Annotated in this window: 99 protein-coding genes and 8 pseudogenes (2 of these 107 only partly in view); 38 read left to right on the top strand and 69 right to left on the bottom strand. The window is 69.3% G+C overall.

What is annotated here, in order from left to right; genetic code table 11:
* Positions 1-968, top strand: partial view of an aminoglycoside phosphotransferase family protein gene (locus tag OG953_RS39795; protein ID WP_405690671.1) — the 3' portion only. 169 nt of this gene lie to the left of the window's left edge; 968 of the gene's 1,137 nt are visible here — the last part of the coding sequence; its start codon lies off the left edge, out of view; the stop codon is at positions 966-968.
* A gap of 94 nt (positions 969-1,062) precedes the next feature.
* Here the strand turns inward: OG953_RS39795 and OG953_RS39790 are convergent, their stop codons facing one another.
* From OG953_RS39790 to OG953_RS39765, 6 genes are all read right to left on the bottom strand, one after another.
* The gene (locus OG953_RS39790; RefSeq protein ID WP_405690669.1) at positions 1,063-4,134 is read right to left on the bottom strand and encodes a ThuA domain-containing protein; all 3,072 of its coding nucleotides are present in this window, start codon (positions 4,132-4,134) and stop codon (positions 1,063-1,065) included.
* Positions 4,135-4,230: 96 nt separating this feature from the next.
* Positions 4,231-5,106, bottom strand: a complete 876-nt coding sequence (locus OG953_RS39785) for a sugar phosphate isomerase/epimerase family protein (protein WP_405690667.1) — start codon at positions 5,104-5,106, stop codon at positions 4,231-4,233.
* Positions 5,103-6,317 carry an ABC transporter substrate-binding protein gene (locus OG953_RS39780; protein ID WP_405690666.1) on the bottom strand — a complete coding sequence of 405 codons (1,215 nt, stop codon included), beginning with the start codon at positions 6,315-6,317 and terminating at the stop codon, positions 5,103-5,105. The genes OG953_RS39785 and OG953_RS39780 overlap by 4 nt, the downstream gene beginning before the upstream one ends.
* Positions 6,314-7,318, bottom strand: a complete 1,005-nt coding sequence (locus tag OG953_RS39775; RefSeq protein ID WP_405690664.1) for an ABC transporter permease — start codon at positions 7,316-7,318, stop codon at positions 6,314-6,316. Before OG953_RS39775 ends, OG953_RS39780 begins: the two co-directional genes overlap by 4 nt.
* A complete protein-coding gene (locus tag OG953_RS39770) occupies positions 7,315-8,331 on the bottom strand; it encodes an ABC transporter permease (RefSeq protein WP_405690662.1) in 1,017 nt (338 codons plus the stop codon). The genes OG953_RS39775 and OG953_RS39770 overlap by 4 nt, the downstream gene beginning before the upstream one ends.
* Complete coding sequence (locus tag OG953_RS39765; protein ID WP_405690660.1) at positions 8,328-9,815, bottom strand: sugar ABC transporter ATP-binding protein; 1,488 nt, start codon at positions 9,813-9,815, stop codon at positions 8,328-8,330. The genes OG953_RS39770 and OG953_RS39765 overlap by 4 nt, the downstream gene beginning before the upstream one ends.
* Positions 9,816-9,980: 165 nt before the next feature.
* Between OG953_RS39765 and OG953_RS39760 the strand changes: the two genes are divergently transcribed.
* Positions 9,981-11,168 (top strand): ROK family protein, encoded by a 1,188-nt coding sequence (locus OG953_RS39760; RefSeq protein WP_405690658.1) that lies wholly within the window; start codon positions 9,981-9,983, stop codon positions 11,166-11,168.
* 107 nt (positions 11,169-11,275) lie between these two features.
* On the opposite strand, the gene OG953_RS39755 is transcribed toward OG953_RS39760, so the two are convergent.
* Together OG953_RS39755 and OG953_RS39750 are read right to left on the bottom strand one after the other, a co-directional pair.
* Complete coding sequence (locus tag OG953_RS39755) at positions 11,276-11,545, bottom strand: hypothetical protein (RefSeq protein ID WP_405690656.1); 270 nt, start codon at positions 11,543-11,545, stop codon at positions 11,276-11,278.
* 69 nt (positions 11,546-11,614) lie between these two features.
* Entirely contained in the window at positions 11,615-12,946 is a 1,332-nt protein-coding gene (locus OG953_RS39750) for an N-acetylmuramoyl-L-alanine amidase (RefSeq protein WP_405690654.1), read from the bottom strand.
* A 385-nt stretch (positions 12,947-13,331) separates the two neighbouring features.
* Here OG953_RS39750 and OG953_RS39745 point away from each other — a divergent pair, with 385 nt between their 5' ends.
* On the top strand, positions 13,332-15,545 hold the full coding sequence (locus tag OG953_RS39745) for a germacradienol/geosmin synthase (protein ID WP_405690652.1): 2,214 nt from the start codon (positions 13,332-13,334) through the stop codon (positions 15,543-15,545).
* Here the strand turns inward: OG953_RS39745 and OG953_RS39740 are convergent.
* The 6 genes and pseudogenes from OG953_RS39740 to OG953_RS39715 all read right to left on the bottom strand — a co-directional run.
* Positions 15,521-15,670, bottom strand: a complete 150-nt coding sequence (locus OG953_RS39740; protein WP_405692337.1) for a hypothetical protein — start codon at positions 15,668-15,670, stop codon at positions 15,521-15,523. The two genes, OG953_RS39745 and OG953_RS39740, sit on opposite strands and share 25 nt — an antisense overlap.
* Positions 15,634-15,828, bottom strand: a complete 195-nt coding sequence (locus OG953_RS39735; RefSeq protein WP_405690650.1) for a glycosyl hydrolase family 95 catalytic domain-containing protein — start codon at positions 15,826-15,828, stop codon at positions 15,634-15,636. The genes OG953_RS39740 and OG953_RS39735 overlap by 37 nt, the downstream gene beginning before the upstream one ends.
* Before the next feature lie 403 nt (positions 15,829-16,231).
* A complete protein-coding gene (locus OG953_RS39730; protein WP_018550733.1) occupies positions 16,232-16,732 on the bottom strand; it encodes a hypothetical protein in 501 nt (166 codons plus the stop codon).
* Positions 16,733-16,884: 152 nt separating this feature from the next.
* On the bottom strand, positions 16,885-17,286 hold the full coding sequence (locus tag OG953_RS39725) for an ACT domain-containing protein (protein ID WP_405690648.1): 402 nt from the start codon (positions 17,284-17,286) through the stop codon (positions 16,885-16,887).
* 10 nt (positions 17,287-17,296) lie between these two features.
* Positions 17,297-17,392, bottom strand: a pseudogene (locus OG953_RS39720) (CGNR zinc finger domain-containing protein); the annotation flags it as partial.
* Positions 17,393-17,548: 156 nt separating this feature from the next.
* Positions 17,549-18,058 (bottom strand): annotated as a pseudogene (locus tag OG953_RS39715) (RNA-guided endonuclease TnpB family protein); the annotation flags it as partial.
* Here OG953_RS39715 and OG953_RS39710 point away from each other — a divergent pair.
* Positions 18,051-18,203: pseudogene (locus OG953_RS39710) on the top strand (transposase); the annotation flags it as partial. The pseudogenes OG953_RS39715 and OG953_RS39710 overlap by 8 nt on opposite strands.
* Positions 18,204-18,454: 251 nt before the next feature.
* Here OG953_RS39710 and OG953_RS39705 read toward each other — a convergent pair.
* The 4 genes from OG953_RS39705 to OG953_RS39690 are packed head-to-tail and all read right to left on the bottom strand — an operon-like array spanning position 18,455 to position 22,427.
* Complete coding sequence (locus tag OG953_RS39705; protein WP_405690646.1) at positions 18,455-19,621, bottom strand: thiolase domain-containing protein; 1,167 nt, start codon at positions 19,619-19,621, stop codon at positions 18,455-18,457.
* Positions 19,614-20,666, bottom strand: coding sequence for a thiolase domain-containing protein (locus OG953_RS39700; RefSeq protein WP_405690644.1), 1,053 nt, complete (start codon positions 20,664-20,666; stop codon positions 19,614-19,616). The genes OG953_RS39705 and OG953_RS39700 overlap by 8 nt, the downstream gene beginning before the upstream one ends.
* Complete coding sequence (locus OG953_RS39695) at positions 20,667-21,611, bottom strand: Zn-ribbon domain-containing OB-fold protein (protein WP_405690642.1); 945 nt, start codon at positions 21,609-21,611, stop codon at positions 20,667-20,669.
* Between the two features lie 15 nt (positions 21,612-21,626).
* Positions 21,627-22,427 (bottom strand): crotonase/enoyl-CoA hydratase family protein, encoded by an 801-nt coding sequence (locus OG953_RS39690; protein WP_405690640.1) that lies wholly within the window; start codon positions 22,425-22,427, stop codon positions 21,627-21,629.
* A gap of 167 nt (positions 22,428-22,594) precedes the next feature.
* Between OG953_RS39690 and OG953_RS39685 the strand changes: the two genes are divergently transcribed.
* From OG953_RS39685 to OG953_RS39675, 3 genes are all read left to right on the top strand, one after another.
* Entirely contained in the window at positions 22,595-24,223 is a 1,629-nt protein-coding gene (locus OG953_RS39685) for an acyl-CoA synthetase (protein ID WP_405690638.1), read from the top strand.
* A gap of 217 nt (positions 24,224-24,440) precedes the next feature.
* Complete coding sequence (locus OG953_RS39680) at positions 24,441-25,529, top strand: nitrous oxide reductase family maturation protein NosD (RefSeq protein WP_405690636.1); 1,089 nt, start codon at positions 24,441-24,443, stop codon at positions 25,527-25,529.
* A 35-nt stretch (positions 25,530-25,564) separates the two neighbouring features.
* The gene (locus OG953_RS39675) at positions 25,565-26,641 is read left to right on the top strand and encodes a methyltransferase (protein ID WP_405690634.1); all 1,077 of its coding nucleotides are present in this window, start codon (positions 25,565-25,567) and stop codon (positions 26,639-26,641) included.
* An 88-nt stretch (positions 26,642-26,729) separates the two neighbouring features.
* Here OG953_RS39675 and OG953_RS39670 read toward each other — a convergent pair whose 3' ends face one another.
* The 7 genes from OG953_RS39670 to OG953_RS39640 form a co-directional block, all read right to left on the bottom strand.
* On the bottom strand, positions 26,730-27,062 hold the full coding sequence (locus OG953_RS39670; protein ID WP_405690632.1) for a TcmI family type II polyketide cyclase: 333 nt from the start codon (positions 27,060-27,062) through the stop codon (positions 26,730-26,732).
* Positions 27,063-27,138: 76 nt separating this feature from the next.
* Entirely contained in the window at positions 27,139-27,618 is a 480-nt protein-coding gene (locus tag OG953_RS39665) for an SRPBCC family protein (RefSeq protein WP_405690630.1), read from the bottom strand.
* Position 27,619: 1 nt separating this feature from the next.
* Complete coding sequence (locus OG953_RS39660) at positions 27,620-27,877, bottom strand: acyl carrier protein (protein ID WP_093897914.1); 258 nt, start codon at positions 27,875-27,877, stop codon at positions 27,620-27,622.
* Positions 27,878-27,893: 16 nt separating this feature from the next.
* Complete coding sequence (locus OG953_RS39655) at positions 27,894-29,144, bottom strand: ketosynthase chain-length factor (protein ID WP_405690628.1); 1,251 nt, start codon at positions 29,142-29,144, stop codon at positions 27,894-27,896.
* Positions 29,141-30,409 carry a beta-ketoacyl-[acyl-carrier-protein] synthase family protein gene (locus tag OG953_RS39650; RefSeq protein ID WP_405690627.1) on the bottom strand — a complete coding sequence of 423 codons (1,269 nt, stop codon included), beginning with the start codon at positions 30,407-30,409 and terminating at the stop codon, positions 29,141-29,143. Before OG953_RS39650 ends, OG953_RS39655 begins: the two co-directional genes overlap by 4 nt.
* Positions 30,406-30,840, bottom strand: coding sequence for a cupin domain-containing protein (locus OG953_RS39645; RefSeq protein ID WP_405690624.1), 435 nt, complete (start codon positions 30,838-30,840; stop codon positions 30,406-30,408). Before OG953_RS39645 ends, OG953_RS39650 begins: the two co-directional genes overlap by 4 nt.
* 76 nt (positions 30,841-30,916) lie before the next feature.
* Positions 30,917-32,038, bottom strand: a complete 1,122-nt coding sequence (locus OG953_RS39640; RefSeq protein ID WP_405690621.1) for a SchA/CurD-like domain-containing protein — start codon at positions 32,036-32,038, stop codon at positions 30,917-30,919.
* Between the two features lie 267 nt (positions 32,039-32,305).
* Here OG953_RS39640 and OG953_RS39635 point away from each other — a divergent pair, with 267 nt between their 5' ends.
* A complete protein-coding gene (locus tag OG953_RS39635; RefSeq protein WP_405690618.1) occupies positions 32,306-33,934 on the top strand; it encodes an FAD-dependent oxidoreductase in 1,629 nt (542 codons plus the stop codon).
* A 28-nt stretch (positions 33,935-33,962) separates the two neighbouring features.
* On the opposite strand, the gene OG953_RS39630 is transcribed toward OG953_RS39635, so the two are convergent.
* The gene (locus OG953_RS39630; RefSeq protein WP_405692336.1) at positions 33,963-35,486 is read right to left on the bottom strand and encodes an alpha/beta fold hydrolase; all 1,524 of its coding nucleotides are present in this window, start codon (positions 35,484-35,486) and stop codon (positions 33,963-33,965) included.
* A 213-nt stretch (positions 35,487-35,699) separates the two neighbouring features.
* Here OG953_RS39630 and paaK point away from each other — a divergent pair, with 213 nt between their 5' ends.
* Positions 35,700-36,989, top strand: a complete 1,290-nt coding sequence (paaK, locus tag OG953_RS39625; RefSeq protein ID WP_405690615.1) for a phenylacetate--CoA ligase PaaK — start codon at positions 35,700-35,702, stop codon at positions 36,987-36,989.
* A gap of 241 nt (positions 36,990-37,230) precedes the next feature.
* Here paaK and OG953_RS39620 read toward each other — a convergent pair whose 3' ends face one another.
* Positions 37,231-38,742 carry an acyl-CoA synthetase gene (locus OG953_RS39620; protein WP_405690612.1) on the bottom strand — a complete coding sequence of 504 codons (1,512 nt, stop codon included), beginning with the start codon at positions 38,740-38,742 and terminating at the stop codon, positions 37,231-37,233.
* 150 nt (positions 38,743-38,892) lie between these two features.
* On the opposite strand from OG953_RS39620, the pseudogene OG953_RS39615 reads away from it, so the two are divergent.
* Positions 38,893-39,168 (top strand): annotated as a pseudogene (locus OG953_RS39615) (penicillin acylase family protein); the annotation flags it as partial.
* A 140-nt stretch (positions 39,169-39,308) separates the two neighbouring features.
* Here OG953_RS39615 and OG953_RS39610 read toward each other — a convergent pair.
* Both OG953_RS39610 and OG953_RS39605 read right to left on the bottom strand, forming a co-directional pair.
* Positions 39,309-40,859 (bottom strand): acyl-CoA synthetase, encoded by a 1,551-nt coding sequence (locus OG953_RS39610; protein ID WP_405690609.1) that lies wholly within the window; start codon positions 40,857-40,859, stop codon positions 39,309-39,311.
* Positions 40,856-41,965, bottom strand: a complete 1,110-nt coding sequence (locus OG953_RS39605; protein WP_405690606.1) for an NAD(P)H-dependent flavin oxidoreductase — start codon at positions 41,963-41,965, stop codon at positions 40,856-40,858. The genes OG953_RS39610 and OG953_RS39605 overlap by 4 nt, the downstream gene beginning before the upstream one ends.
* A gap of 182 nt (positions 41,966-42,147) precedes the next feature.
* Here OG953_RS39605 and OG953_RS39600 point away from each other — a divergent pair, with 182 nt between their 5' ends.
* A complete protein-coding gene (locus OG953_RS39600) occupies positions 42,148-43,998 on the top strand; it encodes a serine hydrolase (protein ID WP_405690603.1) in 1,851 nt (616 codons plus the stop codon).
* A gap of 72 nt (positions 43,999-44,070) precedes the next feature.
* On the opposite strand, the pseudogene OG953_RS39595 reads toward OG953_RS39600, so the two are convergent.
* The 6 genes and pseudogenes from OG953_RS39595 to OG953_RS39570 form a co-directional block, all read right to left on the bottom strand.
* Positions 44,071-44,397, bottom strand: a pseudogene (locus OG953_RS39595) (lysine transporter LysE); the annotation flags it as partial.
* 569 nt (positions 44,398-44,966) lie between these two features.
* Positions 44,967-46,151 carry a cytochrome P450 gene (locus tag OG953_RS39590; RefSeq protein WP_405690601.1) on the bottom strand — a complete coding sequence of 395 codons (1,185 nt, stop codon included), beginning with the start codon at positions 46,149-46,151 and terminating at the stop codon, positions 44,967-44,969.
* A 34-nt stretch (positions 46,152-46,185) separates the two neighbouring features.
* Complete coding sequence (locus OG953_RS39585; RefSeq protein WP_405690599.1) at positions 46,186-47,559, bottom strand: NAD(P)/FAD-dependent oxidoreductase; 1,374 nt, start codon at positions 47,557-47,559, stop codon at positions 46,186-46,188.
* Positions 47,549-47,758 (bottom strand): ferredoxin, encoded by a 210-nt coding sequence (locus tag OG953_RS39580; RefSeq protein WP_405692334.1) that lies wholly within the window; start codon positions 47,756-47,758, stop codon positions 47,549-47,551. The genes OG953_RS39585 and OG953_RS39580 overlap by 11 nt, the downstream gene beginning before the upstream one ends.
* 332 nt (positions 47,759-48,090) lie before the next feature.
* Positions 48,091-48,903 (bottom strand): MurR/RpiR family transcriptional regulator, encoded by an 813-nt coding sequence (locus tag OG953_RS39575; protein ID WP_405690598.1) that lies wholly within the window; start codon positions 48,901-48,903, stop codon positions 48,091-48,093.
* A gap of 168 nt (positions 48,904-49,071) precedes the next feature.
* Complete coding sequence (locus tag OG953_RS39570) at positions 49,072-50,175, bottom strand: LacI family DNA-binding transcriptional regulator (protein WP_405690596.1); 1,104 nt, start codon at positions 50,173-50,175, stop codon at positions 49,072-49,074.
* 227 nt (positions 50,176-50,402) lie between these two features.
* Between OG953_RS39570 and OG953_RS39565 the strand changes: the two genes are divergently transcribed.
* From OG953_RS39565 to OG953_RS39515, 11 genes are read left to right on the top strand one after another with little or no spacing between them, the layout of a single operon-like run.
* A complete protein-coding gene (locus tag OG953_RS39565) occupies positions 50,403-51,671 on the top strand; it encodes an ABC transporter substrate-binding protein (protein WP_405690594.1) in 1,269 nt (422 codons plus the stop codon).
* Between the two features lie 12 nt (positions 51,672-51,683).
* Positions 51,684-52,652, top strand: a complete 969-nt coding sequence (locus OG953_RS39560; protein ID WP_405690592.1) for a carbohydrate ABC transporter permease — start codon at positions 51,684-51,686, stop codon at positions 52,650-52,652.
* The gene (locus OG953_RS39555; RefSeq protein WP_405690590.1) at positions 52,639-53,562 is read left to right on the top strand and encodes a carbohydrate ABC transporter permease; all 924 of its coding nucleotides are present in this window, start codon (positions 52,639-52,641) and stop codon (positions 53,560-53,562) included. Before OG953_RS39560 ends, OG953_RS39555 begins: the two co-directional genes overlap by 14 nt.
* A 45-nt stretch (positions 53,563-53,607) precedes the next feature.
* Positions 53,608-54,372, top strand: a complete 765-nt coding sequence (locus OG953_RS39550; protein WP_405690588.1) for an SDR family NAD(P)-dependent oxidoreductase — start codon at positions 53,608-53,610, stop codon at positions 54,370-54,372.
* Positions 54,360-56,150: a heparinase II/III family protein gene (locus OG953_RS39545; RefSeq protein WP_405690586.1), complete on the top strand. Its 1,791-nt coding sequence runs from the start codon at positions 54,360-54,362 to the stop codon at positions 56,148-56,150. Before OG953_RS39550 ends, OG953_RS39545 begins: the two co-directional genes overlap by 13 nt.
* Positions 56,151-56,201: 51 nt before the next feature.
* Positions 56,202-58,139 (top strand): hypothetical protein, encoded by a 1,938-nt coding sequence (locus OG953_RS39540; protein WP_405690584.1) that lies wholly within the window; start codon positions 56,202-56,204, stop codon positions 58,137-58,139.
* A 2-nt stretch (positions 58,140-58,141) separates the two neighbouring features.
* A complete protein-coding gene (locus OG953_RS39535) occupies positions 58,142-58,744 on the top strand; it encodes a DUF624 domain-containing protein (RefSeq protein ID WP_405690582.1) in 603 nt (200 codons plus the stop codon).
* On the top strand, positions 58,741-59,820 hold the full coding sequence (locus tag OG953_RS39530; protein ID WP_405690580.1) for a DUF1565 domain-containing protein: 1,080 nt from the start codon (positions 58,741-58,743) through the stop codon (positions 59,818-59,820). The genes OG953_RS39535 and OG953_RS39530 overlap by 4 nt, the downstream gene beginning before the upstream one ends.
* A complete protein-coding gene (locus OG953_RS39525) occupies positions 59,817-60,968 on the top strand; it encodes an SGNH/GDSL hydrolase family protein (protein ID WP_405690578.1) in 1,152 nt (383 codons plus the stop codon). The genes OG953_RS39530 and OG953_RS39525 overlap by 4 nt, the downstream gene beginning before the upstream one ends.
* Positions 60,969-60,978: 10 nt before the next feature.
* The gene (locus OG953_RS39520; protein WP_405690577.1) at positions 60,979-63,402 is read left to right on the top strand and encodes a polysaccharide lyase 8 family protein; all 2,424 of its coding nucleotides are present in this window, start codon (positions 60,979-60,981) and stop codon (positions 63,400-63,402) included.
* A gap of 4 nt (positions 63,403-63,406) precedes the next feature.
* Positions 63,407-64,381: an acetylxylan esterase gene (locus tag OG953_RS39515; RefSeq protein ID WP_405690575.1), complete on the top strand. Its 975-nt coding sequence runs from the start codon at positions 63,407-63,409 to the stop codon at positions 64,379-64,381.
* A gap of 10 nt (positions 64,382-64,391) precedes the next feature.
* On the opposite strand, the gene OG953_RS39510 is transcribed toward OG953_RS39515, so the two are convergent.
* From OG953_RS39510 to OG953_RS39485, 6 genes are all read right to left on the bottom strand, one after another.
* Complete coding sequence (locus OG953_RS39510) at positions 64,392-65,936, bottom strand: phytoene desaturase family protein (protein ID WP_405690572.1); 1,545 nt, start codon at positions 65,934-65,936, stop codon at positions 64,392-64,394.
* 51 nt (positions 65,937-65,987) lie between these two features.
* A complete protein-coding gene (locus tag OG953_RS39505) occupies positions 65,988-68,231 on the bottom strand; it encodes a tetratricopeptide repeat protein (RefSeq protein ID WP_405690570.1) in 2,244 nt (747 codons plus the stop codon).
* 27 nt (positions 68,232-68,258) lie between these two features.
* Complete coding sequence (locus tag OG953_RS39500; protein ID WP_405692333.1) at positions 68,259-69,146, bottom strand: oxygenase MpaB family protein; 888 nt, start codon at positions 69,144-69,146, stop codon at positions 68,259-68,261.
* A 48-nt stretch (positions 69,147-69,194) separates the two neighbouring features.
* On the bottom strand, positions 69,195-70,406 hold the full coding sequence (locus OG953_RS39495) for an acyl-CoA dehydrogenase family protein (RefSeq protein ID WP_405690568.1): 1,212 nt from the start codon (positions 70,404-70,406) through the stop codon (positions 69,195-69,197).
* Positions 70,407-70,508: 102 nt separating this feature from the next.
* Entirely contained in the window at positions 70,509-71,666 is a 1,158-nt protein-coding gene (locus OG953_RS39490; protein WP_405690567.1) for a methyltransferase, read from the bottom strand.
* A 70-nt stretch (positions 71,667-71,736) separates the two neighbouring features.
* Positions 71,737-71,937 carry a hypothetical protein gene (locus OG953_RS39485; RefSeq protein ID WP_405690565.1) on the bottom strand — a complete coding sequence of 67 codons (201 nt, stop codon included), beginning with the start codon at positions 71,935-71,937 and terminating at the stop codon, positions 71,737-71,739.
* Between the two features lie 252 nt (positions 71,938-72,189).
* On the opposite strand from OG953_RS39485, the gene OG953_RS39480 reads away from it, so the two are divergent.
* Positions 72,190-73,014 (top strand): endonuclease I family protein, encoded by an 825-nt coding sequence (locus tag OG953_RS39480; protein ID WP_405690564.1) that lies wholly within the window; start codon positions 72,190-72,192, stop codon positions 73,012-73,014.
* 32 nt (positions 73,015-73,046) lie between these two features.
* Here OG953_RS39480 and OG953_RS39475 read toward each other — a convergent pair whose 3' ends face one another.
* The 3 genes from OG953_RS39475 to OG953_RS39465 all read right to left on the bottom strand — a co-directional run bounded on the left by OG953_RS39475 (position 73,047) and on the right by OG953_RS39465 (position 74,617).
* Positions 73,047-73,427: a hypothetical protein gene (locus OG953_RS39475; protein WP_405690562.1), complete on the bottom strand. Its 381-nt coding sequence runs from the start codon at positions 73,425-73,427 to the stop codon at positions 73,047-73,049.
* A gap of 12 nt (positions 73,428-73,439) precedes the next feature.
* Positions 73,440-74,006: a hypothetical protein gene (locus OG953_RS39470; RefSeq protein WP_405690560.1), complete on the bottom strand. Its 567-nt coding sequence runs from the start codon at positions 74,004-74,006 to the stop codon at positions 73,440-73,442.
* A gap of 116 nt (positions 74,007-74,122) precedes the next feature.
* Positions 74,123-74,617 carry a DUF1269 domain-containing protein gene (locus tag OG953_RS39465; protein WP_405690558.1) on the bottom strand — a complete coding sequence of 165 codons (495 nt, stop codon included), beginning with the start codon at positions 74,615-74,617 and terminating at the stop codon, positions 74,123-74,125.
* Between the two features lie 127 nt (positions 74,618-74,744).
* Between OG953_RS39465 and OG953_RS39460 the strand changes: the two genes are divergently transcribed.
* A complete protein-coding gene (locus tag OG953_RS39460) occupies positions 74,745-75,860 on the top strand; it encodes a chemotaxis protein (protein ID WP_405690556.1) in 1,116 nt (371 codons plus the stop codon).
* Positions 75,861-75,997: 137 nt separating this feature from the next.
* Positions 75,998-76,321, top strand: coding sequence for a plasmid stabilization protein (locus tag OG953_RS39455; protein WP_405690555.1), 324 nt, complete (start codon positions 75,998-76,000; stop codon positions 76,319-76,321).
* 28 nt (positions 76,322-76,349) lie between these two features.
* Here OG953_RS39455 and OG953_RS39450 read toward each other — a convergent pair whose 3' ends face one another.
* From OG953_RS39450 to OG953_RS39415, 8 genes and pseudogenes are all read right to left on the bottom strand, one after another.
* Positions 76,350-78,737, bottom strand: coding sequence for a phosphoketolase (locus OG953_RS39450; RefSeq protein WP_405690553.1), 2,388 nt, complete (start codon positions 78,735-78,737; stop codon positions 76,350-76,352).
* Positions 78,738-78,747: 10 nt separating this feature from the next.
* The gene (locus OG953_RS39445; protein WP_405690551.1) at positions 78,748-80,172 is read right to left on the bottom strand and encodes an NADP-dependent succinic semialdehyde dehydrogenase; all 1,425 of its coding nucleotides are present in this window, start codon (positions 80,170-80,172) and stop codon (positions 78,748-78,750) included.
* A gap of 185 nt (positions 80,173-80,357) precedes the next feature.
* Positions 80,358-80,867 (bottom strand): ATP-binding protein, encoded by a 510-nt coding sequence (locus tag OG953_RS39440; protein WP_383074910.1) that lies wholly within the window; start codon positions 80,865-80,867, stop codon positions 80,358-80,360.
* 174 nt (positions 80,868-81,041) lie between these two features.
* Positions 81,042-83,141: a xanthine dehydrogenase family protein molybdopterin-binding subunit gene (locus OG953_RS39435; protein ID WP_405690549.1), complete on the bottom strand. Its 2,100-nt coding sequence runs from the start codon at positions 83,139-83,141 to the stop codon at positions 81,042-81,044.
* A gap of 42 nt (positions 83,142-83,183) precedes the next feature.
* Entirely contained in the window at positions 83,184-84,170 is a 987-nt protein-coding gene (locus tag OG953_RS39430) for an FAD binding domain-containing protein (protein ID WP_405690547.1), read from the bottom strand.
* Entirely contained in the window at positions 84,167-84,733 is a 567-nt protein-coding gene (locus tag OG953_RS39425) for a 2Fe-2S iron-sulfur cluster-binding protein (RefSeq protein WP_405690545.1), read from the bottom strand. The genes OG953_RS39430 and OG953_RS39425 overlap by 4 nt, the downstream gene beginning before the upstream one ends.
* 120 nt (positions 84,734-84,853) lie before the next feature.
* The gene (locus OG953_RS39420; RefSeq protein ID WP_405690543.1) at positions 84,854-85,249 is read right to left on the bottom strand and encodes a hypothetical protein; all 396 of its coding nucleotides are present in this window, start codon (positions 85,247-85,249) and stop codon (positions 84,854-84,856) included.
* A gap of 172 nt (positions 85,250-85,421) precedes the next feature.
* Positions 85,422-85,670 (bottom strand): annotated as a pseudogene (locus tag OG953_RS39415) (hypothetical protein); the annotation flags it as partial.
* A 214-nt stretch (positions 85,671-85,884) separates the two neighbouring features.
* Between OG953_RS39415 and OG953_RS39410 the strand changes: the two are divergent.
* Together OG953_RS39410 and OG953_RS39405 are read left to right on the top strand one after the other, a co-directional pair.
* A complete protein-coding gene (locus OG953_RS39410; RefSeq protein ID WP_405690541.1) occupies positions 85,885-86,253 on the top strand; it encodes a DUF6479 family protein in 369 nt (122 codons plus the stop codon).
* Positions 86,254-86,376: 123 nt separating this feature from the next.
* Positions 86,377-87,204: a VOC family protein gene (locus OG953_RS39405; RefSeq protein ID WP_405690539.1), complete on the top strand. Its 828-nt coding sequence runs from the start codon at positions 86,377-86,379 to the stop codon at positions 87,202-87,204.
* Here OG953_RS39405 and OG953_RS39400 read toward each other — a convergent pair.
* Complete coding sequence (locus tag OG953_RS39400; RefSeq protein ID WP_405690538.1) at positions 87,164-87,742, bottom strand: DUF6328 family protein; 579 nt, start codon at positions 87,740-87,742, stop codon at positions 87,164-87,166. The genes OG953_RS39405 and OG953_RS39400 overlap by 41 nt on opposite strands.
* A gap of 193 nt (positions 87,743-87,935) precedes the next feature.
* On the opposite strand from OG953_RS39400, the gene OG953_RS39395 reads away from it, so the two are divergent.
* Positions 87,936-88,316, top strand: coding sequence for a VOC family protein (locus OG953_RS39395; RefSeq protein WP_405690535.1), 381 nt, complete (start codon positions 87,936-87,938; stop codon positions 88,314-88,316).
* Between the two features lie 79 nt (positions 88,317-88,395).
* On the opposite strand, the gene OG953_RS39390 is transcribed toward OG953_RS39395, so the two are convergent.
* The 5 genes from OG953_RS39390 to OG953_RS39370 form a co-directional block, all read right to left on the bottom strand.
* Positions 88,396-88,887: a GNAT family N-acetyltransferase gene (locus tag OG953_RS39390; protein ID WP_405690533.1), complete on the bottom strand. Its 492-nt coding sequence runs from the start codon at positions 88,885-88,887 to the stop codon at positions 88,396-88,398.
* Between the two features lie 62 nt (positions 88,888-88,949).
* A complete protein-coding gene (locus OG953_RS39385) occupies positions 88,950-89,354 on the bottom strand; it encodes a DUF1992 domain-containing protein (protein WP_405690531.1) in 405 nt (134 codons plus the stop codon).
* Positions 89,355-89,503: 149 nt separating this feature from the next.
* On the bottom strand, positions 89,504-90,445 hold the full coding sequence (locus OG953_RS39380) for a hypothetical protein (RefSeq protein WP_405690529.1): 942 nt from the start codon (positions 90,443-90,445) through the stop codon (positions 89,504-89,506).
* 168 nt (positions 90,446-90,613) lie between these two features.
* On the bottom strand, positions 90,614-91,411 hold the full coding sequence (locus OG953_RS39375; RefSeq protein ID WP_405690527.1) for a tyrosine-protein phosphatase: 798 nt from the start codon (positions 91,409-91,411) through the stop codon (positions 90,614-90,616).
* Positions 91,412-91,718: 307 nt separating this feature from the next.
* Entirely contained in the window at positions 91,719-91,931 is a 213-nt protein-coding gene (locus tag OG953_RS39370) for a DUF6325 family protein (RefSeq protein WP_405690525.1), read from the bottom strand.
* A 183-nt stretch (positions 91,932-92,114) separates the two neighbouring features.
* Here OG953_RS39370 and mutA point away from each other — a divergent pair, with 183 nt between their 5' ends.
* Genes mutA through meaB form a run of 3 tightly spaced genes read left to right on the top strand, consistent with a single transcriptional unit; the run spans position 92,115 to position 97,213 of the window.
* Positions 92,115-93,980: a methylmalonyl-CoA mutase small subunit gene (gene mutA, locus OG953_RS39365; protein ID WP_405690523.1), complete on the top strand. Its 1,866-nt coding sequence runs from the start codon at positions 92,115-92,117 to the stop codon at positions 93,978-93,980.
* Entirely contained in the window at positions 93,980-96,181 is a 2,202-nt protein-coding gene (scpA, locus tag OG953_RS39360; protein ID WP_405690521.1) for a methylmalonyl-CoA mutase, read from the top strand. Before mutA ends, scpA begins: the two co-directional genes overlap by 1 nt.
* 12 nt (positions 96,182-96,193) lie before the next feature.
* Positions 96,194-97,213 (top strand): methylmalonyl Co-A mutase-associated GTPase MeaB, encoded by a 1,020-nt coding sequence (gene meaB / locus OG953_RS39355; RefSeq protein WP_405690518.1) that lies wholly within the window; start codon positions 96,194-96,196, stop codon positions 97,211-97,213.
* Positions 97,214-97,279: 66 nt separating this feature from the next.
* On the opposite strand, the pseudogene OG953_RS39350 reads toward meaB, so the two are convergent.
* A pseudogene (locus tag OG953_RS39350) lies at positions 97,280-98,162 on the bottom strand (GNAT family N-acetyltransferase).
* A gap of 375 nt (positions 98,163-98,537) precedes the next feature.
* Between OG953_RS39350 and rho the strand changes: the two are divergent.
* The 3 genes from rho to OG953_RS39335 all read left to right on the top strand — a co-directional run bounded on the left by rho (position 98,538) and on the right by OG953_RS39335 (position 101,144).
* The gene (gene rho / locus OG953_RS39345; RefSeq protein ID WP_405690516.1) at positions 98,538-99,677 is read left to right on the top strand and encodes a transcription termination factor Rho; all 1,140 of its coding nucleotides are present in this window, start codon (positions 98,538-98,540) and stop codon (positions 99,675-99,677) included.
* Positions 99,678-99,762: 85 nt separating this feature from the next.
* Positions 99,763-100,761: an aldo/keto reductase family protein gene (locus OG953_RS39340; RefSeq protein ID WP_405690515.1), complete on the top strand. Its 999-nt coding sequence runs from the start codon at positions 99,763-99,765 to the stop codon at positions 100,759-100,761.
* A gap of 146 nt (positions 100,762-100,907) precedes the next feature.
* Positions 100,908-101,144, top strand: a complete 237-nt coding sequence (locus OG953_RS39335) for a hypothetical protein (protein WP_405690513.1) — start codon at positions 100,908-100,910, stop codon at positions 101,142-101,144.
* A 21-nt stretch (positions 101,145-101,165) separates the two neighbouring features.
* On the opposite strand, the gene OG953_RS39330 is transcribed toward OG953_RS39335, so the two are convergent.
* From OG953_RS39330 to OG953_RS39290, 9 genes are all read right to left on the bottom strand, one after another.
* Positions 101,166-101,510, bottom strand: coding sequence for a VOC family protein (locus OG953_RS39330; RefSeq protein ID WP_405690511.1), 345 nt, complete (start codon positions 101,508-101,510; stop codon positions 101,166-101,168).
* A gap of 133 nt (positions 101,511-101,643) precedes the next feature.
* Entirely contained in the window at positions 101,644-103,005 is a 1,362-nt protein-coding gene (locus OG953_RS39325; RefSeq protein ID WP_405690508.1) for an NAD(P)/FAD-dependent oxidoreductase, read from the bottom strand.
* Positions 103,006-103,117: 112 nt separating this feature from the next.
* Positions 103,118-103,459 (bottom strand): hypothetical protein, encoded by a 342-nt coding sequence (locus OG953_RS39320; protein WP_405692331.1) that lies wholly within the window; start codon positions 103,457-103,459, stop codon positions 103,118-103,120.
* Positions 103,460-103,488: 29 nt separating this feature from the next.
* Complete coding sequence (gene ctaD, locus OG953_RS39315; RefSeq protein ID WP_405690506.1) at positions 103,489-105,219, bottom strand: cytochrome c oxidase subunit I; 1,731 nt, start codon at positions 105,217-105,219, stop codon at positions 103,489-103,491.
* Between the two features lie 357 nt (positions 105,220-105,576).
* The gene (locus tag OG953_RS39310; RefSeq protein WP_405690504.1) at positions 105,577-106,314 is read right to left on the bottom strand and encodes a glucose 1-dehydrogenase; all 738 of its coding nucleotides are present in this window, start codon (positions 106,312-106,314) and stop codon (positions 105,577-105,579) included.
* A 213-nt stretch (positions 106,315-106,527) separates the two neighbouring features.
* Entirely contained in the window at positions 106,528-108,750 is a 2,223-nt protein-coding gene (locus OG953_RS39305) for an NADP-dependent isocitrate dehydrogenase (protein WP_405690502.1), read from the bottom strand.
* A 115-nt stretch (positions 108,751-108,865) separates the two neighbouring features.
* Complete coding sequence (locus OG953_RS39300; RefSeq protein WP_405690500.1) at positions 108,866-109,897, bottom strand: glutathione S-transferase family protein; 1,032 nt, start codon at positions 109,895-109,897, stop codon at positions 108,866-108,868.
* Between the two features lie 11 nt (positions 109,898-109,908).
* Positions 109,909-111,423 carry an MFS transporter gene (locus OG953_RS39295; protein WP_405690498.1) on the bottom strand — a complete coding sequence of 505 codons (1,515 nt, stop codon included), beginning with the start codon at positions 111,421-111,423 and terminating at the stop codon, positions 109,909-109,911.
* 74 nt (positions 111,424-111,497) lie between these two features.
* Entirely contained in the window at positions 111,498-111,695 is a 198-nt protein-coding gene (locus OG953_RS39290) for a hypothetical protein (protein ID WP_405690496.1), read from the bottom strand.
* A gap of 303 nt (positions 111,696-111,998) precedes the next feature.
* Here OG953_RS39290 and OG953_RS39285 point away from each other — a divergent pair, with 303 nt between their 5' ends.
* Positions 111,999-112,562, top strand: a complete 564-nt coding sequence (locus OG953_RS39285) for a hemerythrin domain-containing protein (protein WP_405690494.1) — start codon at positions 111,999-112,001, stop codon at positions 112,560-112,562.
* Positions 112,563-112,654: 92 nt separating this feature from the next.
* On the opposite strand, the pseudogene OG953_RS39280 reads toward OG953_RS39285, so the two are convergent.
* Positions 112,655-113,000 (bottom strand): annotated as a pseudogene (locus tag OG953_RS39280) (ABC transporter permease); the annotation flags it as partial.
* A 14-nt stretch (positions 113,001-113,014) separates the two neighbouring features.
* Here OG953_RS39280 and OG953_RS39275 point away from each other — a divergent pair.
* From OG953_RS39275 to dhaL, 3 genes are all read left to right on the top strand, one after another.
* Positions 113,015-113,707 (top strand): transposase, encoded by a 693-nt coding sequence (locus OG953_RS39275; RefSeq protein ID WP_405690491.1) that lies wholly within the window; start codon positions 113,015-113,017, stop codon positions 113,705-113,707.
* Positions 113,708-114,153: 446 nt separating this feature from the next.
* Complete coding sequence (gene dhaK / locus OG953_RS39270) at positions 114,154-115,140, top strand: dihydroxyacetone kinase subunit DhaK (protein ID WP_405692329.1); 987 nt, start codon at positions 114,154-114,156, stop codon at positions 115,138-115,140.
* Positions 115,141-115,161: 21 nt separating this feature from the next.
* Positions 115,162-115,343, top strand: partial view of a dihydroxyacetone kinase subunit DhaL gene (gene dhaL / locus OG953_RS39265; protein ID WP_405690489.1) — the 5' end (the start) only. It continues 433 nt past the right edge of the window; 182 of the gene's 615 nt are visible here — the first part of the coding sequence; its start codon is at positions 115,162-115,164; its stop codon lies off the right edge, out of view.

Here is a 115,343-nt window from a genome sequence, read left to right as displayed (position 1 = left end):
TGTCCGGCCCGCAGGGCGCTCAGCTGAGGATGGTGATCGCCTCGGTGCACCGGATCTGCCCGGAGTTCAATCCGGTCCAGGTGCTGCGCCGCAGCGGCCGTTCGGTGCTCCTGGTCGGGTCCACCGGTCGCACCACTGCGGTCGCCAAGTGTTTACTGGACCACTCCCCCGCATGGTCGGAGCGGTTCCGTCACGAAATAGCTGCATATCGTGCGTTCGTCCGGCACCGCCCGCCGGTGCGGGTGCCTCGGCTCATCGCGGCCGACCCGGAGAACTGCACTCTGGTGATCGAGCGGATGCCCGGCCGGGTGGCTGCGCTGACCCGGCACCCGTCGGAGGCGCCACCCCGTGCGGATGTGCGGGCCGCGCTCGGCGCGATCAGCCGGGTCAATGCCTGGCGGCCGGCTCCGGGGCTCTTCGACGCTCCGCTGGACTATGCCTCACGAATCGCCCACTATCACGAGCTGGGGCTGTTCACCGACCGTGATCTGGGCGATCTGCAGAAGCTGCTGCACGGTCTGGCGCATGCGAGCGGCCGTCAGGGCATGGGGCAGTTCTGTCACGGCGACGCGCTGCTCTCCAACATCCTGCTGTCGCCCACGGGTCCGGTGCTGGTTGACTGGGAACACGCGGGCTGGTATCTGCCGGGCTACGACCTGGCGACGCTCTGGGCGGTCCTGGGCGATGCTCCGGCCGCGCGGCGTCAGATCAGCCAGCTGGCACAGGCCGCGGGGCCTGCGGCGCGGGATGCTTTCCTGGTGAACCTGATGCTGGTGCTGACTCGGGAGATCCGTACGTACGAGACGGCTGTCCAGCGAGCCATGCGGGAGCCGGCGCCCGCGGGAGCCGGTCAGGACCGGCCGGGTGTGCTCTCGTCGAGCGAGGAGCAGCGGCTGCTGCTGCGTCGGCTGCACGACGACTGCGCGATGGCCCGCCGGGCCGTGCGTGCCGCGGTCGGCACTCGCTGACCCTGCCCCGGGGACGCGCGCTGCGGGTCCGGTGCCGACACACCGGGCCCGCAGCGCGCTGTTGTGTTGTTCCCTCCGGTCGGTGGGCGGTCGGTCAGGGGCTCTTGAAGTCGACTGCGTCCACGTCGAACGAATTGTCCTGCGGGGACGTGAAGACGAGATACAGCTTGTGGGTGCCCTTCAGTTCCTGGACGGGCACGGACGGGGTTGCCTGATAGTTGTCCCAGCCACCCGTGTTGGGGACCGGGGTGGTGGCGAGCAGAGGACCGTCGGGGGCGTCCGCGCGCAGTTCGATCGCGCCGACCCCGTACGGTGAGGAGAGCTGGTAGCTGACCGTGCCGATGCCTTCGACGCTCATCGGGTCGAAGGCGACCCAGTCGCCGTTGGAGACGTCTCCGATCCGTTTGCCGTTCTCGGCGCCTTCCTGGGCGACGATCCGGGTGCCTGACTGGGCGTCGTAGTACTCCGCCTGCTTGTGCTTCGGCTGGAGCACGGCGCGACCGTAGCCGGTAAGGGCGGAGACGCCGTCGCCACCCTTGTCTGTGTACTTGGCGTTGAGTACGTAGGTGAGATCCGCGCCTTCGGGGTGGCCGCCCAGGTCTCCGGTGTCCACGGTGCCTTCACAGCCGGGGATGTCGGTGGTGGGGTGCTCGTGGTCGTCGTGTCCCAGTGCCGGGTTGACGGTGACCTTGGAGCAGTCGACCGGGCCGTCCTCGGGATCGGTGATCGTGACCTTGTACGGGATCTTGTCGCCGAACTCGATGAGTTTGCCGCTGACCGGGAAGTCGATGGTCACCTTGGGTGCGGTGTTGCCGGCGGTGACGGGAATGTTGGCGTAGCCGGACTTGCCGGTGGAGTCGGTGACTTTGAGCTGGGCCGCGAAGTCGCCCTTGACCGTGTAGGTGTGGATGGGGTTCGCGTCGGTGGAGTCGTAGGTACCGTCGCCGTCGAAGTCCCAGGCGTAGCTGAGTGTGTCGCCGTCGGGGTCGTTGCTGCCCTCGCTGGAGAAGTCGACCTTCAGCGGTACGGGGCCGTCGTTGGCGGAGGCGGCGGCCTTGGCGACCGGCGCACGCTGTCCCTGTGCGTAGTCGATGCGGTAGAGCCCGGAGTCGTTGTTGCCGCCGCCGAAGGAGCTGCCCCATTCGAGGACGTACAGCGATCCGTCGGGGCCGAACGTCATGTCCATCGGCTTGTTGAACTTCTGTGAGGAGAGGAAGCCATTGATCTTCAGGAGCTTCTCGTCCTGGTCGAAGCGGACTTCCTTGACGTAGTCGCGCGACCACTCGTAGAAGAAGCTCGCGCCCTCGAAGTAGGCGGGGAACTTCGTCGTGGACGGGTTCTTGCTGTCGTAGTGGTAGACGGGCCCGCTCATCGGGGCCGAGCCGCCGCTGCCGACCTCGGGAAACTCCTTCGATGCTCCGTAGCCGTACCAGATCTCCGGCTGCTGGATCGGCGGGAGTTCGGTCAGACCGGTGTTGTTCGGCGAGGGATTGACCGGTGCGGCGCAGTCGAACTTGGCGCCGACCTCCTTGGTGTCCGGGTTGTACGGGGCGTACGCCTGGTTGTTGCCGTGACAGAACGGCCAGCCGAAGTTCCCGGCCTTCTTGATCACGTTGTACTCGACGAGGCCCTCGGGTCCGCGGTCGGTGGTCGGCAGGCCGCGGTCGGGCCCGTAGTCGGAGGCATGGACGTAGCCCGTCTTCGGGTCGACGGTGAAGCGGAACGGATTGCGGAAGCCCATGGCGTAGATCTCGGGGCGGGTCTTCGCAGTCCCCTCGGCGAAGAGGTTGCCCTTGGGGATGGTGTAGCCGCCGGAGTCCTTCGGCTTGATGCGCAGGATCTTGCCGCGCAGGTCGTTGGTATTGCCCGCGGTGCGGGCGGCGTCCAGCATCTGCTTGCCCTCGCGCCAGTCGAGCGGGGCGTAACCCTGCCAGTTCGGGTCGAGGTTGGGCGGAGTGTCGTCGCCGACGCCGAGGTAGAGCGTGCGGTCGGGGCCGAACTCGACGGCGCCTCCGGTGTGTCCGGGCTCCGGGAAAGTGCGGTCGCGGTAGGCGGGGACGTCGATGAGCTTCTTCTCGCTGGTGAGTTCGAGAGTGTTGCCCTTGACCGTGAAGCGGGAGAGCCGGTTGACGTCCTCGGTGGCGCCTGCGGGGGCGTAGTAGAGATAGATCCAGTGGTTCTTCTTGAAGTCCGGGTCGAGTTCCATGCCGACCAGGCCGTCCTCGCCGCCGGTGTAGACATCGAGCTTCCCGGCGGTGGTGGTGGCGTGGGTGCCCGGGTCGTAGATGTTCACCTCGCCGCTGCGCTGGATGTAGAAGACGCGGCCGTCCTTGGCGACATCGAGCTCCATCGGGTCGGCGGTGTTGTCGTCGAGAGTGACCTTCTCGTAGCCGCTCCAGACGGTGCCGCCGCAGTCGCCGGGCTTGTTGCCCGCGGCCCACTTGACGCCGCCGATGACATGGGTGCGGAAGGCGGCTTCGCTGTACGAGGCCGTGTCGTGGCCCATGGCAGTTGCCCAGACCCTGCCGCCCTCGGTGTTGCGGCACCAGGAGATGGGGTGGTCGGCGCCCATGGCGGATCCGCCGGGGTTGTATGTGGTTTCGTCGGCGGTGACCAGGACGTGGACGTCACCACGGGGGTTCTTGTCGAAGTTGTACCACTCCTCGGGGCGCTCCCAGCGTTCCGGGAGTCCTGCGGTGGAGGGGTGCACGCGGTCGGCGACCTTGGCGGTGCCCTGAAGGACTCCGGGTGAGTGGGCGGGCATGTGGACGCCGCCGTTGATGGCCTCGTCCCACCAGGGGAAGGAGTCTTCGATCCCCATGTCGAGGGTGTTGTGGATGGCGACGACGCCGCCGCCGTTGCGTACGTACGTCTGCATCGCTTCGCGCTGGGCATCGGTGTCCCAGACCATGCCGGAGTTCTGCAGCATGACGATGACGTCGAAGTCCTTGAGCAACGCGTCGTCGAAGACGGCGGGGTCGGCGGTCTCGACGAGTTCGAAGTTGTTTGCGGCCGCCTCTTCCTTGAGCATCTGGATGCCGGCGGGAATGGAGGCGTGCACATAGCCGACGGCGCGGGTGAAGAGCAGGGCACGGAAGGCGGGGGCCTTACCGGTGGTGGCTGCGGTCGCGGGCAGCACGGTCAACGCGAGGAGCAGTGCGCTCACTAACGCGATGAACGTATGCCGTATGTCACGAGCATGACAGTCCCATCGTTGACGGCTCACGAGCGGGTCCTCTCTGCGGGTCGTGGACGAGCGGGGTCAGGGGGTGGTTTCGAGGGCGCGGCGCAAAAACGCCAGGCCGCCGGTCGCGATGATGTCCTGGGTGTCGGCGAGCGGCCGCCAGACGGAAGCGGCGACCGCGATGGTGTCGTTGTGCGCGGTGAACGACTCGATGCAGAGCGGACCGCGGTAGCCGCTCGTGGTGAGTGCGGTCAGGAAGCCGGGCCAGTCGAGGGAGTCGGCGCCGGGGGTGCCCCGGTCGTTGGCGCACACCTGGACATGGACGATGCGGCCGGCAGCACGGCGTACGGCGTCGGGCAGGGAGCGTTCCTCGATGTTCTGGTGGTATACGTCGAGCGCGAGGCCGATGGTGTCCTCGGGTAGCCCGGTCAGTGCCGCGAGGGTCTGGTCGACGGTGTTGAGCAGGCTTGTCTCGTACCGGTTGAGGGGCTCCACGGCGATGCGCACACCGGCGGCGCGTGCGTGATCGACGACCGGGGCGAGGTTCTCCCGTAACTCCTCGTACGCCGCGGTGCGTTCGATGCGATCCATTCGCCAGGTGCGGCCGACCGCCGTGTACACGGGTCCGGCGACGGTGGGGGCGTTCACAGCCTGGGCTGCGTCGATGCAGCGATGCAAGTAGTCCTGGGTGACCCGGACGGTCTGCGGATCGGTGCGGACGAGGTTGCGGTCGGGTGGCATGACGGCGATCACGGCGGCGACTGCGAGACCGGATGCGTCGAGGAGTTTGCTGACTGATGCGGGCGCCCAGTCACGTTCGTTCTCCAGCGGGATCTCGACGCAGTCGAAGCCCCACGCGGACAGGCGCGGCAGAACGTCACCGAGGGCTTCGTACGTCACCGGCGAGTGCCAGATCCACGGATTCGCACCGAGCGGGAACGCGGCGGCACTCACTTCTTTCCTCCCCACTTCTCCGGGAAGCCGGGGAGGTTCTCACAGCCGCACATCGCGTAGTGCAGTGGCGGCATTCCTGGCTCGAGGTACTGGTCGAGGGTGTCCTGGGTGACGGTGGGCTGCGGAAGCTTCCACTCCTTCGGGATCTGCTCCCCCTTGAGGATCTTCAGCGCGGCGATGACGGGCGTACGCCACTGGAAGGTGGGGTACGACGGGGCGATCGCGGTCAGCTTCTTCTCCTTCCATACCTGGAGGAAATCCTGCTGGTCCTCACCGGTGATCGGCGGTACGTCCTTACCGGCGTCCTCGAAGGCTTCGACGGCGGCGACGGAGGTCGCGCCGGAGTCCATCCAGACGCCGTCGATGTCGCCGTTGCGGGTGATCGCGTCGGTGACGATCGCCTTGGTCTTGGCCGGGTCGCCGTCGGTGAACTTCACGTCCACGACGTCGAGTCCGCTCTTGTCGAGCGCAACCTTCGCCGCCGACCAGCGGGTCTCCAGCACATCGACGCCGGGGGAGATCCGCAGGGCGAGAATCTTCCCCTTCGGCTTCACCTTCTCGACGAGGAAGTCGGCGGCGACCGTCCCGTAACCGTAACCGCCGATCGGGTTGATGAAGGTGACGGCGCAGTCCGTCTCGACACCCCGGTCGAAGACGATCACAGGCACCTTTCCGCAGGCTTGCTCGACGGCAGGGGTGAGTGTGGCCGTGGTGTTCGGAGAGACGATCAGGACGTCACAGCCCTGACCGGCGAGCTCCTGAATGTCGGAAATCTGCTTGTCGTCCTTGCCCTGCGCGTCGAGCACGGTGAAGTCGGAGATCTCCTTGTGGAGCCCGACCTCGGCCTGCATGTTCTTCAGGCCGACCTGGCGCCAGGGATTGAAGACTCCGGCGTTGGACAGACAGAGGTGGATTCCGCCGGAGCCCTTCTTCTTGTACTGCGTGGTGTCGACGAGCTGCGGCTGGAGCATCTGCTCCCACGGCTTGCCTGCGGGGCCCTGCGGGGACTCCTTGGCGAGGGCGAGCTGGCGGTCGTATTCGGCCCGGTCGAAGAACTTCGACTGCCGGCCGGTACCCGGGTCGCTCGCGGTGCCGCTCGCTGCTCCGACAGGCGCGTCGGGCGGTGCGTCGCTCGTGCAGCCGGCGAGCAGGGCCGCGCCGAGCAGAGCGGCGAGGGGCACGAAGGCGGGTCGGATCTTTCGCGTGCTCATGAGGATTTCGCTCCCGAGGGCTCGATGCCGCGGCGGCGCAGCCGGGACCAGTCGGCTGCGCCGAGGGCGACGGCTGCGATGACAATGACGCCTTGCACGGTCGATTCCAGGGCGCCTGAGACGCCCTGGAGATTGAGCAGGGTGAACAGCGCCTGGAGCGAGAAGGCTCCGGCCATCGCCGCGACGACGGAGCCGCGCCCGCCACCGAGCACCACGCCGCCCAGGACGACGGCGGTGATCGCCTCGAACTCGTAGCCACGGCCGGCCTGCGCCGAGACTCCGGAGAAGCCGCCGACGAGAGCGGCGGCGAGTGCGGCCGCGACGCCGGAGAGGATGAACGCGATGGTGCGGGCGCGCGCGACCCGGACTCCGGCCAGGCTCGCGGCGCGTTCGCTGTCGCCGGTGGCGAGAAGCGTACGGCCGAAGTCGGAACGCATCAGGCGTACGGCGAGGAGGCCCACAACGACGCACACGAGGACGGCCCAGGGCAGCCAGCCGAACGCGGTGCCGCGCCCGAGCCGGCGAAATGCCGCGGGCAGCGCTCCGTGCGGGGAACCGCCGGTCCAGAAGAAGACGGCGCCTTCGAGGATCAGCATCATGCCTAGCGTGGTGATGAACGACGGCACGCGCAGCAGGGTGGTGATCAGTCCGCTGACAAGACCGGCAAGGGCTCCGGCCAGCAACAGGATCACGGTGACGAGCAGCCAGGGCGCGCCCGGGAACAAGCCGTACAGTTCGGCGGCGACGACCACCCCGGCAGTGACGATCGCTCCGACGGACAGGTCGAACTCTCCGCACACGATGACCAGATACTGACCTGCGGCAAGGATGACGAGAGGTGCGGCGCGCTTGATGAAGGAGAGGAAGCGGTCGGGTTCGTAGAAGCCCGGGTCGGTGAGGGCCAGTGCGGCGAGGAGGCCGGCGAGCAGGATGTAGACGGGTGTGCCGGTGGTGAGGGCACTCAGGACGCGGCGGCCGGCGGGTGCCTGTGCACTGGTCATGCGGTCCTCTCCTGCGAGGTGCGGCGGCCTCGTGCGTACAGGGCGACGGCCGCGATGATGACGACGCCGCGGACGACGTTCTTGAAGAACGGGTCGACGGCGAGCTGGTTGAAGACGCTGTCGAGCACGGCGAGGACAAGGACTCCGCCGAGGGTGCCCGCCACTCCCCCGCGGCCCCCGGCGAGCGCGGTGCCGCCGAGAACGACGGCAGCTATGGACTCCAGGTCGTAGCGGGCCTCCGTGCCGGCCCAGGGAGCTCCGGCGCCGAGCCGGGCGGCGAGGAAGAGGGCCGCGGCGCCGACACAGAGTGAGCACAGGACATGGGCGGTGATGACGGTGCTTCGGGTGCGGACCCCGGAGAGCCGGGCCGCGTGCTCGTCACCGCCGGTTGCATACATGTGGTGGCCGAGTCGACTGCGGCGGGTGATGAGCCAGAGAGCGGCGGCGACCGCGAGAAGCAGGAAGAGGGAGACGGGGACCGGTCCGATTCGGTCGTAGCCGAGGTGCTGGAAGGAGGCGGAGACCCTGCCCGCGGGGCCGGTGTAATTGTCCTCGATCCAGCCGCGCAGTATGAAGGCGGTACCGAGGGTGGCTATGAACGCGTTGACCTTGAGGCCGGTGACGATCAGTCCATTGGCCAGGCCGACGGCGGCGCAGAGGGCGAGGACGGCAAGGATCGCCACGGGGACGCTGCTGCTCTCCATCGTTTCCGCGGCGACGAGGGTGCCCAGACTGATGAGGTAGGCGACGGACAGGTCGAGTGATCCGGTGAGAATGACGGCGGACTGGCCGATGGCGACGAGACCGAGGGCGACGCAGTTCTGCAGGATTGTCACCACGTTGGTGACGGTGAGGAAGTCCCCGCCGCGGGCGGCGACGACGATCCAGCCGAGAACGGTGACAGCGAGGGCAGCGAGCCAAACTCCCGCTACGGGGCCGGTGAGGCGCAGCTCGACTGTCCGTCCCGGGCCGGTGTGGGACCGGGTCTTCAGGTCGGACCGGAGTGCGGTCATGCGGCTCCCTCCCGCGCACGGTCGCCACCGGTGGCGAAGCGCATGACGGCCTCTTCCGCGGCGCCGGGCGGAAGTTCGCCGACGAGGCGGCCTTCCGACATGACGAGAATGCGGTCACTCATGCCGATCAGCTCGGGCAGTTCGGAGGAGATGATCAGTACGGCGAGGCCCTCGCTTGCCAGTTCCCGTACGAGGGTGTGGATGGCTGCCTTGGCGCCGACGTCGACGCCGCGGGTCGGTTCGTCGAAGAGGAGCACTCGGGGACGGGCAGCGAGCCATTTGGCGATGACGACCTTCTGCTGATTGCCGCCGGACAGATACTGGACCTGCTGGTCCTCGCCGTGGGCCTGCAGGCGTACGCGTTCCAGCAGCGCGGTCACCTCGCGGCCCGCGGGCGGTCTGCCGCGGGCGGGCACGGCGCGGGTCACGAGCAGCGCGTTGTCGGTCACGGACTGGCGCAGGGCGAGGCCCTCGGCCTTGCGGTCCTCGGTGACCAGGGCGATTCCGGCCCGGACGGCGTCCCGGGGGCGGGACGGGCGCAGTGGTTTTCCGTCGACGGTCATGGTGCCCGTGGTGAAGGGGGCGGCACCGAAGAGGGCACGTGCGAGGGAGGTGCGACCGGAGCCCTGGAGACCGGCGACGCCGACGACCTCACCGGCCCGCAGGGTCAGATCGATGCCGGAGATCCGGGCGTTGCCGCCGCCGCTGACGCTGAGCCTCTCCTCGCCCGCCTCGCCCGGGCGGGCGCGGGGTGGGTAGTAGGCGCCGAGTTCCCGCCCGACCATGGCGCGTACGACCGTGTCGGGGTCGGTGTCGCGGGTATTGAGCGTGGCGACGCGGCGGCCGTCCTTGAGGACCGTGATGCGCTGCGAGAGATCGAAGACCTCGCGGAGCCGGTGCGATATGTAGAGGATGCCGAGCCCACGGGCGGTCAGCCGACGTACCAGGGAGGCGAGTTGTTCGACCTCGTGATCGGCGAGCGCGGCGGTGGGTTCGTCCATCACCAGGATCCGGACGTCGGAGGCGAGGGCCTTGACGATCTCCACGGTCTGGCGACGTGCGACCGACAGCTCGTGGACGGGGGTCCGCGGGGTGATACCGGTCTCGTCCATCTCGGCGAGGAGTTCGGCGGTCCGCCGCTCCATGGCACGCCGGTCGACGAGTCCGTACCGGGTCGGTTCACGGCCGAGGAAGACGTTCTCGGCGACGGTGCGGTGCGGGAGCAGCGCGAACTCCTGGTGGATGATGCCGATCCCGGCGGCTTGGGCCTGCGCCGGATGGCTGAAGGAGTACGCGGTTCCGTCGATGGTGAGGGTCCCTTCGTCGGGTAAGTGCTCGCCCGCGAGGATCTTCATCAGCGTTGACTTTCCTGCGCCGTTCTCCCCCACCAGGGCATGCACCTCTCCGGCTTCGAGGTCGAGCCCCACCCCTTGGAGCACACGCACCCCGAGGAAGCTCTTGGACACACCGTGCATCGTCAGCATCAAATGGCTCCTCGCTCAGCGGTCTGCAGAGCAGAGTCGTGACATGCCTTAGGACTGTCAAGTGCTCAAGCGCCTTTGGTTTCAATCGACTTGGCGAAGACTTATGCCGATGGCCGAACAGAGAATGCCTTGTGAGCAGTGAAAGTCGTCCTTAGGGTGACTGTCATGTCTTCGCCGTCGGATCGCACATCTGCTGCCGCCTCGCACTCGCCGGGCGAGGTGCTCGCGCTGATCAGTTCAGGGGCGGTGGTGACCCGTGCCGATATCGCCCGGATCACCGGGATGGCCCGTTCGACGGTCTCCCAGCGGGTGGACGCGCTGATCGCGCACGGTCTCGTGGACGAGAATGCCGACGGCGGTTCCACCGGCGGCCGCCCGCCGCGCCGACTGGCGCTGCGCACCCGTGAACACGCGGTGGCCGGGGTGGATCTGGGAGCCTCGCACTGCAGGGTGGCACTGATGGACATCGGCGGCGCCACCCTGGCGGTGCAGGAGGAACCGCTGTCGATCGGTGACGGACCGGACTCCGTACTGCGGCACGTGGAGCGGACCGTGCGCACCCTGCTCGACGAGGCGCACCGGAAGCCCGAAACGCTGCGGTCCATCGGCGTCGGGGTGCCGGGCCCCGTGGAGTTCTCCACCGGCCGTCCTGTCGATCCGCCGATCATGCCGGGCTGGCACCAGTACCCGATCCCGGAGTTCTTCGCCGCCCGGTTCGGGGCGCGGGCGCTTGTCGACAACGATGTGAACGTGATGGCGCTGGCCGAGCAGCGCCGCGCCTTCCCGGACTGCCGCTACCTGTTGTACATCAAGGTCGGTACGGGGATCGGCTGCGGGATCGTCGCCGACGGCCAACTGCACCGGGGTGCACAGGGCTGCGCCGGCGACATCGGACATATCCGGGTCGCGGACCTCGACGATCCGTGTCGGTGCGGCAATTCGGGCTGCCTGGAGGCTGTGGCGGGCGGTGCGTCACTGGCGGCGAAACTGGTCGGCCTGGGACTGGACGCGGCATCGGGCAGCGATGTGGTGCGACTGGTGCAGTCCGGGAACCGGGACGCCGTAAGGATGGTGCGCGAGGCCGGGAGGGCGGTCGGCGAGGTACTCGCCGGCCTGGTGAACTTCTTCAACCCGGACACGGTGGTGATGGGGGGCGCACTGGCCGCCGTCCACGACCAGTTGCTCGCGGGGGTACGCGAGGCGGTTTATCGGCGCTCGCATCCGCTGGCCACGCAATTGCTGCGGATCGAGCCGAGCCGTACGGGTGAGAATGCGGCCGCGGTGGGGGCGGGCATCCTCGCGATCGAGCATGCACTCTCTCCCGCACAGGTGAACCGCCAGGTCGCGGGCTGACCGAGGCCGGGTCGGCCGGGTCCGTGACCGAACGGCCTCAAGTGCCCCTCCGTGTACGGATACCGTGCACGGAGGGGCATGAGTCACGCAGTCACGCAGTCACGCAGTCACGCCGGAATCATCAGGTCCCACCGAGCCTCGAACAGCGCGCACCGGTACTCCGCCCAGTTCCCGTCGCCGACGCCCGCTTCCCCGGCCGCGACGCACTCCTGCTGGGTCCCGTACGAGCCGGCAAGGTCCCAGCCCTGCGCCCCAGCCTCGGAGGCGGCAGCGGCCGAGGCGGTCGCGACGGTGACTGCGGCTCCGGCGCCGGTGAGTACGAGCGCCATGGCAACGCCCATGGCCGCGGTGGCAGCGGTCCTGGTCAGCTTCTGCATGATGGCCTCCTCTTCGTTGTTCGGATGCACGCGATCTCTGGTGCTGCTGCGACAACGCCTCCTGCGGTCTCAGCGCGTCCGCACGATGTCCACGTCGGATGCCTTCACAAAGGCGACCCGGTGGCCGATCTGCACCGTCACGTACTTCTCCTTGCCGCGGAAGTACGAGTGGTCGAGCGGGTACGAGGCGTCGATCGTCGGGGCGTAGAAGAAGCCCGTGGGCGCCTCACCGCCGCCGGGATAGGACTGACCGGCCTTGATGGTGTACTGCAGCGGCGAGCCCACCCGCTTGTCCGCGAAGTCCGCGGGGTACTCGGACTTCTCCGGATACGCCACCCCGTACACCGGCACCTCCGTACGGCCCGCCTTCGGCTTGACCACGTAGCCGGAGGTGGGCGTGGTGGTCCGGGTGTGGGCCGGGGTCTGGAACCAGGCCTTCTGGCCGTACCACCAGATCGCCGTCCAGCCGGGGGCGTGGTCCGCGACGACGGCCTGCTGGGTGGCGCTGATCTTGCTGCCCCAATCGGCGGCGCAGTTCGTGCCGGGCGAGCCGTCGGTGTGCAGGCCGGGGTCGGAGAAGAGCGGTGCGTCGGTGGACGGTGCGGTGTGGAGCGGGACGGCGCTGGAGCCCTGGACCGGCAGGTCGACGCCCTTTTCGCAGTCGCGGAACGCCTGCTTGTTCTTCTTGAAGTCCGGGTTGACGGTGATGAGTTCACTGTTCCTGGGGGCGCTCGGCACGGTGGGCTTGCCGAGCAGCGTCATGAAGTGGTTCCAGTCCCAGTACGTGCCCGGGTCCCAGTGCATGTTCTTGGTGCCGGACGCGCTGGTGGGGGGCACACCGTCGTGGCCGATGATGTGCTGGCGGTCGAGCGGGATGTCGTACTTGGCGGCGAGGTAGCGCACCAGCTTGGCTGTCGAGCGGTACATCTCGGGGGTGTACCACTTGGCGCCCTCGACGGCGACGCCCTCCTGCTCGATGCCGATGGAGTGGCTGTTGACGTACCAGTTGCCCGCCTGCCAGGCGACGTCCTTGCCCTTGACCATCTGGGTGACATGACCGTCGCCCGAACGCACCACGTAGTGGGCGGAGGTCTGCTTCAGCGGGTTCTGGAAGATCTTCAGGGTGGTGTCGAAGTCTTCCTCGGTGTCATGCAGAACAATGAATCTGATCTTGTTGGTGTGCGGCCGGTCCGAGGTGTCGTAGTTCCCGTACGTCTCCTTGTCGGCCGGGTCACCCGTCTGCTGGTAGGCCGCCGGTACCCAGTCGCATTCGAGGCCGCGCGGGCATTCCGGCCGCACCCCGTCCGCACCGGCCTGCGCCGCGGGACTGAGCAGCGCCATGCTCAGTGCACCGACCGTGGTCAACGCGAGTGCGAGTCCGGTCCTCTGCTTGGACGTCATGACAACCCTTCCTGGAGCCGTGCGTGATGGAGCCGTGCGTGATCCGATCTCACTGTTCCGTTGTGCGCGCACACTCTCTGACCTGAGGTGATAGCGCGTCAAGAGTTCAGTGGAGGTCGCAGGTCGAGCCAGTGGACCGGACCACTGGCAGGGTGTCTGACCTGCGGTCGGAAAGAAGCAACTGGTTGCTGACGGCGCCTCGTCACCTGGGATTTACGGCGCGGTCGGCCGACCGGCGACATGCGCTCGCATGCCACGAACGAGCGTACTTTTCATGTGACTAATCCCGGATGTGCGTGCCCCGAACGGCCGAAGGGTAGTGCTCGCGCGGACACGACCGGTCCGTGCGACGTACGCACGGAGACATCGGAAAGGCCGGACGCACATGGCTCAGCCCTTCACCCTGCCGGACTTCTACGTTCCGTATCCGGCGCGGCTCAACGCCCATGTCGAGGAGGCACGACGGCACACGAAGAAGTGGGCGCGCAGCATAGGGATGCTGGAGGGTTCGGGTATCTGGGAGGAGAAGGACCTCGACTCCCACGACTACGCGCTGCTGTGTGCGTACACCCACCCCGACTGCTCGTCCGAGGCCCTCTCGCTGGTCACCGACTGGTATGTGTGGGTCTTTTTCTTCGACGACCATTTCCTGGAGCTGTTCAAGCGCACCCCCGACCGCGAGGGCGGCAAGCGGTATCTGGACAGGTTGCCGGCGTTCATGCCGATGGACCGTGGGGCCGAGATGCCGGAACCGACGAATCCGGTCGAGGCGGGGCTGGCCGATCTGTGGGCGCGGACGGTGCCGAGCATGTCCGACGCCTGGCGGGTCCGGTTCGCCGAGGCGACGAAGAACCTGCTCAATGAGTCGCTGTGGGAGCTCGCCAACATCAACGAGGGGCGTATCGCGAACCCCGTCGAGTACATCGAGATGCGCCGCAAGGTGGGCGGCGCCCCGTGGTCGGCGGGTCTCGTGGAGTACGCGGCGGGCGCGGAGGTCCCCGATTCGGTGGCGGACGAGCGTGCGCTGCAGGTGCTGCGGGATGCCTTCTCCGACGGCGTACATCTGCGCAATGACCTCTTCTCGTACCAGCGGGAGGTCGAGGACGAGGGTGAGAACAGCAATGGCGTGCTGGTCCTTGAGCATTTCCTCGGCTGTTCCACGCAGGAGGCCGCCGATGCGGTGAACGATCTGCTGACGTCGCGGCTGCAGCAGTTCGAGAACACGGCGCTCACCGAACTCGGTCCGCTCTGCGCGGAGAAGGGGCTGGGCCCGGCGGACACAACGGCGGTTCTGGCGTACGTCAAGGGGCTGCAGGACTGGCAGTCGGGCGGTCATGAGTGGCACATGCGTTCCAGCCGCTACATGAACGACGGCGGTGCCGGTGAGGCCGCGCTCGGCTTCGGTATGGCCGCGGCATCGATCCGGTTCACGCCCCGCTCGGAGACGGCCCGGCTGCGCAGCCACACCCATGTGCCGTACCAGCATGTCGGCCCGTCCCTGCTGCCCGACTTCGAGCTCCCGTTCGGTACGACGCTCAGCCCGCATCTGGACGGGGCGCGGGTGCGCATCGTCGACTGGGCGAACCGTATGGGGATCCTGGAGGCACAACCGGGGGTGCCGGGTTCACACATCTGGGACGAGGAGCGGCTCGTCGCGATCGACCTGCCGCTGTGTGCGGCGGGTCTGCACCCGGATGCGACGCCGGAGGAGCTGGATCTGTCCTCCCAGTGGCTGACGTGGGGGACGTACGGCGACGACTGGTTCCCGGTGGTGCACGGGCGGGCTCGTGACCTGGCGGGGGCCAGGCTTGCCAATGAGCGTCTGTCGCTGTTCATGCCCCTGGACGGATCCGGGACGCCCGAGCCGGTCAACGCTCTGGAGCGGGGGCTCGCCGATCTCTGGGCGAAGACCTCGGCCCCGATGGACGCGAGCGGGCGCCGCGCCTTCCGGACGGCGGTCGAGGACATGACCGCAAGCTGGGTGTGGGAACTGGCAAACCAGGTTCAGAACCGCATTCCGGATCCGGTGGACTACATCGAGATGCGACGAAAGACCTTCGGCTCGGATCTCACGATGAGTCTGTGCCGGCTGGGGCACGGCAGGAAGGTGCCGGCGGAGATCTACCACAGCGGTCCGCTGCGCTCGCTGGAGAACGCGGCGTCGGACTACGCGTGTCTGCTCAACGACCTGTTCTCGTACCAGAAGGAGATCGAGTACGAGGGTGAGGTGCACAACGGCGTCCTGGTGGTGCAGAACTTCTTCGGGGTGGACTATCCGACCGGGGTGGCGATCGTGCACGACCTGATGAAATCGCGGCTGCGGCAGTTCCTGCACGTCGCCGAGCAGGAACTCCCGGTGCTGTACGACGACTTCGAGCTGGACGCGGAGGCGAGGGAGATCCTGGCCGGGTACGTGCAGGAGCTCAAGCACTGGATCGCGGGCATCCTGATCTGGCACCGGGACTGCCGGCGCTACCGCGAACAGGATCTGCGGCGGGGTACCGGCGCCCCATGGCACCTCAGTGGTCCCACGGGGCTCGGTGTCTCGGCGGCGCGGGTGACCGCGCTGTTCGCTCAGCCCTCGGCCACCGGCGTGTAGCGCCCGTCCGCACGCGCCTTGAAGACCTTATCGCCGCTCGCGAACAGCGAGCTGCGGACGGTCACTTCGCGGTTGCGGCTCGCCGTGATCACCACACGGCGGGCCTGCCCCGCGGCCCATTCGATGTGGACGGTGAAGCCGCCCCGGGCGCGCAGCCCGCGCCCGCGGTCTTGAACATTTCCTTCGCCGTCTTCCGGCCGGGGGTGCGCATCGCTTCGATGTAGCGGTCGTACGGTGCGGTGACCTCGGCGAGGTTGGTGACCTCCGTGAGCCAGTAGTTCATCTGCAGATTGATTGCGCCGAGGGCACCACCGCCGATGGGCAGCGACTCGCGCCCCCAACCCGCGGCCGGGATGTTGTACCGGAGCGCCGGTTCCGCCGATTTCTTCGAGTGCGCGGAGCCTTCGCCTGCTTTGATTCATCGGAGGTACTGGCGGCCGCCACCGTGCCGAAAAGGGCAGGGATTCCCAGCACCAGAACGCTGGTTGCGCCTATCGTTGTCTTCACGGTGGCGCGTCGTGTCATCCCGCACGTCATGCGGCCGACGGTAAAGGTCCGATGAATGCCCCGACGAGACGGTATGAAATAGCGGCCCCTTGGACAGAGGCCGCCAATACTTGGACAGATGGGTTATACATGCGCCCGCAGCCATCCGATGCGTACGGGCGGCCGACGAAGGGACGGTTTCAGCCCTGCTGGAACAGCTCGGCGGGCAGGGGCTTCAGCAGGGTGTACAGATCGTCGGTGATCGGCCGGTCCCAGCTGGCGATGGTGACGAGCACGCCGTCGCTGCGGTCGAACTGGACGCAGGAGATCCGGCTCTCGGAGAGCTTGACGCGGCGGACGATCAGCAGGTTGTCGCCCTGCATCACGGGCATGTCCTCGGTGCCGGTGACCTCGACCGGCTCGTCGTTCTCGAGCGCGAGCAGCAGTTGCGCGACCTCGAACGGGACCTGGCCCTCCTCGGTTTCGCGGGCGGGCGAGCCCTCCGGGAGGTTGCCGATGATCATCGCGGGGCCGCGGCCGCCGAACAGGTCGTAGCGCAGAAAGACGCCCTGACAGCTCCCGTCGGGCGCGGGCAGCAGACCGGCGCCGAGGTTTCCGGGCCAGTCCCCCGGGTCCATGGCCAGGACGTCGAAGTCGGGGCCCGCGGGTGTGGCGGCGCTACGGCGGCGGAGGAAGGACATGCAGACATGTTACGTGTCCGGGCTCACGTTGCGGAGCCGGGTCCGCGCCGGCCGGGGCACAGCCGGGTCCGCGGCTCGGGCTCCGGCGGGTCCGATGGTCGCACTCCGGCGGTTCTGCGGCCCGTGACTCCAACAGCTCCCCGGCCCTGCCCCTAGCGGGATTCCGCGGCCAGTGCCTTCAGCACGTCGACGGCCTCGGCGGCCCGGTCGTAGGGAACGAACAAGTGGTCGTGGTGGAAGCCGGCCACCACATTGCAGCTCAGCCCGGCATCGGTGAGCGCCAGGGACACTGCGGCAGTGAGTCCTACCGCGTCCAGCGCGGAGTGGACACGCAGGGTGATCCAGCCCGCCACGTAGTCGTACCGCAGCCCGGCGGTGACGGCTTCCGTCTCCGGCAGCACCAGGGTGAGCCCTTCGGGCTCGCTGACCGTGACGACCGGGTTGACGCCCCGGGGCATCGCCCCGTCGGGCGCGGTGGTGAAGACATAGCGGCCCGGATTCAGCTCCGGCCTCATGCCGCTCAGCAGGGTTCGAAGATCACGCTCACTTGTCACGATCACCACGCTACGTGGCGTGGTGGCGCTCGTGGTGGCGTGCGACCCGGGCGCGGTTGCCGTAGGACGGTTTGCACCACTCCTGACGGGGGTGCTCCTTGATGAATTGACCTCCTCCCCCCACATGAATGTGGGGGATTCTCTCCCTGGCGTCCGCGTGTGCGGTGCGCCTTGAGTCGGGTTCCTGGTTCCTCCCCACCGGTGAGTGGGGGTTGTGCGCGCTGCCGGGACGAGCCTGGTCCTACATGCGCTCTACAGGCGTTTACCTTGTCCGTTGCCGGGCGAGGGCCCCCGGTCCGGGGGTGGGTGGTACAGCTTGTTGCGCGGCGCGGATGCGCCGCCCTTCGTGCTTGATGTTCTGGCCCGCGTTGTGGTCCCGGTCGTGCCGGGTGCCGCACCCGCTACAGGTCCATGCCCGGATGTGCAGAGGCTTGGGCCCGTCGCGGTAACCGCAGGCGGAACACACCTGCGAGGACGGGAAAGCACGGTCCACCCTGGTCAGGGTGCGCCCATATCGGGTCGCTTTGTAGTCCAGCATGGTCACGAAGGTCGACCATGCCGCGTCGTGCACGGACTTCGCCAGTCGGGTGCGGGCGAGCCCTTTCACGTTCAGGCTCTCCACGCTGACAGCTTGGTTCTCGCGCATCAGCTTCGTGGACAGCTTGTGATGAAAGTCCCTCCGCGCATCCGCCACCCCCGCATGAGCACGGGCCACCCTGATCCGCTGCCCGTTCCGGTTCCTCGACCCCTTCGCCTTACGCGACTCCCGCCGCCTGCGGCAGGAACACCCCGAGCTGGTCCGCCACTACCCGCGCTCTCAACGGCTCTGGTCCGGCTCGTACTTCGCAGGATCAGCAGGAGGAGCCCCGCTGTCGATCGTCCGCCAATACATCGAGCAGCAGAACCGTCCGTTCTGACCTGCGGATCAGAACAGCCTTGAGATTCGCTTCACCTCCGCCCTGAAGGGCTCTGCTGAGGGAAGGACGGAGCACTGCGAATGATCCCGGCGCGGGCACGGTCGGGGCACGGTCGATCACCGAGTTCGGCATCGACGCGTCCCGGCTGCACCGGCTCCTCCCACATGTCGTCCCGGGCCAATGCCTAGCCACCGACGGCGGCCTGGGACAGGCCGCAGGTCGGGCTTCCACCGGTCCGGGACGGACCGCGGTCAGCAGGTGGGAGGCTCGGCTCCGACCAGCCACATGGAGAAGAACTGCGCCCCGCCGCCATACGCATGGCCGAGCGCCTTTCGCGCCCCCGCCACCTGGTGCTCGCCCGCCTGTCCCCGTACCTGCAACGCGGCTTCGGCGAAGCGGATCATGCCGGAGGCGCCGATGGGATTGGTGGAGAGCACCCCGCCCGAGGGATTCACGGGCAGATCTCCGTCGAGTTCGGTGACGCCGGACTCGGTGAGCTTCCAGCCCTCACCCTCGTCGGCGAAGCCGAGGTTCTCCAGCCACATCGGTTCGTACCAGGAGAACGGAACGTACATCTCGACCGCGTCGATCTCCCGGCGCGGGTCGGTGATCCCGGCCTGCCGGTACACATCGGCCGCACAGTCCTTGCCCGCCTGCGGCGAGACGAAGTCCTTGCCGGCGAACAGGGTCGGTTCGCTGCGCATCGCGCCGCCGTGCACCCAGGCGGGAGGATGCGGTGCACGGTCCGCACCGGCACGGTCGGTGAGGATCATCGCGCAGGCCCCGTCGGAGGACGGGCAGGTCTCCGAGTAGCGGATCGGGTCCCAGAGCATCGGTGCGGACTGGACCTTCTCCAGGGTGATGTCCGGGTCATGGATGTGCGCGTACGGATTCTTTAGCGCGTTGCGACGGTCCTTGTACGCGACGAGGGAGCCGACCGTTTCCGGTGCTCCGGTACGGCGCATGTAGGCCCGGACGTGCGGGGCGAAGAAACCTCCCGCGCCCGCGAGCAGCGGCTGCTGGAACGGGATGGGCAGCGAGAGGCCCCACATGGCGTTGGACTCCGACTGCTTCTCGAAGGCGAGCGTGAGGACGGTACGGTGCACCCTCGCGGAGATCAGATTGGCGGCGACGAGTGCGGTGGAGCCGCCGACCGAGCCCGCGGTGTGCACTCTGAGCATCGGTTTGCCGACCGCGCCGAGGGCGTCGGCGAGATAGAGCTCCGGCATCATCAGGCCCTCGAAGAAGTCGGGTGCCTTGCCGATGACGACGGCGTCGATGTCCGCCCAGGTCAGCCCCGCGTCCTCCAGCGCACGGACGGCGGCCTCGCGGACGAGTCCGGCGATGGAGACGTCCCGGCGGGCGGAGACGTGCTTGGTCTGGCCGATGCCGACGACGGCCACGGGCTCCTCAGGCATGAGCATTCTCCCCTTCGAGGACGGCGACCAGGTTCTGTTGCAGGCAGGGCCCGGAGGTGGCGTGGGCGATTGCCCGGTCGGACTCGCCGCGGTGGATACGGGCCGCGGCCTCGCCGAGGCGGATCAGCCCGGCGGCCATGACGGGGTTGGCGGCGAGCGCACCGCCGGACGGGTTGACGCTGACGCCGGCGTCGAGTCCGAGCGCCCTGCGCAGCACGACCTCCTGCGACGTGAACGGGGCATGCAACTCCACGGTATCCACCGGTCCTTCGAAGGCCCCCGCGCGTTCGGCGGCGAGGCGGGTCGACGGCGAGTCGGTCAAGTCGCGCACCCCGAGACTGTGGGCCTCGATGCGGTGGTCGATGCCACGGATCCAGGCGGGGCGGGTGCACAGGGCGCGTGCGGTGTCACCGGCGGCGAGGATCACGGCGGCGGCGCCGTCGCCGACCGGCGGGCAGTCGCCGGTGCGGAGCGGCTGTACGAGGTAGTCACCGGCCGGGACCGAACCCGAGAGCTGTGCGTGCGGGTTGTCCGCGGCAGCGGTGCGGCTGCGGTCGGCAATCGCGGCGAGGGCGGCCTCGTCGGTGTGGCCCGCGTCGATCAGCGCCTGGGCCTGGAGTGCGGCGAGGGCGACGGAGTCGGGCCAGAGCGGGCCGACGTAATACGGGTCGAGCTGGCGGGTGAGGACGTCGCGCACTTCGCCGGGAGAGGACTTCCCGTACGCGTAGACGAGAGCGGTGTCGGCCTCGCCCGTCTGGAGTTTCACCCATGCCTCGTACAGCGCCCAGGCGCCGTCCATCTCCACATGGGACTCGGAGATCGGCGGGTGGGCGCCGACGCCGTCGAGCGCCATGGTGAAGGAGAAGGCTCGGCCGGCGAGGTAGTCGCTGGATCCCGAGCACGTGAACCCGATGTCGCTCGCCTTCAGACCGGTGACGTCGAGGACCTGGTGGAGGACCGGCATCAGCATGTCGACTTCGGAGAGTTCGTCGGTGCGCCGCAGATGATCCGTCTGCGCGAAAGCGACGATCGCTACGTCTCGCATCTACAGCAGCTCCTTGTACACGTCGTAGTCAACGTCCGGCTCTCCGGTGGGCCGGTAGTGGTCGGGGTGGCGGCCCTCCCCGGTCCAGACGGGTTCGACTCGCAGCCCCATGCGCACCTGGTCGTACGGGATGCCGCCGATCCGTCCGTGCAGGGCGAGGTCGGCGCCGTCGAGCGCGATGTGGGCGTAGACGTACGGCACTTCGATGTCGAGGTTCTTCGCCTTGATGTTGACGATGCAGTACGTGGTGACGGTGCCGCGCGGGCCGACCTCGACCTGTTCGGCGGTGGCGACGCCGCAGGTGGGGCAGGCGCCGCGGGGCGGGACGTACACCTTGCGGCAGGACGGGCAGCGCTCGCCGACGGTGCGCTGCTCGGAGAGGGCATTGAGGTACGCGCTCTGGGCGCGGCCGGGGGTGTATGTGTAGTCGAGGCGGGCCGGGGTGACGATGCCGGTGACGGAGTCGGCGAACTCGCCGCTGTGCGGAGTGCTTTCGGCCGTCGCCTCGCCCTCGTACGGTTCGAAGCAGGCGATGTCCGTGATGGCACCGGTCCGCCGCGGGGCCCAGCGGATCCGGACCCGCATACCGGTGTTCACGGCTTCGGGTCCCGGCGCGTCGAGGACATGGAGCAGGGCGGTGTCGGCCCCGTCCAGCTTGACCAGTACCCAGGCGAACGGGGTGGCCAGGGGCTGGTCGCGGCGCGGGGCCGGGTTCCAGGCCCAGGTGGTGACGGTGCCGGTGGTGGCGACCTCGGTCAGTTCGCGCAGCTCCTCGGCGGTGACGGGGTCGTATTCGACGGGCGGGACCAGGACCTTCCCGTCGCCGGTCCGCACGCCGAGCACGGTCCGTTCGCGCAGCCCGGTGAGGAAGGCGCTCTGGACCGGGCCGAGAGAGCGGGTGAAGGGGAACTCGACCACCAGTGGTGCGCTGAGGACGTCGGGCACGGTTGTCTCCTTGGCTCAGGCGCGCCGGTAGACGGGCGGGCGCTTCTCGGCGAAGGCGCGTGCGCCTTCCTTGGCGTCGGCGGTCGCGAAGACCGGCCAGCCGCGCTTCAGTTCGGCGGCGAGCCCATCGGTCTCGGTCATTTCGGCGGTCTCGTACACGGAGGCCTTGACGGCCTCGACGGCGAGCGGGCCGCAGGCATTGATCCCCTCGGCGACGTCGAGGGCCTGTTCCAGTGCGGTGCCGTCGGGGACGACTCTGCCGATCAGCCCGATGCGGGCCGCTTCGTCGGCGCTGTACGGGCGTCCGGTGAGGAGCATTTCGAGGGCGTGGGTGCGGGCGATCTGGCGCGGCAGCCGTACCGTCGAGCCGCCGATGGGGAACAGTCCGCGCTTGACCTCGAAGAGCCCGAAGGTGGCGCTCGCACCGGCGATACGGATATCGGTGCCCTGCAGGATCTCGGTTCCGCCCGCCACGCAGTGGCCCTCGACGGCAGCGATGACCGGTTTGCGGGGGCGATGATGGCGCAGCATCGCCTTCCAGTGCAGATCGGGGTCGGCGGTCATCCGGTCGCGGTACTGCTCGCCATCCATCCCCTTGCCCGCCAGGGCTTTGAGGTCCATGCCGGCGCAGAAGCAGCCGCCCGCGCCGGTGAGGACCACCGAGCGAACGGCGTCGTCCTCGTCCGCCGCCAGCCAGCCGTCGTACAGCCCGACCAGCATCGGCAGCGAGAGTGCGTTCTTCGCCTCCGGCCTGTTCAAGGTGAGCACCAGCGTGGCGCCCTCGCGCTGCACGGTGAGGTGTTCCGTACCACCCATTGCCTGCCTCCCGTCTCAAGACCTAGAACAGGTTGCAGTAGGCGGGGGTCCAGTTCAATAGTTTTCTGACAGTCAGTCAGACTTCTTCGACGGCACCCCTTCCCACTTGTGCCTCCCAGCGCTCTAATGACCGCCGAGCCAGTCAGCATCCGGGGTCAGGAGGAACGGTGGAGTACAACCTTGCCGACCTGTTCGAGTCGGTCGTCGACGCGGTCCCGGAACGCGAGGCGCTCGTCTACCTCGATCACCCCGGTACGGGTGCGGAGCGCCGCCTGACGTACGCGGAGCTGGACGCGGCCGCCAACCGCATCGCCCACCATCTGATCAAGGCGGGCATCACCCCCGGCGAGCATCTGGGGCTGCACCTCTACAACGGAGTCGAGTACCTCCAGACGGTGCTGGCCTGCCTCAAGGCCCGCGTCGTCCCCGTCAATGTCAACTACCGCTATGTGGAAGAGGAGTTGGCCTACCTCTACCGTGATGCGGATCTGGCGGCGCTGGTCTTCGACGCCGAGTTCGACGAACGCGTCTCGGCCGCGGCGCCGAAGGCCCCGACCCTCCGTCACCTGATCCGGGTGGGGGCACCGGTGGCGGGCGTCCGCGGGCCGGACGCCGTGGCGTTCACGGACGCCGAGGCGGCCGGGAGCCCGGAGCGCGGCTTCGCGCCGCGGTCGGCCGACGACCAGTTCATCATCTACACCGGTGGCACGACCGGAATGCCCAAGGGTGTGATGTGGCGCCAGGAGGACCTCTTCTTCTCCGGCCTCGGCGGCGGTGCGCCGACCGGCGAGCCGGTGAAAGCCCCTCAGGAGCTGGCCGAGCGGGTGGCCGCGGGCGGTGACGGGATCACCTTCTTCCCCACACCCCCGCTGATGCACGGCACCTCGACGCTCACCGTGTTCATCGGTTTCAACTTCGGGCAGCGGGTCGTGATCCACCGCAAGTTCGTACCCCAGGAGGTGCTCCGTACGATCGAGAAGGAGAAGGTCACCAGCGTGTCCCTGGTGGGCGATGCGATGCTGCGGCCGTTGATCGACGCGCTGAAGGGCCCACTGAAGGGCACCGACTGTTCGTCGATGTTCTCCGTCTCCAGTTCGGGCGCGATCATGTCGGACTCGGTGCGTGCGGAGTTCCAGACACTGGTGCCGACGGTGATGCTGCTGAACAACTTCGGCTCCTCGGAGTCCGGGTTCAACGGTACGGCGACGGCCGACTCGGGCCCCGAGAAGGGGTTCCGGCTCCAGGTCAACTCCCGTACGGCGGTGGTCGATCCGGCGACGTACGAGCCGGTGGCTCCGGGCGAGCCGGGGCGGATCGCCCAGCGCGGCCATGTGCCGCTCGGGTACTACAACGACCCGCAGAAGACCGCTGAGACGTTCTTCCGCAGGGGCGACGAGCGCTGGGTCCTGCTCGGTGACATGGCGACCGTTGACGCGGACGGCATCGTCACGGTTCTCGGCCGGGGTTCGCAGTGCATCAACACCGGGGGCGAGAAGGTGTATCCCGAGGAGGTCGAGCAGGCGCTGAAGGCTCATCCGGATGTGTACGACGCGCTGGTCGCCGGGGTGCCCGACGAACGGTGGGGAAATCATGTCGCGGCGGTGGTGCAGCTGCGCGAAGGGGCGGCCGAGCCCTCGCTCGACGACGTCCAGGCGCACTGCAGGACCCGCCTGGCCGGCTACAAGATCCCCCGCCGACTGGTGATCACCCCGCGGATCCAGCGCTCGCCGAGCGGCAAGGCCGACTACCGGTGGGCCCGCTCGGTCGTCGCCCCCCGGCGCGACTCCGAGGGCTGAGACCGGGAGCCGAGGACCGAAAGTCACCCGGATGGCACCCGGCCCGGTTCACCCGAGGGACACCTCCACGGGCTCCGGCCCGGATCACCCGAGTGCGCCGTCGCGCGTCAACTCCGCGCACCGGGCGACGGCCCCGGACTGAGCCATTCGGGCACGTCGTGTACCCGACCGCTCACGCTATGTGGCAATAGGGGGAAATCGCCCATAGCGTCGGCTCATGAGGAAACGACACATCATGAGCCTTGTCTCTGTCGCGGTCGTCTCGGCCGCGGGACTCGTCGTCTCGGCCGCGGTATTCGGGACGGCAGTTCCGTCCACCACCGTCGCGAGCCCGCGTGTGGTGCACCCCGGCGGGTCGATCCAGAAGGCGGTGAACGCCGCCAAGCCGGGTGACACGGTCGTCGTCATGCCCGGCACGTACCGCGAGACCGTCCTGATCGACAAGAAGGGCCTGACCCTGCGCGGCCTCGGCGGCCGAACCGTCATCAAGCCCCCGACAGGAAAGACACAGTCCACCGACGCCTGCACGAAGGCCGGCAGCGGAATCTGTGTCCTGGGCAAGAAGGGTCGGACCGTCGACGGCGTGAGCATCGATTCGCTCACCGTCTCCGGATTCAAGAAGAACGGCGTCTGGGCCTCCTGGACGGACGAGCTGACCGTCCGGCACGTGACCTCCGAGCACAATGGTGTCTGGGGCATCGCCCAGGAGCGCTCCACCCGCGGCCGGTTCACGGGCAACACCGCCCGCGCCAACGGCGACGCGGGCCTCTTCGTCGCGAACACCGTGGACGAGGAGGGCGGCGCCACCGACACCCGCGGCACCGAGATCCAGGACAACACGCTGGCGGACAACCGGATCGGTTTCACCGCCAGGCGCGTGAGAAACCTGTCGGTCCACGACAACACCTTCACCGGCAACTGCAGTGGCGCCTTCATCGTGGGCGACGAGGGCAAGCCGCAGGCCGGAGCCATGACGATCCAGTCCAACCAGATCACCGACAACAACAAGTTCTGCGCCAAGACCAAACGCCTGCCCGCCATCCAGGGTTCCGGCATCGTGCTCACCGGCGCCGCGGACACCCAGGTCCGCTCGAACACGATCAGCAACAACGTGGGCGCCACGCCGTTCTCCGGCGGCGTCGTGCTGTTCAAGAGCGTCGTGGGCACGAAGAACACCGGCCACACCATCAGCGCCAATGTCGCGCTCGGCAACAAGCCGGCCGACCTGGCCAATGGCGACACCGGCAAGAACAACACCTTCGTCGCCAACGTCTGCAAGAAGTCCACACCGGCCGGGATGTGCTGACCGGTGCACCCCCGCACGAGGAGAAGCGAAACAGCATGACCACTGTGAGTCCCACCCCCACACCGACCCCCGTACACGCCGCCCTCCCGCACCCCGTCACGCCCCCTCAGCCGGCCATGCAACTGCGTGAGATCGTCTTCGGGGCGGCTCGCGCGGCCGCCGTGCGCGCCGCCGCCCGGCTGGGTGTCGCCGACGCGCTGGGCGAGACGCCCGCGACCGCACAGGAACTCGCGACGCTGGTGAAGACCGAGCCGGTGCCCCTGCGCCGACTGCTGCGCGCGCTGTCCTGCTACGGGATCTTCACCGAGACCCCGGACGGGTACTTCGCCCACACCGAGATGTCCCGCCTGCTGCGCGAGGACGACCCGAACAGCCTGCGCAACATCTCCCTGTGGTGCACCGAGCCCTGGACCTGGGACGTCTGGCCGCGCCTCGACGAGGCGGTGCGCACCGGCAAGAGTGTCTTCGCGGACGTGCACGGCAAGGGGTTCTTCGACTACCTCCACCAGGACGCCCACGAGTCGGCCCAGATCTTCAACCGGGCCATGACCACCTCCAGCATGCAGTCCGCGCTGGATGTCGCCGAACTCCTCGACCTCACCGGGGTGTCCGCGGTCGCCGACATCGGCGGCGGCCAGGGGCACGTGCTGGCCAGCCTGCTGGAGAAGCACCCGTCGCTCCGCGGTACCCTGATGGATCTGCCGGGTGTGGTGGCACGTGCCGACGCCCGGCTGCGGGACGAGGGGCCGCTCGTCGACCGGACCCGTATCGTGGCCGGGGACTGCCGCGAGGCCATCCCCGTCGAGGCCGATCTCTACATCATCAAGAACATCCTGGAGTGGGACGACGACAGCACGCGCAGGACGTTGCGCAATGTCGTCGCAACAGCCCGCCCCGGAGCCAGGGTCGTCGTCATCGAGAACCTCGTCGACGACACCCCGTCGATGCGGTTCACCACCGCGATGGACCTGCTGCTGCTCCTCAATGTCGGCGGTGCGAAGCACACCAGGGAGAGCCTGGTGACCCGGATCTCGGATGCCGGGCTGCTGATCGACAAGGTCGTCCCGGTCAACCCCTACCTCCACGCGTTCGAATGCGTGGTCCCCGACTGATCTCCCTCCCGGCGGACTTCTCCGGGACCAACGGAAAAAAATCGCCCCGGGTCCGGCCAGTCGGCCGGACCCGGGGCGTTTTCCCGTCTCAAGCGGTGGTGCCGCGCTCCCACCGGTAGAACTCGTGGGCCATGGCGTCCTTGGGGCTGCGCCAGGTCTTCGGGTCGTACGCGCTCACATATGCGGTGAGCTTTTCGCTGATGTCCTTGAACGCCGGGTGCTCCGTCACCTTGGCGATCTCGGGACCCGGCGGACGGTCCGATTCGATCAGGTGCAGATAGACGTCGCCGAACTGGAAGAGCTTGCGCCTGGTGATGCCGACGAGGTGCGGCAGTTCGCTGCTGTCGGAGGCGGCGAACAGCTCGGCGATGTCCGGCGCCGAACCCGGCGCCATCCGGGCGACGATCAGAGCGTGGTGCATCGTGGGATGCCTTTCTGGTTCCCGGCCCGGCCGCCCGGCCGTGCGGCCGGGCGGCGAGTCGTAAGCGGACGGCTGGTCAGCCGGCAGAGACCGAGGCGGTACGGCGCTCCCGGGCGCGCTGCTCGATCTTGTCCCGGATGAGCTCCATCTGGACCTTGGAGTTGCGGTTGATGTTGTCGGTCATCCACGCGTCGTCGACGGGTGCGTCGGGCCGCATCGCGAATTCCTGGGACCAGCGCATCTTCGTACCGCCGGGGACCTCCGAGTACTCCCACCGGATGTTCATGTGCTGGAACGGGCCCGGCTCGACACGGCGGGCGCGGACCGTGCGTGCGGCGCGGTCGACGGTCCGCTCGGAGACCCAGCTCCAGACCTTGTCGTTCTCGTCGGGGTGCATGGTCAGGCGGAACGTCGTGCTGTCGCCGTGCCGTTCGATGACTTCGACCGCGGCGTACTCACTGAACAGCCGCGGCCAGTTCTCCAGATCATTCGTCACGTCCCAGACGAGGTCCAGGGGGGCGGCGATGGTGATCTCGTTCTCGGTGTGTCCGGACACTTCAGGCTCCAGTCATGAGGGTGGTGTTGACGAGGTCGAGGAATTCCTGGGGGGTCTTGCAGCGGTCGGCATCGGCCGGCAGCGCCCTGCCGTGCCGGTTCTCCAGCACGCCCACGATGCCGAGAAGGCCGAGCGAGTCGAGGCCGAACTCGTCGAAGGCGGACCCGGGGCGCTTCTCCATGTCCCGTGGGTCGACGGTGAGTCCGGCGCCCTTCTTCATCAGGACGGCGAGTTCCGTGTAGGTCAGTCGATCGGTCATGAGGACTTCTCCTTACTCACACTTGGATGTCGGTGGGGCGCCGGAGCACCATCGCCGCGTTCGAGCCCATGAGCCCGCGGCTGAGCACGAGCGCCGTCCGCAGTTCCGCGGGGCGCGCCTGACCGGTGACCACATCGAGGTCGTGGCACACGTCGAATACGTTCGGGGTGGGCGGTATCAGCGCGTTCTCCATGGAGAGCACGGCGGCGGCCGCATCCAGCACAGGTGCACCGCAGTAGGCACGCCCGATGCCGGTCTTGGGCGCCGTCACCGGTACCTGTCGGCCGTGCGCGCCGAGTGCGTCCGCGATCGCGAGCGCCTCGGCGCGGTCGGCCGCCGGCACGCCGAGGGCGTCCGCGAAGACGACGTCGATCTCGTCCGGCGCGCAGTCGGCCTCCCGCAGGGCGCCTATGATCGCCTGGGCGAGGCCCTCCCGGGACTCCTCCCACCGGGCCGCTCCGGTGAACGTGGCCGCATGCCCGGCGACTTCGGCCCGGACACGGGCCCCGCGCCGACGGGCCGACTGCTCCTCCTCGACCACCAGCATGGCACCGCCCTCGGCCGGCACGAAGCCGCAGGCGTCCGAGGTGAACGGCCGGTAGGCGCGGGCGGGGTCATCACTGGTGCTCAGGTCCTCGTACCCGAGCTGGCAGACGACCGAGTAGGGCGCCAGCGGTGCCTCGGCCGCGCCGACCACCACCGCTTCGGTACCGCGGCGGATCGAACGGGCGGCATGCGCCAGCGCATCCAGACCGCCCGCTTCGTCGCTGGCCACGACCGCGCACGGCCCCTTGAAGCCGCCACGGATCGAGATCTGGCCGGTGCTCGCGGCGTAGAACCAGGCGATGGACTGGTACGGACCCACGTAGGTGGATCCCTGCCCCCACAGCCGTTGGAGTTCCCGCTGGCCGAATTCGCCGCCACCCGACCCGGCAGCGGTCACCACGCCGACGTCGAAGGGAGAATCCTCGTAGTCGGCACGGCCCAGCCGGGCGTCGTCCAGCGCGATGTCCGCGGCGGCCATCGCGAAGTGCGTGAACCGGTCGGTCTGGACGATGAAGCGCTCTTCGATCAGCTCCGCCGCCTCGAAGCCCCGCACCTCGCCCGCGACCCGCAGCGGAAGCTGCTCGCACCCCTCGCGGGTGACCCGGTCGAGGACGCTGATCCCTTCGTGCGTCCTCTTCCAGAAGGCCTCGGTGTTGGTGCCGTTGGGGGCGACGACACCGATTCCGGTGACAACGGTGCGCCGCGCTTTACGGGTTCTCATGGTGTCCTCCCACCTGTTCTCGTCAGGGCCACCGCGGATTGGAAGCCGCCGAACCCGCTGCCGACCGAGAGGACGCTGCGCAGCTTCAGGGGACGTGCGGTGCGCGGCACGTAGTCGAGGTCACACTCCGGGTCCGGGCTCTCGTAGTTCGCCGTCGGCGGCACCGTCTGGTGGACCAGGGCGAGTACGCAGGCGGCAATCTCTATGGCCCCGATCGCCCCCAGCGAGTGGCCGACCATGGACTTGATCGAGCTCATCGGTACGTCGTAGGCGTGCGCGCCCAGTGCCCGCTTCACGGCGGCCGTCTCGTGCCGGTCGTTCTGCTTGGTGCCCGAGCCGTGTGCGTTGACGTAGTCGATCTGCGAGCCGTCTATGCGGGCATGGTCGAGGGCCCGGTTGATCGCCTCGGCCATCTCCAGCCCTTCGGGGGTCAGCCCGGTCATGTGGTAGGCGTTGCCGAAGGTGGCGTAGCCCGCGATCTCGCAGTACACGGTCGCGCCGCGGGCCCGGGCGTGCTCCAGCTCCTCCAGCACGAGCACCGCTCCGCCCTCGCCCATGACGAAGCCGTCGCGGCGGGAGTCGAACGGCCGGGAGGCGTGTTCGGGGTCGTCGTTGTTCGCCGAGGTGGCCTTGATCGCGTCGAAGCACGCCACCGTGATCGGGGTGATCGGTGAGTCGGACGCCCCGGCGATACAGACGTCGACGCGGCCCTCCTCGATGGAGTGGAAGGCGTACCCGATCGCGTCGAGACCGGAGGTGCACCCCGTGGAGACGGTCTGCACCGGGCCGTGCGCGCCGACCTGTTCGGCCACCGCCGATGCGAGGGAGCTGGGTGAGAAGGCCCGCTCCAGATGCTGACCGGCCGACCGGTGGTCGACATCCCAGCGGGCGCCGCTGCCGCTGACGGCGACGTAGTCGTGCTCCAGTCGGGTGGTGCCGCCGACCGCGGTGCCCAGCGACACACCCATCCGCCAGGGGTCCACCTTCTCCGGGTCGAGCCCCGCGTCACCGAGGGCCTCCCTGGCGGCAACCATCGCGAACTGGACGTACCGGTCCGACCTGGCGACCTGGTCCGCGTCCAGTCCGTGCGCCGCCGGGTCGAAGTCGCACTCGGCGGCGATGCGGGAGCGGAAGCCGGCCGGGTCGAAGAGCGTGATGCCGCGGGTGGCGGTGCGTCCGTTCGCGAGGAGATCCCAGAAGGCCGGTGCCCCGATGCCGCCGGGGGCCACGACGCCGACACCGGTGACCCCCACTCGGCGGGTCATGAGGCGGCCTCCGTTCGTTCCGGCGGCGCAACGCCCTCGGCGGACTCCGTGTGCTCGGTGTCGACATGGCCCAGTTCCGGGCGCGGGGCGAGGGGGCCGAGGTGGAAGACCATGCGTGCCTCGACGTCACCCACGTTTCGGAACCGGTGGCGTACGTGGGGAGGGATCAGCAGGCCCTGGTCGGGCCGCATCCGGTGCGGTTCACCGTCCAGATCCACCTCCAGGTGACCGTTCACGACGTACACGAACTCCTCGGAGTACGGGTGGTAGTGCTCGCCGATGCGGTCGCCGGGCTGAACGATTGCCAGCCCCATGAAACCGCTGGTGGCTCCCACCGCCGTCGGCGTGAGCATGGCGCGAAGGTCGCCTCCGCGCCTGCGGTTGGGCTGCGTCTCGCTGAGGTCCACGATGCGTGGCCGGTGCGTGGTCATGACTGCTTTCCTCCTGGCGCATTGCGCGTTGTGATGACGGGTTGAGCGAGAACCCCCCAGGGTGCGGATGCGCGATTCAGGACTCCATGGCCTGCCGATCCGTGATCAGGGTCATCTCGGATTCCGTCAGGAAGTGCGGGATCCCCCGCTCGGTCGTGGGCACGGCATTCGCGCCGCCGTCGAGGAGGCGTCCGAGCCTGGCCACCTTGCCGGGGCCGTCGATGCCGACCACCTGGGCCGGCTGCGCGTCGATCGGTCCGACCGCTTCGAGGAGGCGGACGACGACGTCGTCGCGTTGGAAGATGGTGCTGCTGTCGATGATGCTCGCCGGGTCGTCGGCCGCCTCCTCGTCATGGCCGGCGAGCAGCCGGGCCAGTGCCATGCCGCAGCCCTCCTTGGCCTGGTAGAAGAGTGCGTGCCGGCGGATGTCCTCGGCCCTGTGCCGGCCCGCGGTCACGTGGTGGACGGTCGGGAGCGCCGCTCGGGTGAAGAACATCCGGGCGGAGTCCGGGTCGCTGAGGTCCCGGTCCTGCTCCAGGTACGGGTTGATGGCCTCTTCGACGGCCCTTACCTCGGGCTGCCGGGCGACGTGCCGCAGGGCCGCGAGGAGGTCGCCCTCGACCTCGACCGCCCGTACGACGCGGTTTCCGTGCATGAAGAGCGAAGTGCGGCGCAGTCGGGTGTCTTCATCGACACGAGCGCTCGGGGACTCGTAGTCGGCCAGGATCTTCGCCACGATGTCCTCCGTGCCCGGCTTGACGGTGAAGGTGAGCGCGTGGCGCACCACCCCGTCGCCCAGCCGGGGTGACGCCTGCAGGCGGCCCTTGGCCGCCTCGGGCGCCAGCTCGAACGCCTTGCCGGTCTCCCGCAGGACGCTGAAGCGCAGCGAACGGGTGTCACGTACGCAGCTGTGCAGCGGCTGGACCGTAGCGACGTGCTCCTCACTGTTGACCCAGGCGAGGAACGGCGGTGCGCTCTCCCACTCGCTGGTGATCAGCCACTGGGAGGGGTTCTCGATGGACTGGCACAGCTGGTCGCTGATGTGCCCGGGGACGGATGCCACCTGATTGCGCAGGTGCTCATACGCCTCCAGGAACTGCTTCTGGGCCCCGTCGTAGAGGTCCAGCAGCAGTACGACACGAAGCCTGGAACCGTCGAAGGCGGACTGGGAGATCCGTTCCGAGAGGGTGGCGGTCATCTTTCGATCTCCTTCGAGACGGTGTCGTGGTCAGGCCGGATGGCATGCCGTCAACCGTCGGTTGGCGAGTGGATTCGGAGCGGGGACTCTCCCGGCGGATGTGATCGGTCCGCCCCCGTGACTGCGGGCATCGTCTCCGTGACCGATCGTGAAACGCTGGTCCGGGTGGCGCGAGATTTATGAACCGTTCAGGTGAGCGGCCGTCCGAACCGCTCCGACAAGGGCATTGAACAATGCAACCGAACGGCGTCCGAGCTGGAGCAACTGATGAACGAGAACGTCGATATTCGCGTACCGGTCCTCATCGTGGGCGGCTCCCTGGTGGGACTGTCCGCCTCACTTTTCCTCGGCCGGCTCGGCATCGAGCATCTGCTGGTCGAGAAGCACCGATCCACCTCGACACATCCTCGCGGACGCGGCAACAACGTGCGCACGATGGAGGTCTTCCGGACGGCGGGTGCCGAGCCGGGCATCCGGGAGGCGGCCTCGGTACTCGCCGACAACCACGGCATCCTGCAAGCCGGCTCGCTCACCGGGGACGACCAGGAGTGGCTGTTCAAGGAGATCGACCCGGGTGGCGGACTCGCCCGTTTCAGCCCGGCCGGCTGGTGCCTGTGCAGCCAGAACGATCTGGAACCCGTGCTGGTGAAACTGGCCCGTGAACAAGGCGGCGACCTGCGGTTCTCCACCGAGATGCAGAGCTTCGACCAGGACGGGTCGGGGGTGGACGCGGCACTCAAGAACCGGGAGACCGGAGAGCACATCAGTGTGCGCGCGGACTACCTCATCGCGGCCGACGGGCCGCGCAGCCCCATCCGTGAGCAGCTGCGCATCGCGCGTACCGGGCCCGGTGATCTCTTCCACAACGTGAGCATCACCTTCCGCTCCCGACAGCTTGCCGATGTAGTGGGTGACCGGCGCTTCATCGTGTGCTATCTGACCAACCCGGCAGCGGACGGGGCCCTGTTGCCGGTGGACAACAAGAAGGAGTGGGTGTTCCACGCGCCGTGGCAGCCCCAACTGGGCGAGACCCTGGAGGACTTCACCGACGAGCGGTGTGCCGAGCACATCCGTACGGCGGTCGGCGCTGCGGACATCGACATCGAGATCACCGGCAAGGCCCCGTGGCACGCCGCGGAGCGGGTCGCGGAGCGGTACGCGTCCGGCAGGGTCTTCCTCGCCGGGGACTCGGCCCATGAGATGTCCCCGACCGGGGCGTTCGGCTCCAACACCGGCATTCAGGACGCGCACAACCTGGCCTGGAAGCTCGCCACTGTACTCAGGGGCGAGGCGGGCCCGGGTCTGCTGGACACATACGAGGCGGAGCGACTGCCGGTGGCGCAGGCGACGAGCGCGCGGGCCTCGGCGCGCTCCAGCGAGCACAGCCACCCGGGATACGCGGCGGCACCGGGCGCGGGCGGCGGGAAGCAGGGCGGCATGCTCACCGTGGCACTGGGCTACCGCTATGTCCGCGGCGCCGTGCTGGGTACCGATCCGCAGCAGCCCGTGGTGCCGCAGGGAATGCAGTTGAACGGTCAACCCGGCAGCCGCGCACCGCATCTGTGGGTCCGTCAGACCGGTGATCGCAAGTCCACTCTGGATCTGTACGAGCGCACCCTCGTGCTGCTCACCGACGGTGAGGACGTGACGTGGCGGCGGGCGGCGGCGCGGGTCGCCGCCCGCCTTTCGGTACGGCTCCAGGCGTACGGCATCGGCCCGGGCGCCGATCTGGAGCCGGAGAACGGGGCCGACTGGGCCGAGATCCACGGCACGACGCCCGAAGGCGCCGTGCTGGTGCGCCCCGACGGCTTCGTGGCCTGGCGGTCGACGGGTTCCGTGGCCGACGCCGAGGCCACCCTCCACGAGGTCCTGACCTCCCTGCTGCACCGGACCTGACCCTGCCGGTGAGCGCCCGGGGAATGCGTCAGACCAGACCGAACGACCGCAGCTCCGCGAGGAATTCGTCCGGTCTCTCGGTGTGGACGAGGTGTCCGGCCTCGATGGTGACGAAGCGGCCACGGGGTATCCGTCCCGCCATCCAGACCAGCCTGTCCTGGGCGATCTGGCTGGCGGGGCCGCCGCCGATGACGAGGGTCGGGGCGGTGATCTCGCCGAGGCGTTCCCGCCCGGCCGGGTCCGGTTCGTTCAGCTGAGCATTGGTCGACGGCACCACGGGCCAGTCGAAGTCCAGCTCCTCGTCGGGCCGTTCGACGGGGCCTCGCGGCGGGTCGAGCGGGAACGGCGGCGGGGCCTCCTCCAGGACGAGCCGGCCGATCAGCCCGGGTTCCTGCTCCGCGAGCAGATAGGCGGCAGCGGCGCCCATGGAGTGTCCGACCACGGTGGCGCCCGCCAGGTTGCGGGCCTCCAGGAAGGCGTGCAGATCGTCCCGGAACAACTCGAAGGAGTAGCGGCCGGGCCAGTCGCTGAGGCCGTGCCCGCGGAAGTCGAATGCGTACACCCGGTGTTCGTCGGCCAGGCGTTCGGCGATCTCGGTCCAGGTCCTGCTGTCACCGCCGCGACCGTGGACGAGCACGACGGGCGGCGCCGACGGATCCCCCCATACCCGGTAGGCGAGCCGTGTGCCACCGGCCTGCACGCTGAGCACTTCCGGATCGAGGAAGGCGTTTACCGTACGGACGAAGGCACCCGGATCGTCCAGCCAGGGGAAGTGCGCGGCGCCACGCTGCACGACGAACTCGGCGTTCGGGAAGAGCGCCACCAGTTCGGCGGCGCGGTCGGGCGTCGGCCCTCCGTCGCACTCCCCCGCGAGGACGAGCACGGGTGCGGTCACGTGCTCCAGCGCGGCGGCGGTAGCGGCCGGATCGAAGACACCGTCCTGGTAATAGGTCTGTGCGGCCTCGGAGTTGGTCTGTCCCGGTGCGGCGGCGGCATGGGCCCTGGCCGTGTCGTCCCATCGTCCGTAGCCGAACGGCTCTATGACGGAGCGGACTTCACTCATCTCGCGCCCCGACCAGACCTTCTCCAGCGCGGCCCGTCCAGCCGCGTACCACGGTTCGTCCTGGCGCAGTTCACTGGCATCGCGCCAGTCCTGGTCGGTGACGTCGATGCCGACGGCCCGGGTACCCGGCGTGATGAGCGTGAGCGTACGCAGCCGCTTCGGGTGCCGGGCGGCATAGAGTTCGGCCAGGTTGGCGGACGCGGAGTGGGCAAGCAGGTCGATGTGTTCGTGGCCGAGGTGTTCGCGTAGGGCCTCGACGTCGTCGACCAGGCGGTCGCAGCGGTACGTCGACGGGTCGTCCGGCACCGCGGAGTCCCCGGTACCGCGCAGATCGAGCACCACGAGCTGCCGGTGGGCCGAGAGTCCGCCGAGGTCACCCAGGTACGCGCCGGCACGCATCGGTCCACCGGGCAGACAGATGAGCGGTGCGCCCGATCCCAGGAGGCGGTAGGCGAGTTCGGTCCCGTCGTATGCGTGGAAGATCGGCATGTACGCCATCCAAACAGGGTCGGCCGGACGGCGCAGCCGTGTTCGGTGTGAGCGTATTCGCGAGAGGTGGCGCAGGCGCAGCGTGGCGACGGCAATGAAGGGGCGGCAGATGAGCTGTGTCGCCCCTCTTGCCATGTGGCGGATCATCCTGAATTACTGCTACCGAAAGATCGACCGAATGATCGGTCGTCTGCACGGAAGAGGGAGATCCGGATGACGGCTCTGCTGGACGCGGTGGAACGACTGGGCCGCAACGAGCTGGAGGCACTCCAGCTGGAGCGGTTGCGGGCCACGCTGCACCACGCGTACGAGAACGTCGGCCACTACCGGGCCGCGTTCGACAAGGCCGGGCTGCACCCGGACGACTGCCGTACGCTCGCCGATCTCGCCCACTTCCCCTTCACGACCAAGGCGGATCTGCGGGACAACTACCCCTTCGGCATGTTCGCCGTCCCCGAGGACCGCGTACGGAGGATCCATGCGTCCAGCGGGACGACGGGCCGTCCCACCGTCGTCGGCTACACGCAGCGGGACCTGGACACCTGGGCGGACGTGGTCGCCCGCTCGATCCGGGCCGCCGGCGGCCGTCCCGGGCACAAGGTCCATGTGGCGTACGGATACGGGCTGTTCACCGGCGGTCTGGGGGCGCACTACGGGGCGGAACGGCTCGGCTGTACGGTCATCCCGGCGTCCGGCGGCATGACGGCCCGCCAGGTCCAGCTGATCCAGGACTTCCGGCCCGAGATCATCATGGTGACGCCGTCGTACATGCTGACGCTCCTCGACGAGTTCGAGCGGCAGGGCGTCGATCCGCGGACGACCTCTCTGAAGGTCGGGATCTTCGGTGCCGAGCCGTGGACGGAGGAGATGCGGCGCGAGATCGAGGAGCGGTTCGCGATCGACGCGGTCGACATCTACGGTCTTTCGGAGGTGATGGGGCCCGGTGTCGCGCAGGAGTGCGTGGAGACCAAGGACGGGCTGCACATCTGGGAGGACCACTTCTATCCGGAGGTCGTCGATCCGTTCACCGGCGAGGTGCTGCCTCCGGGTGAGGAGGGCGAGCTGGTCTTCACCTCGCTCACCAAGGAGGCCATGCCGGTGATCCGCTATCGGACGAGGGACCTGACCCGGCTGCTGCCGGGCACGGCGCGGGTGTTCCGGCGGATGGAGAAGGTGACCGGGCGCAGCGACGATCTGGTGATCCTACGCGGGGTGAATCTCTTCCCGACCCAGATCGAGGAGATTGTGCTGCGCACGCCAGGGGTGGCACCGCACTTCCAGCTGCGGCTGACCCGCGAGGGCCGCCTCGACGCACTGACCGTACGGGCGGAGGCACGGGCCGAGGCCACACCGGACCAGCGGATGGCCGCCGCGGAGTCGATCACGGCGGCCGTCAAGGACGGGATCGGGGTGTCGGTCGGGGTCGAGATCGTCGATCCCGAGACGCTGGAGAGATCGGTCGGCAAGTTCAGGCGGATCGTGGACGAGCGCGGGGGGCATTAGGCCTCCTCCTTCGGACCTTTCCGGGCTCGTGCGGCCGTTCGCTCCAGTCGTGTGCTTCCACTTGGATGGTGGCTCGAAGACGGTGCAGGGCTTGTGAGGACATCACCACTTTGCGCCCCACGACCTGGGAAAGCGGGCTCGGGCCCGGCCAGGAGCCCGCAGTTGCGGGCTCCTGGCCTTCCGAACCGGCAATGGTGCAGGCGAGCTCGCCTCCCCGGGTTCGGTGGTTCCCATCACGCGGTCAGGGCAAGGTTGTCACGAACCGGTCGCGCAGCTCCCGCTTGAGGATCTTGCCGCTCGCATTGCGCGGCAGCTCCTCCACGAAGAGGACCTTCTTCGGGGCCTTGAAATGAGCGAGCCGCTCACGAGCGTGGTCGATGAGTTCGGACTGTGTCGCTTCATCGCGCAGGACGACCACGGCGGTGACGGCCTCGATCCAGCGGTCGTCGGGCAGCCCGACGACCGCGACCTCGGCAACGGCGGGATGGGTGTAGAGGGCGTCCTCGACCTGGCGGGAGGCAACGAGGACACCGCCGGAATTGATGACGTCCTTCACCCGGTCGACAACCGTGAAGAAGCCCTCCGCGTCACGCACGGCGAGGTCACCGGAGTGGAACCAGCCGTCGCGGAAGGCTTCCGCGGTCTCCTCGGGCTTGTCCCAGTAGCCCTCGCACAACTGGGGTGAGCGGTAGACCACTTCACCGGCCGTTCCGTCGGGGACCTCCTTGCCGTCCTCGTCCACGACTTGGGCCTCGACGAAGAGGACGGGCCTGCCGCAGGAGTCCATCCGGCCCTCGTGCTCGTCCGGTCCGAGGACGGTGGCGAGCGGGCCGATCTCGCTCTGTCCGAAGCAGTTGTAGAAGGCGAGCGCGGGCAGCCGGTTGCGGAGCCGTTCCAGTACGGGTACGGGCATGATCGACGCGCCGTAGTACGCCTTGCGCAGCCCGCCGAGTTCGCGGGTGGTGAAGCCGGGGTGCTGGGAGAGGCCGATCCAGACGGTCGGCGGGGCGAAGACGCTGTCGGCCTGACCCATCTCGACGAGGTCGAGGATCTGGTTCACATCGGGTGCGTCGAGGATGATGCTCTCTGCACCGACCGCGAGGTAGGGCAGCAGGAACACATGCATCTGCGCGGAGTGGTAGAGCGGCAGTGAGTGGACCGGCCGGTCTGTGGCGCGCAGATCGAGCGCGGTGATCGCGCTGACGTACTCGTGGACGAGCGCGCCGTGGGTCATCATCGCGCCCTTGGGGAGAGCGGTGGTGCCCGAGGTGTAGAGCAACTGGACGAGGTCTCCCGCGGCCGGTTCGCGCTCCGGGGTGAAGGGACGCGGGGTGGCGGTGGCGTCGAGGAGGGAGTCCGGCGCGTCGCGCAGCGCGCGTACGGAGAACGCGGCCGGAATCCGGCCGGCGAGGTCCGCGTCGGTGAGGACGAGCGCGCTGCCGGACTGGTCGAGGATGTACGTGAGGTCGTCACCGACGAGGTTCTGGTTGACCGGCACATGGACCAGGCCCGCGCGGGCACAGGCGAGGTAGCCGATCAGATACGCGTCGGAGTTGTGCGCGTAGGAGGCGACCCGGTCGCCGGGGTGCAGCCCGTGCTCGCCGGTGAGGACTGCCGCCGCGGTGCTGACGGCCGTGTCGAGTTCCGCGTAGGTCCAGGACCTCTCCGCGTACCGTAGGGCGGTGCTCGCGGGGGTACGCCGGGCGCTGCGGGCCAGGACACCGTCGACTGTGCTGCTCCGTACACCTGTCATGGCGTGATCCTGTGCGGCCGGAACCCGGTGGTCAAGGGGTCGGACACCGGTCGGGATGTTGACAGGGGTGCGGGGGTGCCGGCTGAGTGGCGCAAGGCGACTCGAACGCTCGGGCAACCGCCTTTCCCACCCGCACAGTTGGGAGGCCCGTTGCCTCTCCGTAACCGTCTCAGACTTCTTGGTGTATCCGGTCTCGCGCTGTTCACCGTGTCCGCTTCGCTGCCGCCCGCCGCGGCCGACGGCTCGCGCACACACCGTCGGTCGGGCGGTGGGCTGTCCGCCGTGATCCGGTACACCGAATACGGCATCCCGCACATCCTGGCGAAGGACTACGCGAACCTGGGTTTCGGCAATGGCTGGGCACAGGCCGCCGACCAGGTGTGCACGCTCGCCGACGGCTTCGTGCCCCTGCGCGACGAGCGGTCCCCGCCGGACTCCCATACCGTTCGACAGCCGAATATCCATATGGGCGGTCATGATCTCGTGGACACCGTCCGTCCGGCAAGGCTGCCCGCCGCCTCAGCCGACCGGGAGCGTTCGACGGGCGACGGGCTTCGGACGGTGGTTCACAGTGCCCGCTGGTGGCCCTCCCAGTACGGATCGCGCAGCCGCCTCTTGTACAGCTTGCCGTTGGGATCGCGGGGCATCTCCTCGATGAAGTCGATACTCCTGGGGCACTTGTACCCGGCCAGATGCTGTTCGCAGTGGCGCAGGATCTCGGCGGCCAGCGCTTCCCCCGCCCCGTGTGTCCCGGCCGGTTCGACGACCGCCTTGACCTCCTCGCCCCAGTCGGGATGGGGAATGCCGAAGACGGCCACGTCGGCGACCGCGGGGTGGCCGAGGAGGACAGCCTCGATCTCGGCGGGGTAGATGTTGACACCACCGGAGATGATCATGTCGATCTTGCGGTCGCGAAGGAAGAGGTAGCCGTCCTCGTCGAGGATGCCGAGGTCGCCGACGGTGAAGAATTCACCGATGCGGTTCTTCCTCGTCTTGGTCTCGTCCTTGTGGTAGCTGAAGCCGCCGGTGTTCATCTTCATGTAGACGGTGCCGAGCTCGCCGGGCGGCAGGCGGTTGCCGTCGTCGTCGAAGACGGCGAGTTCGCTGATCGGCCAGGCCCTGCCGACCGTGCCCGGTTTCTTCAGCCAGTCCTCGGCGGTGGCGAAGGCGCCGCCGCCTTCGCTGGCCGCGTAGTACTCCTCGACACACCGCCCCCACCAGTCGATCATGGCCCGTTTGACGTGGTCGGGGCAGGGTGCTGCGCCGTGGATGGCGTGGCGCATCGCCGTGACGTCGTATCCCCGCTTCACCTCGTCGGGGAGGGCGAGGAGGCGGTGGAACTGGGTCGGGACCATGTGCGTGTGGGTGCAGCGATGGGTGTCGATGAGGCGCAGCATCTCGTCGGGCGTCCACTTGTCCATCACGACCAGCGGGTGCCCGATGTGCAGGGACGCTCCCGCGAACTGGAGGACGGCCGTGTGGTAGAGCGGCGAGCAGACGAGATGGACATTGCCGTCGAAGGGTTTGATGCCGAAGATGCCCAGGAATCCGCCGAGGTGGCTCTCCTCGGGGAGCTTGCCGGGGAGCGGGCGGCGGATGCCGCGCGGGCGGCCGGTGGTGCCCGACGTGTAGTTCATGACCCAACCGAGGGTGCGGGCCTCGGGGGGTGCGTCGGACTGTCCTTCGAGCAGTTCGGCGTACGGGCGGAAGCCGTCGACCGTGCCCACGGCATAGCGGTGGCCGGCCGGAAGCCTGGCCTCGTCCGCGGCCGCGGTCGCCGCCGGGGCGAACCGCTCGTGGGCGATGAGCACCTTGGCTCCGGAGTCGGCGACGATCCAGGCGATCTCGGGGCCGACGAAGTGGTGGTTGACGGGTACAAGATAGAAGCCGGCCTGGGAGGCGGCGAGGTAGGCGGTGAAGAACTCGGCACCGTTGGGCAGGACGACCGCGAAGGCGTCGCCCCGTCGGAGCCCGGCTGCGCGCAGCCCGTGGACCAGGCGGTTGGCTGCGGCGTGCAGCCGGCCCGCCGTCCAGCTCTCGCCGTCGGGTGCGATCAGAACCGTACGGCCGGGATCGGCGGTGGCCTGGGCCCAGAAGCCGTTGGGTGGCCGGTTCATGAGGCGCTCCGTCCGGCGATGCGGTTGATCCGGTCCACGGCGCGCTCGAAGCCGCGGGTCAGATCGTCGAAGACGGCCTGAACGCTGCGTTCGCTGTTCATCCGGCCGACGATCTGACCGACGGGCGTGCCGAGCAGCGCACCGGTCTCGTACTTCTGAATACGGGAGACGGCTTCGGCGACCAGCAGCCCCTGGAGCGGCATGGGCAGGGTGCCGGGACCCGACGGGTCGTCCCAGGCGTCGGTCCATTCGGTACGGAGCTGGCGTGCGGGTTTGCCGGTGAGCGCGCGGGAGCGGACGGTGTCGCCGGAGCCCGCGGCAAGGAGTTTGCGGGTCAGCGCGCGGGAGTGGAGGTCCGCCTCTTCCGTGGTCAGCCAGAGGGAGCCGAGCCACACGCCCTGGGCGCCCAGGGCGAGTCCGGCGGCGATCTGCTCGCCGCTGCCGATGCCGCCGGCGGCGAGGACGGGGAGCGGCCCCACGGCGTCGACCACGTCGGGGACCAGGACCATGGAGGCGATCTCACCGGTGTGGCCGCCCGCCTCATACCCCTGGGCGACGACGATGTCGATGCCCGCGTCCACGTGGTGGCGGGCGTGTCCGGCACTTCCGGCGAGCGCGGCGACGAGAACATCCTGATCGTGGGCGCGTCGGACGACGTCGGCGGGCGGCGACCCGAGGGCGTTGGCGAGGAGTTTGATGGGGTAGTCGAAGGCGACGTCGAGCTGGTTGCGGGCGACTTCCTCCATCCATCCGGTGATGCGCCAGCCGGACGCCTCACCCTCGGCGAGTTCCGGTACGCCGTGCTTGGCCAGGGTGTCCTGGACGAACTGGCGGTGTCCGGCCGGGATCATCGCCTCGACGTCGGCCTCGGTCACCCCCTCCACCTTCTTCGCGGGCATGACGACGTCGAGACCGTACGGCTTGCCGTCGGTGTGCTCCTGCATCCAGTCCAGGTCACGTGCGAGGTCGTCGGGGGCGGTGTAGCGGACCGCGCCGAGTACGCCGAAGCCGCCGGCCCGGGTGATGGCCGCGGCCACCGCGGGGAACGGCGTGAAGCCGAAGATGGCGTGCTCGACTCCCAGTTTCTTGCTCAGCTCCGTCTCCATGGGGCGCAGGATGCCGCAGTCGGGCATGCGAGGGAAGACATTTTCTGATGCAGTGTCAGATTCTTTGTGACGCCGGGGGCCTCCGCGACAGCAGTGGTGACAGTAATCTCTGCGGCGGCAGGAAGTTTCATCGTCGGACGAAATTTCGAAAGTTACTTTCGCGCAGCAGGAAGGGGTTCCGGATGACCGAGGAAGCGGCCGGCAGAGGGATCAGCCGACGCAGGCTGGGCGGTGGGATGCTGGCCCTGGGCGGAGCACTCGCCCTGGCGCCGATTCCGTTCGCGGAACGGGCGTCGGCCATGGAGTCGGGGGCGGGGTCGTCGGGTATGCACGCAGGGATCGGGACGAGCACGGCATCCGGGCAGGCCCGGCCGACGCTGCGACGCGGATCCGCCGCCCGTGCCGGGTTGTTGCAGGGGCCTTTGGACCAATTGGTTGTCGATGCGGAGAAGTTCCTCTCCAACTCCCCCAAACACCCTTGGTACGCGGGTGCGGTGCTGCTCGCCGGGCGGGGTGGCACGGTGGCACTGCACCACCCGATCGGCAAGGCCGTGCGCTACGCGGCGTACGACGAGAAGACCGACACAGGGGTGGAGTTCCCGCCCGACCAGCAGATCGCCATGGCCGAGGACACGGTGTTCGACCTGGCTTCGGTGTCGAAGCTGTTCACCTCGATCCTGGCCGTGCAGCAGATCGAGCGCGGAACGCTGGAACTGGAGGCGAAGGTTGCGTCCTATCTGCCCGATTTCGCCGGTGGCGGCAAGCAGGACATCACGATCCGTCAGCTGCTCACGCATACGTCGGGCTTCCGTGCCTGGATTCCGCTGTACAAGGCACCTACGCGGGAGGGGAAGCTGGAGCTGCTCTGGAACGAGGTGCCTGCCAACCCGCCCGGCACGGTCTACCTCTACTCCGACCTCAATCTGATCTCGCTGCAACTGGTCCTGGAGAAGGTCACCGGCCGCACGGAGGACGTCCTGCTCCGTGAGCAGATCACTGCTCCGCTCGGCATGCACCGCACTCGGTACAACCCGCCGGCCTCCTGGAGGCCGAAGATCGCCGCAACCGAGGATGCCAGGCTCCCCTGGTCCGGCCTCGACCGCGGGCTGGTCTGGGGCGAGGTGCACGACGAGAACGCGCACAGCCTGGGCGGCGTGGCGGGCCACGCCGGAGTCTTCTCCTGCGCCTGGGACCTCGCGATCCTTGCCCGTACGCTGCTCAACGGCGGGATCTACGGCCGCGCGAGGATTCTCTCCGCGGAATCGGTGGACCTGCTGTTCACGGACTTCAACACCGCGTTCCCCGGCGATGCGCACGGACTCGGCTTCGAGCTCTACCAGCACTGGTACATGGGGGCTATGGCAACCCCTCGTACCGCAGGCCACACCGGATTCACCGGCACCAGTCTGGTCCTGGACCCCACGACCGACTCGTTCCTGATCGTCCTCGGCAACTCGGTGCACCCGATGCGCAGTTGGCGCTCCGGCAGCGCGCCGCGCGTCGCCACCGCCAACCAGATGGCGCGCGCCGTCGCGGTCCGTCCCGCCCGGGGGCGTACGGCGTGGTTCTCGGGACTGGCGAGCGCCGCCGGCGCTACGCTCACGCTGCCCGCGCTGCGTCTCGCGTCGTCGCGGGCCCGGCTGAGCTCGGCCCTCTGGTGGGACACCGAGCCCGGGTCCGATTTCCTCTTCCTGGAGGCGTCGGCGGACGCGGGGGCGACCTGGCAGGCGGTGCCGTTCGCCACCGTACCGATGGCCGGTCAACACCACCCGGAGCCCGAACCGCATCCGTCGGGCTCGGTCTCCGGCTGGTCCGGCCGGGTCTGGCACCGTCTCGACGCGGACCTCGCCGCATGGCGCGGCAAGGAGGTGCGGCTGCGGTGGCGGTACGCCACGGATCATCGGTACGTCGGGCGCGGGGTGTACGTGGACGCCGTCCGGGTCCAGGACGGCAACCGGACGGTCTTCGACGAGAGCCGGTCCGGGGATGCCGCGGGCATCGAGGCGCTGGGATGGACGGCTTCAGCGGACTGAGGCGGGCCGAGGCGGGCCTCGAGCCATTGACCGGCCGTGCCGGGGAAGGGCCGTCCCCCTTCCCCGGCGCGGTCACAGCAGCTGGACGGCGAGTGCCGTGATGAGGACGCTGGAGACCAGAGCGGTGACGAGCTGCCCGCGGCTGCTCGTCACCGCCCGGCCGAGCAGCGCTCCCCCACCGGCGAGCAGCAGTTGCCAACTGGCCGACGCCACAAGGGCGGCCAGTACGAACACCGCCCGTTCCAGGTGGTCGGCTTCGGCGGTGGTACGGCTGCCGAGCACGAGCGCCGCGAAGTAGATGACAGTGGCGGGGTTCATCATGGTCATCCCGAGCAGCATCAGGTAGGACCGTGCCGGACTGACGGGGTCCGTCCCGATCCGCGCCACTGTCCGGCGATGTCCTGCGTCCCTCCTGGGCGCATATGAGTCTGCGCATGGTCGACTGGGCCATCAGACACTTCGCGCCGGGCGACGTCGAGCACTGGCTCGACCTGGCCGAGCAACGCGTGTGACGAGCGGAGGGCACGTGTGCTGCGGCGGAGCTGTGCTGAGCGAAGCGTTGCAGATGCCGGCGGGGGGATGACCTTCTGCGGTCAGCGGGTTGGCACGAAATGAGACCCGGCGCGACCGGCTGGGACTACCAGTACCACCTCTCCACCGCCCCGGGCCCCGAGGCGAATTCCCGTACCCGACGGGCCTGGGAGCCGGTGGAGGATCGCGGCCGGCCGTTCGAAGGCGCGGACCGGTCCTTGGCAACCTCGGGGTGTGTACCTGTTCCAGTGCCCCACCTGCCCGGGGCGGCCGTACACGCACCGCTTCGACTGCTCCCGGGAGCGGCGATTCGTCCTCGCCGATCTCATCTCGACGACCGGGTCCGCGATGGCTCCTCTCGCCCTTGCGCAAGGCACCGTCCTGTTTCAGCGCGGGGTGCCACAGATGGTCGGCCTGCTGTCTGCCGCCACGCAGCCTCAGAGTTGGATGGGCAGGTGGCGGGGTCCGCGGAGCATGGCGTTCTGCCGGTAGGGGGGCGGGTCCTGGACCAGGCGTGCCGTGCCGAGGTGGGGGAGCAGCGCGCCGAGCGCGGCCTGGGCTTCGATGCGGGCGAGCGGTGCGCCGTAACACAGGTGGATACCGCTGCCGAAGCCGAGGTGCTCGTTGTCGGGGCGGGTGGGGTCGAACCGGTCGGGCTCCTTGAACCGCTTGGGGTCGCGGTTGCCCGAGGCCAGCACCAGTACGACGGACGTGCCTTGGGGAATCGTGGTGCCGGCGACGTCGATGGCGGCGAGGGGGATGCGCTCGCGCATGTGGACCGGGGGCTCGTAGCGCAGCAGTTCCTCCACCGCTTGCGGCAGCAGGTCGGGTTCTCGACGCAGCTGGTCCAGATGCTCGGGATGGCGCAGCAGGGTGAGCACCCCGTTGGTGATCAGGTTGACCGTGGTCTCGTGTCCCGCGATGAGCAGCAGCACGGCGGTTTCCGCGAGTTCCTCGCTGGTGAGCCGCAGGGCCGGATCCGGCTCGTTGACGAAGGCGGAGAGCATGTCGTCGCTCGGGTGGTCACGGCGCTGCTCGGCGAGGTCCACCAGGTACCGGCCCATCTCGATCCGCGCCTGTTCGCCTGCCCGGTCCCGCTCGGTGGAGTCCTCTTCGGGCCTGACATCGGCGGACGTGACGAGCGCGTCGGACCATTCCCTGAACAGCGGCTCGTCCTCGCGCGGCACCCCGAGCAGCCGGCAGATCACGGTGACGGGCAGTGGGTAGGCGAAATCGTCGACGACGTCGACCTGCCGGCCCGGCTGAAAGACCTCCATCAGTTCCTCGGTGATCCGGGCGATCTCGCCGCGCATGGCATCGACCCGGCCCGGGCTGTGCGGCGGGCCGAACGGCCGCATGGCAAGGGTGCGCAGCCTGTGGTGCTCGGGGTCGTCGAGCCGCAGGAACGGCGGCTTGTGTGTCGCCTCGCCACGGATGCGGGGATCGACACTCATCCGCGGGTCGTGGAGCAGAGCGGCGATCTCGTGGTAGGTGCCGACCAGGTAGCTGCCATCTGCCTGCCGCACCACGGGACCGGCCTCGCGGAGTTCCGCGTACAGTGCGTAGGGGTTGGGGCGGTTGGCGTAGTCAGTGATCCGTGCCAGGAGGGTGTCGGCTGTCATGCGTACGGCTCCTCGTGGTGGGGCGGGACGTGGGTCAGCCGGTGGGCTGCACCACGGTCAGTCGGCGGTCGGGCAGGTAACCGGTGAGCGCCACGGTGGGGCCGTGGGACAGCTGCTTCGGATCCGGCACGTCGGACGGAATCGGGATGTCGGCCGCGATCGCACGGTCCGCCGCGCCGGGCGGGGGCGGGAACGAAGCAGCGGTCTCGATCAGGTGCGCGTAGTAGTCGAGCGACTTGGCCATGTTGACGGTGACGGCGGCGGTGACCCGCCCTTGGTATCCGTAGACCATCGCCAGACGGCGCGCCTCCAGAGAGCCTTGGGCGATGACCACGTGGTCGGAGAAGGTAGGCACGCCCACCGACTTGATGTTGAGCCCGAACTGGGTCGACCAGAACGTCGGGAGGGCAAGGTGCGGGCGCCGCAGGGGCCCCGGATTGACCATGTTGTGGGCCGCGACCTCGGCCTGCGCGACCGCGTTGCCCCAATGCTCCAGGGAGAGCATCTGGTACCCGAACAGCGGGTGCGGGAACCGGGAGACATCGCCGGCCACGAAGACGTCGTCGGTGACGATCCCGTACATGTTGAAGGCCCGGCACCCGGCGTCGCAGGCGATTCCACGCGGGCCCGCTGCCAGCCCGGAGTCCGCCAGCCACTCGACGTTGCGGATCGCCCCCAGTGCCGCGACGCACACGTCGGCGTCGATGCGGCTGCCGTCGGACAGCTCCGCACCGGTGAAGCGGCCGTTCCGGTCACCGCGCAGGGCGGTGACCGTCACCCCGCAACGCAGATCCACGCCGTGGTTGCGCTGCATGACGGCCGCGAGCTTGGACAGCGTCCCGCCCAGCGCTCCCACCAGAGGCGCGGGTCCGCGTTCGGTGACCGTGACATCCAGCCCCCGTTCCCGGCAGGCCGAGGCGATCTCGGAGCCGGTGAAGCCGCCGCCGACCACCAGCACCCGCTGCGGCCCGGCAGCCAGTCGCTCGGCCAGCCCCGCGGCGTCGTCGCGGGTGCGCAAGGTGAACACTCCGTCCAGGGCGGCTTCCTCCGGGTTGGGCCAGGGCCGTGCCCGAGTCCCGGTGGCGATCAGCAGCCGGTCGTACGGCAGCGACTCGCCGTCGGCCAGCATCACCCGTTTCCCGAGAGGGTCCAGGCCGGTGGCACGCACTCCCAGCCGCCAGTCGGCGTCCGGGTCCCGGCGCATCGGCAGCCCCGTGGTGTCCGCCGCCGCCTGGCCGAGCAGTACCTGCTTGGACAGCGGAGGCCGGTCGTAGGGCGGAAGGGGCTCGTCCCCGACCACGGTCAGTGAGCCGGTGAAGCCCTCGTCACGCAGCGTCTCCGCGGCCCTCAACCCGGCCAGCGAAGCGCCGACGATGACGATGCGGCCGTCCCGCAGATCACCGGTCACCGGCGCTCACCTCCTCGCCGACGAGGATGGCCTGCACCGGGCACGCCGCCGCAGCCTCGCGCACGCGCTCGGCCTGGCCGTCCGGCACGGCAGGGGCGTACAGCAACCCCTCCTCGCCGTGCAGCTGGAACACCTCCGGCGCGAGGAACACGCACTGCGCATACCCCTGGCAACGCGCAAGGTCCACAACGATCCGCATTCCCACCAGTCCCTCCGTCATCTCATCCCCCCTTCCGTTTCCAGGATGGGCGGAGAACCGGTCACTCGCATGGCCACTTCTGCGGGGTCGGGGGCCCTATGGCGGATGCCTGCGAGGTTGTCCAACAGCAGTTCCCAGCCGGTGCCCTTGGTGCCCTGCTGGTGTCTATCCCGCAGGGGCGGCCGCTGCCGTGGCACAGGAACTCGGTGGGCTGAACGAGTGAACGCAGCCTGCTCCGCGGGTCAGCCCAGGGCGCGCTGATGAGGGCGAGGTGGGTGAAGGCCTGGGGGGAAGTTGCCCAGCTGCTCTCCGGTGTGGCTGATCTCTCAGGATCACGACGGACCGAACAAGATCGATCTCGCCGATACCGGCTGTTCCATCGGTCCCCGAAGCCGGGCCACCTCACGCCCCACTGCGACAGGTGACGCCAGGGGCCCACCTGCTGCCACATTCACGAGTTCCGAAGAGGCCAGGCACACGGCGCCCGGAGGTAGTTGGGCAGCCTCGAGTTGAGCGGTGAGGGAGTCGGCAGGGGCGTCGACGATGCACCCGAGGGCACGCAGGCGGTACGCGGTGTCGGCAGCCACGGCGGCGGAGAGGCCGGCCGCCGCGACCACGATGCGGGGCGCGGCGTTCAGCGCGGTGGCCGCGGCGAGCAGCCGGTCGGCGGTCAGCGTGGTGGCGAGGTCGTCGAGGGCTTCGCGGGAGGCATGGATCGTGTCGGCCAGGGCGCGGGCAGCCGGGTCGTCGTGGGGGTCCGGCGCCGGTGCGCGGGTGGGGCTCTGGCGTGCTGCCGCGATCTTCAGTTCCTGGTAGCCACGGAAGCCGAGCCGTTGGCAGGCGCGGACGACCGACGACGCCGCTGTGCCGGCCAGGGCGGCGACGTCGCTGACGCTGAGCCGCTCGTCGGCTTCACCCTCATCAACCTCGCGTACACCGGCTGCGCGGCGGTCATGGTCTGTTTCACACCGGTGCCCGAGGCCTGGGCCTGGCCCTTCATCCTGGTCTCCGCCGCGCTGGAGGTGCTCTCCCACCTCTTCCTCCTGCGCGCGTATCAGCTCGGGGACTTCGGCCAGATGTATCTCATGGCCCGCAGCACCGCCCCGCTGCTCGTGGCCGTTGCCTCCGTGACCGTGCTGGGCCAACCGCTCGCCGCCACCGAAATGGCGGGGGTTCGGGTGATCTCTGCCGGCTTGGCCGGCCTGGCCTTCGCGGACGGGTGGCCTCGGCGTGACCAACTGCCTGCGCTCGCCGCGGCGGTGGCCACCGCCGCGGCGAGCGCAGGCGACGGTCGGGACCTGAGTGTCGGCACCCTATGCCGTCCGGCCCGCCACCCGCTGCCCGGCTCCGCTCGGCCCGGGGACCGCGGCGGCCGCAGCGGCCGGGGCCGTCGACTCCCGTACGACCAGCCTCGGCCGGATGAGCAGTGACCGTCCCGCCGCAGGCGCGGAGTCGATCCGCGCCCGCAGCTGCTGGAACGTCTCCGCGGCCATCTCCGGCAGCGGCTGGCGGACCGTCGTGAGCGGGGGCTCGAAGAGGTCGGCGAGGAGGATGTCGTCGAAGCCGACCACGGAGACGTCCTGCCCCGCACTGTGTCCGGCGTCCCTGGCGCCCCGGCAGATCCCGATCGCGCACATGTCGTTGATGGCGACGAACGCGGTGGGCGGGCGCGGTCCGCCGAGGAGTTCCCTGGCGGCGTTCCGCCCCAGTTCGGCGGCATCCTTGTCACCGAACTCGGCGGTGTCGGCGCCGGGCCAGACAATCGCGTCGGCCGGGTCGAGACCGGCCGACTCCAGGGCGGCCCGGAAGCCGCGCAGCCGCTCACGGCGGTTGACGCTGTTGACCGAGCCGGAGACGAACGCCAGCCGACGGTGGCCGAGTTCGGTCAGATGACGGGTGGCGAGCTCGGCACCCATCGCGTTGTCGACACTGATGGAGGCCAGCGACGGCGGATCGCCCGCCTGCGCGGTGCGGTCGAAGGCGACCATCTTCAGTCCGCGGCTGAGCAGCGGTGTCATATGTTCGAGCGAGGGAAGCGAGGAGCACAGCACCACTCCGCTGACCCCGTCCGCGAGCAACTCTTCGCCGTACTTGAGCTCGCGGGCCGGATCGCGCTCACTGTTGCAGAGCAGTACGTGATAGCCCTCGGCGAGCGCGATGGCCTCCAGCTCACGGGCGAGCGCCCCCCAGAACGGGTTGGCGACGGACGGCACGATGAGACCGATGACCTTGATGCGACCCGTTCGCAACATCCGGGCCGCGCGGTTGGGCCGGTAGCTGAGCTGCTCGATCACCTGCTCCACGCGGGCCAGCGTGGCCGCCTGCATACGGTCCGTACGCCCGTTGAGGACATTGGAGACCGTGCTCGCGGAGACCCCCGCGGCCTCCGCGACCTGATGGATCGTTACCCCGCCCATGCCACCTCCGGTTTCGGAACGCGTCTAACCCTACCAGTGTATCGATTTACTTGATCCTGTTCACCGGTACACCCGTTAACATCCCTGAAAATTCATGCGCATCAGCTGTTGACGTCTCTCGTGAGGCGTTCCTAGCATCAGTGCATCGATTTACCAGCGCTTCTCAGCCATGGCCGGGATGTCATCGCTGGATCGATCCACAGTCTCCACCTCAAAAGGGGTGTCCCATGGAACTCAAAAGACGGTCGCTGCTTGCTGCCATCGGCGCCGGCACCGCTGCCGCCGCCCTCAGTGCGTGCGGCACCGGCACTTCGTCGGCCGGCTCCGCCGACGGCCCCGCCGAAGGCGAGATCACGCTGCTCACCCCGATCTACGAAGGCGCCGACGGCAAGACGCTGTTGGAGAAGGAGATACTCGGCGGGTTCCGGAAGAAGTATCCGGACGTCAAGGTGAACGTGGACTACACCACGTACGAACAGCTCAACGAGAAGATCACCACGGGGCTCGCGGGCGGTCTGCTGCCCGACGTGCTGATGATGGGCGTGGGCTGGATCCCGCCGTTCGCCGCGAAGAAGGCGATCGCCGAGCTGCCGGAGAAGTTCGCCACCGCGCACGACTACGAGAAGCGGGTCCTGGAGCCGTCCCGGTACGACGGCAAGCTGTACGCGCTGCCGGTCGTCCTCGACACCCGCATCGTCGTCTACCGCAAGGACCACTTCGCCGAGGCCGGCATCAAGAAGACCCCGGCGAACTGGGCCGAACTGCGCGCCGTGGCCAAGCAGCTGACCAAGGACGGCCGGATCGGTTTCGACCCGTTCTCCATCCATCTGCGCCAGTGCTGGGAGACCTTCCTCTTCGCCAACGGCGGCCAGCTGTTCAGCGCGGACGGCAAGAAGGTGCTGTTCACCGACGCCCGCGGGGTTGAGGCGCTGCAGTTCTTCAAGGACCTGATCAAGGACGGCTCCGCCGACTACGCCAAGAAGACGGACCTCGGTGCCCCGACCAACGTACAGACCGGCAAGGCGTCGATGATGATGACGTCCAGTGCCCTGTGGAAGCAGGTCGGGGACCAGAATCCGGAACTCCTCAAGGACGACAAGCTCGGGGCGTTCGTCCTCGCCAACCGCAAGCCCGCGATGCTCCAGGGCGGCACGCTTGTCACCCAGTCCGCCAGTTCCAAGCACCCCGCGGCGGCCCGTGCGCTCGTCGAGTACCTCGCGACGCCCGAGTCGATCCTCGGTGCGGCCAAGCAGCGCGGTTCGGTGCCCGGCCTGCAGGATCTCAGCGACAGCAGCTATGTGAAGGAGAACAAGTTCGTCGACCTCTCCCTGCAGAGCATGGGCCACGCGTACTCGGAGGGCGGCACCGCTGCCTGGATGGAGATCCGCGAGAAGATCAAGCCCACGCTGGAGCCCGCGATCGTGGGCGGCCAGTCCGCGAAGGACGCCATCGCGGAACTCGGCCGGCTCGCCGAGGCCGCCATCGGCCGGATGTAAGGACCCGTCACTGTGGGAGCGACATCCGTATTGAAGGCGAGGCCCGCGCCGCCGCCTTCCCCGGCCGAGCACACGGTCGCGAAGAAACGCACCGGCCGGGCACCCACCGGCCCGGGGCGCCGCAGGCAACGCGCCGGCATGCTGATGGTGGCGCCCGCGCTGCTGCACGCCTCGCTCTGGATCGGCCTGCCGGTCGTCGCGTCGGTGGTTCTGGCCTTCACGAAGTACGACGTGCTGACGGCGCCGCAGTTCGTGGGCCTGGACAACTTCCGGGACATGCTGGACGACGCGGTGTTCCGCAAGTCCATCGTCAACACCGTTGTCTACACCTTCTTCACCGTGCCGTTCGGCATGATGCTGGGGCTGCTCGTGGCCCTGGCGCTGCACACCGGGCTGAAAGCGCGGGGCATCTTCCGTACCGCGGTCTTCATTCCCCAGGTGACGGCGACCGTCGCGATCGCCCTGGTCTGGCTGTGGATCTACAACCCGGGCAACGGGCTGCTGAACACACTCCTGTCGTTCCTCGGGATCCAAGGCCCGGCCTGGCTGTCGTCGACATCGTGGGCGATGCCTTCGGTGATCCTGGTCGGCATCTGGCAGGGCATCGGCATGAAGATGCTCATCTACTTGGCCGCGCTGCAGTCCCTGCCGAAGGAGCTGTACGAGGCGGCTTCGGTGGACGGTGCGTCGAAGGTGCGGCAGTTCTTCTCGATCACCCTGCCGCTGCTGAAGCCCGCGACGTTCTTCGTGCTCATCACGTCGATGATCAGCGCGTTCCAGTCGTTCGACCAGATCTACATCCTGACCGACGGCGGCCCGGCCAACAGCACCACGATGATGACGTTCGAGATCTACAAGTCCGCCTTCCGGGAGTTCCGCATCGGCTACGCCTCCGCGCAGTCACTGGTGCTGTTCGTGCTGCTGATGGGCTTCACCCTGGTCAACCGGCGGATCATGGGAGGCACCCGTGGCCACAACTGAGCTTCAGAGGCCCGGGGTTGTGGAGAAGGCCCGGCCCCGGACGAAGGGAAAGCCGCTCTCCGTCGGCCGGATCGCGCTCTATCTGACGCTCACCGTCGTCTCACTGCTGATGGTGGCCCCGTTCGTCTGGATGGTGCTCACCTCGCTCAAGACGCCGGTCGAGATCGCCTCGCAGGACGCCGGACTGCTCCCGGAACACTGGGATTTCGGAAACTATGTCGACGCACTGAAGGCGGCGCCGTTCGCGACGTACGCACGCAACAGCTTCATCATCGCGTTCAGCCACACCGTCATCAATGTGCTGGTGGCGTCGATGGCCGGATACGCGCTGGCGCGGATCAGGTTCCGGGGCAGCGAGGTCATCTTCTACGCCTTCATCGCCGCACTGATGATCCCGACGTACACCAAGGTGCTGCCCGAGTTCCTGATCGTCCGCTTCATGCCGCTGGCCGGCGGGAACGACATCTTCGGCCAGGGCGGAAGCGGCTGGCTGGACTCCTGGTGGGCGCTCATCATTCCCGGCGCCGTCACCCCGTTCGCCGTCTTCCTCTTCCGCCAGTTCTATCTGGACCTTCCGGTCGAGCTGGAGGAGGCGGCCAGGCTCGACGGTCTGGGCGAGTTCCGGATCTACGCCAGGATCATGACGCCGCAGGTCAAGCCCGCGCTCACCACTGTGGCGCTGCTGACCTTCGAGTCGTCGTGGAACAACTTCCTCTGGCCCCTGCTGGTGACCCGTACGGACAGCCTGCGGGTGATCCAGGTCGGGCTCTCCGTCTTCAAGACGGAGAACGGCCCCCAGTGGCACTTCCTGATGGCCGGCACCACGCTGGCCACCCTTCCCATGGTCGTTCTCTTCCTCATCGGCCAGCGCTATTTCGTGCAGGGCTTCGCAACCGCCGGTCTCAAGTGACCGGTTCCGGTCCCAAGCGGCCGGGTATCGAAAGGTTTTCACTTCATGTCTGCTGATCTCAACGGCTCCCGCGCACTGGTGACAGGGGCGGGCCACGGAATCGGCCGCGCCATCGCCGTCGCTCTTGCCGAGGCCGGCGCCGATGTCGCCGTCCACTACCACTCCTCCGCCGACGAGGCCGCCAAGACGGTCTCCGCGATCGAGGCACTGGGCCGCAGGGCGAAGGCGTTCAAGGCCGATGTCACCGTGACGGGCGATGTGGACCGGCTCGTCGAGGAGGCGACCGGCTTCCTCGGCGGCCTGGACGTGCTGGTCTGCAACGCGGGCCACCTGATCGGCCGGGCCACGATCGCCGAGATGTCCGACGACCACTTCGAACAGGTCATCTCCACCAATCTGACGTCGACCTTCCGCACCGTGCGGGCCGCGCTGCCGCAGCTGACGAAGTCGTCGGCCGGGCGCATCATCACCATGTCCTCGCTGGCCGCGCACAACGGCGGCGGCCCCGGTTCGGTCGCCTACGCGGCGGCCAAGGCCGGTGTCCGCGGCTTCACCAAGGGCCTGGCCAAGGAGCTCGGCGGCACAGGCATCACGGTCAACACCGTGGCGCCCGGCTTCATCAAGGGCACCGCCTTCCACGACACGTTCACCGCGCCCGAGGCGCAGCAGGCGATGGAGGCGGGCATCCCGGTCGGCCGGGCCGGTACCCCGGAGGATGTCGCCGCCGCGGTCGTGCATCTGGCGTCGCCGTCGTCCGGCTTCCTCACCGCCACCACGGTGGACATCGACGGTGGCGTGTGGCCGCGTTGAGGCAGATCGCCCGGGAGCGGGGCGGCTGGTGGCACGCGTACGTCTGCCCGGCGCACGGTGTGGAGCTCGACCACGGTGATCTGCTCGCCGGGGTCTTCCCGGCGGGCGGTGCGCGCTGTGCGTACGGCTGCCGGGTGGATGACGAGGCGGTGCGCGGTGCCTGGCTGGTGCTGTCGCACCAGGCGTGGGCGCGGCACCTTCGGGTGCTCGCCCACCGGGGCGAGCGTGCTCAGGCGGTGGAGCGGCTCGTCGAGTACGCGGGGCTGTACGCCGAGCTCGCCACCGAACGGCACGGCGAGGCGCAGACCTGGATGCTGCGCGGCCGGCTCTTCCACCAGGCGCTGACCGACGCCATCTGGGCGGTCAATGTCGGGCACACCGTGATCACACTGGCCGCGGAGTCCACGGAACATCTGGCGGCGTTGCTGCCGCTCCTCGACGACCTGGAGCGGGCGGCGCTGGACGCCCGGGACGTGCTGACCGGTCAGGGCCACCTCGCCTCCAACTACACCGCGTGGCTCAACGCCGCGGGTGTGGCGGCGAGTCGGGGCGCTGCAGCGGCCCGTGGCCAGGAGTGGGACGGCGCCAAGCAGTGGCTGGAGGGCGAGCACGGGCTGTACGCGCATCTTCGGGTCGCGGTCGCCGGGGACGGCTGGGAGTGGGAGGGCAGCACCTACTACCACGGGTTCGTGCTGCGGGCCGCGCTGTTGGCGCTGCGCTCCATCGACCCCGCGGCCGTTCCGTCCGATGTGGTGGACGTACTGGCCGGGATGACGGACGTACTGGCGACGATCGCCACTCCGGGCGGCATTCTGCCCGCGCTGCACGACGGCCCGTATCTGCGCGGTCCGCTCGCGATGGAGTGGCTCGAACTTGTCGCATTGGCACAGCAGTTGGCGCCCTCCCCCGCTCTCGATGCGGTGGCAGGGCGGGCTCGCGACGAGCTCGGCGTACATGACGACGGGCTCGACCGCGAGCTGGGTGGATGGTTCGCGGGACCCCCGCTGCCGGAGCGTCCGGCGCCGAAGCCGGTCACGGTGTTCCCCACCGCCGGATACGCGGTGCTGCACCACGCGGGCGTCCACGCACTGCTGGACTTCGGTCCGCACGGCGGCTCGCACGGGCACCGCGACAAACTGTCGTTGTATCTGTACGGGGACACCACGCCGTGGCAGCCCGACCCCGGTCAAGTGCCCTACGCCCACGCCGAGTTCCGTGATCTGTACGCATCGACCGAGGCGCACCCCGCCTTCCGGGTGGACTACGCGGAACAAGCCGAGTGCACCGGGAAGTTGCTCGGCTCGGACGGCTCCTGCGTCACGGCCGAGGTGACGACGGCGTACGAAGGTGTGCGTGCGGTGCGGCAGGTCGCACTCGGCGAAAGCTATCTGGTCGACCTGCTGACCGTGACAGCCGAGGACAAGCGGCAGCTCACCGCGCAGCTGCGTCCCGGTGTCGCGCTGGACATCCAGCTCCAGGCCGCGGGTCCGGTGCGCACCACCTGGTACGGCGAGGAGACCCTGCACGGCTGGCACACCCACACCCCCGGCGCGGCCGTGCGTCCGGTCACCCGGCCGGGCCCCGGTCCGGCCGACGATCCGCAGTGCATGCGTACCCGGGTCGACTTCACCGCGAAGTCGGACCGGATCACCTTCGCCTCGGTGTATCAGGCGGCGTCGGCGGGCCCTGCCGTCACCGGCGTACAGCTGGACGGTGACGGACTGCTGACGGTCGCGCTGACCGACGGCAGCACCGCACGGTTCCGGACGGAGGACTGACCCTTGTTGCTCTCGGCGACCCCGCCGCCCGGTCCGCGCCTCGCGCAGGAGGTGCGTTTGTATGAGGAGGCCGCCCGCCACCGCGGGCTGAACCCGCCCCGTACGCACCCCCTGGCCAGCATCACCTGGCTGGGCCCGGCCGCCTCCAACCCGGCGCTGGCCTACCGGGTCGGCGGCGACCCGGCCCATCTGGCGGAGAGCCGCCGATGGATCGAGGCCGCGGTGCGGCTGCCGCACTGGGGCAAGGCCCATATGCCGGACCACGATCTGGACGCAGGCTGGCTGTTGCACCATCTGTCGCTCGCGTACCGGTGGATCGGCGACGATCTGCCGGACGGGGTGCGGGCACTGCTGCGGTACAAGCTGCTGCTCCAGGGGCGGCGGATGTACGAGTTCGCGGTGGCGAGCGAGGGCGGCTGGTGGTCGTCGTCGTACTGGCAGAACCACAACTGGATCTGTTACGCGGGTCTGGCGACGGCCGGCTATGTGCTGGACAAGGAGGAGTGGACCGAGCGTGCCAAGGACAACCTCGGCACGGTCCTCGATCTGATGCCCGAGGACGGTTCGCACGCCGAAGGTGTCGTGTACTGGCGCTACGGCGTGCCCTTCCTCGCCATCCATCTGGATCTCCTCCAGGAGGCGGAGGGCATCGACTGGTGGGGGCGAGGCGGTTTCCTCTCCCGCACCTTCCGCTACCGGCTGCACCAGACCGCCCCCGGCTTCGCGTTCAATGTCGACCACGGCGACTGCCACGACCGGCGCAGCGGGCACAGCGCCGGTCTGTACTACCGTCTCGCGGCCCAGTACGGCATCCCGGAGGCGCAGTGGATGGGCGATCTCGCCTCGGGTGAACTGCTGTGGCAGGAAGCCGCGGAGAGCGGGGTGCGGCCCGGAATTCTGCCGGAGGCCTACCTCGAGTACCTCTGGTACGACCCGTCCGTGGCCGGCGCCCGCCCCACCGAGACCAGGGCCTTCTTCCCGGATCTCGGTCTGCTCGCGGCCCGCACCGGTTGGGACGACGACGCCACGCTCGTCTCGTTCAAGGCAAGCCCAGGAGGTGGCCACAAGGCGTGGGAGACGTCGGCGAAGCACCGGGCCGAGCGGGGATGGGAGACCCTCAGCCAGGGGCACCACCACCCCGATTCGGGCTCCTTCGTGCTGGTCTCGCAGGGTGCGTTCCTCGCGGTCGACGAGGGCTACAGCAACCGCAAACGGGCCGCGCACCACAACCTGCTGCTGGTGGACGGACAGGGGTACGCGGACGAGGACCGCTACCACGTGTACAAGGACATCCCGTACGAGCGGCAGGCCCGGCAGCGTGATGTGCTCGCCGCCCCCGACTGCGGCTGGGCGCATGCCACGGCGGAGATCGCGGCGATGTACGACCCCGGGCTCGGGGTGCGGCGGCTGGACCGGACGCTGGTGTTCACCCCGTCGGGGCGGCTCGTGCTGCTGGACCTCGCCGACGCGGACACGGAGCGGGAATGGACGTTCCTGCTCCAGACCGACCGGCCGACCGAGCCGCAGCCGGACGGCAGCCGGCTGATCCGGTCCGGGGCGGCCTCGGCGCTGGTGCGGCAGTTCGCGCCGCTCGACGCTCCAGTCGTCTCCGAGGCCACGGAGGTCGAGGCCAATCCGACGTCGAGTACGCCGGAGCTGCGCCTCACCCGCACGCTGCACACGCTGCGTTCGACGACCGCGCGGACGTCGAACGGTCTCTTCCTCACCGCGATCACCCCGGGCGGCGGACCGGTCGCCGCCGAGCGGGTCGTGTGTGCGGAGGGCGAGGGCATCACGTTCGGCGAGGAGACCGTGCTCCTCTCCCCCGTCGCCCGTCGCATCCGTACCGCCGCCGTCTCGGCCGATGCGGCGGCGGTGCTGCTCGGCGGCGACGGCTGCGCCCCGTATGTGGTGGCGGCCACCCGGCTGGAGCTGGACGGCCGCGCGCTCCTCGATGTCCCGGAGCCGTACACAGGAAAGGTCGGCTGATCATGCAGGCAACCCTCTCGTCCGGCTGGCCGACTCTGCTGCGGCGGCTGGAGTTCGTGGCCTACCCGGCCGCCGCCGGGGCCGCGTTCGCCGTGATGTCGCTCGGTGTCGTGACCTGGCTGCCCGCGCTCGCCGCAATGGGGCACGCCCTGCAGCGGTGGCGGGCGGAGGGTGACAGCCACTGCTTCACCAACGCGTTCAGCGCCTTCCCGCAGTACTGGCGGGCCCTGTGGCGCCACTGTCTGGCGTCCACCGCGGCCGGGATCGTCCTGACGGCCAACATCATCTATCTGCTGGGCCGCTCGGAGCCGTGGACGTTCGTGCTGCTCGCCGCGCAGGTGGGCATCGCGGCCGTTCTGGTCATCCATCATGTGGCGCTCGCGGCCGAGGCGGGCCGGTCGCCGCACGGAGCGGTCCGCACCTGGTCGCGCGGTGCGCTGGCCCTCGGCTTCGGGTCCGCGGCCCGCGGCACCGCACTGCTCGGCGCGGTGATCTCCGCCGCGCTGCTCTCCCTCGTCGTACCGCTGGGGCCCCTGCTCCTCGGCCCCAGCATCCCCGTACTACTCGCTCTGTCCTTCGCAGACCCCAGGAGGCACACCCCATGAGCCGTGTACTACGCACCACTCTCGTCGCCGCGCTTGCCGCAGGCGCCCCGCTCGTCTTCCCCCCGACGTCCGTGGCCGCCGAAGCCGCCACCGCGTACTACGTGTCGCCGTCCGGCAGCGACTCCAACGCCGGTACGTCGGCGAGCGCCCCGCTCGCCACGATCCAGAAAGCTGTCGACCTGGCACCGACGGGCTCGGTCGTGAACCTCGCTTCCGGCACGTACAAGCAGGACGTCGTGACCAAGCGCGCCGGAGTCACCATCACCGGCCCGTCGAGCGCCGTGGTCAAGGGGGCCGGCGACGCCCGGATCATTCAGGTACAGCACGACTCGACGACGCTCAGCGGATTCACCGTGGACGGGCTGCACGGGTCCTCCACCGATGTGTCGGGGTACCGCCTCAAGCTCATCTATGTCATGAGCACAACTCCCGGCAATGGTGTGGGCGGTCTGCGCATCACCGGGATGACGCTGAAGAACGCCGCCGACGAATGCCTGCGGGTGCGCTACCTGGTGACCGGCGCCGACATCTCCGACAACACGATCACCGACTGCGGGGTCAATGACTTCAAGTTCGGCGGCGGCGGCAAGAACGGCGAGGGCATCTATCTCGGGACAGCCCCTGAGCAGCAGGGGGCGAACGGCGCCCCGGACTCGGCCCCCGACATCAGCAAGAACAACCGCATCCACCACAACACCATCGCCACCCAGGGCAATGAGTGCGTCGATGTGAAGGAGAACTCGACCAACAACTACGTCGAGTACAACGACTGCAGTGGTCAGAAGGACTCCAGCTCCGGTGGGCTGGACGCGCGCGGCAGCGGCAACATCTTCCGGTACAACACCATTCACGACAACGTCGGCGCGGGCATCCGGCTCGGCGGCGACACCGCAACCGACGGTATCGACACCAGTGTCTACGGCAACACCATCACCGGTAACGCGGGCGGCGGCATCAAGTTCATGCGCACGCCGCAGGGTCCGGTGTGCACCAACACGATGAGCGGCAACACCGGTGGCGACTCGGTCGGCACCTACGGCAGCGAGTACACGCCGACCGGTGTGTGCCCCCGGTGACCGGGCGGGGACCCGCGAGACGCGGGGTACTGACAGCGGCCGCAGGTCTGGCGGCGGTCGCCGCGACGGCCCCGGGCGCACAGGCCGCCGAGACGTCGAACAGCGGCATGAGCCGGTCGCGCTGGACAACGTCGTGGGCCACCGCGCAGACCGCGCCGACCGCCGTCGACGCGGTGGCGAGCGCCGGGCTGACCGACGGCACATTCACCGCCAATGTACGGCTGTCGGCAGGCGGAACGGTCCGGCTGCGCTACGGACACGCCTTCGGCACGGTTCCGGTCCTGATCGGCCCTGTGACGGCGGGCGGCCGGCCGGTGACGTTCGGGGGGCGACGGCAGGCGTGGATCGCCGCGGGCGCCTCGCTGACCAGTGACCCGGTCGCCGGTCTGCGTACCACCGAAGCGGCGGCTCTGACGGTGGAGACCCGGCTCCCCGGCCCCACCGGGCCGCTGTCCTTCCACCGCAACACCCATGCCTCGCACACCGTGGACGGCGTGCGCACCACATCGGTGTTCCTGCTGACGGGTGTCGAGGTGACGGGTGCGCACGGGCCGGTGATCGCGGTGCTCGGCGACTCCATAGCGGAGGGCGTCGGCACACCCGACGACGCCGATCTGCGCTGGCCCGACCAGCTGGCCAGGCGCCTTCCCGGTTCGGCCGTCGCCAATCTCGGCATCAGCGGCAACCGGGTGCTGCTGGACGACGCCCGGTTCGGGCCGAGCGGACAGGCACGCTTCGACCGCGATGTGCTGTCGCTTCCGGGGCTGCGGACCGTACTCGTGCATCTCGGTGTCAACGACCTCCAGCAGCCGCCGAGCCAGACCGATCCGGCGCGGGTCCTTGCCGGGTACCGACAGCTGGTGCTTCGCGCCCGTAACGCAGGGCTGCGGGTGGTCGGCGCGACCGTCACCCCGTTCGGGGGCTGGACCCGCTGGACGCCGGAGCTGGAAGCGGTGCGGCAGCAGGTCAACGCGGCGCTCCGGACCGGCCGGGTCTTCGACGCCGTCGCCGACTTCGACGCGGCACTGCGCGACCCGGAACAACCGTCGCGGATGCTGCCCGCGTACGACAGCGGCGACGGACTGCACCCCAACCCCGCCGGTCATGCCGCGCTCGCCGCGGCCGTCGACCGCCGACACCTTCTGTGAGGGCCGCATCATGAACCCAGGCACCACTCCGGGCGCCACCCGCCGCACCGTTCTCGCCGGGGCGGCGGCGCTCGGCGCAGCCGCCGCCCTGCCGCTCACGCTCACCGCGGCCACCGCGCACGCGATGGCCGGGAACGCCGCCGTCGATGACGCCGCCTCCCTGCGCACCCGCTGGCACACCCTGCTCACCGGCGGCCCGGGGCTCGACCTGACGGACCCGCAGATCGCCGCGGCCGTGGCCAGGATCGGCAAGGCCGCCACCACCTCGGCGAAGGGCCTCGACCCGACCCGTACCGACGGGCTGTTCCCCGATCTGACCAGCACCACGCTCTCCAACCACGTCACGACATCGTTCAAGAGGCTCGCCACGGTCGCGACCGCGTGGGCCGTGCCCGGCACTCCTCAGTACGGTGACACCGCGCTGCGCGATCTGCTGCTGGCGGGCATCGACTGGATGCTGACGAACCGATACGGCCCCGGCCACACCCGGTTCGACAACGACTGGGACTGGGAGATCGGCTCCGCGCTCGCCCTCAACGACGCGACCGTGCTGCTGTACGACACGCTCGGGACGGAGCGGCTGGGCCGGATCAACACCGCTGTCCGGCACTACACGCCCGACCCGAACCTCTGGCGGGCCGACCGGCAGATCGCGACCGGCGCCAACCGGGTGTGGATCTCCACCGTCGTCGCCGTCAACGCCGTGCTCAGCGACAACGGCGACGATCTGGCCCGGGTCCGTGACGCTCTTTCGGACGTCGAGGGTTCGGGTGCCAACAGTGTCCTCGCCTTCAACGACGAGGGCGCGGCGGCGGAGGGTACCGGCGAGGGCTTCTACTCCGACGGTTCGTTCCTCCAGCACTACAAGCACCCGTACAACGGCGGGTACGGCAAGGAGTTGCTCAACAACCTCTCCCGGCTGCTGAACCTGCTCGCGGGTACGGCGTGGACGGTCACCGACCCCGATCTCGACAACGTCCGCAGCTGGGTCGACGACGGCTTCGACCCGCTGCTGGCGCGCGGCGATGTGATGGCATCGGTGTGCGGGCGCGAGATCGCCCGCCCCAGCAAGCAGGGCCATGTCTCGGCGCAGACGGTCATCGAGGCGGTGGTGCGACTGATCCCGAGCTTCCCCGGCGAGACGGCCGACCGGTTCACCGCCCTGGTCAAGCAATGGATCGCCGAGGACACCTACCGGGACTTCCTCGCCGTCACCGATCTCGCCTCGCTCGTCGCCGCCCGGCAGGTCATCGCCTCCCCTGTCCCTGCGCGCGGGCCGCTGGTCGCGCACAGGCAGCACCCGCGGATGGACAAGGCGGCCCACCACCGGCCGTCCTTCGCGCTCGGCATCTCCGCGTACTCGTCCCGGATCTACAACTACGAGTCGATCCAGAACGAGAATCTGCACGCCTGGCACCTCTCCGACGGCATGGTCCTGCTGTACACCGACGACCTCGGGCACTACAGCGAGGACTACTGGCCGACCGTCGACCCGGCCCGGCTGCCCGGCACCACCGTCATCGCCGGCCGGCCCTCGGACGCGGCGGGGCAGCGCACGACCAGTACGGCTGACTGGGCGGGCGGCACCGCACTGCCCGGGACGACGCTCGGTGCCTACGGCATGGAGCTGCGGGCGTACGGAAGTTCGCTGCACGGGCTGAAGAGCTGGTTCTGCCTGGACGATGTGATCGCCTGTGTCGGCTCGGGCATCACGTCCGACGCGGGCACGGCCGAGACGGTCGTGGAGAACCGGAAGCTCCGCGACCCGAAGGCGGCCCTGCTCGTCAACGGCACGGCCGCGCCCACGGACGCCGGCTGGTCGGCAGAGCTCGGCCAGGTGCGGTGGCTGCATGTCGCCGGGACCGGCGGCTACGTCTTCCCCGAGCCCGCCACGCTCCACGGCCTGCGCGAGGACCGCACTGCGACCTGGCGCGAGATCAACCTCAAGTACGGCACGGACACCCCGGTCACCCGCCCGTATCTGACGCTGTGGCAGGACCACGGCACCGCGCCGAGCGGGGCGGGCTACTTCTGGCTGCAGGCCCCGGCGGCCTCCGCCGAGCGTACGAAGCGGTGGTCGTCCGCGCCTCCGGTGAAGCTGATCGCCCGCTCCACCGCCGTGCATGCGGTACGCCGCTGCGCGGACGGACTGGTCGCCGCGAACTTCTGGACCGCGGGCACCGTGCAGAACCTGGCATCGGACGGTCCCGCCTCGGTGCTCGTACGACCGGACGGAAAGACGGTGAGAGTGTCACTGTCCGACCCGACACAGCTGCGGTCCTCGGTGGTCCTGGACCTGGCGCAGCGCGGTCTGACCATCGCCTCCGCCGATCCGGGTGTCAGCGCCGCACCCACCGGCAACGGCATCCGGATCACCGCCGACACTGCTGAACGCCACGGTGCAACCCTCAACCTCACCCTGAAGAGGAGCTAGACCCTTGCTGTTCGACATGGATCTGGACCGGCTGCGCGGCTACCGGCCGGAACCGGAGGAGCCGGCCGACTTCGACGCCTTCTGGGAGAAGACGCTCACCGAGACGGCCCGCCACACCCTGGACGCCGAGTTCGTCCCGTACGACGCCGGGTTCGCGACCGTCGATGTACTCGATGTGACGTTCCGCGGCTGGGGCGGGCAGCCCGTGAAGGCATGGCTGATGCTACCGAAGGCACGCTCGGGTCCGCTGCCCGCCGTGGTGCAGTACATCGGCTACAACGGCGGCCGGGGCATTCCGTACTCCTGGCTGACCTGGAGCGCACTCGGATACGCACATCTGGTCATGGACAACCGGGGCCAGGGCGGCGGCGGCAAGAACACCGCGGACACCCCTGACATCGGCCCCGACGGGCACGGCTCGTCCTCCCCCGGCTTCCTGACCCGCGGCATCGAGGACCCGTACCGCCACTACTACCGGCGGCTGATCACGGACGCGGTGCGGGCGGTGGACGCGGCGAAGGCCCATGAGGCGGTGGACGCTTCCCGGGTGGCCGTGCTCGGGGGCAGCCAGGGCGGCGGGCTCGCCCTGGCCGTCGCCGGGCTGCGCGACGACATCGCGGCGGCGGTCGCCGATGTGCCGTTCCTCTGCCACTACCGGCGTGCCTCGCAGATCACGGACGCCGGACCGTATGCGGAGATCGCCCGCTGGCTGTCCGGACACCGCTTCCGGATCGACGAGGCGATGGAGACCCTGTCCTACTTCGACGGGGTCAACTTCGCGGCACGGGCGACCGCCCCGGCGTGGTTCTCGGTCGGTCTGATGGACAGGATCTGCCCGTCGTCCACGGTGTTCGCCGCGTATCACCGCTATGCGGGTCCGGCCGAGATCGAGGTGTTCACGTACAACGGGCACGAGGGCGGCGCGGAGTACGACCTGCCGCGCAAACGCGACGCGCTGCGTGGCGTGTTCGGACGCTAGCGCAAGAAGGTCACCGGCCCAGCGCCGCCATCGCGGCGTTGTGGCCGGGAACCCCGCTGACCCCGCCACCGCGTACGGCGCCCGCCCCGCACAGCAGCACATTGGCGTGCGCCGTCTCCACACCCCACCGGCCGGTGGATTCGGTTGCGTGCGGGAAGGCGAGGTCCCGGTGGAAGATGTGGCCGCCGGGCAGCCGCAGATCCTGTTCGAGGTCGAGCGGTGTCTTCGCCTCGATGCACGGCTCGCCGTTCTCGTCGCGTGCCAGGCAGTCGGTGATCGGCTCGTCCAGGTGCGCGTCGAGTTCGGCGAGCGTGGCCGTCAGCAGCTCGGCGCGTGTCGCCGCGTTGTCGGCGGCGAAGAGCCGGGCGGGGGTGTGCAGACCGAAGAGGGTGAGGGTCTGGTAGCCGCGGGCGGCAAGGTCGGGGCCGAGGATCGACGGGTCGGTCAGCGAGTGGCAGTAGATCTCGGACGGCGGAGCGGCGGGCAGCCGGCCCGCCGCCGCGTCCCGGTGGGCTTCGGCGAGCTGCCCGTACCCCTCGGCGATGTGGAACGTGCCGGCGAAGGCCTCGCGCGGGTCGACTGAGCGGTCACGCAGTCGGGGCAGCCGGGTGAGCAGCATGTTCACCTTCAGCTGCGCGCCCTCGGCCGGGGTGGGCGGCTCGTCCCCGAGGAGGGCGGCGAGGGCCTGCGGCGAGGCGTTGACGAGGACCCTGCGGGCCGTGACGACGTGTTCCGCTTCGGGCGAGCGGACGGTGACCTCGGCCCGTGTTCCGTCGGTCTCGATGCGGGTCGCCTCGTGCCGTACGCGGATCTGAGCCCCGGCCTCGCGGGCGGCACGGGCGAGGGCGTCGGTGAGCGCGCCCATGCCGCCGACCGGGACGTCCCAGTCGCCGGTGCCGCCGCCGATGACGTGGTAGAGAAAGCAGCGGTTCTGGAGCAGGGACGGATCGTGCGCATCGGCGAAGGTGCCGATCAGGGCATCGGTGAGAACGACTCCGCGTACGAGGTCGTCATGGAAATTCTTCTCGACGGCGACACCGATGGGCTCCTCGAAGAGTGTCCGCCAGGCCTCCTTGTCACCGATCCGCTCACGCAGCGCGTCCCGCGTCGGCAGAGGTTCGATGAGAGTCGGAAAGGCCCGCTCGGCGACGCGTCGCGTCATGCCGTAGAAGCGCTGCCACGCCTCGTACTCCCGGTCCGAGCCGGTGAGTGCGGCGAAGGAGTCCCGGGTACGGTCCCCGCCGACGAGCAGCCCGGTTGCGTGCCCACCGCGCACGGTCGGGGTGTACGAGGAGACAGTCCGCTTGCGTACGGCGAAGTCCAGGCGGAGATCGCGGACGATCTTCTGCGGCAGCAGGGACACGAGGTACGAGTAGCGCGACAGTCGGGCGTCGACCCCGTCGAAGGGGCGGGTCGAGACGGCCGCTCCGCCGGTGGTGGCGAGGCGTTCCAGGACCAGGACGGACTGTCCGGCACGGGCGAGGTAGGCGGCGGCGACCAGACCGTTGTGGCCGCCGCCCACGATCACTGCGTCATAGCTGTCGGGTGCGGGCATGACCCTTCGTAGCACGGACGATCAACCCTGACCAGAGGCTGTGGCGTCCGGTCAGTGCGGCGGCACTCCCCGCCCGCGGCGCAGCGCCGCGACCCGGCGGTACAGCTCTACGGCCTCCGGTCCCCGGCCGAGCTGCTCCAAACAGTGTGCCTCGTCGTTGCGGGCGGCGAGGGTGTCGGGGTGGTCGACGCCGAGGACGCGTTCGCGGGCCGCGGCAACCTGGCGGTAGACGGTGAGTGCGTCGGCCCAGCGGCCGAGCCAGCCGAGGCCGACGGCGACCTCGCGGCGGCTGACGAGGGTGTCGGGGTGGTCGGGTCCCAGGACGCGTTCGCGGACCGCGCACACGTCGCGCGCCTCGGCGAGCGCTTCCTCCCAGCGGGCGAGGCGCCCCAGATTGACACCGAGGCCGTGGCGGGCGCGGAGCGTCTCGGGGTCGGCGGGGCCTCCCACCCTGGTCCGGTCGTCGACGAGGGCGCGGTACAGCTCCAGGGCCTCAGCACTGCGGCCCAGGCGGCCGAGGCTGATGCCTACCTCGTAGCGGGCGGAGAGCGTGTCGGGATGGTCGGCGCCGAGCGACCTCGACCGGGCCTGGACGACTTCGCGGTAGGTCTGCAGGGCCTCCGTCCAGCGTCCCAGCCGGCCGAGCGTGTACGCCACTTCGTAGAGCGTGACCAGGGTGTCGGGGTGGTCGGCACCGAGCAGGCGGGAACGGGCCGACGCCACGTCCCTGGCCATCCGGTACGAGTCCTCCAGACGGCCGAGCCTGCTGAGGTTGAAGGCGAGGTTGTGGCGGCAGCGCAGGGTGTCGGGGTGGTCGGGTCCCATCGACCGTTCCCTGGAGGCGAGGACTGTCGCGTACACCTGATGGGCCTCGAAGTGCCGGCCGAGCCGGCCGAGGACGTACGCCATCTCCTGGCGGGCCGCGAGGGTCTGCGGGTGGTCGGGTCCCAGGGTGCGTTCGCGACCCTGGGCGACGCGGCCGAACTCCCGCAGGGCGTCCGACGTGCGCCCGGTGCGGCTGAGGGTGAAGCCGACCTCGTACCGGCTGGAGAGGGTGTCGAGGTGGTCGGGGCCGAGGGCGTGCTCGCGTTCGGCGGCGACCGCACGATGTACCTCGCCGGCCTCCTCCCAGTGGCCGAGCCTGCCCAGGTTGAGGCCCGCGCTGTGCCGGTTGGCGAGGATGGAGAGCAGTTCCGGCGACGGGGCCGGCCGCTCGGCCCTGACCTGTGGCAGCTCTCCGGCGAGGTGTCGCATGTCGGTGCCGGTGGTCCACTCGCCGGTGAGGTCCGCCAAGTGGTCGGGCGGCGCGAGCCCGAGGGCGCCGGACGCCTTGTGTCCGGTGGTCATGCCGCGGGTCCAGGCCGGCAGCTCCTGCCCTGGACGCACGACGGGAACGGGCGGCGCGAGCCGTACCTGTCCCGAAGGCTGGAGTTGCGGCTGCTCGCCGGTGCGGCCGACGGCGATCCGCTGCCGCAGGTCGCCCGCGTCGACGGGCCGCTCCTCCGGGGTCTTGGCCAGCAGTTCCAGAACGACGCGGTCGAAGAATACGGGGAGTTCGGCCCGGTGGTTGCGCAGTGGCTCGGGCTGGGTGTCACGGTGCCCGACGAGAACGGCCCAGGCGTCTTCGAGGTCGAACGGCGGTGCTCCGGTGGCGATCTCGTACAGGACGCAGCCCAGTGAGTAGAGGTCGCTGCGGTGGTCGACATGGCCGCCGCTGATCTGCTCGGGCGACATGTAGTGCGGGGTGCCCATGGCTATGCCCGTACCGGTGAGGCGGGAGGTGAAGCCGATGTCGTGGCCGAGCCTGGCGATGCCGAAGTCGCAGATCTTCACCGTGCCGTCGGCCAGCCGCATGATGTTGGCGGGCTTGAGGTCACGGTGCACGATGCCCTGCTGGTGGGTGTAGCCGAGGGCGTCGGCGACCTGTTCGGCGATGTCGACGATGTCGGGCACCGGCAGCGGATGCTGCTTGTTGTCCTCCAGGATCTGGCTGAGGTTACGGCCGTCGAGGAGTTCCATCACCAGGTAGAGAACGCCCTCGTGCTCACCGAAGTCGTGGACGACGGTGACGCCGCGGTGCTGGAGCGCGGCAGCGACGCGGGCCTCACGGCGGAAGCGTTCGCGCAGGATGCGGGTGAAGGACTGGTCGTGCTGGGGCCCCATCGGCTTGAGGCATTTGACGGCCACGTGACGGCCGAGCGACTCGTCGCGGGCGCGCCATACCTCGCCCATGCCTCCGCGCCCGATCAGATCGAGCAGTCGGTACCGGCTCTGGATCAGCCTGGTGTCCGCCATCGCCTGCTGTCTCCCCCGTCGCTTCGCCTACCCCTGTGCCCTCCCCGGCCCGTCCAGTATGGCGGCCTGGCTGCGCAGTTTGTACGGGGTGGGGCGGCTGCCGGGACCGAGTCGGGCCATCGCGTTCAGAATGTGACCGGGCGGGAGTTGCCAGCGGAGCCGGGAGGGAATGCAGCGCAGGGCGGTTCCGGCGGCGCGCAGGCGGCGGTCGACGGTGGGCACGGGCCCCACGGGTCTGCCGTAGAGCTCATGGGCGTACGGGGGCAGTGACTGGTAGGCGAGTGCCGCGACGCGCCGCCACACCAGTGCGCGCGCCGGTACGAGCAGCGGATGAACGGGGGGACGGCGCAGGAAGTCGTCCACGTCCAACGCCTCCGGGGATGCGGCGAGTTGTGGCCGCACCCGTTCGAAGTAGGCGGCGAGCTGGGTGGTGGTGGCCGGCACGTCGGAGGGGTCCAGGCCGACGAGACGCGCGCTGCGGCGGTGCTCGTCGATGTAGCGGTCGGCCTGGGCGTCGGTGAGCGGGAAGCCGGAGCGGCGTTCGACCTGGAGGTAGGAGTCGACCTCGGCGCAGTGCACCCACAGCAGCAGCTCGGGTTCGTCGACGCCGTACGTCTCCCCGGTCACCGGGTCGGTGACCTTGAGGAGCCGGTGGATCCTGCGGACCCTGGCACCCGCCTTCTCGGCCGCTTCGGTGGTGCCGTAGGTGATCGTTCCGACGAAGCCGGCCGTTCGCATCAGCCGCCCCCAGGCGTCCTTGCGGAAGTCGGAGTTCTGCATGACGCCTCGTACGGCGCGCGGGTGCAGCGCCTGGAGGTAGAGCGCACGCACTCCGGCGACCCACATCATCGGGTCGCCATGCATCTGCCAGGTGACGGATTCGGGTCCGAAGAGTCCCGGGTCGGCGTCCACCATGTCCGCTCGTACCTCCCGCTCGGCGGCGTACGTACGCAAAGGATGCGCTCACCGCCGTACGCGCGGCATCCCCAGGCCGATCCACGAGATGATCTCCCGTTGGATCTCATTGTTGCCGCCGCCGAAGGTGAAGATGACCGCGGACCGGTATCCGCGTTCGAGTTCGCCGTGCAGTACGGCGCCCGCCGACCCTTCCTTCAACGGTCCCGCCGAGCCGACGACCTCCATCAGCCAGGCGTAGGCGTCGCGGCGTGCCTCGGAGCCGTAGACCTTGACCGCGGAGGCGTCCTGCGGGGTGAGGGTTCCGTTCTGGACCGCGGACACCATCTGCCAGTTGAGGAGCCTCATGGCGTCGAGCCTGGTGTGGGTGCGGGCCAGGAGGGCGCGGACCCAGCCGAGGTCGATGACGCGGCGGCCGTCGGTGAGCCGGGTGTCCGCCGCCCAGTGCTGGACGTTGTGGAGGGCGCGGATGGCCATGGTGCCGTGGGCGGCGAGGGTGACGCGTTCATGGTTGAGCTGGTTGGTGATGAGCCGCCAGCCCTTGTTCTCGTCGCCGACGCGGCGGGAGACGGGGACGCGGATGTTCTCGTAGTAGCTGGCGGTGGTGTCGTGCGAGGCGAGGGTGTTGATGATGGTGCAGGAGTAGCCGGGGTCGCTCGTCGGGACGAGGAGCATGGTGATGCCCTTGTGGGGCGGGGCGTCCGGGTCGGTGCGGACGGCCAGCCAGACCCAGTCGGCTGTGTCGCCGTTGGTCGTCCAGATCTTCTGCCCGTTGACGACATAGTCGTCGCCGTCGCGCACGGCCCGGGTCTTGAGCGCGGCGAGGTCCGTGCCCGCGTCGGGTTCGCTGTAGCCGATCGCGAAGTCGATCTCACCGGCGAGGACCTTCGGCAGGAAGTAGTCCTTCTGTTCGTCGGTGCCGAACTGCATGATCGTCGGGCCGACGGTGTTGAGGGCCATCAGCGGCAGCGGAACGCCCGCCTGGGCGGCCTCGTCGAAGAAGATGAACTGTTCCATCGGGGACAGGCCGCGTCCGCCGTACTCCGTCGGCCAGCCGACGCCGAGCCAGCCGTCGGTACCGAGGCGCCGGATCGTCTCGCGGTAGAAGTTCTTCTGGGAGGAGGGGTCGGCGGAGGGGGTACCTCCCGTGCCTTTTGGGCTACGGGGGCGCGCGTAGGCGTTGTCGGGGACCAGTCCGGCGAAGTACGTACGCAGTTCGGCGCGCAACTGCTGCTGTTCAGGCGTGTATTCGAGGTGCACGGCCCCTCCAGGAGTCTCGCGGTCGCGTCGCCCGTGTGCGGCGGCGCACACAGTAGAACGTGTTGCAGGAATCCGGAAGGGCCAGGACGTCTTCGGCGGGCGTCAGCGCTTGACGGCGCGCAGGACGACGAACTTCGGGTCGCCCGCGACCGTGGTGCAGTTGCCGAAGGTCCGGCGCAGCTGGGTGTGGTAGCCGAGGTGCCGGTTGCCGACGACCCACAGCTCGCCGCCCTGCCGCAGTGCGGCGCGAGCCCCGTGGAACATGTTGCGGGCCGTTGCGTCGGTGGTGGCCTGGTGGGAGTGGAACGGCGGGTTGTTGAGCACCAGGTCCACACTGGCGGGCGGCAACTGTGCCGGCCCGTCGCCGACCACGAAGTCGGCCTTGGCATCCGGGCCGGTGTTGGCCCGGAAGGTCTCTTCGGCGGAGGCGACCGCCTGGTACGACTCGTCGATGAAGGTGACCGTCGCTTCGGGATTGGCGAGCGCGGCGGACAGCCCGACGACGCCGTTTCCGCAGCCGAGGTCGACCACCCGGTCGGGGCCGCTGCGCGCGGGGAGATGGCCGAGGAAGAAGCGGGTGCCGATGTCGAGGCGCTCGGCGCAGAAGATCCCGGCATGGTTGGTGACCGTCCGGCCGGAGACCGGACCGATGCCCTCGGGCAGGTCGTAGCGGTACGGCCAGGGGCTCGGCGTACGGGCCAGGGCCGGGTCCGGGGTGCAGAAGATGAGCCGGGCCTTCTTGACCGCGAGGGAGGTACGGGTCGGGCCGATGATCCGCTCGAAGAGTTTGAGGGTGGAGGTGTGGATCTCCTTGACCATGCCGGCGCCGATGACGACGGTGCCCGCATGGACGGCCGGCGCGAGCCGGTGGAGCTGGTCCTCCAGGAGCGCGAGGCTCTTCGGGACACGTACCAGCAGGACGTCGATACGGTCCGGCGGTGTGTCCCTGGCCGACAGGAGGCGTACGGCATCCGCGTCCACGCCGTTGCGGTCCAGATTCACCAGGGTCGCGCGCTGCGCCAGGTAGGAGTCGGTGATCTGTACGGGGCGGTGCCCGGCCAGCACGGTGCTCAGGGCGCCCCAGCGGTCGCCCACCACGACCACGGCGCCCGACAGGTCGACCGTTTCCGACTCGTCGAATCCCTCCAGCCGCCGCAGCAGATACTCATCGGCAGCGTCCCAGGCACGGAACGGGTCGCGCGGGTCATCGGGGAAGCGGGCGAGGTCGTACCCGGCCCCTGACGTAGTCAAACGGTTCATATTGCACCCCAGGCTAGCCGAGCTGCGGGGAGCGCCCACACACTCCCCGCGTCGGCCGCCGGGCCATGCACTACGGCAGCGTCTTGTCGATCGCCGACCGGCCCTCCCGGGCGAGCCGGCGCTCCGCCCACTGGAGATTCTTCGGAGTCAGGTCCCGCCCGGAGGCGAGCACCAGGTCCTCTGCCGACGGATTGTCGCTCCCGCCGGTGTGCAAGAGGCTGTCGGGAGTCACTCCCCGAGCTGCGGATACGGATTCGGGCTCGTCGCTCATGCCGCCTCCTCGTCCTTTCGGTCATTCTCGCCCCGCGCCCGGCCCGCCGCATCCGATACCTCCCCGATCCGTTCCCGGCGCCACGGACAAGCCATTACTTGACCTGCACATGATAGGTACACAGCGTTCACACCATGGTCACGGTACGTGTGGAAGGCTCCCGCTGACCGCATACCACACGACCGCCGCAGCGCCGCTCCCCACCTTGTAACAGGCGTCGCGGCGCCCGCATTTTCGGAGAGGACACCCCACATGTCCCGTCGTCACCTTCATTACCGGCGCCCCCTGCTGGCGACCCTTGCCGCGTTCGCGGTACTCGCCGGCACCGCGGCCGCCGCGCCCGCCGCCACACCCCAGGCCGCGCCGGTCGCCGCGACACCGCTCGGCGCTCTCGACGACACGTACTACCAGGACGCGCTCGGCAAGTCCGGAACCGCACTCAAGAGCGCTCTGCACACGATCATCAGCAGCCAGACCAAGATCTCCTACAGCCAGGTCTGGAACGCCCTCAAGAACACGGACGAGGACCCCGCCAACCCCTCGAACGTGATCCTCCTCTACTCCGGGCGCTCCGAACCCGAGAACGACAACGGCGGCTCGGTCGGCCAGTGGAACCGCGAGCACGTCTGGGCCAAGTCCCACGGCGACTTCGGCACCGCCACCGGCCCCGGCACCGACATCCACCACCTGCGTCCGGAGGATGTCACCGTCAATTCCATCCGCGGCAACAAGGACTTCGACAACGGCGGCAGCGCGGTCAGCGGCGCACCGGGCAGCTACACCGACAGCGACTCCTTCGAACCGCGCGACGCGGTCAAGGGCGATGTGGCCCGCATGATCCTCTACATGGCGGTGCGCTACGAGGGCGACGACGCCTTCGCCGACCTCGAACCCAACGACAGGGTGTCCAACGGCTCCGCACCGTACATCGGCCGCCTCTCGGTACTGAAGGCGTGGAGCCAGGAGGACCCGCCGGACAGCTTCGAGAAGCGGCGCAACGACGTCATATTCGACCAGTACCAGCACAACCGGAACCCGTTTATCGATCACCCGGAATGGGTCGAGTCCATCTGGTAGAGGGACAGAACCGGACCAGCTCCTTCGCCGTTTCAGTCGGCAAGGCCGCTCGCGCACCGGGCCACGGCCTCCTCACGGGAGTCGAAGGGCCGAAGGGCTGTGCGTTCGTTCTGCTCCCCGGCACCGGGGAGCAGAACGAGGTGGCCCGCCGGGTCGGCCACGGCGGCGCGCACGCCGCCTTCCACGAGCCGGCCGAGTCCGCTCGGCAGCACCGCCCGGCCACCGAGTCGATGTCGGTCACCTGCCGCAGATCCAGCACCGCGGTCCATGCTGATCAGCGCCGGTCCGAACGCATCCGGTTCGGCCGGCGCCAGTTGCGGGATGTAGTCGGCGAGTCGACCCTCCCACAGCCCGGCGAACCGCGTGTGCAGTTCGCGCAGGGCACCGGCGACGGCTTCGACGGCGGCGCTCACCCGGCCCGGCCGTCAGCTGTGCTCGGCCTGGGCGATCCGGGGGAACGTCTTGACGCCGGCCGCCTTGCGGCTGTTGGCGTGCTGGCTGACGGTCCGGCCGGGCGGGACGTCCGCGAAGCCGAGCACCACGGAGTCGAGCACCTTCTCGGACGAGTCGACGAACTCCACCTTGACAGCGTAGAAGGCGGCCTTGTCCGTGCGGTTGGTGACGCGGACGAGGGCGCTGCGGAACTGCTCGGACTTCACGACCGGCAGCCCCGTCACCGAGACGTCCTTGACCGCGTTGCCCCGTCCCTTGACGCCTGCGAGCTGCTTGGCGGCCTGCTGCCGGTTGCGCTCGGCGGCGGCGGAGACCGAGGCCGCGAATTCCTGCTGGGTACGCGGACTGGCGCTCGCGGACCGGGTCATGGCCGGTTCCGGGGACACCGTACGGGTGCTCCTGGCCGTGCCCTGCGAGGAGGTGTCGGAGCCGCCGCAGGCGGCGGTACCGGCGATGATCAACACGGCCAGCACGGCTGGGGTCAGGTTGCGGGCTGCGCGGCCGCCGAGGGTGTGCCGCAAGGGGCTGGTCGGGTTCACGGACGCTCCGTCTGCTCGGAAGTGCGTAAGGGAGATGGAGAGGTGTGGAGAAATGAGGAAATGGGGGTGAGGCAGAGACGGTGCGGGGAACCCGGACGGCCGGGCTCCCCGGTCGGTCAGGCCGCGTCCTCGCCGAAGATCTCACGCAGCCGCGCCTCGCTCTGCGTGTCCAGGTTGCTGTGGAGCAGTTCGGCGCCGCCGTCGGGCAGGGCGTCGCTGATCCGGTCGGGCACCTCGTTCACGGTCAGCAGGAACAGGTCCGAAGTCCCGGGCGTCACCTTCTCCTTGACCTCGGCGATGAAGTCGTCGTCGATGCCGACATCGGCCGGCTTGCCGCCCAGCACCCCGGCCGCCGCACCGATCGCGGCGCCCGGCAGCGGCATCAGGAAGATCAGTCCGAAAAGCATTCCCCAGAACATGCCGCTCAGTGCGCCGGCACCGCCGAGGTTGATCAGCTGCTTGGTCCTGGGCTTCGCCCGGTCGGCGGGCCGGCCGACCACAGCCGCGTCGAGGATCTTGATCAGCCCCTGCTTCTGGAGGGACTTGAGCGTGCTCTCCGCATTCTCCGCGCCCTCGTCCGACTGGAACTTCCACACGGTGAGCGTGGACATCGCGCGTACCTCCTGAGACCGACTATGAAGAACTCGCTCATATTAGGATCAAAAGGTATGAATTGACTCGTCGAATTCACCCGCTTCACTCAGGAGCGGATGGCAGCCGAAGCCCTGGGAGAGAACGATGGATGCGGACGCCCTGACCGCCGGCCTGTTGCAGGAACTGCGGGCGGCCAAGCCCTATCCAGCCCTGTCCCTGACCATGCCGACGCACCGCCGCGCTCCGGACAACGCCCAGGACGCCGTTCGGCTGCGCAACCTGGTGTCCGAGGCCGTCAGCCGGCTGGAAGCGGATCCCGCGGTCACCCGCGAGGCCCGGAACGCCATCAAGGAGCAGATCGACCGGGCGGTCGACGAGGTGGACCCCCGCCGGGCCCTGGACGCCCTGGTCGTCCTCGTCACAGCCGACGAGCACCAGATCTGGCAGCTTCCCCGTACTGCACCCGAGCGGGTGGTCCTCGGCGACACCTATCTGACCCGCAACCTGGTCGCAGCGAACGCCCAGGCCCAGCCGTTCTGGGCGCTCACCGTGTCGGCCGAGCACGCCGCGCTGTGGAGCGGCACGGCGGACGTCCTGCACGAGGAGCAGACCGGCGGATTCCCGCTGACGGCTCCGAGGGAGGCACCGAACCCGCAACGCGAGGAGCGGATCGGCGACACCCCGAGCACCTTCAGCGACGAGGAGACGCGCAACTTCCTGCGCACCGTCGACGAGAAGCTGCGCGCGGTACCGGCCACGGACGTGCGCCCGCTGTATCTGGTCGGCCTCGCCCCCGCGCTCGCCCTGCTGGACGAGGTCGGCGAGAGCGCCAAGTCGGCCGTGGGCCGGGTCACCAAGGGTGTACCGGCCGACATGACACCGGCCGACCTGCTCAAGGAGCTGCGGCCGGCGCTCGACGAGCGGCAGCAGCGGTTCGCGGCGGAGATCGACGGCAAACTGGACGAAGCGCGCGGCCGTCGTGCCTTTGCCGGTGGTCTCGACGAGGTGTGGGCAGCGGTACGGGAGGGCCGCGCCGGACTGGTCGCGGTGGAGGAGCACTTCCAGCAGACGGTACGGGTGACGGACGAGCACCTCGAACCGGTGAGCGGTGAAGCCGCGGACCTCACGGACGGCTCGGTCCGAGAGGACATCGTGGACGAGCTGGTCGAGACGGCGCTGGACAGCGGCACCGACGTGGTCTTCCTCTCGGACGACTCGCTCGCGGAGTACGGACGGATCGCGGCGGCCCTGCGCTACTGAACAAGGCGGCAGCGCACCGTACGCCGCATCGGGTACGCGGCAGGCATGCGGGCTCCGGGGGCCGCTGGGACACTGGGGAAGGGCCCGATCGAGCCCCGGGCCGATTCCTGGGGCAGATCCCAGGAGAGGAGCGCACCATGCCACGCGGATCCAACGCCAAACGGGAACGGCAGTACGAACACATCAAGGAGAGCGCGCAGGAGCGCGGGGTCAGCGAGGAGCGGGCCGAGGAGATCGCGGCCCGTACGGTCAACAAGGAGCGCGCCCGCGCCGGTGAGTCGAGGACCGCGAGCCGTACCTCCATCGAGGACATGTCGTCCTCGCGGCGCGGCGGTCTGCGCTCCCACAGCGGAGCCGAGGGGCCTACTCGCGACCAGCTCTACGAAGAGGCGAAGAAGAAGAACGTCCATGGACGGTCCCACATGACGAAGGCCCAGCTGGCACGGGCGGTCGGTCGCTGAGCCGACGTCGCAGGGACCCGGGGCGGTGTCAGCCGCTCCAGGTCCAGTCGGCCACCTCGGGCAGGTCCGTGCCGTGTTCACGGATCCAGGCGTGGTGGCGGGTACGGACATCCGCCATCGCCTGACGTACCGCCACGGCACGGACGCCGAGGCCGGGCACCCGGTCGATGGCATCCATGACCAGCCGGTAGCGGTCCAGGTCATTGCGCACCACCATGTCGAAGGGCGTGGTGGTGGTGCCCTCCTCCTTGTAGCCCCGCACATGCAGATGGGCATGGCCGGCCCGCCGGTAGGCCAGTCGGTGGATCAGCCACGGGTAGCCGTGATAGGCGAAGATCACCGGGGTGTTCCTGGTGAACACCGCGTCGTACTCGGAGTCCGGCATGCCGTGCGGGTGCTCCCCGTGGGGCAGCAGCCGCGTCATGTCGACCACATTGACCACCCGTACCGCCAGTTCCGGCAGATGCCTGCGCAGCAGATCGGCTGCCGCCAGAGTCTCCAGCGTGGGTACGTCACCGGCGCAGGCGAGCACCACGTCGGGTTCGCGGCTGCCGTCCTCCGTGCCCGCCCACTCCCACACACCCGCTCCGCGGGCGCAGTGCGCACGGGCCTCGTCCATGGTGAGCCAGTCGAAGCTCGGCTGTTTGCCCGCCACGATCACATTGACGTAGTCCCGGCTGCGCAACGCATGGTCGGCGACGGAGAGCAGGGTGTTGGCGTCCGGCGGCAGATAGACCCGTACGACTTCGGGGCTCTTGTTGAGGATGTGGTCGACGAAGCCGGGGTCCTGGTGGGAGAACCCGTTGTGGTCCTGGCGCCAGACGTGCGAGGTGAGCAGGTAGTTGAGCGAGGCGATGGGGCGGCGCCAGGCCAGCCGGCGGGATGTCCTGAGCCATTTGATGTGCTGGTTGACCATCGAATCGACAATATGGGCGAATGCCTCGTAGCAGGAGAAGAGACCGTGCCGACCGGTGAGGAGGTACCCCTCCAGCCAGCCCTGACACAGATGCTCGGAGAGCACCTCCATGACGCGTCCGTCGCGGGAGAGGTGCTCGTCGGTCGGCAGGATCCGTTCCTGCCATGCCTTGCCGGTGGACTCGTAGATGGCGTCGAGCCGGTTCGACGCTGTTTCGTCGGGGCCCACGACCCGGAAGTCGCGGCGTTCGGAAGTGGCGGCCATGACGGCCTCCAGCAGGCCGCCGAGCACCCGCGTCGGCTCGTGCAGCACGGTGCCGGGCTTGTCGACCTCGACGGCGTGGTCGTCCAGCGGCGGGACGGGCAGATCACGCAGGAGCAGACCGCCGTTGGCATACGGGGTCGCGCCGAGCCGGGCGGTGCCTTCGGGCACGCAGTCGAGCACCTGGGCAGTGGGGCGCCCCGACGTGTCGAAGAGTTCCTCCGGCCGGTAGGAGCGCATCCACGCCTCCAACTGGCGCAGATGCTCGGGGTTGTCCCGGACGCCGGGCAGCGGGACCTGATGGGCACGCCAGGTGCCTTCGACGGGCACCCCGTCGACCTCGGCCGGGCCGGTCCAGCCCTTGGGGGTGCGCAGCACGATCACCGGCCAGTGCGGGCGCTCGGTGTCGCCGCCGGTACGGGCGGCGGCCTGAAGCTCCCGGATGCGGTCTACGGCCCGGTCCATCGCGGCGGCCATCGCCCGGTGGACGGTGAGGGGGTCGTCGCCGCCGACATACAGGGGGTCGTGCCCGTAGCCGCGCAGCAGGGCGTCGAGTTCCGGCTCGGGAAGGCGGGCGAGCACGGTCGGGTTGGCGATCTTGTAGCCGTTGAGGTGGAGGATCGGGAGGACGGCTCCGTCGTGCACCGGGTCGAGGAATTTGTTGGAGTGCCAGGACGCGGCAAGTGGTCCGGTCTCGGCCTCCCCGTCGCCGATGACGCAGGTGACGAGCAGGTCCGGGTGGTCGAGGGCCGCACCGTAGGCGTGGGTGAGTGCGTAGCCGAGCTCGCCGCCCTCGTGAATGGAGCCGGGAGTCTCCGGTGCCACATGGCTGGGCACCCCGCCGGGGAAGGAGAACTGTTTGAACAGCAGCCCCATGCCCTGGGCGTCACGGCTGACGTCGGGGTACGTCTCCGAGTAGCTGCCCTCCAGCCAGGAGTTGGCGAGGACGGCCGGTCCGCCGTGGCCGGGACCCCAGACGCACAGGCCCTGGATACCGCGGGACTTGATGATGCGGTTGAGATGGGTGTGGACCAGGTTCAGTCCGGGTGAGGTGCCCCAGTGGCCGAGCAGGCGCGGCTTGATGTGTTCCCGGGTGAGCGGCCGGGTCAGGAGCGGGTTGGCCATCAGATAGATCTGACCGACGGCCAGATAGTTGGCGGCTCGCCAGTGCGCGTCGAGGGCCGCGATCTCTTCGTCGGAGGGACCGGGCGTCACTGCCGGGTGGGCGGCATGACTCATATTGTGTCTCCTAGGACGTGGCGCCGACGGACTCGGGGCCGTACCAGACCGTGGTCGCGTTGCAGAATTCGCGGATGCCGTGCCCGGCGAGTTCACGTCCGTAGCCGGAGCGCTTCACGCCGCCGAAGGGCAGCGCGGGATGGGACGCCGTCATGCCGTTGAAGAAGACACCACCCGCCTCCAGATCGCGCACACAGCGACGGGCCTCGTCCGCGTCGCGGGTCCATACGTTGGAGCTGAGGCCGAAGGGGCTGTCGTTGGCGAGCGCCACGGCTTCGTCCAGCCCTTCGACGCGGTAGAGCGTGGCGACAGGACCGAAGGTCTCCTCGCGGTGGATGCGCATGCCGGTCGTGATCCCGGTCAGGACGGTGGGGGCGTAGAACCAGCCCCGCTCCAGCTCCGGGCCCAGGTCGTCGGGCCGGCCGCCTCCGCAGAGCACGCTCGCGCCCTGCCGTACCGCGTCGTCCACCAGCTCCTCCAGGTCGGCACGGCCCTGTTCGCTGGAGAGCGGTCCGACGTCGGTGGATTCCTGCAGCGGGTCGCCGACCGTCAGATCGCGCATGCCCACGGTGAACCGCTCGGCGAACTCGTCGTACACCTCCGTGTGCACGATGAACCGTTTGGCGGCGATGCAGGACTGGCCGTTGTTCTGCATCCGGGCGGTCACGGCGGTACGGGCGGCCCTGGCGACGTCCGCCGACGGCATGACGAGATACGGGTCGCTGCCGCCCAGTTCCAGCACGGTGTGCTTCACCTCATCGCCGGCGATCGACGCGACCGAGCGGCCGGCCGGCTCGCTGCCGGTGAGGGTGGCGGCGGCGACCCGGCGGTCGCGGAGGATCGACTCGACCGCTCCGGATCCCACCAGCAGTGTCTGGAAGCATCCCGCAGGAAATCCGGCCCGGCGGAACAGGCCCTCCAGATACATCGCCGTCTGCGGGACGTTCGACGCGTGCTTGAGCAGGCCGACGTTCCCGGCCATCAGCGCGGGGGCGGCGAATCGTACGACCTGCCAGAGCGGGAAGTTCCACGGCATCACGGCGAGAACGGCGCCCAGCGGGCGGTAGTGGACATAGGCCCTGGAGGCACCGGAGTCCTGCACATCGTCCGGCGGCGGATGCTCGTCCGCGAGGAGTTCTTCGGCGTGGGCCGCGTACCAGCGCATCGCCTTCACGCACTTGGCGGCCTCCGCTCGGGCCGCCTTGACGGGTTTGCCCATTTCGGTGGTCATGGTGCGCGCGATGTCCTGCACGTCCTCGTCGAGAAGACCGGCGGCCAGGTTCAGCAGGCCGGCCCGCTCGTCGAATCCGGTGGTGCGGTACTGCCGGAACGCGGTGTCGGCGGCGTCGAGCTTCTGCTCGATCTCCGCCTCTCCCAGTGCGTCGAACGTTCTGAGCGTCTCGCCGTTCGCGGGGTTGACCGTCGCGATGGGCATGACTGTGGCCTCCTTGCCTTCGGTACTTCGACCGTGCAGCGCCGCGCGCCGTGCCGCAACGCGGGCCCTGCCGGGCGGATACCCGACCGGCGCGGACCATGCGTGCGGTGCGCACGCCGTCCGCGCCGGGAGGTGAAGCGTTCATCGGGTACGGAAGCCGGCAGTACCGGTCCTGGCGGCCCGACTCAGACGAGAGCGGGGGCCGAGTCGGATGCCGTCGTGGTTTCGGGGACGGGGTCCGGAACGGCGACGGGCGGACGACGGAACTCGCCCGCACCGGGCAGCGGCGGCAGCGGCACCAGGTCGACGGTGCGCGGCTCCTTCGCGTACCGGGTGAACCAGACGACTTTGCCGTCGGCCGTGCGGCAGGTGCCCCAGCTGTCGCTCAGGGCCATGACGCGGCTGAGACCACCGCCGCCGGTGCTGAGCAGTCGCGGCATCTCGGAGCCGTTGTCGGCGACAGAGACCGTGAGATGCCGCCCGGACCAGCGGAGTTCGACGACACAGTTGTTGTCGTCACCGACATGCCGGTGGACATTGGTCAGCAGCTCCTCCACACCGCGGCACACCGGCCGGATATGAAGTTCGAGACTCCAATGGCGGAGGTGCGCGGCGATGATCCGCCGCAGCTGCGAAACACGCTCTGCCGAAACCTGGAGTTCGACCAGATAGTGCCGGTCGAATTGAACGGTCATCGTCGAGGCTCCTCAGATCGAGGCCCACTGACTTCGCCCCATTGAACCAACGACCCCCCACATACGAAGAGTGAGCAAATGTCACTTCTGGGTCACTCAACAGGGTGACCCTGCAGAGCCGGTTGCGCAACACAGGGGCCGACAGGCCTGCCGTACAACAAGTATCTTCCCAGGTCAGAGCAGATACGGCAGCAGCGTGTCAGGAGTGAGGGGAAGGCTGCGCAGCCGGACGCCGGTGGCGTGCCGGACAGCATTGCCGACGGCCGCCGCGGCGCCGACGATACCGATCTCGCCGATGCCCTTGCTGCCCATCGGGTTGAGATGCGGGTCGTTCTCGTCGATCCAGTGCACCTCGATCTCCGGTACGTCGGCGCAGACCGGCACATGGTAGGAGGCGAGATCACTCTCGGTGAAGTCGCCGAAGACGGGGTCCATGGTGCTGCCCTCGGTCAGGGCCATGCCGATTCCCATGGTCATACCTCCGATGAACTGGGAGCGTGCGGTACGGGGGTTGAGGATGTGCCCGGCGGCGAAGACGCCGAGCATCCGGCGCACCCGCACTTCTCCGGTGCGGGAGTCGACAGCGACCTCGGCGAATTGCGCACCGAACGCATGGCGTGCGTACGGAGACTGCCCGGAGGTCTCCTGCCCGGTGTCCGCGACGGCCGTCAGTCCCTCGGCGGGAAGGGGGCCGGTGCGCTCGCGCAGCTGCCCCAGGAGGGCGGTGGACGCCTTGTGCACGGACCAGCCCCAGGAGGCCGTGCCCGAGGAGCCGCCGGCCAGCGGGGCGTCGGGCAGGTCGCTGCTGCCGATGTCGATCCGGACGTTGTCCACCGGGGTGTCCAGTACGGAGGCCGCGATCTGCGCGAGTACGGTGCGGGCGCCGGTGCCGATGTCGGTGGCGTTGACCTGGACGCGGTACGAGCCGTCGGGGGCCGCGTGCGCCGAGGCACTGGAGCCGAAGAGGTACACGGGAAACGTGGCGGCCGCGACGCCCGTACCGACCAGCAGCGGACCCTCTTCACGGACCGCGGGGCGCGGATCGCGGTCGTACCAGCCGAAGCGTGCGGCACCCTCCTCCAGACAGGCGGCGAGGCCCCGGCTGCTGAACGGGCGGCCGGAGTCGGGTTCGTCGGCCGGATCGTTGCGCAGGCGCAGTTCGACGGGGTCCATGCCGAGGGCCGCGGCGAGTTCGTCCATGGCGGACTCCAGCGCGTACAGGCCCGGGGCCTCGCCCGGTGCGCGCATCCAGGAGGGGCTCGGCACATCCAGGGCGGTCACACGATGGGTGGTGCGGCTGTGAGCCGACCCGTACATGATGCGGGCCGGGACGGCCGCCTGCTCCACGAACTCCTTGATGGTGGAGGTCTGGGTGATCACCTCGTGGGAGACCGAGGTCAGGGTGCCGTCGAGTTCGGCACCGAGCCGGAGGCGCTGCACGGTGGGCGAGCGGTGGCCGACCACGGCAGCCAACTGGCGCCTGGGCAGAGCCACCTTGACGGGGCATCCGGTGTGGCGCGCGGCCATGGCCGCCAGGACGGTCTGCGGGCGTGTGGTGCCTTTGCAGCCGAAGCCGCCCCCGACGTGTTCGGCGACCACGGTGATCTGCTGTGGCCGGAGCCCGAAGGCGGCGGCAAGGCTCTCACGGACCGCGGTGGACCCCTGATTCGAGTCGTGGACGTGCAGATGCCCGTCCTGCGTCCACTGCGCGGTGGAGGCGTGCGGCTCCATGGGGTGGTTGTGCAGGGCGCCGATGGTGTAAGTGGCGTCGACCTGTACGGGTGCCCTGGCGAAGGCCCGGTCGGCGTCCCCGCGTTCGCGGACGGCGGGGTACTCGCCGTTGACGGTCTCCGGCGTGTACAGGCCGGGGTGGTCCTCGGACAGGAGGACATCGTGCTCGGCGGTTTCGTACGCGATCTGCAGCGCCTCGGCCCCGGCACGGGCCTGGTCGAGCGTGTCGGCCACCACGAGCGCGATGTGCCAGCCCCGGTGCGGGACCCGGTCGTCCTGGAGGACGGCGAGGATCGGGTCGTCGGGCTGCTTCAGCCGCGGGGCGTTGTCGTGGCTGAGGACGGCATGCACGCCCGGCAGGGCCAGCGCCTCGTCGGTGTGGACGGCGCTGACGCGGCCGCGGGCGATGGTGGCGGGGACGGGCCAGCCGTACAGACAGCCCGGCGGGGTGTGCTCGGCGGCGTAACGGGCGGCGCCCGTGACCTTGTCCCGGCCCTCGCGGCGTGCGACGGGGGTGCCCAGTGGTGGAGGGGCCTGGCTCATGACGGGGTCCTCACGTCTGCGGGTCGGCGTTTGTGCGGTTACTCAGCTGTCGGCGGCGAGTTCGGCCAGCGCGTCGACGGCCAGACTGCGGGCGAGGCCCACCTTGAACGCGTTGTCGCGCAGCGGCCGGGCCGCGGCGAGTTCGGCGTCCACAGCCCGTTCGAAGGTCTCGTCGGTCGCCGGTGCGCCCCGGAGTGCGTCTTCTGCGGCGTGCGCGCGCCAGGGCCGGTGGGCAAGCCCGCCGAAGGCCAGCGACGCATGCTCGATCCGGCCGTCGCGGACGCTCAGTACCGCGGCGACGGACGCGAGGGCGAACGCGAACGAGGCACGGTCGCGGGCCTTTCGGTAGAGGGAACCGGCGCCGTCCGGGCGCGGCGGCAGGACCACCTCGGTGATGAGCTCACCGGCCCGGATCTCGGTGTCCCGGTGTGGGGTGTCGCCCGGCAGCCGGTGGAATTCGGTGGCGGGCACGCTCCGTTCGCCGTCCGGCCCGTGCAGCTGGACGGTGGCGTCGAGCGCGGACAGGGCCACGGCCATGTCGGACGGGTGCGTGGCGACGCAGTGCTCGGAGTGGCCGAGTACGGCGAGATCGCGGTGTGCGCCTTCGAGGGCTGGGCAGCCGGTGCCGGGTTCCCGCTTGTTGCAGGGCTTGGAGGTGTCCTGGAAGTAGGGGCACCGGGTGCGCTGCAGCAGGTTGCCGCCGGTCGTGGCGGTGTTGCGGAGCTGCCCGGATGCGCCGGACAGCAGTGCCTGCGACAGGACGGGGTAGCGGGTGCGTACAGCGGGATGTGCGGCCAGGTCGCTGTTGCGTACGGTCGCGCCGATGCGCAGTCCGCCGTTGTCGGTGTCGCCCACCTGGTCCAGGGGCAGCCGGCTGATGTCGATGAGCAGGTCGGGGGCTTCCACTCCGAGCTTCATCAGGTCGACGAGGTTGGTGCCGCCGCCGAGGAATCCGGCGCCGGGGTGGGCGGAGCTCTCACGGACCGCTTCGGCGGTGGACCGCGCGCGGAGGTAGGCGAATGGTTTCACGGCGCCACGTCCTCGATCGCCTCGACGATACGGGGGTAGGCGCCGCAGCGGCACAGGTTGCCGCTCATCCGCTCGCGGATCTCGGGGGTGTCGAGCGGTGCCGGGGTGGATACGGGTGCGGTGCGAGCGGTGACATGGGACGGGAAGCCGTCCGCCGCCTCGCCGAGCATGCCGACGGCCGAGCAGATCTGACCGGGTGTGCAGTAGCCGCACTGCAGGGCGTCGCGGTCCAGGAAGGCTTCCTGGAGCGGGTGGAGCCGGTCGCCGTCGGCGAGGCCCTCGACGGTGGTGATGGCGGCGCCGTCGTGGGCGACGGCGAGCAGCAGGCAACTGTTGGCGCGCCGTCCGTCGACGATGACGGTGCACGCCCCGCACTGTCCGTGGTCGCAGCCCTTCTTCGCGCCGGTGAGGTCGAGGTTTTCGCGGAGCGCGTCCAGGACCGTGGTGCGGTGATCGAGCGTCAGGGTCTGCTCGGTTCCATTGATGTGCAGTGTCAGGGTGGAACGGTCGCCGACTGCTCCCGGCTGTTGCGCACCGTCGTCCCGCCCGCGAGAGGAGTCCACTCACTCGCACCTTTCAGGGATGGCCTTTTGTCCGCTTTCTATCAGATATGCAATACCTTCCTGCTTCATTGCTCCGTCGCCGGGCCGTGGCCCGTCGACCTATCGGCTCTCTCGGCTTTCTCAGCTCTCTCGGCTTTTCAGGCGGAGGCGTACCTCTTCCTCCTGGTCCCCGGAGACCGTCCCGACGACCCGTACGTCGAAGGCATGCGCCAGGCTCCGCCGGAGCCGTTCGCACGCCCAGTAGCCGCCCTGCACATCGACCGACACGGGACCGCCGAGTGAGACCGGTCCCGAGACCACCCTCTCCTCGGTGACATCGACGGTCGCCACCCATGCGGTGGGGCGCCTTTCCGCGAGCTTCTTCGGTACGTCGACCGAGGCCCGGTCGGTGGTGAAGGCGGCCCGCAGCGCGTCGAAGACCATCCGCGCGTCGCCCGTATCGCACCCGCTGATGACGACCGAGACCTCCTCGCTGTGCAGGCTCTCCTCCGTCTGCTTCTCCTTGATGCTGTTCACCGCGGTTCCTTCCGCTCGGCGTTGTGTGGTGCGTCCCCGCGCTGGGGTCCGACAGTGCGGACGGGGTCCCCCTGGGACGGCGGCCCGGACGGATGTCGGCGGTGAGCGCCTTGTCCTCCTGGATCAGGGCGTTGGGGTCGAGTGCGATGGCCACCGGTTCATTGGCGGTGTCACCGGTGGCGATTCCGTTGGGCCCGTCGCCCTCGATCTGTACGACCCGGTCGTCCTTGACGTACACCTGCTGACCGCAGCCGACCGAGCAGTAGGGACGGACGGACTGCACGACGCGGTCGGACGTGGCGGTGCGGGGCCTGAGGTCCTCCGTCGCAGGCGACATCGCGGCACGCCCTCTGCCCAGCGGATCGCCGCCGGTCAACTGTCGGCAGACCGGCCACCGGCTGAGCGGATTCGGCAGTCCCATCGCTTCCCTCCAGCGATTCGAGGATCCTCTCCAGGCTCACACCACGGCTGGGTGACGGCGACACGAAGCCGTCGGCAAGCGGATGGCCCAAGGCACCGGGGACCCCCGCCGATCGCTCTCGTGAGACCGAAACACTTTTAGGCTTATATCCACTTAAAACATGAATTCACAGTCATTACCGAGTGATGCCTCTGCCTCGGGGTATCCGGGAGGCATGGACGTATCGAACAGAGACCTCAGTCCGCTGGCCCTCACCCTCGCCGACGGACGGGGCGCGACCGGGGTGATCATGGGCATTGTCGGAGTGGCGCTGGTGGGCGTGCTGATCGGTGCCGTCTGGCTGGGCAAGCGGCGCCGAGCCCAGGAGCTGCCTCCGCCCCGACCCGACGAGCAGCCGCTGCGGCCCGACCACCGGAGCCATATCGAGCAACGCGATGTCCACGGCGACGACAGCTTCCCGCCCGACGGCCGGGGCCTGTCCCCCTATGAGCTCGGTGACCACGGAAGCGAGACCATCCGTCGCGACAGCGACGAGCAGCGTGACCGACCTCCGGGAGACCAAGGGACGCAGACGCCTCACTGAGCGCTGCGGCGAGGCAGGCGGCGGCGCTGCGTGTTGCGGGAGCGACCGCTCGCGGTGAGGCTGGTGAGGCTCCGACGGCCGCCGTCACGCGCAGGCCGCAGAACCGATGAAGGCAGTAGGACCATGACCGGAAGCCATCCTGGGACGGCGTCGATGCCGGCGCCGCTGACCGGATCCGCAGCGCCCTGCTGGGTCAACCTCATGACCCGCGACCTGGAGTCCGCGCAGAGGTTCTACGCCGCCGTGCTGGGCTGGACCTTCCGGCCGGGCAAGCTGGGGCAGGAGTTCTCCGTCGCACGCCGCGGGGATGTGCCGGTCGCAGGCATCGGCGCGGTGGCGACTGCCTACCGGGTGGCCGTGGCCTGGACCCCGTACTTCGCCGTCCCCGACGCCGACGCGGCGGCCTCACGCATCCGTGAGCGCAGCGGCACGGTCGCGGTGGGGCCGCTGGCACTCGGCAAGGGGCGCGGGGCCCTGGCGGCGGACCTCGACGGTGCGGTGTTCGGCATCTGGGAGCGGACCGAGCCCGCGACTTCGCCGCCCGCGCCGAACGACCGCTCGCACGCCTGGCTGCGGCTGCACACCAGAAACGCCTTCGATGCGGCAATCTTCTACGGCGGGGTGCTCGACTGGGCGAGCGGGCGGCCCGGGGGCTGCGAGGTGTCGTACGAGAAGGACGAGGTCATCGTCGAGTGCAACGGGCGTCAGCTCGCCCGGATCAGCTCCGGTGCGGTGGAGGCTGCACCCGATCCGCTGGTCCGCCCGCACTGGCAGGTCCACTTCCCCGTCGCCGATCTGGCGGCCACGGTCGAGGCGGCGCGGCAGCATGGCGGCAGTCTGGTCGAGCAGCGTCCGCTGGGGCAGGGCAGCGAGGCGACCCTGTTGGACCCGGACGGCGGGCTCTTCACGGTCACGGACGTCCGGGGCCCCGTTGCCGGCGATTCCGGCTGAACGGACCGCCCTCGCACAGCGGTCGCTTCTCGCGCTCGGGTGAGGAGCGGGCCAGCACCCAGGCCGGGAACACGAACCAGCAGACCAGGAACCACAGCGCCATGCCGCCGACCAGCCACAGGGCGAGGGGGTTGTGCAGGGCCACCCGCAGGATGAGCAGCAGCGCGGAACACATGGTGCACAGCAGCAAAACCAGCCCGAGCACGGTCAGTCGTGACGCCCAGGTGACCGTCTGTGGCTTGAGTCGTCGTCCGGTGAGCAGCCGGTGGTACGACACGGGCCCGATGAGGGCGGCGGCGGTGGCGGAGCCCAGCATCACGGTGACCACGTAGATGGTGCGGTCGGTGTCCGACAGGTCGGTGAAGCGCGGCTGGAAGACGACGGCGAGCAGGAAGCCGAACAGGATCTGGACGCCAGTCTGGGCCACCCGCAGTTCCTGGAGCAGTTCGTTCCACTGCCGGTCCGCCCGTTCCTCCGGCGTCTCATGGCGGCCCGTGTCGCGGCCCGGGCCGCCGGGGAGGTGGGATGTCGAGGTCACCGTGAGCCCCCGTCCGAATGCGCGGAGTACTTCGCCTTCCCCTCCTCCCCCACCGTAGACCTCACGGCGGGCACACCGGGCCTCGACGACCGGCACGACCCCGCCTAGGATCTTGAGTACGGCATCGCGCGTCGGTCACCGGCCGGGTGAGGCGTGGAGGTGCCCGTGAGGTGCCCGTTGGAGGCATTCCACAGTGTCAGTCGAGTTGAATCACACCATCATTCACGCCCGGGACAACCGGGAATCCGCCGAATTCCTGGCGAACATACTGGGTCTGGAAGTCGGCGGGGAATGGGGCCCGTTCATACCGGTCGCCACCGCGAACGGGGTCACCCTGGACTTCGCGACCATTCCCGAAGCGTCGATCGCGATGCAGCACTACGCCTTCCTCGTCTCGGAGGCGGAGTTCGACACGGCGTACGCCCGCATCAAGGAGCTCGGGATCACGTACTACGCGGATCCGCATCGGAAGCATCCGGGCGAGATCAACCACAACCACGGCGGCCGAGGCGTCTACTTCCTCGATCCCGCCGGTCACGCCATGGAGATCATCACGCGTCCGTACGCGGGCTGACCTCGTAGCACGACGTGCCGAAAAGGGGGTTGGGCCGGGGTCCGTGCACGGGTTCCGGCCGGGCCCCCTCCGCGTCGGGTCAGTCGATCGGCAGTAGCAGTTCAGGCCGGTCCCACATCACCGCGGGCGGGTTGGCCGCGAGGGTGCCGGTCCGCCGGGCCCCGACACTGCGGTAGAAGCCCTCGGCGGGCGGGTGCGAGACGACGCGGACACCGGGCAGGCCGGCGCGCTGCGCCTCGTCGCGCAGATGCCCGATGAGCAGCCGCCCGATGCCGAGCCCCTGCGCATCGTCGGCGACGAACATGAGGTCGAGTTCCGGCGGGGCGAGGATCAGCGAGTAGAAGCCGAGGAGCCGGTCGGTGCCGGGCTCGATCGCCGCGAAGACCTGGTGGGTCTCGATGTAGTCGGGCCCCACCCGGTATCCGGCGACCATGGCGGCGTAGGGCCCCTCATAGGCGCGGGAAGTCCTGACCAGCCGGGTGAGCCGCTTCGTATCCCGTGCGGTCGCCCGCCTGATCCGTACGGTCTCGCTGCGCGCCCCGCCACCCGAACGCGTAATGCTCGATGTCATAGAGCGAGTATTACGCATCCGGCTACAGGGAACCCACTTCCGGATCTGCGGGCTCCCGAGTGCTACGACGGTCCGCGCGCCGCGCGCCACTCTTCGACCATGGCATCGATGTCGAACGGCTTGAGGTTCAACAGGGGACCCGGCGGCGGCCTCCTGATGGCTGCCCGGATCTTCTCGTTGACCTCAGTCAGCATGCGCCGCACTTCGGCCTCCGTCCGCGCCCCGGGCACAGCGTCGCGCACCTCCTCCGCCTCTTTGCGCAGCGCCAGTGTCGGCGGGAGCACCGACACTCCTTCCCGCTGCATCTTCTGCTTGATCCACCAGGTCTCGTCGTAGGGAGCGTCAAGGCCGTCGAGCGGCTTGCCGAATCCCGGCAACTGCGAGAAGTCGCCACGCTGCTCGGACTCGCGGATCTGCTTGTCGACCCATGATTCGAAGCTGACGCCCGCGGGCTTGCGTTCGGTCAACGTACGCCCCTCTCGAAGGATTCACGATCCGGTCCTTTCACAATACCGAGGGACCGCAGGAGCACCCGCCGTGCCCACGTCGTCACCTCTCAACGAGCTTCGGCGCAACGCCGCTTCGGGGTCCGGGGGGGGGCGTACCCCCGCGCCCTTCAGCGCGCGTGCCCGCCGGTTGCCCCTGTCCCGCTCCCCTCATGGCCGACGACACCCTTCCCCGATGCCGCCACCGGGACGGTGAACGCCGCGGTGCGGACCTTGCCTTCGTGCTGGAAGTCGAGGAAGAGCCGGTACGTACCCGCACTGGGCGCCGTCGCCGTGAAGGACACCACAGGCCCCGGGCCACCCTGGTTCGGGTGGACGTGCAGATAGGCCAGGTCGCCCGCGCGCAGCGCGACCAGGTGCCCGTACGCGCCGAGGTAAGGCTGCAGATCGGTGACGGGCCGGCCGTTCCTGCTGACGGTCAGTTTCAGCTCTCCGCCCTGGCCGGCACGGAGTTCGCCGTCGAGTGCGACGCGGTAGCCGTCCACCTCGGCGGTGGCGCGCGGGGCCGGCAAAGCCGCGGGGCGGTAGGTGCCGGAAACGGCCAGATCCGCGCCCAGCGTGAGGTTCACGGCGCCCTCGGCGGCCGGCGTGAAGTCGGCGAACGCCCGGTACCCACCGGCCTTGGGCAGGTCGACGGGGGTCGACCAGGTGCCGTCGGCCGCGCGGACGGGGTGCAGGTGCCGGAATTCGGTGAGATCGCTTGACGCAAGGATGAAGTGCAGTTCCTTGCCGTGCTCGCGTTGATAGGCGGTGACCCTGCGGCCACTCTCATCCGTGATGGCGAATCCGATCTCGGTCCGAGCCCCTGCTCGTATCGTGGGTGTTTCGAGGGCCAGCGTGTAACCGCCGTCGGAGATCTGCAGTCCGCCGGCCACTTGATCCGACGCCCCCTTCGCCCCGCCCTCCTCTCCCGCGCCGTGGCCGGCGTGCTGCTGCGCGGGGCGGTCCTCAGCGGCCACGAGCGGGTCGGCGCCCCTGCCCACGCCGTACGCGGTCCCGAAGGTCGCGGCGAGCGCGGCGGCGAAGGCCGTGATCCTCAGTGCGTTGTTCATGACGGTGTCCTCCATCGGGTCCATCGGGAGGCGATGCTTCCCGATGGGGCTCAACATACCCCCTGGGGGTATCAAGTCAACCCGGGAGTGTCTCATTGCTTCCCGATTGCTTCACACTTCCGAGAGAGACCGGCGACAACGCGGGGGACCGGGGTCTCGGCGCCCGGCTCAGGCGGACACCACGAGCCCGCTGCGCAGCCGCTCCACCGCGGCCTCCGGAATCCTCAGGCCGTCGCGCACATACCCGTCGAGCCCGCCCCACCTCTCGTCCATGGCGTCCAGCGCCATGTCGAGATAGCGGGGGCGGACCTCGATGATCGCGGACGCGATCTCCGGGTCACCGCCCGCGTCGAGGAAGCCCTGTACGTACGGGGCGTAGGCGACCCGAACGACCGGGTTCACCGCGAGGAACTCGGCCCGCACCACATCCCGTGACGCACCGACCAGCATCAGCAGCAACGCGGCGGCCCAGCCGGTACGGTCCTTGCCGGTCGTGCAGTGGAAGAGCACCGGGCGGGCCCGGTCGTCGGCGGCCGTCTCCACGAAAGCCCGGTAAGCGGCGGCGGCAATCGGCGAGAGCACCATCTGCCGGTAGGTCTCGGCGAACATCTCCTCGGCCTTCCCGCTGCCCAGCAGCTGCTCCGCCGCGACCGGATCGGCGAGCAGTGCACGCAGCCGGGCGGGCGCCACGCCCGGGTTGTCGCCGAGCACATCGGCGACGAAGAGCCGCGCACCGGGCGGCAGCCGGTCGGGGGCCGCCGCACGCTCGTCGGCAGTGCGCAGATCGACGACGGTACGGATGCCGAGCGCGGCCACCGCCATGTCCTGCGCCGCGTCCAGACCGCTGAGCTGTCCGGAGCGCAGCACGGCGCCCGGCCGGACCCTATGGTCAGGGCCCAGAGCGATGCCGCCCAGGTCGCGGAGATTGACGACGGTGGATGCCGGGACGGCCCTGGCGGTTTGCACGATGAACTTCCCCTTTTCCCGACACGTATCCGAATTGATTCGACCTGGCCGGATCAAACGTCGCACGCGGTCGGGAGATCGACAAAGTAAAACGCCGGAGGAGCACCGATCGACGAAACCGAAGGAGATAAAGGAAAATCGCAACCGCCCCCTCCAGGTCAGGGGCACAGCACAATTAATGAGCCACGCTTCCGCGGTAACTCGCTCGACAGGGAACAGTTGTCGGAGCGCGGGCGGGGCCGACAACTCTTGATTTTCCGACCGCCCGATTCCCCGCCGCGGTACGACCGGATCAAGCGGGGTGAGGTCAGCCGGCGGAATCGACGGCGGACATGGCCGCCTCCGCCAGGTCCGCGGGGATGCGTTCATGGGCGGCCACCTGACCGCCCGAGGCGCGGACGGCCGCCGTGAGCGGCACTGCCCACAGGTCTTCCCACACGATCAGCGCCGCAGAGCTGCCCGGCGACACCTGCTCCCCCAGTGCTCGGATGTCTTCACTGTTCAGCAGGCCGGTGATCACGCCTCGGCCGGTGCCGGTGCGATGGCGCCCGTGAACCGGTTTCCTTCACGCTGGTCCAGACGGCCGTCCCCTCGCCAGGACCCGGTTACGCGACGGTGCGTGAAGGATCAAGTGCGTTCGGAGAGGGCAAGGTCACAGACGGAGCCCCTGCTGCTCCTCTGAGACCTGACCTAGCATCTGGGCATGACGGTCCTGCCTGCCGACGGGCTTTCGTTGGCTGCCGAATTCCCTCACTCCGCCCATGAGCAGTGGCAAAGCCTTGTCGAAGGGGTGCTACGCAAATCGGGCAAGGAAGTTGCGGGTTCGGCCGCCGAGGAAGCGCTGTCCACCACGGTGGAGGACGGGCTCATCACCCGCCCCCTCTACACCTCGCGCGACAGCGCGCCCGATGCCGGATATCCGGGCTTCGCCCCCTTCACCCGCGGCGGCAGGGCCGAGGGCAACGCGGCGGGCGGCTGGGACGTACGGCAGCGGCACACCCTGTCGGATCCTGCGCGTCTCAACGAGGCGGTGCTCGCCGATCTGGAGAACGGTGTCACCTCGCTGTGGCTGACCGTGGGCGGTACCGGCGGCGTTCCGGTGTCCGCTCTGGCGGGGGCGCTGGACGGCGTATATCTCGATCTGGCTCCCGTGGTGCTGGACGCCGGAAGCGAATTCGACGCTGCGGCGAGGGAGTTGCTGCGGCTCTACGCGGAGCGGGGCGTCGGTGCGCAGACCGCGCGCGGCAACCTCGGCGCCGACCCGCTCGGGCAGGCCGCCCGCAGCGGCGCAGAACCCGGCCTGACGGCGGCGGTCCACTGGGCACAGCGGTGCGCGCAGGAGTATCCCGGACTGCGGGCCCTGACCGTCGACGCTCTGCCGTACCACGAGGCCGGCGGCTCGGCCGCCGAGGAGCTGGGCGCTTCGCTGGCGACAGGTGTCGCGTATCTGCGGGCACTGACGGAGGCCGGGCTCTGTGTCGAAGAGGCCTGCGCGCAGCTGGAGTTCCGATACGCGGCGACGGCCGATCAGTTCCTGACCATCGCCAAGCTGCGGGCCGCTCGGCGGCTGTGGGCCCGGGTGGCCGAGGTGTGCGGGGCCGCCGACGCCGGGGCGCAGCGCCAGCACGCGGTGACGTCCTCGGTGATGATGACGCGGCGCGATCCCTGGGTGAACATGCTGCGGACGACGCTGGCATGTCTGGGCGCGGGGGTAGGCGGGGCCGACTCCGTCACCGTGCTGCCGTTCGATCACGCCCTGGGTCTGCCGGACGCGTTCGCCCGGCGTATCGCCCGTAATACGTCGACGATCCTGCTGGAGGAGTCGCATCTGGCCCGGGTGATCGACCCGGCGGGCGGTTCCTGGTACGTGGAGCGGCTCACCACCGAACTCGCCGACGCCGCCTGGGCGTTCTTCCAGGAGATCGAGCGGTCGGGCGGCCAGGAGGCCGCTCTGCGCTCGGGAATGATCGGCGAGCGTCTCGCGGCCACCTGGGCGGCGCGCAGCAAGGATCTGGCGCGACGCAAGGAGCCGGTCACCGGGGTCAGTGAGTTCCCGCAGCTGGCGGAGCGCCCGGTGGAGCGCGAGGTGGCCCCCGCCGAGGTGTCCGCCACGGGATCGGGCGGTCTGCCCAGGGTCCGTCGTGACGAGGCGTTCGAGGTGCTGCGCGCCCGGTCGGACGCTCATCTCGCGGCGACCGGGCAACGGCCGCGGGTGTTCCTCGCCGCGCTCGGACCGGCCGCGGCCCACACCGCGCGGGCGTCGTTCGCCTCGAACCTGTTCCAGGCGGGCGGGATCGAACCGGTCCACGACCCGGTCTCGGTGGACGCGACGACGGCCGCCGACGCGTTCAGGGCCGGCGGAGCCACCGTGGCGTGCCTCTGCTCCAGCGACACGCTCTACGCCGATCAGGCCGGGGCGGTCGCCGAGGCACTGGGTTCGGCCGGTGCCCAGCGGGTGTTCCTCGCGGGCCGACCCGGCGAGTACACCGGTGTCGACGAGTACGTCTTCGCGGGCTCCGATGTGGTGGCCGTGCTCTCTTCCCTTCTCGACCGTATGGGTGTGGCGTAATGCGTATCCCTGACTTCTCCGACATCGAACTCGGACCGGGCGGCGCCGCCGAGGTGTCCGAGGACCAGTGGCGTGCCTCGGTGAAGGAGTCCTCCGGCAGTTCCGACGATGATCTGCTGTGGGAGACCCCGGAAGGCATCACGGTCAAGCCGCTGTACACCGGGCGCGATCTGGAGGGGCTCGACTTCCTCGGTACATATCCGGGCATGGCCCCGTATCTTCGGGGCCCGTATCCGACGATGTACGTCAACCAGCCCTGGACGATCCGGCAGTACGCCGGGTTCTCCACCGCCCAGGAGTCCAACGCCTTCTACCGCCGCAACCTCGCGGCCGGGCAGAAGGGCCTCTCCGTCGCCTTCGACCTACCGACCCACCGCGGCTACGACAGCGACCACCCGCGGGTGACCGGCGACGTCGGCATGGCGGGCGTGGCGATCGACTCGATCTACGACATGCGTCAGCTCTTCGACGGCATCCCGCTGGACAAGATGTCGGTGTCGATGACGATGAACGGCGCGGTGCTCCCCGTTCTCGCGCTGTACATCGTGGCTGCCGAGGAGCAGGGCGTCGGGCCCGAGAAGCTGGCCGGGACCATTCAGAACGACATTCTGAAAGAGTTCATGGTCCGCAACACCTACATCTATCCGCCGAAGCCCTCGATGCGGATCATCTCCGACATCTTCGCGTACACCTCGCAGAAGATGCCGCGCTACAACTCGATCTCGATCTCCGGCTATCACATCCAGGAGGCGGGTGCGACGGCCGATCTGGAGCTGGCGTACACCCTCGCGGACGGGGTGGAGTATCTGCGGGCCGGGCGGGACGCCGGTCTTGACGTGGACGCGTTCGCACCGCGGCTTTCGTTCTTCTGGGCGATCGGCATGAACTTCTTCATGGAGATCGCGAAGTTGCGGGCGGCCCGGCTGCTCTGGGCCAAGCTGGTCAAGGAGTTCGAGCCGAAGAACTCCAAGTCGCTGTCCCTGCGCACCCATTCGCAGACGTCGGGGTGGTCGCTGACCGCGCAGGACGTGTTCAACAACGTCACCCGGACCTGCGTGGAGGCGATGGCCGCCACCCAGGGGCACACCCAGTCGCTGCACACCAACGCGCTCGACGAGGCCCTCGCCCTGCCGACGGACTTCTCGGCGCGGATCGCCCGGAACACCCAGCTGCTGCTCCAGCAGGAGTCGGGCACCGGCCGGGTCATCGACCCGTGGGGCGGCAGCGCGTACGTGGAGCGGCTGACGTACGACCTGGCGCGCCGGGCCTGGCAGCACATCCAGGAGGTCGAGGCGGCCGGCGGCATGGCGCAGGCCATCGACGCGGGCATCCCGAAGCTCAGGGTCGAGGAGGCCGCGGCCCGTACCCAGGCGCGCATCGACTCCGGGCGCCAGCCGGTGATCGGGGTCAACAAGTACCGGGTGGAGACCGACGAGCAGATCGATGTGCTCAAGGTCGACAACTCCTTGGTGCGCACCCAGCAGATCGAGAAGCTGCGCCGGCTGCGCGAGGAGCGCGACGAGTCGGCGTGCCAGGCCGCGCTGCGGGCGCTGACGGCGGCGGCCGAGCGGGCCCCCGGCCCCGGTCTCGAAGGCAATCTGCTGGCACTCGCCGTCGACGCGGCACGCGCGATGGCGACCGTGGGCGAGATCTCGGACGCCCTGGAGAAGGTGTACGGGAGGCATGCGGGCCAGATCCGTACGATCTCCGGTGTGTACCGCAACGAGGCAGGTGAATCCCCTTCCGTGGACCGGACCCGGGCGCTGGTGGACCAGTTCGAGGAGGCCGAGGGGCGCCGTCCGCGCATCCTGGTCGCCAAGATGGGGCAGGACGGCCACGATCGCGGCCAGAAGGTGATCTCGACGGCCTTCGCCGACCTGGGCTTCGACGTCGACGTCGGCCCGCTGTTCCAGACGCCGGCCGAGGTGGCACGGCAGGCGGTGGAGGCGGACGTGCACATCGTGGGCGTCTCCTCGTTGGCCGCAGGGCACCTCACGCTCGTACCGGCGCTCCGCGAGGAGCTGGCCGCCGAGGGCCGCGACGACATCGTGATCGTGGTGGGCGGGGTGATTCCGCCGCAGGACATCGAGGCATTGCACGAGGCGGGGGCGACGGCGGTGTTCCCGCCCGGCACCGTGATTCCGGATGCCGCGTACGACCTGGTGACGCGGCTCGGTGCCGCGCTCGGCCACGAGCTGTGAGCCGCTGACCCGATGCCCCCGAAGATCGACATCGACAGTTATGTGAAGGGGGTGCTCGACGGGAAGCGGGCGTACATCGCGCGCGCGATCACTCTCGTCGAGTCCACCCGCCCCGATCACAGGGCGCTGGCCCAGCAGTTGCTGCGCGAGCTGCTGCCGCACTCCGGGAACGCCCGGCGCATCGGCATCAGCGGCGTGCCGGGGGTCGGGAAGTCCACCTTCATCGACGCGCTCGGCACGATGCTCACCGGGCTCGGTCACCGGGTCGCGGTGCTGGCCGTCGATCCCTCCTCCAGCCGTACCGGCGGCTCCATCCTGGGCGACAAGACCAGGATGGAGCACCTCGCGGTGGACCCCGCGGCGTTCGTACGTCCTTCTCCGACCGCCGGGACGCTCGGTGGGGTGGCCAAGGCGACCCGGGAGTCCATCGTGGTGATGGAGGCCGCGGGGTACGACGTGGTGCTGGTGGAGACGGTCGGCGTCGGCCAGTCGGAGACGGCGGTGGCCAATATGGTCGACACGTTTCTGCTGCTGACCCTGGCCCGTACCGGCGATCAGCTCCAGGGCATCAAGAAGGGCGTCCTGGAGCTGGCGGACGCCATCGCGGTCAACAAGGCGGACGGCCCGCACGAACGCGACGCACGAGCGGCCGCGCGCGAACTGGCGGGCGCACTGCGGCTGATGCACCCGGTCGACGCGGCCTGGACGCCCCCGGTCCTCACCTGCAGCGCCCGGGAGTCGACCGGTCTCGACACGCTGTGGGAGCGGCTGGAGCAGCACCGTGCGCTGTTCGAATCGACCGGCCGGCTCGCCGCGAAGCGGCGTGATCAGCAGGTCGACTGGACCTGGACGATGGTGCGGGACGAGCTGCTGGAGAGCCTGCGCGGCCATCCGGAGGTGCGCGCGCTCACTCCGGGGCTCGAACAGCGAGTACGGGAAGGCGAGTTGACGGCCACACTGGCGGCCGAGCAGATCCTGGGGGTGTTCCGGGGCGCGGCCCCGGCGGCGGCGGAGGGTGACCCCGCGGAGTGACGGGCGACGCGAGGCCGGACGCCGCGCGGCCGCCCTTCGCGCGACGACGGCAGTCCGACGAAGGACCTAGAGATCGAGCTGGTACTCGACCGACTTGTGCGTCGGCTCGTAGCCGAGCGCGTCGTTGACGCTCCGCATGTACGTGTTGCTGTCCGCGGTGTCCGCCAGCAGCCCGTCGAGGGCCGGGTGGCGTTCGCGGGCCTGCAGGATGGACTGCGCCTTCATCCACCGTGCGAGGCCGTGCCCCCGGTGTTCGGGGAGGACTCCGGTGCCGTAGTGCCGGCCGTCGCCCTTTCCGTCGCCCGGGACGACCAGTTCGGTGAAGCCCGCGATCGTGGAGTCGGACTCGTCGACGGCGACAACGGTGTGGAGCAGCTCGCCGCGTGCCGCGACGGCAGCCGCGGCGGCCCGGACCCGGTCCACGTCCCAGACGACCGTGCCGTAGTCGGTGTCGTCCATGGGCATGTCGTCCATGGCGCGGCACGATGCGGTGAACGCCGGCGCAAGATCGTGTGGGACGGTGCCGTCCCAGGACAGCAGCCGGTAGCCCGGATGCGGCTGTCCGACGATCCCGCGGAGAGCTCCGGTGTCGGCCTTCGCCAGCGGTAGGCGGGCGTACGTCAGGGTGAGGACCTCGCGCAGCCCTTTGGCCCGCAGAAAATGATCGCCGGAGGAACCGGCCTCGACCTGTGTGATGACGCTGCGTCGGCCCTCCTCGCGGGCAGCTGCGACGGCCGCGTCCAGCAGCTGTGAGCCGATGCCGATGCGGCGCTCCGCCGGGTGGACGTGAAGTTCCAGTTCGGCGAGATGGTCCTGGCCCTCACGGGTGAAGACGCGCAGGAACGCCGAGCCGACGGGGGCTGCCCGCCGGGTCGGACGCCAGCCACGCCAGCCGGTGGCTCGCGCCGGCACAGTCCGGGTCGGTCAGTGCGGTGATGCGTATCGACAAGATGACTCCTCCGCGCCGAGGGCGCCGGTCAGGACGGTTGAGCGGGCGTGCGGCCCGGAGAACCACATCACTCCGCGAGCGCCGCGGCAACCGGATATCGCAGCCGTCGCTGCCGGCCCGGTGCGCGCGCCGTGGTAGGGTTCGGTTGGTACATGTGTACGCCTCGATTCGAGGTGCCGGTGCCGATTCACTCTCGAAGAGCTGCTGCGCCCGTCCTTTCCTGACCGGTGATCCAGCTTTCCCGCACCCCTTCTTCCCGTCCGGTACGGGCTTTCCCCGTCCGGGCTTTCCTGCCCGTCGTCCGGGGCGTGATCTCTTCCGTCCCCATGCCGACCGGGCCCCTTCATTCGCCATGTCCGCGAAAGGACCACCCGTATGACCAGCACCCTCGAACACCCCGTCGATCAGCAGGAATTGCCCACCGAGACCGCCGGTGTCCTCGACATCACGCACCAGGGGCACGGCGCACTGCGCGTCCGTGACGGCCACCCCTCCCCCGGCGACGTACAGGTCTCCGCCACCCTGATCCGCCGCCACGGCCTGCGCAAGGGCGATGTCGTCGAAGGCTCCTGCGACCGGCCCCGCACCCTGTCCGGCGTCGCACGGGTCAACGGTCGCTCGTCGCAGGCGCTGCGCGGCCGGCCCCACTTCCGCGATCTCACCCCGCTCCACCCCCGGCGTCGACTGCGTCTGGAAACACCGTCCGGCAGTCCGGCCATGCGCCTCATCGACCTGGTCTCCCCGATCGCCAAGGGGCAGCGCGGACTCGTCGTCGCGCCGCCCAGGACCGGCAAAACTGTGCTGCTGCAGCAAGTCGCGGCAGCCGTCGCCGCCAACCACCCCGAGTGCCATCTGATGGTGGTGCTGCTCGACGAACGCCCGGAGGAGGTCACGGACATGCGCCGGTCCGTACGGGGCGAGGTGCTCGCCTCGACGTTCGACCGGCCCGCGAAGGAGCACATCGCGCTCGCCGAACTCGCGGTCGAACGCGCCAAGCGTCTGGTCGAACAGGGCCAGGACGTCGTCATCCTGCTGGACTCCCTCACCAGGTTGTGCCGCGCCCACAACAACACGTCAGCCGCGGGCGGACGCACCCTGAGCGGCGGCGTCGATGCAGCTGCCCTGCTCGGCCCCAAACGGCTCTTCGGTGCCGCACGACTCACCGAGGAGGGCGGCTCCCTCACGATCCTGGCCACCGCGCTGGTGGAGACCGGCTCCCGCGCCGACGACTACTTCTTCGAAGAGCTGAAGAGCACCGGCAACATGGAACTCCGGCTCGACCGCACGCTGGCGGACAGGCGCACCTACCCGGCCGTGAACATCCAGGCGTCCGGCACCCGGCGCGATGAACTCCTCGTTCCGGACGCCGAGTTGCGGGTGGTACGCGGACTGCGCCGCGCGCTGCACTCCCGGGACCCGCAGACGGCGCTCGAAACACTGCTGGACCGGATCCGGCACACTCCGGACAACGCGGCGTTCCTCCGCACGGTCCACCGAACCCTCCCGGATACCTGAGCCTGCCCGAGCCGCGCCGGACGGCGCAATAGGATGGACCGCCCTTGCATGATCCGTCCCTCACGAGCACAGGGAGAGCAGGCACATGGAATTCCGCCGACTCGGCCGCAGCGGTCTGACCATCAGTGAGATCGCTTACGGAAATTGGCTCACCCACGGCTCCCAGGTGGAGGAGGACGCAGCGGTCGCCTGTATCCGCGCCGCCCTCGACGCCGGGATCACCACCTTCGACACAGCGGACGTCTATGCCGAGACGCGGGCCGAAGCCGTCCTGGGCCGGGCGCTCAAGAACGAGCGCCGCGAGGGACTCGAGGTGTTCACCAAGGTCTACTTCCCGACCGGTCCCGGTCACAACGACCGGGGGCTCGGCCGCAAGCACATCATGGAGTCCATCGACAACTCGCTGCGCCGTCTGCAGACGGATTACGTGGACCTGTACCAGGCGCACCGCTACGACCACTCGACCCCGCTGGAAGAGACCATGGAGGCGTTCGCCGACGTCGTCCGCTCCGGCAAGGCCCTCTACATCGGTGTTTCGGAATGGACGGCCGACCAGCTCCGCGCCGCACATGGGCTGGCCCGCGAACTGCACGTGCCGCTGATCTCCAACCAGCCGCAGTACTCGGCGCTGTGGAGGGTCATCGAAGGCGAAGTGGTGCCCGCTTCCGAGGAGTTGGGCATCGGTCAGATCGTCTGGTCACCGATCGCTCAGGGCGCCCTCACGGGCAAGTACAAGCCCGGTGCGCCGCTCCCGGCCGGCTCTCGGGCGACGGACGACAAGGGCGGCGCGAGCATGGTCGCCGGCTGGCTCCGTGACGACGTGCTGGAGCGTGTCCAGCGACTGCGGCCGCTCGCCGACCAGGCCGGTCTGAGTCTCGCCCAGCTCGCGGTCGCCTGGGTGCTGCAGAACTCCAATGTCTCCGCCGCGATCATCGGCGCCTCCCGGCCCGAGCAGGTGACGGAGAACGTCGGGGCGGCGGGTGTGACACTCGACGCGGAGCTGTTGAAGGGCATCGACGACATCCTGGACCCGGTGGTGGAACGGGACCCCGGGCTGACGGCCGGGCACGAGAGCAACAGCTGATTCGACCGGCCCGCACGTGTGGGGCGGGGGCCTCCGGATCAGCGGCCCCCGCCCCACACCTCGGACGCCCGGGGCGAAGCGGGGACGCCGATCTGCCCGGCGCGGTCGCGGGGGACGAGGCCGGAGTCGACCCGGCGCAGCAGGCGGTGCTGGCCGAGTCGGTCGGCCAGGCCATGCTCGTGGTGCTGGACACGCTCTCTCCCGCCGAGCGGCCGGCCTTCGTCCTGCACGACATGTTCGCCGTTCCCTTCGACGAGATCGCGCCCGTCGTGGAGCGCACCCCGGCCGCGACCGGACAGCTCGCCGGACGGCTCGACCTGCAGATCGAGCACAGCGGCCCGACCGTCGACGGCTGGCAGCCTGCGGCCCCGGCCCCGCCGTGAGCGGGGCCGGGCACCGGGGCGTCAGGACGGCTGGATGAGCCCGATCACATTGCCGTCCGCGTCCTTCACCATCGCGGTCCGCTTGCCGCCGCCGACGTCCTGAATCTCCTGGAGCGTCTGCGCACCCGCATCGAGGAGCGTCGTCACATCACCCTCGATGTCGTCCACATGCCAGTGGCCGACCGGGCCGGTCATCCCCTTGCTGTGGCCGTGGGGATCCAGGCCGATGTCCTGTCCCGCCACCCGGTAGCCGACGTAAGACGGCTCGTCCATGCTGGGGTCGAGGCCCAGCAGCCCCGTGAACCGGGCCTTGGCACCGGCCAGGTCCTTGACGGGGTAGATGATCGTCTCGATTCCTGCGGTCATGGCGTACTGCTCGTCGCTTCGACGGGCGTTCTGTCCGTCGGAGGTATGTCCCGCACCGGCCGGGAAATGTGACCGGTGCCGAGGCGGATTCTTTTCCGAGCGGAACGCGGAACTTTTTCCGAGCTGTACGAGGTCAGGTGCCGGTGTGCAGCGAGGCGGTGTGCTCGCGGACCTGCGCCGGTGTGAGGTAGGAGTCCGTGTACTCGAAGTCGCGCAGCTTGGCCGGGTTCCGGGACTGGAAGCCGGTGCGTACGAAGTCGTCGCCCGCAATGGCGTTGAGCATCCAGTTGGTCATCACCCGCGCCTTGGCCACATTGGTCCGCAGAGCCGACCAGTGGTAGCCACGGGCGACGGCCTGCGCGATGATTCCGTGCATTTCGATGCCGATCGGCTTGGAGACCGCGTCCGTGCCGCCGAGGTCCACGGCAAGACCGAGATCCTTGTGGACATACGGCTTCAACGGCTGGTGCCGCAGCGTGGCAATGAGGTTGTCGGCGAGCCTGCGGCCCTGGCGCATGGCGTGCTGTGCGGTGGGCGGGCAGACCGCCCCGTCGCCCTTGCTCAGGTCCGGTACGGCCGCGGCGTCGCCGAGCGCGAAGATACCGTCGAAGCCCGGCAGCCTCATCTCGGGCGTCACCGCCAGCCGACCGCGTACGGTCTCCGCGTCGAATGTGGCAACCAGCGGACTCGCGGTGACTCCCGCCGTCCAGATCAGTGTGCGGCAGGGCACCACCCGACCATCGGTGAAGGTCACCTTCTCCCGCCCGGCCTCGGCGACCGAGACTCCGAGCGACACCTCGATGCCACGTGCACGCAGCACCTCCAGGGCGCTCCGGCCGAGCTTGTCCCCCAGTTCGGGCATCAGCTTCGGGGCGATGTCGATGAGATGCCACTTGATCAGCTTCGAGTCGAGCCGTGGGTAGTGCCTGACCGCGTTGGTGGTGAGGCGCTGCAGACAGGCAGCCGTCTCGGTGCCCGCGTATCCGCCGCCGACCACCACGAACTGCAGGCGCGAAGTCCGCTCGTTCTCGTCGTGGCTGGCGTCCGCGAGATCGAGCTGAGCGATCACGTGGTCACGCACGTACGCCGCCTCGGCCAGCGTCTTCATACCCCGGGCGTTGTCGAGCAGGCCGGGGATGTCGAAGGTACGGGTGACGCTCCCGGGGCTGAGCACGATGTAGTCGTAGGGCTCGTAGACGACCTCGTCGGTGATCTTGCGAATGACGCAGATCTTCGCTTTGGGGTCCACTCCGATGGCCCCGCCCGGGATGATCCGGGTGCGGTGCTTGCGACTGCGGCGCAGCGACACCGCGACCGACTGCGGGGTGAGCACACCTGCCGCCACCTGCGGCAGCAGGGGCAGGTAGAGCTGGTACGAGAACGGGGCGACGAGCGCGATCTCAGCCTCGCCCGGGATCAGCCCGCGCTCCAGACGGCGCACGCACTCCACCCCGGCGAATCCGGCGCCGACAACGAGAATCCTGGGTCGTGCCACAGTGTTCGTCCCTCCTCGGGCCTGCCCCGTCGCACGCGCCCGTCAGGTCACATCTTTACGAGCCGCATCCGACTTCGCCTGCTGGGGACGGCGGACGGACGACACCACCGGGTCAGCGGGCCAGTAGGGTGACGGCCGTGCAGGTGCCGCCGACCGCACCCACGAGCACAACACCGGCGGCCACGCAGCGTGCCTTGAGCCTGCGGTAGCGCGCCTCGTATTCGCCGCGCAGTCCGGTGGCGCGGGCGGAGATACGGCAGAGCATGGCCCGTGACGTGGCGAGGCGGTCCGCGGTATAAACCCGTTCCACGTCCTCGCGCTGTGCCGTGGTGAGCCAGGGCAACTCGTCGGTGAAGCGGCAGGCCTGTCGTCGCGCCTCCTCGACCTCGGCGTTCCACAGCAGATAGCCCTCCAGTTGTGCCAGACCGCGGGCACTGTCCTTGTCGGGGTCCACTCGCTCCTCCTCTCCCGGGGCCGCCGTGCTCACGCCTGCCTGTCCCCCGGGGTCCACGTCGTCCCGGTGTCAGGACGGTTGAGGCCTTCGTCGAGGGAGCGCACCGAGGGGTGGTGCAGGTCGAAAGCCGGAGATTCGGAACGGATCCGGGGCAGCGTGTAGAAGTTGTGCCGCGGCGGCGGGCAGGAGGTCGCCCACTCGAGCGAACGGCCGTAGCCCCACGGGTCGTCGACCCCGACGTTCTTGCCGTACTTAGCGGTCTTCCACACGTTGTAGAGGAACGGCAGCATCGACAGGCCGAGCAGGAACGAGGAGATCGTCGAGATCGTGTTCAGCGCGGTGAAGCCGTCTGCGGCGAGGTAGTCCGCGTAACGGCGCGGCATGCCCTCGGCACCCAGCCAGTGCTGCACCAGGAACGTGCCGTGGAAGCCCACGAACAGCGTCCAGAAGGTGATCTTGCCGAGCCGTTCGTCCAGGATCTTTCCGGTGAACTTCGGCCACCAGAAGTGGAATCCGGCGAACATCGCGAAGACCACGGTGCCGAAGACGACGTAATGGAAGTGCGCGACGACGAAGTACGAGTCCGAGACGTGGAAGTCCAGCGGGGGCGAGGCCAGGATCACGCCGGTGAGACCACCGAAGAGGAAGGTGACCAAGAAGCCGATCGACCAGAGCATCGGTGTCTCGAAGGACAGCGATCCCTTCCACATCGTGCCGATCCAGTTGAAGAACTTCACACCGGTCGGTACCGCGATGAGGAAGGTCACGAACGAGAAGAACGGCAACAGCACACCGCCGGTGACGAACATATGGTGCGCCCACACGGTCGCCGAGAGGCCTGCGATCGCGATCGTCGCGCTGATCAGGCCGATGTAGCCGAAGATCGGCTTTCGGCTGAAGACCGGAATGATCTCACTGACGATCCCGAAGAACGGCAGGGCGATGATGTACACCTCCGGGTGGCCGAAGAACCAGAAGAGGTGCTGCCAGAGCAGTGCGCCGCCGTTGGCCGCGTCGAAGACGTGCGCACCGAACTTGCGGTCCGCCTCCAGCACGAGCAGGGCCGCCGCGAGGACCGGGAAGGCCAGCAGGACCAGCACACCGGTCAGCAGGACGTTCCAGACGAAGATCGGCATGCGGAACATCGTCATGCCGGGGGCGCGCATGCCGATGATCGTGGTGATGAAGTTGACCGAGCCGAGGATCGTGCCGAAGCCGGAGAAGGCCAGACCCATGATCCACATGTCGCTGCCGATGCCCGGCGAGCGGACCGCGTCGGTCAGCGGGGAGTAGGCGAACCAGCCGAAGTCGGCCGCGCCGCTCGGGGTGAGGAAGCCGGCCACCACGATGATCGAGCCGAAGAGGTACAGCCAGTACGCGAACATGTTCAGCCGCGGGAACGCCACATCGGGGGCGCCGATCTGCAGCGGCATGATCCAGTTCGTGAACCCGGCGAAGAGCGGCGTCGCGAACATCAGCAGCATGATCGTGCCGTGGATCGTGAACGCCTGGTTGAACTGCTCGTTCGAAAGGATCTGGATGCCGGGACGGGCCAGCTCGGCGCGCATGACCAGGGCCAGCACACCTCCGACGATGAAAAAGGCGAACGATGTGAGCAGGTACAGCGTGCCGATCGTCTTGTGATCGGTGGTGGTCAGCCACTTGACGACGACGTTTCCCGGTTCCTTGGCCCGGACCGGAAGCTCGTTCGCGTACGCCTCCTCTTCCTCGGCTGCCCCTGTTGTGCCCGTCGTCGTCACTGGGACGCTCCTTCGATTGTCATTCGCAAGTGGACTGAGCACCCGGCAGGGGCGCCGCCTCCACCGGGCCGGCCGCCAAGCCGATCCCGCGCGCGTCACGCCAGATTCCAGGTGCAGCAAATCAGCCGTGGGGCCGCTATGTGCGGCCCTGCGCCCACCGTCGCGTGACTTTCACTCGTCAGGGCGTCCTGGGGTCCGGGCCTCAGCCCGCTCGCACACGGCCGATGCCTGTGCGGACTTCCGCATCGGTGATGAACGTCTCGGAGCAGACCGAACTCCCGCACCGTCCAACGCTGTTACCGCGGAATCCGGTGAACGCCCGGTTCGATGACCGGCCCCGGGCGACCCGGCGGTCGCTCAGGCCAGCCCGCCCGTCGCGCGCACGTTCTGGCCCGTGATCCACCGACCGTCGTGGCCGGCCAGGAAGGCAACCGCATCGGCCACATCGGCTGGTTCGCCCAATCGGCCGAGGGGGGTCATGCCGGCGACTGCCTCGAGCGCCTGCGGCTGATTGGTTCCGCGCAGCAGATCGGTGTCGGTCGCGCCGGGCGAGACGGTGTTGACCGTGATCCCACGCGCTCCGAGTTCGTGGGCGGCAATGGTGGTGAGTTGCTCGACCGCACCCTTGCTGGCGGCGTACGCAGAGATGCCTGGGCCCGGCCGCACGGTGTTCGCCGTGGAGATGTTCACGATGCGGCCGCCGTCGCGCATCCGCCGGGCCGCATGGCGGATCGTCATGAAGACCGCTCTGGTATTGACCGTCATCACCTTGTCGAACACCGCCGGGTCGGTGTCCGTGATGAGGGACGGGGCGAGGCACAGTGCGGCGTTGTTCACCAGGATGTCCAGGCCGCCCAGCTGTGCCTCGGCGGCCTCCATCAGCTGCTCCGGCGCGTCCGGGTCCACGAGATCGAGCCGGATGGCCCAGGCCCTGCCGCCGTTGTCCTGCACCGTGCGGACGACCTCTTCGGCCGCGTCGTCGCTGGTGGCGTAGTTGAAGACCACATGGGCCCCGTCTCGGCACAGGCGCTCGACGATCGCGCGGCCGATGCCCCGCGCCCCTCCGGTGACCACAGCGTTCCTGCCTGTCAACACGGTCTCTCCCCCTCCAGGAGCAGTTGATCCGGGTCATTCGAACCTACCGGCACCGCGGCTCCTTGTACGCGATTGCGCCGAGAACCGTCGGCGCCGGCCGAGCACCTCCGGTGCCGGCTCGGGACACGGAACCGCCCCGGCCGGGCATGGTGCCGGCCGGGGCGGGAGGGGTGAGGGGGCGCCGGGGATGCGCCCCCTCCCGCGACTGTCTCGTCAGCCGATGGCGGCGATGGCCTGCGTGAACGTCGCCGACGGGCGCATGACAGCCGAGGCCTGGGCCGGGTCGGGCTGGTAGTAGCCGCCGATGTCGGCCGGCGAGCCCTGCACCGCGATCAGCTCGTCGACGATGGTCTGCTCCTGCTCTCCCAGCGTCTTCGCGAGCCCGGCGAACGCCTGCGCAAGCTGCGCGTCGTCGGTCTGCTGCGCCAGCTCCTGGGCCCAGTAGAGGGCCAGGTAGAAGTGGCTGCCACGGTTGTCGATGCCACCCAGCTTGCGGCTCGGCGACTTGTCCTCGTTGAGGAAGGTGCCGGTCGCGCGGTCGAGGGTGTCCGCGAGGACCTGGGCACGCGAGTTGCCCGTGGTCGTAGCCAGGTGCTCGAAGCTGGCCGCGAGCGCGAAGAACTCACCCAGGCTGTCCCAGCGGAGGTAGTTCTCCTTGACGAGCTGCTGGACGTGCTTGGGCGCGGAGCCGCCGGCACCGGTCTCGAACAGTCCGCCGCCGTTCATGAGCGGGACGATGGAGAGCATCTTCGCGCTCGTGCCCAGTTCAAGGATCGGGAACAGGTCGGTCAGGTAGTCACGCAGCACATTGCCCGTGACCGAGATGGTGTCCTCGCCGCGGCGGATGCGCTCCAGCGAGAACGCGGTCGCCTTCACCGGCGACATGATCTCGATCTGCAGGCCGTCCGTGTCATGGTCGGCGAGGTACGTCTTGACCTTGGCGATCAGCTGCGCGTCGTGGGCGCGGTCCTCGTCGAGCCAGAACACGGCCGGGACGCCGGTGGCGCGGGCGCGGGTGACGGCGAGCTTCACCCAGTCCTGGATCGGCAGGTCCTTGGCCTGGCACATGCGGAAGATGTCGCCCGCGCCCACGACCTGCTCCAGCACGACATCGCCACTGCCGTCGACGACCCGCACCGTACCGGTGGTGGGGATCTCGAAGGTCTTGTCGTGGCTGCCGTACTCCTCGGCCTTCTGCGCCATCAGGCCGACATTCGGAACCGAGCCCATGGTCGACGGGTCGAAGGCGCCATTGGCACGGCAGTCGTCGATGACGACCTGGTAGACACCCGCGTAGCTGCTGTCGGGGAGCACCGCGAGGGTGTCGGCCTCCTTGCCGTCCGGGCCCCACATGTGACCGGAGGTGCGGATCATGGCCGGCATGGAGGCGTCGACGATGACGTCGCTCGGTACGTGCAGGTTGGTGATGCCCTTGTCGGAGTCGACCATGGCCAGCGCGGGGCCTTCGGCGAGCTCGGCCTCGAAGGATGCCTTGATCTCGGCGCCCACGTGCGGCACCGAGTCCAGGCCCTTGAGGATGCCGCCGAGGCCGTCGTTCGGGGAGAGACCGGCCGCGGCGAGCACCTGGCCGTACTTGGCAAAAGTGTTCGGGAAGAAGGCGCGGACCACGTGGCCGAAGATGATCGGGTCGGAGACCTTCATCATGGTGGCCTTGAGGTGGACGGAGAACAGCACGCCCTCGGCCTTGGCGCGGGCGACCTGCGCGGTGAAGAACTCGCGCAGGGCCGCGACTCGCATGACCGCCACATCGACGACCTCGCCCGCGAGCACCGGCACCGACTCACGCAGAACGGTGGTGCTGCCGTCGTCGCCCGCGAGCTCGATGCGCAGCGAACCGGCCTCGGCGATGACCGTGGACTTCTCGGTGGAGCGGAAGTCGTCGACGCCCATGGTGGCGACGTTCGTCTTCGAGTCGGCCGACCAGGCGCCCATCCGGTGCGGGTGCGCCTTGGCATAGTTCTTGACCGAGGCGGGGGCGCGGCGGTCGGAGTTGCCCTCGCGCAGCACGGGGTTCACCGCGCTGCCCTTGACCTTGTCGTAGCGCGCGCGGACGTCCTTGTCCTCATCGGTCTGCGGGTCGTCCGGGTAGTCCGGAAGCGCGTAGCCCTGCGCCTGCAGCTCGGCGATGGCAGCCTTCAGCTGCGGGATCGAAGCCGAGATGTTCGGCAGCTTGATGATATTGGCCTCGGGCGTCTTGGCCAGCGCGCCGAGCTCGGCGAGCGCGTCGTCGATGCGCTGGCTCTCCTCGAGGCGCTCGGGGAAGCAGGCGATGATGCGCCCGGCCAGCGAGATGTCACGGCTCTCGACATTGACCCCGGCCGTCGAGGCGTAGGCCTGGACCACGGGCAAGAACGAATACGTCGCCAGGGCCGGGGCCTCGTCGGTGTGTGTATAGATGATGGTCGAGTCAGTCACCCTGTGCTCCGCTCCACGTCTGCAACATTGCTTGACATCAAGATATCTCGTGATCGCTGCCGACTCGACAGGGCCCCGCCCCCTGCTTCGGCAGGAGCCACCACGGGCGCCGGGATCAGGGACGCCCCGACGGCGGGACTTCCTCCCCGGGCGGCACCGGACCGGGCGGGGTGCCGTCGCCGAACGGGCGTCCGCCCAGCTCCTCCCGGTGGTGCGGAGTCAGCCAGCCCGACAGATCGGGGCCGACGGGCACGATGCCGGTGGGGTTGATGCCCGTGTGGACCCGGTAGTAGTGCTGCTTGATGTGGTGGAAATCGACCGTGTCGCCGAAACCGGGGGTCTGGTACAGGTCGCTGGCGTACGCCCACAGGACGCGGTCCTCTGCCAGCTTCGAACGGTTGCACTTGAAGTGTCCGTGGTAGACGGCGTCGAAGCGCACCAGTGTGGTGAACAGCCTGATGTCGGCTTCGGTGAGGGATTCGCCGACGAGATAGCGCCGGTCCGCGAGACGCTCGGACACCAGGTCCAGGCGGCCGAACACATCCTGGTAGGCGGCCTCGTATTCGGACTGCTGCGCCGCGAAGCCCGCGCGGTACACGCCGTTGTTGACATCGCGGTAGATGCCCTGCATGACCTCGTCGATCTCGTCACGCAGGGCCTCGGGATACAGGTCGGGGGCGCCCTGCCGGTGCAGCGCGGTCCACTCGGTCGCGAAGTCCAGCGTGATCTGCTGGAAGTCGTTGGTGACGAGCCTGCCGCTGGGCACGTCGACGACAGCGGGCACGCTGACCCCGCCGGGGTAGTCCCGCTCCCGTGCGTTGTACGCCTCGCTCAGGTAGCTGATGCCGAGCACCGGGTCCCTGCCACCCTCGTCCAGGGTGAAGCGCCAGCTGCGGTCGTCCTGGATCGGATCGGCGACGGCCAGCGAGAGGGCGCTCTCCAGCCCGAGGAGCCGCCGGGACACGAGTGCGCGGCTCGCCCACGGGCAGGCGCGGCTGACCACCAGCCGGTAGCGGCCGGCCTCGACGGGCCAGCCGTCCCGGCCGTCGGCGGTGATGCGGTCGGCGAAATGGCTCCTGGACCGTTTGAAGGCCTTGTGCCCGTACGCCGCGTTGCTATCGGTCCCTGCGCTGGTGGTCGCGCTCATCTCGCTCTCCTTCATGGCGTTCTCCCCACGGACGGACTGCGGACGGACCGGTGTGCACGACTCCTGCTGCGGCGCTCCCCGCGCACATCTGCCAGCCCGATGAGCAGAGCGGCCAGGACGAAGGCGACCGCGACGACGAGCCCGCGGTCGTACGCAGTGGCCCACCCGTCGCCGCCCAGTTGGGCGAAGAACATCGAGCCGACCGCGGCGATCCCGATCGCCGACCCGACGCGCTGGCCGGTCTGGAGGGTTCCGCCGGCGCTCCCCGCCCTGGCCACCGGTACTTGGGAGAGGGTCAGTGTCTGGTTCGGGGCGATGACCAGGCCGCTGCCCAGACCGGCCAGGAGCAGTGGGGCCACCATCGCCCACCCCGCGCCCCGCCCCGGCACCAGATGCACGGCGAGCGCGGTGGCCGCCAGCCCCACGGCCACCGTGGTCAGACCGGTCACGACGAGGGGGCGCCCGAATCGGCCGACCATTCGGCCGCCGGGGCTCGCCGCGACGGCCGCGCCCAGTGCGAAAGGTGTGATGGCGAGTCCCGCCTGCAGGGCGGAGTAGTGCAGTCCGCTCTGCAGGTAGAGCGTGGTGATGAAGAAGATCGAGGTGAATCCGGCGAAGTACATCAGGCTCAGCAGACAGCCCAGCCAGTAGGAGCGGACCCGGAAGAGCGACAGGTCGACGACCGGTTGCGTGCCGCGTCTGCCGCATCGGGATTCCCAGCCGACAAAGACGACGAGCAGCGCCACGGCCACCGCGATCAGCAGCCACTTCCGGTTTCCGGGCCACTGCTGCGACTGCACGAAGGGCAGCAGCAGAGCCAGTACACCCGTGCCGAGCAGCAGCACGCCGAGGGGGTCGAGGTCACGCAGGCGCACCCGGCCGGCCGAGGGTGTGTCCGGGAGCAGGCGCCGGGCAAGCAGAAGACAGACGGCGCCGAGCGGCAGATTGACGTAGAACACCCAGCGCCAGCCCTCCTCGGCCCCGGCCGCCTGGATCAGCAGGCCACCGGAGAGCGGGCCGACAGCGGTGGAGATGGCGACCACGGTGCCGAACATGCCGAAGGCCCGGCCGCGCTCCTGGCCGGAGAACATCTGCTGGATCAAGGCGGAGATCTGTGGCGAGATCATGCCTCCGGCGAGGCCCTGTACCAGACGGGCGACCACCAGCCAGAGGCTGGACTGAGCGGCTCCGCAGGCCGCTGATGCCAGGGTGAACAGGGCGAGCCCGGCCATGAACACCACGCGGCGTCCCCGCGCGTCACCGAGCCGTCCCGCGGGGATCAGGAACAGGCCGAAGGCGAGCGAGTAGCCGGAGAGGACCCATTGCAGGTCGGACTCCGGGGTGTGGAGCCCTTCCCGGATCGACGGCAGGGCGACATTGACGATGGATACGTCGAGCAGGGTCATGAACCCCGCGATCAGACACACCGCGAGCGCCCGCCAGCGGCGTGGGTCGGGGGTTCCGGAGCCGGGGGCAGAGTGAGCATCCCACCCCGCAACACCCCAGTGAGCTGCACTCTCTGCCATGGCTCGCACCCTAGGACCATGGGCCCCGATACTCATCCCGGCAGGGCCGCGACGGCGGTTTTCCAGCATCCGTTTCAGTGGACGGGAAGCACCGGGCGCAGGAAACGGCCGTGTCCCAGGAGGAGGACACGGCCGTCGACGGTCCGCACGGGCTCCGGACCGTGGCCGGCGCATTCGTCGGTCTGCTGGGCCGCGGCCCAGCAGACCGACCCCGGCGATCGGGTGGCGGCCCTGTCCGCGAGCGCAGCCGCCGAACTCATGGATGCGGCCACCGGGTGATTCTCCCGTCGGCGTGCGGGCTCCGGTCACGGTCGGCAATGTGGGATCGGGAGCGTACAGAGTGGCGCTGAGGTGCGGTGCAGCACGGTCGGGTACAGGGTGAGGGCATGAGCCCGACCCCGCCGTTCGTGAGACACAGGTCTCGAAGACCCGGGGGCGATCGTGGACAACTTGATGGGGGTCGAATGGCGAGGAGCCGAAGCCCGCCCACACGAGCCGAAAGCCCAACAGGCCCCAGGAAAGAGGGGCCCGCTCCGGCGTGTCCGGGGGACAACGAAACCGAGGAAGTGATCGTCATGGGACACGGTGGCAACGTGATCGCGGAACTGACGGCCGATCATCGTGAAGTGGCGGAGCTGTTCCAGCAGATCGAAGCGCAGCGCGTCGACCATCCGCAGCGGCGGGACCTGGCTGACCGGTTGACCGCGGAGCTGGTGCAGCACTCAGTGGCCGAGGAGATGCACCTGTACCCGACCGTGCGCAAGCACGTCCGCAACGGTGCGGAGCTGGCGGACAAGGAACTCGCCGAACACACCAAGATCGACCACATGCTCAAGGACCTCGAAGACCTGAACGCCGACGATCCGCAGTTCAACGACATCGTCGCGAAGCTGAAGCTCGAGTTCGCCGCCCACCTTCGCGAGGAGGAGGACGACCTCTTCCCGAAACTCGCCGCCACCTGCTCACCCGAGAAGCTGGACGAGCTGGGGCAACTGGTCCGCCGAGCCAAGCAGACCGCACCCACCCGCCCGCACCCCGCCCTCCCCCACACCCCGCCCGCCAACAAGTTGATCGCGCCCGGCGCAGGGCTCGTGGACCGCGTACGCGACCTGCTGAGCGGCCGCAAGACCACGGGCTGAACCGTCCCGGTACTCACTGCGTTCCGACGACACCTACGGCCCGCGGACCCGCTCCTGACCCGACCGTCATCACCAATCCCTGCCCCCACCGGTCAGATGCGGCTGCCGGAGGCGGTGTCGGACGACAGCCGCTGGGCGAGGTAGATCGGTATGACGGACAGCAGGACGAGGACGGCTGCGACGACGTTGACGACGGGGGCCTGTTGGGGTCGGGCCATATTGGAGAAGATCCAGACGGGGAGGGTCTGGACGCCGGGCCCGGCGGTGAAGGTCGTCACGACGATCTCGTCGAAGGACAGAGCGAAGGCGAGTAGTCCGCCCGCCAACAGCGCGGAGCGCACCAACGGGAAGGTGATGTCGACGAACGTACGGAAGGTTGTTGAGGACGACCACGATGCAGAAGGTGGCGTGGCCGACGCCCACCGTGAACATTCCGAGGCTACGGCGCCGACGTGGTGAACGCCTGCCGGGCCGCGGACGCCCGGTTCTCCGTCACGGCACGGATGAACGCCTCGGTCAAGGCCGCCATCGCGGGCATCGGCGAGAGCGCGTCGACGGCGATCAAGTACCCCAAGTCAGTCTGGGACGAGGAGGGACAGTGCTGGATCTCGGACGCGGAGATAGCCGAGACCACCTACACCGCCTTCACCTCCAAGCCGAAGAAACAGCAGGTCACCGCCCGATTGATCGTGCGCAGGGTGAAGCGGCTCAACCCCGCGGCCCTGCCCGAGGGGCAGGGCACGCTCTTCGATACCTGGCTCTACCACGCCGCGTTCACCGACTCCCCGCTCACCCTGATCGACGCCGAGCGTGATCACCGACGGCACACCGTGGTGGAGCAGGTGATCGCGGACGTCGAGAACAGCGCCTTCGCGCACGCCCCCTCGGGGCACTTCCAGGCGAACGCCGCCTGGCTCACGCCCGCCGCCCTCGCCCACAGCCTGACCCGCGCCGCCGGGGCCCTGGCCTGTGCGTTCCATGCCCGCGCGACCACCGCGACGATCCGCGACCACCTGATCAACGTGCCCGCACGTCTGGCCCGCTCGGCACGCCGCCTCACCCTCCACCTGCCCCAACGCTGGCCCTGGAAAAGCGAGTTCATCCAGCTGTTCACCGCCACGCACGCGCCACCACCAGTCGGATGACGCTCCCCGAAACGACCCGCCCGAGAGGGCCCGATACCTGTAGACACGTGGAAGAGCTGGGCAGACCAGCGGACACCCGACATCCGAAACCACCGGTCAACTCCGCGAGGACCCAAAACCCGCGCACGTACCACCGCTCATTGTGGTGCGCCTCGAGCACAACCAGCAGAGCAGCCCTGCGCAAGCCCGTGAGCGTGTACGCACGTGACCTTCGCTGCCCTAAGGTCGATACTGCCAATGGCAGCTTCTCACCGACCCGCGTCCAACCGCTGCGGAAGCCTGACGGCCCGTCACCGAAGTCAGCATTGAGTCAGCATCAATGCCGCCAGAGTCCGCTTCCGACCGCCACATATCGCCGAGATCAACAATCCAAGTCGGATCATTCGACCAGCCAAAACACAGGCCAGAGACCCACCTGCTACGTTCCCCAGGAGGTACCCGTGAGGATGCTCATCAACGTCCCCGAAACCGTTGTCGCAGACGCGCTGCGCGGGATCGCCGCCGCTCACCCCGAGCTGACCGTGGATGTCGAGAATCGTGTCGTCGTACGGCGTGACGCACCCGTGGCCGGAAAGGTGGCGCTCGTCTCCGGGGGCGGGTCCGGGCACGAGCCGTTGCATGCGGGGTTCGTCGGGCCCGGGATGCTGTCCGCGGCCTGCCCGGGAGAGGTGTTCACCTCGCCGGTGCCGGATCAGATGGTGCGGGCCGCCGCCGCGGTCGACAGTGGGACGGGGGTGTTGTTCGTCGTCAAGAACTACACCGGTGACGTGCTGAATTTCGAGATGGCTGCCGAGCTCGCCGAGGACGAGGGCGTACAGGTCACCCAGGTGCTCGTCAATGACGACGTGGCGGTGGCCGACAGTCTGTTCACCGCGGGGCGGCGGGGCACGGGCGCGACCTTGTTCGTCGAGAAGATCGCCGGGGCGGCGGCCGAGGAAGGTGCGCCGCTGGAGCGGGTGGAGGCCATTGCCCGGCGGGTGAACGAGGCATCGCGGAGTTTCGGGGTGGCACTCAGCGCCGTCACCACGCCCGCCAAGGGGTCCCCCACATTCGACCTGCCGCCGGGCGAGCTGGAGCTGGGGATCGGAATTCACGGCGAGCCGGGACGGGAGCGGCGTCCGATGATGACGTCGCGGGAGATCGCGGACTTCGCGGTGGACGCGGTCCTGGAGGACCTGCGGCCGCGTGGACCCGTGATCGTGCTGGTCAACGGGATGGGTGCGACGCCGCTGCTGGAGCTGTACGGGTTCAATGCCGAGGTCCAGCGGGTGCTGTCCGAGCGGGGTGTGGTGGCGGCTCGTACGCTCGTGGGGAACTATGTGACCTCGCTCGACATGGCGGGCTGCTCGGTGACGCTCTGCCAGGTGGACGAGGAGCTGCTGCGCCTCTGGGACGCGCCGGTGGAGACGCCTGCGCTGCGCTGGGGCCGTTGACCCGCCCGACAAGGAGATCATGTGCTCGACGCCGACTTCTTCCACCGCTGGATGACCGCGGCCGCGGCTTCCGTGGACCGCGAGGCGAATCACCTGACCGAGCTCGACTCGGCGATCGGCGACGCCGATCACGGCAGCAATCTGCAGCGCGGATTCGCCGCGGTGAGGGTGGCCCTGGACAAGGAGCCGCCGCAGACTCCGGG

This window comes from Streptomyces sp. NBC_00057 (genome assembly GCF_045041165.1).
GTDB lineage: Bacteria > Actinomycetota > Actinomycetes > Streptomycetales > Streptomycetaceae > Streptomyces.
Note: the sequence above shows the minus strand (reverse complement) of the source record. Positions and strands in the feature narration are given on the sequence as shown.

Coding starts and splice junctions, on each gene's coding strand:
- OG953_RS39780 (WP_405690666.1), bottom strand. CDS start 6,317: ATGAGCACGCGAAAGATCCGACCCGCCTTCGTGCCCCTCGCCGCTCTG.
- OG953_RS39775 (WP_405690664.1), bottom strand. CDS start 7,318: ATGACCAGTGCACAGGCACCCGCCGGCCGCCGCGTCCTGAGTGCCCTC.
- OG953_RS39770 (WP_405690662.1), bottom strand. CDS start 8,331: ATGACCGCACTCCGGTCCGACCTGAAGACCCGGTCCCACACCGGCCCG.
- OG953_RS39765 (WP_405690660.1), bottom strand. CDS start 9,815: ATGCTGACGATGCACGGTGTGTCCAAGAGCTTCCTCGGGGTGCGTGTG.
- OG953_RS39760 (WP_405690658.1), top strand. CDS start 9,981: ATGTCTTCGCCGTCGGATCGCACATCTGCTGCCGCCTCGCACTCGCCG.
- OG953_RS39755 (WP_405690656.1), bottom strand. CDS start 11,545: ATGCAGAAGCTGACCAGGACCGCTGCCACCGCGGCCATGGGCGTTGCC.
- OG953_RS39750 (WP_405690654.1), bottom strand. CDS start 12,946: ATGACGTCCAAGCAGAGGACCGGACTCGCACTCGCGTTGACCACGGTC.
- OG953_RS39745 (WP_405690652.1), top strand. CDS start 13,332: ATGGCTCAGCCCTTCACCCTGCCGGACTTCTACGTTCCGTATCCGGCG.
- OG953_RS39735 (WP_405690650.1), bottom strand. CDS start 15,828: ATGAACTACTGGCTCACGGAGGTCACCAACCTCGCCGAGGTCACCGCA.
- OG953_RS39730 (WP_018550733.1), bottom strand. CDS start 16,732: ATGTCCTTCCTCCGCCGCCGTAGCGCCGCCACACCCGCGGGCCCCGAC.
- OG953_RS39705 (WP_405690646.1), bottom strand. CDS start 19,621: ATGCCTGAGGAGCCCGTGGCCGTCGTCGGCATCGGCCAGACCAAGCAC.
- OG953_RS39700 (WP_405690644.1), bottom strand. CDS start 20,666: ATGCGAGACGTAGCGATCGTCGCTTTCGCGCAGACGGATCATCTGCGG.
- OG953_RS39690 (WP_405690640.1), bottom strand. CDS start 22,427: ATGGGTGGTACGGAACACCTCACCGTGCAGCGCGAGGGCGCCACGCTG.
- OG953_RS39680 (WP_405690636.1), top strand. CDS start 24,441: ATGAGGAAACGACACATCATGAGCCTTGTCTCTGTCGCGGTCGTCTCG.
- OG953_RS39675 (WP_405690634.1), top strand. CDS start 25,565: ATGACCACTGTGAGTCCCACCCCCACACCGACCCCCGTACACGCCGCC.
- OG953_RS39670 (WP_405690632.1), bottom strand. CDS start 27,062: ATGCACCACGCTCTGATCGTCGCCCGGATGGCGCCGGGTTCGGCGCCG.
- OG953_RS39660 (WP_093897914.1), bottom strand. CDS start 27,877: ATGACCGATCGACTGACCTACACGGAACTCGCCGTCCTGATGAAGAAG.
- OG953_RS39655 (WP_405690628.1), bottom strand. CDS start 29,144: ATGAGAACCCGTAAAGCGCGGCGCACCGTTGTCACCGGAATCGGTGTC.
- OG953_RS39650 (WP_405690627.1), bottom strand. CDS start 30,409: ATGACCCGCCGAGTGGGGGTCACCGGTGTCGGCGTCGTGGCCCCCGGC.
- OG953_RS39645 (WP_405690624.1), bottom strand. CDS start 30,840: ATGACCACGCACCGGCCACGCATCGTGGACCTCAGCGAGACGCAGCCC.
- OG953_RS39640 (WP_405690621.1), bottom strand. CDS start 32,038: ATGACCGCCACCCTCTCGGAACGGATCTCCCAGTCCGCCTTCGACGGT.
- OG953_RS39635 (WP_405690618.1), top strand. CDS start 32,306: ATGAACGAGAACGTCGATATTCGCGTACCGGTCCTCATCGTGGGCGGC.
- OG953_RS39630 (WP_405692336.1), bottom strand. CDS start 35,486: ATGCCGATCTTCCACGCATACGACGGGACCGAACTCGCCTACCGCCTC.
- paaK (WP_405690615.1), top strand. CDS start 35,700: ATGACGGCTCTGCTGGACGCGGTGGAACGACTGGGCCGCAACGAGCTG.
- OG953_RS39620 (WP_405690612.1), bottom strand. CDS start 38,742: ATGACAGGTGTACGGAGCAGCACAGTCGACGGTGTCCTGGCCCGCAGC.
- OG953_RS39610 (WP_405690609.1), bottom strand. CDS start 40,859: ATGAACCGGCCACCCAACGGCTTCTGGGCCCAGGCCACCGCCGATCCC.
- OG953_RS39605 (WP_405690606.1), bottom strand. CDS start 41,965: ATGGAGACGGAGCTGAGCAAGAAACTGGGAGTCGAGCACGCCATCTTC.
- OG953_RS39600 (WP_405690603.1), top strand. CDS start 42,148: ATGACCGAGGAAGCGGCCGGCAGAGGGATCAGCCGACGCAGGCTGGGC.
- OG953_RS39590 (WP_405690601.1), bottom strand. CDS start 46,151: ATGACAGCCGACACCCTCCTGGCACGGATCACTGACTACGCCAACCGC.
- OG953_RS39580 (WP_405692334.1), bottom strand. CDS start 47,758: ATGCGGATCGTTGTGGACCTTGCGCGTTGCCAGGGGTATGCGCAGTGC.
- OG953_RS39570 (WP_405690596.1), bottom strand. CDS start 50,175: ATGGGCGGGGTAACGATCCATCAGGTCGCGGAGGCCGCGGGGGTCTCC.
- OG953_RS39565 (WP_405690594.1), top strand. CDS start 50,403: ATGGAACTCAAAAGACGGTCGCTGCTTGCTGCCATCGGCGCCGGCACC.
- OG953_RS39550 (WP_405690588.1), top strand. CDS start 53,608: ATGTCTGCTGATCTCAACGGCTCCCGCGCACTGGTGACAGGGGCGGGC.
- OG953_RS39535 (WP_405690582.1), top strand. CDS start 58,142: ATGCAGGCAACCCTCTCGTCCGGCTGGCCGACTCTGCTGCGGCGGCTG.
- OG953_RS39530 (WP_405690580.1), top strand. CDS start 58,741: ATGAGCCGTGTACTACGCACCACTCTCGTCGCCGCGCTTGCCGCAGGC.
- OG953_RS39520 (WP_405690577.1), top strand. CDS start 60,979: ATGAACCCAGGCACCACTCCGGGCGCCACCCGCCGCACCGTTCTCGCC.
- OG953_RS39510 (WP_405690572.1), bottom strand. CDS start 65,936: ATGCCCGCACCCGACAGCTATGACGCAGTGATCGTGGGCGGCGGCCAC.
- OG953_RS39505 (WP_405690570.1), bottom strand. CDS start 68,231: ATGGCGGACACCAGGCTGATCCAGAGCCGGTACCGACTGCTCGATCTG.
- OG953_RS39500 (WP_405692333.1), bottom strand. CDS start 69,146: ATGGTGGACGCCGACCCGGGACTCTTCGGACCCGAATCCGTCACCTGG.
- OG953_RS39490 (WP_405690567.1), bottom strand. CDS start 71,666: ATGAACCGTTTGACTACGTCAGGGGCCGGGTACGACCTCGCCCGCTTC.
- OG953_RS39485 (WP_405690565.1), bottom strand. CDS start 71,937: ATGAGCGACGAGCCCGAATCCGTATCCGCAGCTCGGGGAGTGACTCCC.
- OG953_RS39480 (WP_405690564.1), top strand. CDS start 72,190: ATGTCCCGTCGTCACCTTCATTACCGGCGCCCCCTGCTGGCGACCCTT.
- OG953_RS39465 (WP_405690558.1), bottom strand. CDS start 74,617: ATGTCCACGCTCACCGTGTGGAAGTTCCAGTCGGACGAGGGCGCGGAG.
- OG953_RS39460 (WP_405690556.1), top strand. CDS start 74,745: ATGGATGCGGACGCCCTGACCGCCGGCCTGTTGCAGGAACTGCGGGCG.
- OG953_RS39455 (WP_405690555.1), top strand. CDS start 75,998: ATGCCACGCGGATCCAACGCCAAACGGGAACGGCAGTACGAACACATC.
- OG953_RS39450 (WP_405690553.1), bottom strand. CDS start 78,737: ATGAGTCATGCCGCCCACCCGGCAGTGACGCCCGGTCCCTCCGACGAA.
- OG953_RS39445 (WP_405690551.1), bottom strand. CDS start 80,172: ATGCCCATCGCGACGGTCAACCCCGCGAACGGCGAGACGCTCAGAACG.
- OG953_RS39440 (WP_383074910.1), bottom strand. CDS start 80,867: ATGACCGTTCAATTCGACCGGCACTATCTGGTCGAACTCCAGGTTTCG.
- OG953_RS39435 (WP_405690549.1), bottom strand. CDS start 83,141: ATGAGCCAGGCCCCTCCACCACTGGGCACCCCCGTCGCACGCCGCGAG.
- OG953_RS39410 (WP_405690541.1), top strand. CDS start 85,885: ATGGACGTATCGAACAGAGACCTCAGTCCGCTGGCCCTCACCCTCGCC.
- OG953_RS39405 (WP_405690539.1), top strand. CDS start 86,377: ATGACCGGAAGCCATCCTGGGACGGCGTCGATGCCGGCGCCGCTGACC.
- OG953_RS39390 (WP_405690533.1), bottom strand. CDS start 88,887: ATGACATCGAGCATTACGCGTTCGGGTGGCGGGGCGCGCAGCGAGACC.
- OG953_RS39380 (WP_405690529.1), bottom strand. CDS start 90,445: ATGAACAACGCACTGAGGATCACGGCCTTCGCCGCCGCGCTCGCCGCG.
- mutA (WP_405690523.1), top strand. CDS start 92,115: ATGACGGTCCTGCCTGCCGACGGGCTTTCGTTGGCTGCCGAATTCCCT.
- scpA (WP_405690521.1), top strand. CDS start 93,980: ATGCGTATCCCTGACTTCTCCGACATCGAACTCGGACCGGGCGGCGCC.
- meaB (WP_405690518.1), top strand. CDS start 96,194: ATGCCCCCGAAGATCGACATCGACAGTTATGTGAAGGGGGTGCTCGAC.
- rho (WP_405690516.1), top strand. CDS start 98,538: ATGACCAGCACCCTCGAACACCCCGTCGATCAGCAGGAATTGCCCACC.
- OG953_RS39340 (WP_405690515.1), top strand. CDS start 99,763: ATGGAATTCCGCCGACTCGGCCGCAGCGGTCTGACCATCAGTGAGATC.
- OG953_RS39330 (WP_405690511.1), bottom strand. CDS start 101,510: ATGACCGCAGGAATCGAGACGATCATCTACCCCGTCAAGGACCTGGCC.
- OG953_RS39300 (WP_405690500.1), bottom strand. CDS start 109,897: ATGAGCGCGACCACCAGCGCAGGGACCGATAGCAACGCGGCGTACGGG.
- OG953_RS39295 (WP_405690498.1), bottom strand. CDS start 111,423: ATGGCAGAGAGTGCAGCTCACTGGGGTGTTGCGGGGTGGGATGCTCAC.
- OG953_RS39285 (WP_405690494.1), top strand. CDS start 111,999: ATGGGACACGGTGGCAACGTGATCGCGGAACTGACGGCCGATCATCGT.
- dhaK (WP_405692329.1), top strand. CDS start 114,154: ATGCTCATCAACGTCCCCGAAACCGTTGTCGCAGACGCGCTGCGCGGG.